Origin of the sequence: Arthrobacter sp. S2(2024) (assembly GCF_036662515.1) — a bacterium.
Taxonomy (GTDB): Bacteria; Actinomycetota; Actinomycetes; order Actinomycetales; family Micrococcaceae; genus Arthrobacter.
The window spans coordinates 344707-459492 of the sequence record NZ_JAYKZI010000003.1; the positions used below are offsets into that span (position 1 = coordinate 344707).

106 protein-coding genes (2 of these 106 cut by a window edge) are annotated in these 114786 nt (G+C 63.8%); 61 read left to right on the plus strand and 45 right to left on the minus strand.

Going from position 1 to position 114786, the window contains the following annotated elements; translation table 11 throughout:
• On the plus strand, positions 1 to 1567 hold the 3' portion of the coding sequence (locus tag VLA65_RS08115; protein WP_332602194.1) for an LCP family protein. Its footprint begins 11 nt before the window's first position; the window shows 1567 of its 1578 coding nt (coding positions 12–1578); its start codon lies off the left edge, out of view; it ends in the stop codon at positions 1565 to 1567.
• A gap of 10 nt (positions 1568 to 1577) precedes the next feature.
• Here the strand turns inward: VLA65_RS08115 and VLA65_RS08120 are convergent, their stop codons facing one another.
• Positions 1578 to 3530: a M13 family metallopeptidase gene (locus tag VLA65_RS08120; protein ID WP_284989010.1), complete on the minus strand. Its 1953-nt coding sequence runs from the start codon at positions 3528 to 3530 to the stop codon at positions 1578 to 1580.
• 251 nt (positions 3531 to 3781) lie between these two features.
• On the opposite strand from VLA65_RS08120, the gene leuA reads away from it, so the two are divergent.
• The 3 genes from leuA (at position 3782) to VLA65_RS08135 (ending at position 7181) form a co-directional block, all read left to right on the plus strand.
• Positions 3782 to 5521: a 2-isopropylmalate synthase gene (gene leuA / locus VLA65_RS08125; protein ID WP_332602195.1), complete on the plus strand. Its 1740-nt coding sequence runs from the start codon at positions 3782 to 3784 to the stop codon at positions 5519 to 5521.
• A gap of 68 nt (positions 5522 to 5589) precedes the next feature.
• On the plus strand, positions 5590 to 6360 hold the full coding sequence (recO, locus tag VLA65_RS08130) for a DNA repair protein RecO (protein WP_306972496.1): 771 nt from the start codon (positions 5590 to 5592) through the stop codon (positions 6358 to 6360).
• Positions 6361 to 6362: 2 nt separating this feature from the next.
• Positions 6363 to 7181, plus strand: coding sequence for an isoprenyl transferase (locus tag VLA65_RS08135; protein WP_284989015.1), 819 nt, complete (start codon positions 6363 to 6365; stop codon positions 7179 to 7181).
• Positions 7182 to 7239: 58 nt separating this feature from the next.
• On the opposite strand, the gene VLA65_RS08140 is transcribed toward VLA65_RS08135, so the two are convergent.
• From VLA65_RS08140 to VLA65_RS08150, 3 genes are read right to left on the minus strand one after another with little or no spacing between them, the layout of a single operon-like run.
• Positions 7240 to 8313: an alpha/beta hydrolase gene (locus VLA65_RS08140; protein WP_307053460.1), complete on the minus strand. Its 1074-nt coding sequence runs from the start codon at positions 8311 to 8313 to the stop codon at positions 7240 to 7242.
• Entirely contained in the window at positions 8310 to 9356 is a 1047-nt protein-coding gene (locus VLA65_RS08145) for an alpha/beta hydrolase (RefSeq protein ID WP_332602196.1), read from the minus strand. The genes VLA65_RS08140 and VLA65_RS08145 overlap by 4 nt, the downstream gene beginning before the upstream one ends.
• A 9-nt stretch (positions 9357 to 9365) precedes the next feature.
• Complete coding sequence (locus VLA65_RS08150; RefSeq protein ID WP_332602197.1) at positions 9366 to 11048, minus strand: FAD-binding dehydrogenase; 1683 nt, start codon at positions 11046 to 11048, stop codon at positions 9366 to 9368.
• A gap of 68 nt (positions 11049 to 11116) precedes the next feature.
• Between VLA65_RS08150 and VLA65_RS08155 the strand changes: the two genes are divergently transcribed.
• Positions 11117 to 12184: a quinone-dependent dihydroorotate dehydrogenase gene (locus VLA65_RS08155; RefSeq protein ID WP_332602198.1), complete on the plus strand. Its 1068-nt coding sequence runs from the start codon at positions 11117 to 11119 to the stop codon at positions 12182 to 12184.
• 143 nt (positions 12185 to 12327) lie between these two features.
• Here the strand turns inward: VLA65_RS08155 and VLA65_RS08160 are convergent, their stop codons facing one another.
• Entirely contained in the window at positions 12328 to 12921 is a 594-nt protein-coding gene (locus VLA65_RS08160) for a DUF3043 domain-containing protein (protein ID WP_059390007.1), read from the minus strand.
• A 121-nt stretch (positions 12922 to 13042) separates the two neighbouring features.
• Between VLA65_RS08160 and VLA65_RS08165 the strand changes: the two genes are divergently transcribed.
• The 5 genes from VLA65_RS08165 to VLA65_RS08185 all read left to right on the plus strand — a co-directional run bounded on the left by VLA65_RS08165 (position 13043) and on the right by VLA65_RS08185 (position 18207).
• Positions 13043 to 14470: a dipeptidase gene (locus VLA65_RS08165; protein WP_332602199.1), complete on the plus strand. Its 1428-nt coding sequence runs from the start codon at positions 13043 to 13045 to the stop codon at positions 14468 to 14470.
• A 168-nt stretch (positions 14471 to 14638) separates the two neighbouring features.
• A complete protein-coding gene (locus VLA65_RS08170) occupies positions 14639 to 15025 on the plus strand; it encodes a HesB/IscA family protein (protein WP_059390004.1) in 387 nt (128 codons plus the stop codon).
• 182 nt (positions 15026 to 15207) lie between these two features.
• Positions 15208 to 16080 (plus strand): aa3-type cytochrome oxidase subunit II, encoded by an 873-nt coding sequence (ctaC, locus tag VLA65_RS08175; protein ID WP_059390003.1) that lies wholly within the window; start codon positions 15208 to 15210, stop codon positions 16078 to 16080.
• A 10-nt stretch (positions 16081 to 16090) separates the two neighbouring features.
• Positions 16091 to 17809 (plus strand): aa3-type cytochrome oxidase subunit I, encoded by a 1719-nt coding sequence (gene ctaD / locus VLA65_RS08180; protein ID WP_059390002.1) that lies wholly within the window; start codon positions 16091 to 16093, stop codon positions 17807 to 17809.
• Positions 17806 to 18207, plus strand: coding sequence for a cytochrome c oxidase subunit 4 (locus tag VLA65_RS08185; RefSeq protein ID WP_284989024.1), 402 nt, complete (start codon positions 17806 to 17808; stop codon positions 18205 to 18207). The genes ctaD and VLA65_RS08185 overlap by 4 nt, the downstream gene beginning before the upstream one ends.
• A 100-nt stretch (positions 18208 to 18307) precedes the next feature.
• On the opposite strand, the gene VLA65_RS08190 is transcribed toward VLA65_RS08185, so the two are convergent.
• Entirely contained in the window at positions 18308 to 18601 is a 294-nt protein-coding gene (locus VLA65_RS08190) for an HPr family phosphocarrier protein (protein ID WP_306959838.1), read from the minus strand.
• Between the two features lie 164 nt (positions 18602 to 18765).
• Between VLA65_RS08190 and VLA65_RS08195 the strand changes: the two genes are divergently transcribed.
• Positions 18766 to 19557, plus strand: coding sequence for a GntR family transcriptional regulator (locus VLA65_RS08195; protein WP_059390001.1), 792 nt, complete (start codon positions 18766 to 18768; stop codon positions 19555 to 19557).
• A gap of 90 nt (positions 19558 to 19647) precedes the next feature.
• Here VLA65_RS08195 and qcrB read toward each other — a convergent pair whose 3' ends face one another.
• From qcrB to ctaE, 4 genes are all read right to left on the minus strand, one after another.
• Positions 19648 to 21321 carry a cytochrome bc1 complex cytochrome b subunit gene (gene qcrB / locus VLA65_RS08200; protein ID WP_059390000.1) on the minus strand — a complete coding sequence of 558 codons (1674 nt, stop codon included), beginning with the start codon at positions 21319 to 21321 and terminating at the stop codon, positions 19648 to 19650.
• Positions 21299 to 22369, minus strand: coding sequence for a cytochrome bc1 complex Rieske iron-sulfur subunit (gene qcrA / locus VLA65_RS08205; RefSeq protein WP_284989026.1), 1071 nt, complete (start codon positions 22367 to 22369; stop codon positions 21299 to 21301). The genes qcrB and qcrA overlap by 23 nt, the downstream gene beginning before the upstream one ends.
• 98 nt (positions 22370 to 22467) lie before the next feature.
• Entirely contained in the window at positions 22468 to 23256 is a 789-nt protein-coding gene (qcrC, locus tag VLA65_RS08210) for a cytochrome bc1 complex diheme cytochrome c subunit (RefSeq protein ID WP_059389999.1), read from the minus strand.
• Positions 23257 to 23344: 88 nt separating this feature from the next.
• Positions 23345 to 24019 (minus strand): aa3-type cytochrome oxidase subunit III, encoded by a 675-nt coding sequence (gene ctaE / locus VLA65_RS08215; RefSeq protein WP_172465702.1) that lies wholly within the window; start codon positions 24017 to 24019, stop codon positions 23345 to 23347.
• A 112-nt stretch (positions 24020 to 24131) separates the two neighbouring features.
• Here ctaE and trpD point away from each other — a divergent pair, with 112 nt between their 5' ends.
• The gene (gene trpD / locus VLA65_RS08220) at positions 24132 to 25190 is read left to right on the plus strand and encodes an anthranilate phosphoribosyltransferase (protein ID WP_306959843.1); all 1059 of its coding nucleotides are present in this window, start codon (positions 24132 to 24134) and stop codon (positions 25188 to 25190) included.
• Positions 25191 to 25213: 23 nt separating this feature from the next.
• On the opposite strand, the gene VLA65_RS08225 is transcribed toward trpD, so the two are convergent.
• Together VLA65_RS08225 and VLA65_RS08230 are read right to left on the minus strand one after the other, a co-directional pair.
• Positions 25214 to 25495, minus strand: coding sequence for an Lrp/AsnC family transcriptional regulator (locus VLA65_RS08225; RefSeq protein WP_078108932.1), 282 nt, complete (start codon positions 25493 to 25495; stop codon positions 25214 to 25216).
• Between the two features lie 61 nt (positions 25496 to 25556).
• The gene (locus VLA65_RS08230; protein ID WP_307053456.1) at positions 25557 to 25955 is read right to left on the minus strand and encodes a DUF3054 domain-containing protein; all 399 of its coding nucleotides are present in this window, start codon (positions 25953 to 25955) and stop codon (positions 25557 to 25559) included.
• 184 nt (positions 25956 to 26139) lie between these two features.
• Here VLA65_RS08230 and VLA65_RS08235 point away from each other — a divergent pair, with 184 nt between their 5' ends.
• Positions 26140 to 26514: a VOC family protein gene (locus VLA65_RS08235; RefSeq protein WP_284989029.1), complete on the plus strand. Its 375-nt coding sequence runs from the start codon at positions 26140 to 26142 to the stop codon at positions 26512 to 26514.
• A gap of 133 nt (positions 26515 to 26647) precedes the next feature.
• Entirely contained in the window at positions 26648 to 27067 is a 420-nt protein-coding gene (locus tag VLA65_RS08240; RefSeq protein WP_332602200.1) for a VOC family protein, read from the plus strand.
• A 64-nt stretch (positions 27068 to 27131) separates the two neighbouring features.
• On the opposite strand, the gene VLA65_RS08245 is transcribed toward VLA65_RS08240, so the two are convergent.
• Positions 27132 to 28658 carry an LCP family protein gene (locus VLA65_RS08245; protein WP_370872076.1) on the minus strand — a complete coding sequence of 509 codons (1527 nt, stop codon included), beginning with the start codon at positions 28656 to 28658 and terminating at the stop codon, positions 27132 to 27134.
• 116 nt (positions 28659 to 28774) lie between these two features.
• On the opposite strand from VLA65_RS08245, the gene VLA65_RS08250 reads away from it, so the two are divergent.
• Positions 28775 to 29407: a LysE family translocator gene (locus VLA65_RS08250; protein ID WP_332602201.1), complete on the plus strand. Its 633-nt coding sequence runs from the start codon at positions 28775 to 28777 to the stop codon at positions 29405 to 29407.
• Between the two features lie 96 nt (positions 29408 to 29503).
• On the opposite strand, the gene VLA65_RS08255 is transcribed toward VLA65_RS08250, so the two are convergent.
• The 4 genes from VLA65_RS08255 to VLA65_RS08270 form a co-directional block, all read right to left on the minus strand.
• Entirely contained in the window at positions 29504 to 30982 is a 1479-nt protein-coding gene (locus VLA65_RS08255; RefSeq protein ID WP_332602202.1) for an MFS transporter, read from the minus strand.
• Entirely contained in the window at positions 30979 to 31545 is a 567-nt protein-coding gene (locus VLA65_RS08260; RefSeq protein WP_332602203.1) for a cysteine hydrolase family protein, read from the minus strand. The genes VLA65_RS08255 and VLA65_RS08260 overlap by 4 nt, the downstream gene beginning before the upstream one ends.
• A gap of 5 nt (positions 31546 to 31550) precedes the next feature.
• On the minus strand, positions 31551 to 32018 hold the full coding sequence (locus VLA65_RS08265) for a MarR family winged helix-turn-helix transcriptional regulator (protein ID WP_306959855.1): 468 nt from the start codon (positions 32016 to 32018) through the stop codon (positions 31551 to 31553).
• A gap of 76 nt (positions 32019 to 32094) precedes the next feature.
• Entirely contained in the window at positions 32095 to 32961 is an 867-nt protein-coding gene (locus VLA65_RS08270; protein ID WP_332602204.1) for a PhzF family phenazine biosynthesis protein, read from the minus strand.
• A 150-nt stretch (positions 32962 to 33111) separates the two neighbouring features.
• On the opposite strand from VLA65_RS08270, the gene VLA65_RS08275 reads away from it, so the two are divergent.
• A complete protein-coding gene (locus VLA65_RS08275) occupies positions 33112 to 33744 on the plus strand; it encodes a dihydrofolate reductase family protein (protein WP_332602205.1) in 633 nt (210 codons plus the stop codon).
• Positions 33745 to 33896: 152 nt separating this feature from the next.
• On the opposite strand, the gene VLA65_RS08280 is transcribed toward VLA65_RS08275, so the two are convergent.
• A complete protein-coding gene (locus tag VLA65_RS08280) occupies positions 33897 to 34157 on the minus strand; it encodes an META domain-containing protein (RefSeq protein WP_059389990.1) in 261 nt (86 codons plus the stop codon).
• Between the two features lie 735 nt (positions 34158 to 34892).
• Here VLA65_RS08280 and VLA65_RS08285 point away from each other — a divergent pair.
• From VLA65_RS08285 to VLA65_RS08300, 4 genes are read left to right on the plus strand one after another with little or no spacing between them, the layout of a single operon-like run.
• Positions 34893 to 36029, plus strand: a complete 1137-nt coding sequence (locus VLA65_RS08285) for a type III polyketide synthase (RefSeq protein WP_332602206.1) — start codon at positions 34893 to 34895, stop codon at positions 36027 to 36029.
• A gap of 13 nt (positions 36030 to 36042) precedes the next feature.
• Positions 36043 to 36771: a class I SAM-dependent methyltransferase gene (locus tag VLA65_RS08290; RefSeq protein WP_332602207.1), complete on the plus strand. Its 729-nt coding sequence runs from the start codon at positions 36043 to 36045 to the stop codon at positions 36769 to 36771.
• Positions 36761 to 37906: an FAD-dependent oxidoreductase gene (locus tag VLA65_RS08295; protein ID WP_332602208.1), complete on the plus strand. Its 1146-nt coding sequence runs from the start codon at positions 36761 to 36763 to the stop codon at positions 37904 to 37906. The genes VLA65_RS08290 and VLA65_RS08295 overlap by 11 nt, the downstream gene beginning before the upstream one ends.
• Before the next feature lie 15 nt (positions 37907 to 37921).
• Complete coding sequence (locus VLA65_RS08300) at positions 37922 to 38599, plus strand: peptide deformylase (protein ID WP_332602209.1); 678 nt, start codon at positions 37922 to 37924, stop codon at positions 38597 to 38599.
• On the opposite strand, the gene VLA65_RS08305 is transcribed toward VLA65_RS08300, so the two are convergent.
• Entirely contained in the window at positions 38589 to 40616 is a 2028-nt protein-coding gene (locus tag VLA65_RS08305) for a S9 family peptidase (RefSeq protein ID WP_332602210.1), read from the minus strand. The genes VLA65_RS08300 and VLA65_RS08305 overlap by 11 nt on opposite strands.
• Before the next feature lie 68 nt (positions 40617 to 40684).
• On the opposite strand from VLA65_RS08305, the gene VLA65_RS08310 reads away from it, so the two are divergent.
• From VLA65_RS08310 to VLA65_RS08325, 4 genes are all read left to right on the plus strand, one after another.
• Entirely contained in the window at positions 40685 to 41527 is an 843-nt protein-coding gene (locus VLA65_RS08310; RefSeq protein ID WP_332602211.1) for a methyltransferase domain-containing protein, read from the plus strand.
• A 121-nt stretch (positions 41528 to 41648) separates the two neighbouring features.
• Positions 41649 to 42110, plus strand: coding sequence for an NfeD family protein (locus VLA65_RS08315; RefSeq protein ID WP_332602212.1), 462 nt, complete (start codon positions 41649 to 41651; stop codon positions 42108 to 42110).
• Positions 42111 to 42228: 118 nt separating this feature from the next.
• Positions 42229 to 43170 carry an SPFH domain-containing protein gene (locus VLA65_RS08320; RefSeq protein WP_059389984.1) on the plus strand — a complete coding sequence of 314 codons (942 nt, stop codon included), beginning with the start codon at positions 42229 to 42231 and terminating at the stop codon, positions 43168 to 43170.
• A gap of 244 nt (positions 43171 to 43414) precedes the next feature.
• Positions 43415 to 43762, plus strand: coding sequence for an RNA polymerase-binding protein RbpA (locus VLA65_RS08325; RefSeq protein WP_059389983.1), 348 nt, complete (start codon positions 43415 to 43417; stop codon positions 43760 to 43762).
• A 116-nt stretch (positions 43763 to 43878) separates the two neighbouring features.
• On the opposite strand, the gene VLA65_RS08330 is transcribed toward VLA65_RS08325, so the two are convergent.
• Positions 43879 to 44331, minus strand: coding sequence for a hypothetical protein (locus tag VLA65_RS08330; RefSeq protein ID WP_306959873.1), 453 nt, complete (start codon positions 44329 to 44331; stop codon positions 43879 to 43881).
• Positions 44332 to 44335: 4 nt separating this feature from the next.
• Positions 44336 to 45640 (minus strand): MFS transporter, encoded by a 1305-nt coding sequence (locus VLA65_RS08335; protein ID WP_059389981.1) that lies wholly within the window; start codon positions 45638 to 45640, stop codon positions 44336 to 44338.
• 551 nt (positions 45641 to 46191) lie between these two features.
• Here VLA65_RS08335 and VLA65_RS08340 point away from each other — a divergent pair.
• The 8 genes from VLA65_RS08340 (at position 46192) to fdxA (ending at position 54113) form a co-directional block, all read left to right on the plus strand.
• Positions 46192 to 46800 carry a helix-turn-helix domain-containing protein gene (locus tag VLA65_RS08340; RefSeq protein ID WP_059389980.1) on the plus strand — a complete coding sequence of 203 codons (609 nt, stop codon included), beginning with the start codon at positions 46192 to 46194 and terminating at the stop codon, positions 46798 to 46800.
• A gap of 228 nt (positions 46801 to 47028) precedes the next feature.
• A complete protein-coding gene (locus tag VLA65_RS08345; protein WP_332602213.1) occupies positions 47029 to 48411 on the plus strand; it encodes an FAD-dependent oxidoreductase in 1383 nt (460 codons plus the stop codon).
• Entirely contained in the window at positions 48408 to 49667 is a 1260-nt protein-coding gene (locus VLA65_RS08350) for a CaiB/BaiF CoA transferase family protein (protein ID WP_332602214.1), read from the plus strand. The genes VLA65_RS08345 and VLA65_RS08350 overlap by 4 nt, the downstream gene beginning before the upstream one ends.
• A gap of 8 nt (positions 49668 to 49675) precedes the next feature.
• Positions 49676 to 50476: an enoyl-CoA hydratase-related protein gene (locus tag VLA65_RS08355; RefSeq protein WP_442880272.1), complete on the plus strand. Its 801-nt coding sequence runs from the start codon at positions 49676 to 49678 to the stop codon at positions 50474 to 50476.
• Between the two features lie 57 nt (positions 50477 to 50533).
• Positions 50534 to 51466 (plus strand): dihydrodipicolinate synthase family protein, encoded by a 933-nt coding sequence (locus VLA65_RS08360; protein ID WP_332602216.1) that lies wholly within the window; start codon positions 50534 to 50536, stop codon positions 51464 to 51466.
• Positions 51466 to 52251, plus strand: a complete 786-nt coding sequence (locus VLA65_RS08365) for an SDR family oxidoreductase (RefSeq protein ID WP_306959885.1) — start codon at positions 51466 to 51468, stop codon at positions 52249 to 52251. Before VLA65_RS08360 ends, VLA65_RS08365 begins: the two co-directional genes overlap by 1 nt.
• 62 nt (positions 52252 to 52313) lie before the next feature.
• Positions 52314 to 53789 carry an aldehyde dehydrogenase family protein gene (locus VLA65_RS08370; RefSeq protein WP_332602217.1) on the plus strand — a complete coding sequence of 492 codons (1476 nt, stop codon included), beginning with the start codon at positions 52314 to 52316 and terminating at the stop codon, positions 53787 to 53789.
• Between the two features lie 6 nt (positions 53790 to 53795).
• Positions 53796 to 54113 carry a ferredoxin gene (gene fdxA / locus VLA65_RS08375; RefSeq protein WP_059389976.1) on the plus strand — a complete coding sequence of 106 codons (318 nt, stop codon included), beginning with the start codon at positions 53796 to 53798 and terminating at the stop codon, positions 54111 to 54113.
• A 2-nt stretch (positions 54114 to 54115) separates the two neighbouring features.
• Here the strand turns inward: fdxA and VLA65_RS08380 are convergent, their stop codons facing one another.
• The 5 genes from VLA65_RS08380 to VLA65_RS08400 all read right to left on the minus strand — a co-directional run bounded on the left by VLA65_RS08380 (position 54116) and on the right by VLA65_RS08400 (position 56750).
• Positions 54116 to 54427, minus strand: coding sequence for a hypothetical protein (locus VLA65_RS08380; RefSeq protein WP_284989055.1), 312 nt, complete (start codon positions 54425 to 54427; stop codon positions 54116 to 54118).
• Between the two features lie 31 nt (positions 54428 to 54458).
• Positions 54459 to 55466, minus strand: coding sequence for an isopenicillin N synthase family dioxygenase (locus VLA65_RS08385; protein WP_332602218.1), 1008 nt, complete (start codon positions 55464 to 55466; stop codon positions 54459 to 54461).
• 75 nt (positions 55467 to 55541) lie between these two features.
• Positions 55542 to 55889: a VOC family protein gene (locus VLA65_RS08390; protein ID WP_332602219.1), complete on the minus strand. Its 348-nt coding sequence runs from the start codon at positions 55887 to 55889 to the stop codon at positions 55542 to 55544.
• 75 nt (positions 55890 to 55964) lie between these two features.
• Positions 55965 to 56255, minus strand: a complete 291-nt coding sequence (locus VLA65_RS08395) for a hypothetical protein (RefSeq protein WP_059389972.1) — start codon at positions 56253 to 56255, stop codon at positions 55965 to 55967.
• A gap of 102 nt (positions 56256 to 56357) precedes the next feature.
• Complete coding sequence (locus VLA65_RS08400) at positions 56358 to 56750, minus strand: nuclear transport factor 2 family protein (protein ID WP_284989059.1); 393 nt, start codon at positions 56748 to 56750, stop codon at positions 56358 to 56360.
• Between the two features lie 175 nt (positions 56751 to 56925).
• Here VLA65_RS08400 and VLA65_RS08405 point away from each other — a divergent pair, with 175 nt between their 5' ends.
• From VLA65_RS08405 to VLA65_RS08415, 3 genes are all read left to right on the plus strand, one after another.
• Positions 56926 to 57777 (plus strand): alpha/beta hydrolase, encoded by an 852-nt coding sequence (locus tag VLA65_RS08405; RefSeq protein WP_284989061.1) that lies wholly within the window; start codon positions 56926 to 56928, stop codon positions 57775 to 57777.
• 46 nt (positions 57778 to 57823) lie between these two features.
• Positions 57824 to 58507 (plus strand): hypothetical protein, encoded by a 684-nt coding sequence (locus VLA65_RS08410; RefSeq protein ID WP_059389971.1) that lies wholly within the window; start codon positions 57824 to 57826, stop codon positions 58505 to 58507.
• Between the two features lie 391 nt (positions 58508 to 58898).
• Positions 58899 to 59351 (plus strand): Hsp20/alpha crystallin family protein, encoded by a 453-nt coding sequence (locus VLA65_RS08415; protein ID WP_332602220.1) that lies wholly within the window; start codon positions 58899 to 58901, stop codon positions 59349 to 59351.
• A 19-nt stretch (positions 59352 to 59370) separates the two neighbouring features.
• Here the strand turns inward: VLA65_RS08415 and VLA65_RS08420 are convergent, their stop codons facing one another.
• Complete coding sequence (locus VLA65_RS08420) at positions 59371 to 60855, minus strand: MFS transporter (RefSeq protein WP_059389969.1); 1485 nt, start codon at positions 60853 to 60855, stop codon at positions 59371 to 59373.
• Positions 60856 to 60984: 129 nt separating this feature from the next.
• Here VLA65_RS08420 and VLA65_RS08425 point away from each other — a divergent pair, with 129 nt between their 5' ends.
• A complete protein-coding gene (locus VLA65_RS08425) occupies positions 60985 to 61212 on the plus strand; it encodes a hypothetical protein (protein WP_253257550.1) in 228 nt (75 codons plus the stop codon).
• A gap of 24 nt (positions 61213 to 61236) precedes the next feature.
• Here VLA65_RS08425 and VLA65_RS08430 read toward each other — a convergent pair whose 3' ends face one another.
• The 4 genes from VLA65_RS08430 to rhaI all read right to left on the minus strand — a co-directional run bounded on the left by VLA65_RS08430 (position 61237) and on the right by rhaI (position 66407).
• Positions 61237 to 61632 carry a hypothetical protein gene (locus tag VLA65_RS08430; protein WP_332602221.1) on the minus strand — a complete coding sequence of 132 codons (396 nt, stop codon included), beginning with the start codon at positions 61630 to 61632 and terminating at the stop codon, positions 61237 to 61239.
• A gap of 88 nt (positions 61633 to 61720) precedes the next feature.
• Positions 61721 to 63190, minus strand: a complete 1470-nt coding sequence (locus VLA65_RS08435; RefSeq protein ID WP_332602222.1) for a rhamnulokinase — start codon at positions 63188 to 63190, stop codon at positions 61721 to 61723.
• A complete protein-coding gene (locus VLA65_RS08440; RefSeq protein ID WP_332602223.1) occupies positions 63187 to 65232 on the minus strand; it encodes a bifunctional aldolase/short-chain dehydrogenase in 2046 nt (681 codons plus the stop codon). The genes VLA65_RS08435 and VLA65_RS08440 overlap by 4 nt, the downstream gene beginning before the upstream one ends.
• A gap of 8 nt (positions 65233 to 65240) precedes the next feature.
• Positions 65241 to 66407, minus strand: coding sequence for an L-rhamnose isomerase (gene rhaI / locus VLA65_RS08445; RefSeq protein WP_307053425.1), 1167 nt, complete (start codon positions 66405 to 66407; stop codon positions 65241 to 65243).
• Positions 66408 to 66617: 210 nt separating this feature from the next.
• On the opposite strand from rhaI, the gene VLA65_RS08450 reads away from it, so the two are divergent.
• A complete protein-coding gene (locus VLA65_RS08450) occupies positions 66618 to 67634 on the plus strand; it encodes a LacI family DNA-binding transcriptional regulator (protein ID WP_306959904.1) in 1017 nt (338 codons plus the stop codon).
• Here VLA65_RS08450 and VLA65_RS08455 read toward each other — a convergent pair.
• Positions 67631 to 68266, minus strand: coding sequence for a TetR/AcrR family transcriptional regulator (locus VLA65_RS08455; RefSeq protein WP_059389965.1), 636 nt, complete (start codon positions 68264 to 68266; stop codon positions 67631 to 67633). The genes VLA65_RS08450 and VLA65_RS08455 overlap by 4 nt on opposite strands.
• A gap of 133 nt (positions 68267 to 68399) precedes the next feature.
• Here VLA65_RS08455 and VLA65_RS08460 point away from each other — a divergent pair, with 133 nt between their 5' ends.
• The 4 genes from VLA65_RS08460 to VLA65_RS08475 are packed head-to-tail and all read left to right on the plus strand — an operon-like array spanning position 68400 to position 73860.
• Complete coding sequence (locus VLA65_RS08460) at positions 68400 to 70331, plus strand: primary-amine oxidase (RefSeq protein ID WP_332602342.1); 1932 nt, start codon at positions 68400 to 68402, stop codon at positions 70329 to 70331.
• Positions 70328 to 71842: an APC family permease gene (locus VLA65_RS08465; RefSeq protein ID WP_332602224.1), complete on the plus strand. Its 1515-nt coding sequence runs from the start codon at positions 70328 to 70330 to the stop codon at positions 71840 to 71842. The genes VLA65_RS08460 and VLA65_RS08465 overlap by 4 nt, the downstream gene beginning before the upstream one ends.
• A 27-nt stretch (positions 71843 to 71869) precedes the next feature.
• The gene (locus VLA65_RS08470) at positions 71870 to 72397 is read left to right on the plus strand and encodes a hypothetical protein (protein WP_284989073.1); all 528 of its coding nucleotides are present in this window, start codon (positions 71870 to 71872) and stop codon (positions 72395 to 72397) included.
• Between the two features lie 53 nt (positions 72398 to 72450).
• Positions 72451 to 73860 carry an aldehyde dehydrogenase family protein gene (locus VLA65_RS08475; RefSeq protein WP_332602225.1) on the plus strand — a complete coding sequence of 470 codons (1410 nt, stop codon included), beginning with the start codon at positions 72451 to 72453 and terminating at the stop codon, positions 73858 to 73860.
• A 53-nt stretch (positions 73861 to 73913) separates the two neighbouring features.
• Here VLA65_RS08475 and VLA65_RS08480 read toward each other — a convergent pair whose 3' ends face one another.
• Positions 73914 to 75095, minus strand: coding sequence for a low temperature requirement protein A (locus VLA65_RS08480; protein ID WP_332602226.1), 1182 nt, complete (start codon positions 75093 to 75095; stop codon positions 73914 to 73916).
• Positions 75096 to 75229: 134 nt separating this feature from the next.
• Here VLA65_RS08480 and VLA65_RS08485 point away from each other — a divergent pair, with 134 nt between their 5' ends.
• On the plus strand, positions 75230 to 75454 hold the full coding sequence (locus VLA65_RS08485; RefSeq protein WP_148667708.1) for a hypothetical protein: 225 nt from the start codon (positions 75230 to 75232) through the stop codon (positions 75452 to 75454).
• A gap of 31 nt (positions 75455 to 75485) precedes the next feature.
• Here VLA65_RS08485 and VLA65_RS08490 read toward each other — a convergent pair whose 3' ends face one another.
• The gene (locus VLA65_RS08490; protein WP_059389959.1) at positions 75486 to 75863 is read right to left on the minus strand and encodes a low affinity iron permease family protein; all 378 of its coding nucleotides are present in this window, start codon (positions 75861 to 75863) and stop codon (positions 75486 to 75488) included.
• 132 nt (positions 75864 to 75995) lie between these two features.
• Between VLA65_RS08490 and VLA65_RS08495 the strand changes: the two genes are divergently transcribed.
• The 6 genes from VLA65_RS08495 (at position 75996) to VLA65_RS08520 (ending at position 82418) form a co-directional block, all read left to right on the plus strand.
• Positions 75996 to 77006, plus strand: a complete 1011-nt coding sequence (locus VLA65_RS08495) for a LacI family DNA-binding transcriptional regulator (RefSeq protein ID WP_332602227.1) — start codon at positions 75996 to 75998, stop codon at positions 77004 to 77006.
• Positions 77007 to 77228: 222 nt separating this feature from the next.
• Entirely contained in the window at positions 77229 to 78581 is a 1353-nt protein-coding gene (locus tag VLA65_RS08500) for an ABC transporter substrate-binding protein (RefSeq protein WP_332602228.1), read from the plus strand.
• Positions 78582 to 78657: 76 nt separating this feature from the next.
• Positions 78658 to 79644: a carbohydrate ABC transporter permease gene (locus VLA65_RS08505; protein ID WP_084784670.1), complete on the plus strand. Its 987-nt coding sequence runs from the start codon at positions 78658 to 78660 to the stop codon at positions 79642 to 79644.
• Positions 79641 to 80540, plus strand: a complete 900-nt coding sequence (locus tag VLA65_RS08510) for a carbohydrate ABC transporter permease (RefSeq protein ID WP_059389956.1) — start codon at positions 79641 to 79643, stop codon at positions 80538 to 80540. The genes VLA65_RS08505 and VLA65_RS08510 overlap by 4 nt, the downstream gene beginning before the upstream one ends.
• Before the next feature lie 50 nt (positions 80541 to 80590).
• On the plus strand, positions 80591 to 82102 hold the full coding sequence (gene arfA / locus VLA65_RS08515) for an arabinosylfuranosidase ArfA (protein WP_332602229.1): 1512 nt from the start codon (positions 80591 to 80593) through the stop codon (positions 82100 to 82102).
• 121 nt (positions 82103 to 82223) lie between these two features.
• A complete protein-coding gene (locus tag VLA65_RS08520) occupies positions 82224 to 82418 on the plus strand; it encodes a hypothetical protein (RefSeq protein WP_148667707.1) in 195 nt (64 codons plus the stop codon).
• A gap of 75 nt (positions 82419 to 82493) precedes the next feature.
• Here the strand turns inward: VLA65_RS08520 and araA are convergent, their stop codons facing one another.
• The 4 genes from araA to VLA65_RS08540 form a co-directional block, all read right to left on the minus strand.
• Positions 82494 to 84014, minus strand: coding sequence for an L-arabinose isomerase (gene araA, locus VLA65_RS08525; protein ID WP_332602230.1), 1521 nt, complete (start codon positions 84012 to 84014; stop codon positions 82494 to 82496).
• Between the two features lie 34 nt (positions 84015 to 84048).
• Entirely contained in the window at positions 84049 to 84741 is a 693-nt protein-coding gene (locus tag VLA65_RS08530) for an L-ribulose-5-phosphate 4-epimerase (RefSeq protein WP_284989080.1), read from the minus strand.
• Positions 84738 to 86462 carry a ribulokinase gene (araB, locus tag VLA65_RS08535; RefSeq protein WP_332602231.1) on the minus strand — a complete coding sequence of 575 codons (1725 nt, stop codon included), beginning with the start codon at positions 86460 to 86462 and terminating at the stop codon, positions 84738 to 84740. The genes VLA65_RS08530 and araB overlap by 4 nt, the downstream gene beginning before the upstream one ends.
• Before the next feature lie 103 nt (positions 86463 to 86565).
• Positions 86566 to 87576 (minus strand): LacI family DNA-binding transcriptional regulator, encoded by a 1011-nt coding sequence (locus VLA65_RS08540; RefSeq protein WP_306959934.1) that lies wholly within the window; start codon positions 87574 to 87576, stop codon positions 86566 to 86568.
• A 141-nt stretch (positions 87577 to 87717) separates the two neighbouring features.
• Here VLA65_RS08540 and VLA65_RS08545 point away from each other — a divergent pair, with 141 nt between their 5' ends.
• From VLA65_RS08545 to VLA65_RS08555, 3 genes are all read left to right on the plus strand, one after another.
• Positions 87718 to 88773, plus strand: a complete 1056-nt coding sequence (locus tag VLA65_RS08545; RefSeq protein ID WP_332602232.1) for a zinc-dependent alcohol dehydrogenase family protein — start codon at positions 87718 to 87720, stop codon at positions 88771 to 88773.
• Positions 88774 to 88886: 113 nt separating this feature from the next.
• Positions 88887 to 90755, plus strand: coding sequence for a glycoside hydrolase family 15 protein (locus tag VLA65_RS08550; RefSeq protein WP_332602233.1), 1869 nt, complete (start codon positions 88887 to 88889; stop codon positions 90753 to 90755).
• A gap of 18 nt (positions 90756 to 90773) precedes the next feature.
• The gene (locus VLA65_RS08555) at positions 90774 to 91772 is read left to right on the plus strand and encodes a zinc-dependent alcohol dehydrogenase family protein (protein WP_332602234.1); all 999 of its coding nucleotides are present in this window, start codon (positions 90774 to 90776) and stop codon (positions 91770 to 91772) included.
• Between the two features lie 123 nt (positions 91773 to 91895).
• Here the strand turns inward: VLA65_RS08555 and VLA65_RS08560 are convergent, their stop codons facing one another.
• Together VLA65_RS08560 and VLA65_RS08565 are read right to left on the minus strand one after the other, a co-directional pair.
• Positions 91896 to 92258, minus strand: a complete 363-nt coding sequence (locus tag VLA65_RS08560; RefSeq protein ID WP_332602235.1) for an SPW repeat protein — start codon at positions 92256 to 92258, stop codon at positions 91896 to 91898.
• 290 nt (positions 92259 to 92548) lie between these two features.
• Positions 92549 to 92836 (minus strand): hypothetical protein, encoded by a 288-nt coding sequence (locus VLA65_RS08565; protein ID WP_284989086.1) that lies wholly within the window; start codon positions 92834 to 92836, stop codon positions 92549 to 92551.
• Between the two features lie 16 nt (positions 92837 to 92852).
• Between VLA65_RS08565 and VLA65_RS08570 the strand changes: the two genes are divergently transcribed.
• The 4 genes from VLA65_RS08570 (at position 92853) to VLA65_RS08585 (ending at position 97486) form a co-directional block, all read left to right on the plus strand.
• The gene (locus tag VLA65_RS08570; protein ID WP_059389948.1) at positions 92853 to 93896 is read left to right on the plus strand and encodes a sugar ABC transporter substrate-binding protein; all 1044 of its coding nucleotides are present in this window, start codon (positions 92853 to 92855) and stop codon (positions 93894 to 93896) included.
• 8 nt (positions 93897 to 93904) lie between these two features.
• Positions 93905 to 96022, plus strand: a complete 2118-nt coding sequence (locus VLA65_RS08575; protein WP_332602236.1) for an ABC transporter permease subunit — start codon at positions 93905 to 93907, stop codon at positions 96020 to 96022.
• 144 nt (positions 96023 to 96166) lie between these two features.
• Complete coding sequence (locus tag VLA65_RS08580; protein WP_306959947.1) at positions 96167 to 96619, plus strand: SRPBCC family protein; 453 nt, start codon at positions 96167 to 96169, stop codon at positions 96617 to 96619.
• The gene (locus tag VLA65_RS08585) at positions 96620 to 97486 is read left to right on the plus strand and encodes an SDR family oxidoreductase (RefSeq protein WP_332602237.1); all 867 of its coding nucleotides are present in this window, start codon (positions 96620 to 96622) and stop codon (positions 97484 to 97486) included.
• A 44-nt stretch (positions 97487 to 97530) separates the two neighbouring features.
• Here the strand turns inward: VLA65_RS08585 and VLA65_RS08590 are convergent, their stop codons facing one another.
• Positions 97531 to 100026 (minus strand): ATP-dependent Clp protease ATP-binding subunit, encoded by a 2496-nt coding sequence (locus VLA65_RS08590; protein ID WP_332602238.1) that lies wholly within the window; start codon positions 100024 to 100026, stop codon positions 97531 to 97533.
• A 171-nt stretch (positions 100027 to 100197) separates the two neighbouring features.
• On the opposite strand from VLA65_RS08590, the gene VLA65_RS08595 reads away from it, so the two are divergent.
• The 4 genes from VLA65_RS08595 to VLA65_RS08610 all read left to right on the plus strand — a co-directional run bounded on the left by VLA65_RS08595 (position 100198) and on the right by VLA65_RS08610 (position 103822).
• A complete protein-coding gene (locus VLA65_RS08595) occupies positions 100198 to 100662 on the plus strand; it encodes a GatB/YqeY domain-containing protein (RefSeq protein WP_059389947.1) in 465 nt (154 codons plus the stop codon).
• Positions 100663 to 100690: 28 nt separating this feature from the next.
• The gene (locus VLA65_RS08600; RefSeq protein ID WP_332602239.1) at positions 100691 to 101554 is read left to right on the plus strand and encodes an HNH endonuclease; all 864 of its coding nucleotides are present in this window, start codon (positions 100691 to 100693) and stop codon (positions 101552 to 101554) included.
• Between the two features lie 195 nt (positions 101555 to 101749).
• The gene (locus VLA65_RS08605; RefSeq protein ID WP_332602240.1) at positions 101750 to 102106 is read left to right on the plus strand and encodes a YegP family protein; all 357 of its coding nucleotides are present in this window, start codon (positions 101750 to 101752) and stop codon (positions 102104 to 102106) included.
• Between the two features lie 123 nt (positions 102107 to 102229).
• Positions 102230 to 103822, plus strand: a complete 1593-nt coding sequence (locus VLA65_RS08610; RefSeq protein ID WP_332602241.1) for an AMP-binding protein — start codon at positions 102230 to 102232, stop codon at positions 103820 to 103822.
• Between the two features lie 28 nt (positions 103823 to 103850).
• Here VLA65_RS08610 and VLA65_RS08615 read toward each other — a convergent pair whose 3' ends face one another.
• The 3 genes from VLA65_RS08615 to VLA65_RS08625 all read right to left on the minus strand — a co-directional run bounded on the left by VLA65_RS08615 (position 103851) and on the right by VLA65_RS08625 (position 111813).
• A complete protein-coding gene (locus tag VLA65_RS08615) occupies positions 103851 to 106019 on the minus strand; it encodes a bifunctional polysaccharide deacetylase/glycosyltransferase family 2 protein (protein WP_332602242.1) in 2169 nt (722 codons plus the stop codon).
• A gap of 611 nt (positions 106020 to 106630) precedes the next feature.
• Positions 106631 to 111460, minus strand: a complete 4830-nt coding sequence (locus tag VLA65_RS08620) for an NAD-glutamate dehydrogenase (RefSeq protein WP_332602243.1) — start codon at positions 111458 to 111460, stop codon at positions 106631 to 106633.
• Positions 111461 to 111636: 176 nt separating this feature from the next.
• Positions 111637 to 111813: a CsbD family protein gene (locus VLA65_RS08625; RefSeq protein ID WP_059389945.1), complete on the minus strand. Its 177-nt coding sequence runs from the start codon at positions 111811 to 111813 to the stop codon at positions 111637 to 111639.
• 146 nt (positions 111814 to 111959) lie between these two features.
• Here VLA65_RS08625 and VLA65_RS08630 point away from each other — a divergent pair, with 146 nt between their 5' ends.
• Complete coding sequence (locus VLA65_RS08630) at positions 111960 to 112931, plus strand: magnesium transporter CorA family protein (RefSeq protein ID WP_284989098.1); 972 nt, start codon at positions 111960 to 111962, stop codon at positions 112929 to 112931.
• Positions 112932 to 112957: 26 nt separating this feature from the next.
• Here the strand turns inward: VLA65_RS08630 and VLA65_RS08635 are convergent, their stop codons facing one another.
• Positions 112958 to 114616, minus strand: a complete 1659-nt coding sequence (locus tag VLA65_RS08635) for a phosphodiester glycosidase family protein (RefSeq protein WP_332602244.1) — start codon at positions 114614 to 114616, stop codon at positions 112958 to 112960.
• Between the two features lie 161 nt (positions 114617 to 114777).
• Here VLA65_RS08635 and VLA65_RS08640 point away from each other — a divergent pair, with 161 nt between their 5' ends.
• Positions 114778 to 114786, plus strand: the 5' end (the start) of a protein-coding gene (locus tag VLA65_RS08640; RefSeq protein ID WP_332602245.1) for a histidine phosphatase family protein. 576 nt of this gene lie beyond the right edge of the window; 9 of the gene's 585 nt are visible here — the first part of the coding sequence; the start codon lies at positions 114778 to 114780; its stop codon lies beyond the right edge, outside the window.

Consider the following 114786-nt stretch of genomic DNA (forward strand, 5'->3'; position numbering starts at 1 on the left):
CGATGCACGCGTACAAGAGCCCGGCACCCTTGGTGCCCGCGGCGCTGCACGCCACGGGGAAGCTCCCGGCACCCCCCGCCACATGAATGCTCCGAAGGGCCTCCCGCTCTGGCTCAAGGTCACTGCCGTGACGGTGTCAGTGCTGTTGGTTGCCGGTATCGCTTTCGCCGCCTACTGGGTCATCCGCTTGCAATCGAACATCAGCAAAGCACCGTTGTCGGCGGGCGCCACGAGAACCGAAGCCGCGGCCAACGACGCAACGGACCGCCTGCAGATCCTCATCCTCGGGTCCGACACGAGGGACGGCAAGAACTCGCAATACGGTTCAACGCAGGATTCCACCGGTTACGGCCAGTCAGACGTCATGATGCTGCTGGACATTTCAGCGGACAACAAGAGAGTGAGCCTCACGAGCTTTCCCCGTGACCTCCTGGTGAATGTCCCGTCATGCACTGATCCCAAGACCAATACCGTGTATCAACCCCACTCGAACGTCATGATCAACTCGGCCATGGCAGAAGCCGGGATCGGTTGCGCCGTGGACACAGTCAACAAGCTCACGGGACTGCAAATCGACCACTTCATGATGGCTGACTTCAACGCCGTCAAGGAGCTGTCCAACGCCGTAGGCGGAGTCAATGTGTGCGTGAGCGACGCCGTCTACGACCCCGATTCCGGACTCCGGCTCCCCAAGGGAACATCGAGCGTCCAAGGGGAACAAGCCCTGGCCTTCCTCCGTACCCGCCACGGTTTTGGCGATGGAAGCGACCTCGGCCGTATCCAGGCGCAGCAGGGTTTCCTCTCCTCGCTGACCCGGAAGATCAAGTCTGATGGCACGCTGGGCAATCCGCAGAGCCTGCTGTCCATTGCCGATGCCGTGACAAAGAACCTGACCGTGGACGAAGGCCTGGCGTCCGTCCAGTCGCTGCTGACCATCGGGAGCCGCCTCAAGGACGTTGACTTGTCCAAGGTCGCGTTCGTGTCGGTTCCCACCCAGCCCGCCGCCGTCGATCCCAACAGGCTCGAATTGGTTCAACCGCAGGCCACCCAGCTGTTCGCAGCCATGCGCGCGAACCTCGACCTGACCACCCCGGGGGCTACGGCCGCTCCCTCGGCCAGTCCCTCGCCTGCGGCCTCGGGGGCACCGTCCGGCAGCGCGGCGCCAGCGCCGAGCGCTCCGCCTGTTCCCGCCTATGACAAGGCCCTTCAGACAGTGACCGTTGCCGACGGAACAGGCATCGCATCCCGCGGCCAGGAGATCGCAGCCGCCCTGGTTGGCGGCGGATTCACGAAAGCCGCACACTTCCTCGCGGCTGCCGTTCCCAGGACCGTTGTGTATTACGGGGCAGGCTATGCCGACGTTGCGCCGGATGTCGCGAATCTCCTGGGGATCCCGGCCTCGCAAGTCGAACCATCCAACGGCATCGTGGGAGTCCAGGTCTATATCGGCAGTGACTTCGATTCGGGAACCAAGTACGGAGTTGCCTCCGTTCCGGCCGACGTCGTCAAGCAGACCGCAGGCGACGTGAAATGCCAGGCGGTCAACCCCGCACTCGTCGCGAGGTAGCTGCTGCTGCCTACCAGATGCTGACGCGGTCCTCAGGCGACAGCCACATTCCATCCCCGGCTTCCACCGCGAACGCCTCATGGAACGAATCCAGGTTCTTGGCGATGGCATTCGTTCGGAACTCGTTGGGGGAGTGCGGGTCCGTAGCGACGCGCCGGATGGCCTCCTCGGGACGGATGACTTGGCGCCAGCCGGCAGCCCAGGACATGAAGAAGCGCTGCTGTCCGGTCAGGCCTTCAAGGACCGGCGGCTCAGCACCGTCAAGGCTCAAGAGGTAGGCCTTGTAGGCAATGGTCAGGCCGCCGAGATCGCCGATGTTTTCGCCGAGCGTGAGCTTCCCGTTGACCTTGTGCTCAGGGGCGGCGTAGGGGGCAAGGGCGTCGAATTGGGCTACGAGCTTTGCCGCCAGTCCTTCGAAGGCCTTTCTGTCCTCCTCGCTCCACCAATTCCGCAGCGCTCCGCTTCCATCGAACTGGGAGCCCTGGTCGTCGAAGCCGTGGCCGATTTCATGACCGATGATGGCGCCGATGCCTCCATAGTTGACCGCGTCGTCAGCTTCCGCCGTGAAGAAGGGTGGCTGCAGGATCGCGGCGGGGAAGACAATCTCATTCAGCATCGGGTGGTAGTACGCGTTGACGGTCTGCGGGGTCATGAGCCACTTGTCGAGATCGACCGGCTTGCCGACCTCATCGAGGTGACGGTCGACGTCGGCGTTGTGTGCCCGCTCGACGTTGCCCAAAAGGTCGCTCGGGTCAATCTCGACGGCGGAATAGTCGATCCACTTGTCCGGAAAACCGATCTTGGGCCGGAAGGCCTCAAGTTTTTTCAGCGCTTCCGCCTTGGTGTCTTCGCCCATCCAGTCGAGGGCCGTGATGCTCTCGCGGTAGGCCTCGATCAGCTTGGCAACCAGCGTCTGCATCCTGGCCTTGTAGCCTTCGGGGAAGTGGCGTTCCACGTAGATCTGGCCTACCGCCTCCCCAAGGGCGGCTTCGACGACGGCGACGCCCCGCTTCCACCGGTCCTTGTTCTGTGGAGTGCCGCTCAGGGTGGTGCCGTAGAAATCGAAGTTTGCGTCCACGAACGCCGACGAAAGATAAGGGGCGGCGGCATTGAGCACGCGCAGGGCCAGCCACTCCTGCCACGTGGCAAGGGACTCGGACTCGACAAGGGCGGACGCACCGGTGAAGAAGTCCGGGGTGCTGACCACCAGCTCGGTGTACTTGTCCGCTTCAATGCGGGCCGAATCGAACCATGCGTCAAGGTGTGGAAACAGTTCGCGGCCCTCTTCCGCGGTCTTGAGGTTGTAGGTCTTCTGCGGATCGCGCAGGGTGACGTTGTCCCAGTGGTGCGAAGCAAGGGCCTTCTCAAGGGCGACGACGCGCGCCGCGGCAGTGTCGGCGTCGGGAATGCCCGCCAGGCCGAAGAGTTTGGCGACGTATTTCGCATAGGCGCTGACGATGCCTTCGAACTTCTCGTCCCGGTAATACGATTCGTCGGGAAGGCCCAGGCCGCCCTGGCCGATGTACAACAGGATCCGGTCCGGGTTCCCGGCGTCGGGAGCGGGATAGATCGAGAAGAGGCCGGAAACATCCGAGCGGAACAGGCGCCCCGTCAGGGCCACCACTTCGGCTGGCGACGCCGTGGCAAAGACCTCCGCGAGCCGGGCGCGGATAGGCTCCATGCCCTTGGCCTCGGTGGCTTCCTCGTCCATGAAGCTGTTGTAGAGCCCGCCTACTTTGCGCTCGATGCCGCTGGCGTCTTCGCCCTTTGCTGCAGCTTCCTCGATGATCGCTTTGACTGCTAGTTCCGCGCCGTCGCGGAGCGCGGTGAAGGTTCCCTCGAGCGGTCGGTCGTCCGGGATGACCGTCGACTTCAGCCACGCCCCGTTGACGTGCTGGTAAAGGTCGTCCTGCGGCCTGACGCTTTCATCGATGTTGGACAGTGTGATCCCCGACTGTGGCACAAGAACTCCTTCGGACGACGAGCGGAACCGGCTCACTACCGTTCACGCGTCTGCATAGTGGACGTTGCTTCTGGTATTGCATTGTCATCATACGCACCCGTGTTACTGTGAAATGGTGCGTGCAGGAATGCTTCTCCTTAGCTGCCGCGGCGGGGCCTCGTAGGCGATCATTCGCTAGGCCAACCCTCGCTGCGGAGTTAGCTATGCCCGGCCAATCTTCCATCAAAGATTAAGAGAAAAGGCCCCAAGTCATGCGCAACGCACAAAAGCCCTCCGGAATGCCCATTCATCGGTACCTGCCTTTCCAGGAACAGATCAATGTCGAGCTGCCGGACCGCACCTGGCCGGACAAGGTCATCACCAAGGCTCCCCGCTGGTGCGCAGTGGACCTCCGTGACGGCAACCAGGCACTGATCGACCCCATGAGCCCGGCCCGCAAGCTGAAAATGTTCCAACTGCTGGTCAAGATGGGCTACAAGGAAATCGAAGTCGGCTTCCCGTCCGCTTCGCAGACAGACTTCGACTTCGTGCGGCAGCTCATCGAAGGCGGCCACATCCCGGATGACGTTTCCATCCAGGTCCTGACCCAGGCGCGCGAGCACCTGATCGAACGCACCTACGAATCCCTCGTCGGCGCCAAGCAGGCCATCGTCCACCTGTACAACTCCACGTCGGTCCTGCAACGGCGCGTCGTGTTCAACCAGGACGAGGACGGGATCCTGGACATCGCCCTCCAGGGTGCCCGCTTGTGCAAGAAATACGAGGAAACCCTCACGGACACACACATCACGTACGAGTACTCGCCGGAGTCCTTCACCGGAACCGAGCTCGAGTACGCAGCACGTGTTTGCAACGCGATCGCCGACGTTTTCGAAGCGTCCGCGGACAAGCAGGTCATCATCAACCTGCCCGCCACCGTGGAAATGGCCACGCCCAATGTCTACGCCGACTCCATCGAATGGATGCACCGGAATCTGCACCCGCGTGAAGGCATCATCATCTCCCTCCACCCGCACAACGATCGCGGCACGGGTGTTGCCGCCGCTGAGTTGGGCTACCTGGCCGGCGCCGACCGCATCGAAGGCTGCTTGTTCGGCAACGGCGAGCGTACCGGCAACGTGGACCTGGTCACCCTAGGCCTGAACATGTTCGTCCAAGGCCTGGATCCGATGATCGATTTCTCGGACATTGACGAAGTCCGCCGGACGGTCGAGTACTGCAACCAGTTGCCCGTTCCCGAGCGTTCCCCGTACGGTGGCGACCTGGTGTTCACGGCATTCTCCGGTTCGCACCAGGACGCCATCAAGAAGGGCTTCGAAGCCCTCGAGAAGGACGCCGCCGCCGCTGGCAAGGCCGTGGATGACTTCACCTGGCAGGTTCCGTACCTGCCGATCGATCCCAAGGACCTGGGCCGTAGCTACGAGGCCGTCATCCGCGTCAACTCGCAGTCCGGCAAGGGCGGGGTGGCGTACCTGCTCAAGAACGAGCACAGCCTCGACCTGCCGCGTCGCGCACAAATCGAATTCTCCGGCGTCATCCAGCACCGCACCGACACTGTGGGCGGCGAGGTCAGCGGTGCCCAGTTGTGGGCCATGTTCCAGGACGAGTACCTGCCGGCCAGCACGGCCGATGGCCAGTGGGGACGCTACTCGCTGGGTTCCATCCGCACCGAGACCGATGAGTCCGGCGAATTGACCCTGCATGCGGCCCTGCGCATTGACGGCACGGTGGTCCAGCGGACCGGCACGGGCAACGGCCCGATCGCGGCCATGCTGGACATCCTGCGTCAAGACGGCGTGGACGTCCGCGTCCTGGACTACTCCGAACATGCCCTTTCCGAAGGTGGCAGCGCCACTGCCGCAGCATACGTTGAATGCGCCGTGGGCGAGCGGGTCCTCTGGGGAGTCGGTATCGATCCCAACACGAGCACCGCGGCACTCAAGGCAGTCATCTCTGCCGTCAACCGGGCCATCAGGGCCGTCCGGGCATAGCCATTTGCCGTGCGGCGTCGTCAACACGGCGCCGCACGGCTTCGCCGGCTCCGAGAAGGTCCGCTGTGGTGCGAAGATTAACTGTGGCCAATCCTTCGTCGTTTGCAGCGCGGTCCTATCGGGACGATGCCGTAGTGCTGCGCACCCACAAGTTGGGCGAAGCGGACCGCATCATCACTTTGCTGACAAAGCACCACGGACAAGTAAGGGCAGTTGCCAAGGGCGTACGGCGGACCAGCAGCCGGTTCGGTGCCCGGCTGGAGCCGTTCATGGTTGCCGACCTGCAACTCGTTTCCGGCCGCACTCTTGACATCGTCACCCAGGCTGTCGCGAAGGGCGCCTATGGGAGCTCGATCGCTGCCGACTACTCCCGGTACACCGTTGCCGCCGCCATGACGGAAACGGCAGAAAAGCTGACCGACGCCGACGCCGATTCGGGAACCGCCCAGTACAACCTGCTTGTCGGGGCACTTGCCGCGTTGAGCCGTTCCGACCACCCGCCGGAGCTCATTCTGGACTCCTACTTGCTCCGCGCTTTGGCGACCGGCGGCTGGGCGCCCAGTTTCACGGATTGCGCCCGCTGCGGGGCGAGGGGTCCGCACACAGCCTTCTCCGCTCCCTTGGGCGGAATGATCTGCAACGATTGCCGGCCGCCAGGCTCGCCGGCACCCGCTCCCGAGACCGTCGTCTTGCTGGGTGCGCTGCTGACGGGGGACTGGGCTACGGCGGATGTGTCCGAATCCTTGCATCGCCGCGAGGCAGCCGGATTGGTGGCGAGTTACCTCCAATGGCACCTTGAACGAGCATTGAAGTCCCTCAAACATGTGGAGCGAAGCTGAAAGTGGCACTGGGAAAAAAGAAGACGGCAACGGCGCGGACCACCCCGGTGAGGGCCCCCTACCACCACCCTTCGGGCGCCAGGCCGCCGGCCATACCTGCAGAACTGATACCGCAGCACGTGGCCATCGTCATGGACGGCAACGGCCGCTGGGCGAACCAACGTGGACTCCCGCGCATTGAGGGTCACAAAGCCGGCGAGCCGGCCCTGCTGGATGTGATGGCGGGCGCGATCGAACTGGGCATCAAGTACGTCAGCGTCTACGCTTTCTCCACCGAAAACTGGCGCCGTTCTCCTGAAGAGGTGCGCTTCCTCATGGGATTTAACAAGGATGTGCTACGTCGGCAGCGCAATCAGCTTGATGAATGGGGCGTGCGGATCCGCTGGGCGGGACGGCGGCCCAGGCTCTGGGGCTCGGTCATCAAGGAGCTGGAAGAAGCCGAGGAGTACACGCGCGGCAACGACACGTGCACCCTGACCATGTGTGTGAACTACGGCGGCCGCGCTGAAATCGCCGACGCCGTAGCCGCGATTGCCCAGGATGTCGCTGATGGCCGCCTCAAGCCCGGCTCCGTCACCGAGAAGACCATCCAGAAATACCTCGATGAGCCGGATCTTCCGGATGTGGACCTGTTCCTGCGAAGCTCCGGCGAGCAGCGCCTCTCGAACTTCCTCTTATGGCAATCCGCCTATGCGGAATTCGTCTTCATGGATACCCTGTGGCCCGACGTCGACCGCAGGACTTTGTGGGACGCCGTCGAGATCTATGCCAAAAGGGACCGCCGCTACGGAGGCGCGGTCGACGCTGCGGCACCCCGCTGAACGCGGCACCGACTTAGCGCGAGCGCACCGTGTTAACACGAGCGCGCCGTAAGACCGTTCAGTCCGGATAGGATGCCAACCAGATGGCCACGTCCCGGTAGGCCTGCTGCCGGACGGTACGCCGTGACAGGAATACATCGTGAAGGGCACCTGGATAGCGGAAAACCGCCGTCCGGCGCCCGAGGCCCAGCGCCCGGCGGGCAGTCTGCTCGACGTCGATCACGGCGTCGACGCGCATGAGCTCCGCGGTCCACTCGGCCTGGATCCGAGTCCGGCCGGAAAGCAGCACGAGCACCGGAGCGTCGATATTGAGTTTGCGTTCGACGGCGGCGTGCCCGGCCAGGACTGCCTTTGTCCACCCTGCACGGATCGGGAAGGAAGCCCGGGGCCTCCATTCCGGATCCAGGGTCCATTCGCCGTGGGCCAGATTGCTGACGCTTTCCCAGTAGGCCGGCATCTCAGGGAAACGGAAGGGCCGTTTGGGATCGGTACGCGCAAACGGTTCCACCAGACGCATCGCCATGCTGCGGATCAGGCTGCTGCCCTGGAGTTCCAGCCACGGCGAATTCAACGTCAGGGTGGCAATACGGCCAGGATTCCGGTCAGCCCACAGCGCCGCGATCAGTCCGCCCAGAGAGTGGGCCAGGAGGTGGACGGTGGGTACCTCCGCGCTACCCGTCAGTTCGGCAACATCCTGCTGGATGGCACGAAGGGCGGCGTCAAGGTCTTCGTCATAGACCGAGAGATCGGTGGTGTAGCCGGGAGTCTGGCCCGGCCGCAGGCTCCGCCCGAACTTGCGCAGGTCAAGGGCATAGAAATGGAAACCCGAGGCGCCGAGGAACTCGGCCAGTTCTGTCTGCATGAAGTAGTCTGCCCAGCCGTGGAGGTACAGCACCACCCTCGGCGGCCCGTGGGTGACGGGCACGTCGCGCCGGCGCCGTCGTCGAGTGAATGCCGTCAAGGCATCCAAGAGTCCGTGCGGCGCCGTCTGCGTGGCGAGCGGGCGGACGTGCCGGACGAGGGTGGCGCAGACCGGACCCTCCTCGTCCGGTGGAAGTTCCAGCTCCAAGGCCTCGAAACCACCGCCCAGGAAGTCATGTTGCCAGACCGGCACCCCCAGTTCAGTGGTCATGGCGTTTCCCCCGCTTGTCCAAGGTCGTAGCCTGCCGGAGGTTCCGTCCGCGGCTCGTTGGTGATGTACCCGTGAATCCAACGCGCTAGCCTGTCGTAGGCATCGGCGCGCACCGGGCCGGCCGACAGGAAGACATCATGGAGGCCGCCGTCCACCCGTTCCAGGGTGACGGTCCGGCCAAGGGTCATGGCTCGGACGGCCATGGTGTTGACGTCCAGCACGGCGTCCGAATGCCGCATGGACTCCTGCCAGACCATGCCGTTGGCGCTCGCTCCGGAAATCAAGACCAGGATCGGGATGTCTATTCTCAGCCCCCGGGCTACCCTCGTGTGGCCGCTGAGGACCGCGCTGAGCCAACCGGCGCGCATGGGGAAAGCCAAAGGCGGGCGGTATTTATCGTCGAGGAGCCACTCGCCTTCGGCCGAGCTGCTGATGCTGCGGTAATAGAAGCCGCGTTCGGGCAAGCGCAGGATGGTCGTGGGCCGGAAGCGTGCCAGCGGCTTCACCATGGTCTGGGCGGCGCGGCGGACCACGGAACTTCCGTGCATTTCAAGCCACGGGCTATTGAGGACGAGGTACTGGACGGAGCCGGGGTGGCTGCTGACCCACAAAGCGGCCACGAGGCCTCCGGTGGAATGCCCCATCAGGGTCAACGAGCCGGGCTCCTGCCCATGCCCATCCGAAGAGCGGATCATATCGATGGCTTTGCTGATTTCGGCGTCGTAATCGTTCAGGTGCTCAACGTAACCGCCAGGCCTGTCCGCTTGCAGGCTGCGGCCATGGTTGTGCATGTCCAACGCGTAGAAATGGAAGCCTTGTCCCGTCCAGAACTCCGCCAAGGCGACGTTGAAAAAGTAGTCGCTCCATCCGTGCAGGAACAGGACCGAACGGTTGGCGGACGGGGGAAAGCCACCCGGGCTGTCCGCGCCCTGGCGCGGGACATGCCGGACCAGCGTTGCGCGCCGGACGACGCCATCAGGTCCGGCCGCCTCGAAGGCGCAACTCTCGAAGTCCGCACCGAGGATATCGGTCTGCCACTCCATGGGAACAGCTTAGACACTCGCCGCGGCATCGCGCCCGGCTGCACGTCCGGAGAACAGGCAGCCGCCAAGGAACGTCCCTTCCAATGCCCGGGAGCCATGGATTCCTCCTCCGCCGAAACCGGCGGCCTCACCCGCCGCATACAGGCCGGGGACAGGAACTCCGGAATCGTCAAGCACGCGCGAACGGAGGTCCGTTTGCAGTCCGCCGAGGCTCTTACGGGTCAGGACGGAGAGCCGGACAGCCAGGAGCGGGCCGTGCTCCGGGTCGGTGAGCCGGTGCGGAGGCGCCACTCGCATGATCTTGTCGGTGGCGAAACGCCGCGCCGCGCGGATCGCGGCGAGCTGCGGGTCCTTGCCCAGTCCGCTTGCCACTTGCACGTCCCGATCGTGGATGAGTGAATCGAGCTGGGCGGGATCTATCAGCGCTGAACCCGTGAGCGCGTTCATTTTCGCGGCGAGCTCGGTGGCCGTCGCGGCGTGCAGGAAGTCCACGCCACGGTCCAGGAAGAGGCGCAATGGTGAATCGCTGCCTGGGTTGAGCCTGGAAACAAGGAGCCTGATGTCCTTGTCAGTCAGGTCCGGGTTCTGTTCGGAGCCTGACAGGGCGAACTCCTTCAGCGCGATGGTGCGGTTGCACACGAACCATGAATGTCCGTGTCCGCCCGCAAGGATGTGCCGGAGGGCGCCCAGTGAATCGAAGCCTGGAAATAGCGGGGCGGGCAACTGCCGGCCCGTCGCGTCAATCCACAGCGCCGACGGACCGGGGAGTATGCGGATACCGTGCGAAGGCCACACTGGGGAGTGGTTGTGGATACCTTCGGGGTAGTGCCACATGCGGTCGCCATTGATGAGCCTGCCGCCTGCGGCTGCGGCGGCGGCCAGAAACGCGCCGTCAACGGAGGCGGGTACACCGCTCAGCATATGTTCCGGCGCACCGCCGTCGGGCCATTGCCTCCGCACTAAAGTGTGGTTCCCGCCGATGCCGCCGGTCGTCACGATGATGGCTCCGGCGGTCGCCTCAAAGCGCCCGACGACGGTCCGGGACGATGCTTCGCCGCGTCCGGCGCCGGACGCCCCAAGGATCTCGCCGCCGACCCCGGTGACGCCGCCCGCCGTCGTCGTCATTTCCGTGGCGCGATGCCGGAAGTGGAGGGATATCCTTCCCCGGGCCACGCCTTCGTTCACTTTTGCCAGGAAAGGCTGTACGACGCCGGGTCCCGTGCCCCAGGTGACGTGGAACCGCGGGACCGTGTTGCCGTGGCCTTGGGGACCGTAGCCGCCGCGCTCAGCCCACTGCACCAACGGAAAGAGCCGCACGCCGAGCGATCTCAGCCAGCGGCGTTTCTCGCCGGCGGCAAAATCCACGTAGGCCTCCGCCCACAACCTGGCCCACGAGTCCTCCGGCCGGTCAAAGGCCGCGGACGCCAGCCAGTCGCCCAAGGCGAGTTCGGCACTGTCCTTGACGCCCAGCCTCCGCTGCTCGGGAGAGTTGACCAGGAACAAGCCACCGAAGGACCAGTGAGCCTGGCCGCCCACGGAAGCGGGCGGTTCCTGGTCCAGGACAGCAACCCGTTTGCCGGCGGCGAAGGCTTGGGCCGCGGTGACCAGTCCGGACAATCCTGCGCCAATAACGATGACATCGGCTTGGATGATTGCCTGGGAGTGAACTCCATCACGTGGATTGCTCGGCATTCGTACATGCTACCGCCCGGTAACTGCCCTGGTTTGGTGCGCGACCCGTAAACCGGAAAACTAGGAGCATGCGCGTTTACCCCACATTCTTCAAGCTGGCCTTCTCCTGGATGGATGCCGAAAAAGCCCACAAGATCGGCTTCCAGGCGATCCGCTTCGCACACCGCTCAGGCGCAGGACGCGTTTTGGCCAAAATGACGGCCCCGCACCCCTCATTGCGCACGGAGGCTTTCGGGCTGACGTTCCCGTCGCCCTTTGGCCTTGCGGCCGGCTTCGACAAAGAAGGCCACGGAATCGAGGCCCTCGCTGAACTGGGGTTCGGCCACGTCGAAGTGGGAACAATCACCGGCCAGGCGCAGCCCGGCAATGAGAAGCCACGGCTTTTCCGTTTGATCGAGGACAAGGCCGTCATCAACCGCATGGGCTTCAACAACGACGGCGCGGCGGCCGTGGCCCCGCGGCTCAAGGCCGCTCGGGCGGCATTGCAGCGGACGCATTCAGGGGTTCGGCCCGTGATCGGAGTCAATATCGGCAAGACCAAGGTTGTCGAGCTCGACGACGCAGTCGAGGACTATCTGGTCAGTGCCCGCAGCCTGGCACCCGCCGCCGACTACCTCGTAGTCAATGTCAGCTCGCCCAACACTCCGGGCCTGCGCCTGCTCCAGAACGTCGAATCGCTTCGCCCGCTCCTTCGCGCCGTCGGCGATGCCGCAGACGAATCCGCCGGCCGCCATGTGCCGCTGCTCGTCAAGATCGCACCGGACCTGAGTGACGAAGACATTGACGACGTCGCCCGCCTCGCCTTGGACCTCAAGCTCGACGGGATCATTGCCACAAACACCACCATCGGCCGGGAAGGCCTGGTAACCGACCCGGGCAAAGTGGATGCGTGCGGTGCCGGCGGACTCTCCGGCGCACCGCTCAAGGCGCGTTCGCTTGAGGTTCTGCGCCGACTGAAGGCCGCGGTGGGGGAGGGCCTTGTGCTCATCGCGGTCGGCGGAGTGCAGTCCGCGGCCGACGTCCAGGAGCGGCTTGACGCCGGAGCAACCCTCGTGCAGGGTTACACGGCATTCCTTTACGAAGGTCCATTCTGGGCCGCCGGCATCAACAGGGCCTTGGCCAAACGGCGCAGTTAAGCGTCGCCGCCAGGCAGGGAACCGATAACCAGACACCTGGACCATTCCTGAACAGCCACGTGCGGTCAAGCAGAAGGACCCTGGAACAGCTGTTCCAGGGTCCTTCTGCTTCGTCGGACGCTTGTCCTCGGGGATCGGGGGCCTTAAGCGGGGTACTGGCCTCGCTGTACCTGCGGCTTCGGCAGGCGCAAGCGACGGAATTGCAGGGAACGCATGCTGCCGTACCAGACGGTGCCCCGCTCGACGTCGCCGAACTTCTGCGTCAAGCCCTTGCGCAACTTGCGGGAAAGGATGAACACATCCGCGAACACCGCGAGGAACATGACCCAGAAGCCGATCAGGATATAGCTCAGGGCGTCGCTTCCTGAAGGAATGATGAAGGAGATGACCACGAAAAGCAGGGCACCGAACATCAGGTACTCACCCAGGCTGAAACGGGCGTCGACATAGTCGCGCGCAAAACGCTTCTGGGGTCCCTTGTCCCGCAGCGGCAGGTACTTTTCGTCCCCGGTGTCCAGGGCCTGGCGCATTTTCTGGCGCTGATCCTGCACGGCAATGCGCTCGGCTTCCTTCGAAGCCTTGCGGTCCGTCGGGACGAGGGGGCGCTTACGGGCCGCTTCCTGTTCCTTGCGCTTGGGCGTGGGAGCGCCCTTGCCAACGCCTTTCACGGCAGCGTCGGCGGCAAGCTGGTCTACTTGGTCTTGAGCGCTCGGCTCATCCTTTTTACGTCCAAACACCACTACAGAATACCCCGCAGGAACCGCGCCAAAGTCGCCGTGACGTGCCGCCGCCCGAATGGGCCCGCCACGCCGCCCGGTCCGGTTCCCCGGCACCACTCGCGGAGGTAGTCTTTTCGCCATGACTTCAATGAATGCGGAGATCCCGCAGACCTTTTCCAGCGGCTCCGGCACAATCAATGTTGATGCGCTCAAGTCCTCGATCGATGCTTCCTTCGACGAGACCATGACCCGTTTGAAAGCCCTGGTCGCTATCCCTGGGATCGCCTGGCCCAGCTTTGACCCGGCGGAGCTGGAGCGGAGTGCCGAGGCTGTTGCTGCGTTGGTCCGCGAGTCGGGCTTCCAGGACGTCCAGATCCTGCGCTGCGACAAGGCCGACGGGAATCCCGGTGGACCTGCCATAGTTGCGCGCCGCGTCGCCGCGCCGAGCAAAGCAACGATCCTGCTTTACGCGCACCACGACGTGCAGCCGCCGGGCGATGTGACCTTGTGGGACAGCGAGCCCTTCGTCGCAGAGGAACGCGATGGCCGCCTTTATGGCCGTGGCGCAGCCGACGACAAAGCGGGAATCATGGCCCACCTGGCGTCTTACGCCGCCGTAACCCAGGTGCTGGGAGACGATTTCGGCCTTGGGGTCACCTTGTTCTTCGAGGGCGAAGAAGAAGCGGGCTCGCCGACGTTCCGCACTTTCCTCGAAACCCACCGCGAGCTCCTCGAGGCGAACGTCATTGTTGTGGCGGATTCAAGCAACTGGAAAGTCGGTGTTCCCGCGCTGACAACGAGTCTCCGCGGCTTGGTGGACGGCACCTTCGAAGTGCGGGTGCTGGATCACGCCGTGCACTCCGGCATGTTCGGTGGTCCGGTACTGGATGCGCCGACCCTTCTGTCCCGACTCATCGCGACCCTGCACGACGACGAGGGCAACGTGGCCATCGAGGGCCTGGTTGCCAAGGATGACGTCGTTGAGGACGTGGACGAGGAACAGTACCGCGCTGACGCCTCAGTGCTCGACGGCGTACGGCTCGCAGGCAACGGGAGCATCGCTTCGAGGCTCTGGACCAAGCCCGCGTTGTCCATCATCGGCATCGACGCACCCGCCGTCGACGTCGCATCCAACACGCTGCTCCCCGCCGCGCGGGCAAAGTTCAGCCTGCGCCTGGCTCCTGGGCAGGATCCCGATGCCGCCATGGACGCAGTCGGCAGGCACCTGGAGGCGAACGCGCCCTTCGGTGCGAAGGTGACGTTTGTGCCGGGGGAGCGGGGCAACGCCTTCTCCACCGATACAACGTCAGCTGCAGCCCGGATCGCTATGTGGGCACTCGGTGAAGCATGGGGCGTGCCCGCCGTTGAAATGGGGATCGGTGGATCCATACCGTTCATCGCGGATCTGACGGAAACCTATCCGGATGTCCAGATCCTGGTGACTGGTGTCGAGGACCCCGACTCACGGGCCCACAGCGCCAACGAATCGCTCCACATCGGCGATTTCCGCAACGCTGTGCTCGCTGAGGCGCTGATGCTCGCCCGGTTGAACACGGAAGGCCTCTGAGCCCGCGCCTGCATCGACCGGGAACAACGTAAGGGTCCGGCCGGTTACGTTAGGAGTTATAGCTATGCGTCGGCTCGACGTAGCATGTAGCTATAGCCCGCACGTATTTGGGTAAGGGCAGGCCGCGCGAAGGCGCAGCCGCCAAGAGCTTCATAAGAAGGTAGGCCAATGAGCACTGCAACCAACGAAAACAGCACCGGAGCGCAGCTCGCGGGCGGCGAGCTTCCTGAGCACGAGGTCAAGTTGACCGATGTCGCCGCAGGTAAAGTCCGGAGCCTTCTCGAACAAGAAGGCCGCACGGACTTGCGGCTCCGCGTCGCTGTTCAGCCGGGCGGCTGCTCGGGCCTGATCTACCAGCTCTACTTCGACGAGCGCCTGCTCGACGGCGATGCCGTCCGCGATTACGACGGCGTCGAAGTGGTTGTCGACAAGATGAGCGTGCCTTACTTGAGCGGTGCCAGCATCGACTTCGAGGACACGATCTCGAAGCAGGGCTTCACCATCGACAACCCCAACGCCGGCGGGTCTTGCGCCTGCGGCGATTCGTTCCACTAACCCGGGCATTCGCAGGCTGTTGGCCCAGTTCAGGAACGGGTTGAACCCGGTCCGACGCACTGGGCCAGCATGTCGGCGAAAACCGCTCGGTAGCGGTAAGCTCTACATCGGGTAGTAAAACTTTAGTGTGCCCGGTGGGCTTCCGGCCGGCCGGGCTGCAGCAACAAGAGGAAGGGCCGTCTGTGAGTTCGCAGAACCGAACCGGCAGCCGACGCATAAAGATCACCTCGATCACTGGCTTGGCACTAGCCGGCGCGTTGGTTTTGACCGGATGTTCACCAGAGGTAGAAAAAGGCTGGTTGCCCACGGAACGTGGAACCACCAGCAACACCGATCGGATCATGGACCTCTGGGTCAACTCATGGATCGCCGCCCTCGCCGTCGGCATTATTACTTGGGGCCTGCTGGTCTGGTGCATCATCGCCTACCGCCGCCGCAAGGGCACCACGGGTTTCCCGAAGCAGCTTAGCTACAACCTCCCTCTGGAGGTCTTTTATTTGACCATTCCGCTGTTCATGGTGCTGGTGTTCTTCTACTTCACCGACCAGGACCAGCGTGCAATCGATGACCGCTCCCAGGCGGCCGACGTCACGATTGACGTGCGCGGCAAGCAGTGGGCTTGGGACTTCAACTACGTGAAGGGCCCGGTCATCACCGAAGACCTTCACGAGGCCGGCGTCCAGGCGCACCTCACGGGCAACAACGTGGACAAGGACAAGCTCCCCACCTTGTACCTGCCGGTCAACAAGTCTGTTGACCTTGAATTGAACTCCCGCGACGTCATTCACTCTTTCTGGGTACCCGCCTTCCTTCAGAAGCGCGACATGATCCCGGGCAAGACCAACTACATCAGGTTGACCCCCACCAAGGAGGGCACCTATGACGGCAAGTGCGCCGAACTTTGCGGTGAATACCACTCAGAGATGCTGTTCCGCGTGAAGGTCGTTTCCGAGGCTGAGTTCCAGGCTCACATGGACCAGCTTCGCCAGAGCGGCAACACCGGTCTTCTCGATTCGAAGTACGACCGCAACCCGAACCTGAACGCAAAGAATTAAGGGAAGCGACGTGGCTACTTACACTCAATCCGCCGGAGTCCTTGACGCTCCGGTAGTACCGAAGTCCAAGGGACGCATCGTCGTCAACTGGATCACCTCCACTGACCACAAGACCATCGGGTACATGTACCTGATCGCGTCCTTTGTGTTCTTCTGCCTGGGTGGCGTCATGGCGCTGCTGATCCGTGCCGAGCTCTTCGAGCCCGGCATGCAGATCCTGCAGACCAAGGAACAGTACAACCAGCTCTTCACGATGCACGGCACCGTGATGCTGCTGATGTTTGCGACGCCGCTGTTCGCAGGCTTCGCAAACGTCATCATGCCGCTTCAGATCGGCGCCCCCGATGTCGCCTTCCCGCGACTGAACGCGCTGGCTTTCTGGTTCTTCCTCTTCGGCTCCACCATCGCGGTGTCCGGCTTCATCACCCCGCAAGGTGCCGCCTCGTTCGGCTGGTTCGCCTACGCGCCTTTGTCGGACACGACGTTCACCCCGGGCGTGGGCGGAGACCTTTGGGTCTTCGGCCTGGCATTGTCCGGTTTCGGAACCATCCTGGGTGCCGTGAACTTCATTACCACCATCATCTGCATGCGCGCTCCCGGCATGACGATGTGGCGCATGCCGATCTTCACCTGGAACACCCTTGTGACGGCAATCCTGGTTCTCATGGCCTTCCCGCCGCTCGCCGCCGCGCTCTTCGCGCTCGGTGCCGACCGCCGCTTCGGCGCCCACATCTTCGACCCGGAGAACGGCGGAGCTGTCTTGTGGCAGCACCTGTTCTGGTTCTTCGGCCACCCGGAGGTTTACATCATTGCGCTGCCGTTCTTCGGCATCGTGTCCGAGATCTTCCCGGTATTCAGCCGCAAACCGATCTTCGGTTACAAGGGCCTGGTCTACGCGACCATCGCCATTGCCGCCCTGTCGGTTACCGTTTGGGCCCACCACATGTACGTCACCGGATCGGTGCTGCTGCCGTTCTTCTCCTTCATGACGATGCTGATCGCGGTACCCACCGGCGTGAAGTTCTTCAACTGGATCGGAACACTGTGGCAAGGCTCGATCACCTTCGAGACCCCCATGCTCTGGAGCATCGGCTTCCTGGTCACCTTCCTCTTCGGTGGCCTGACCGGCATCATCCTGGCCTCCCCGCCGCTTGACTTCCACGTCTCGGACTCCTACTTCGTCGTAGCGCACTTCCACTACGTCGTCTTCGGAACCGTCGTGTTCGCCATGTTCGCAGGCTTCTACTTCTGGTGGCCCAAGTGGACCGGCAAGATGCTCAACGAACGCCTCGGCAAGATCCACTTCTGGCTCCTCTTCCTGGGCTTCCACGGCACGTTCCTGATCCAGCACTGGCTCGGCGTCGAGGGCATGCCCCGCCGCTACGCGGACTACATGCCGCAGGACGGCTTCACCTGGATGAACCAGTTCTCCACCATTTCGTCCTTCGTGCTTGGCGCCTCGCTCCTGCCGTTCTTCTGGAACGTCTACATCACGTGGCGCAGCAACAAGAAGGTAGAAGTGGACGATCCCTGGGGCTTCGGCGCTTCGCTCGAGTGGGCCACATCCTGCCCGCCGCCGCGGCACAACTTCACCTCGTTGCCCCGTATTCGTTCCGAACGTCCTGCTTTGGACCTCCACCACCCGGAACTCGCCCAGCACCACACTGCACAGAGCCCCGAGCCGGCAGCAAAGGTACTCGGCAACGCTGATCAGAAGGACGCCAAGTGAAAATCGAATCATGGATCTTCGGAGCCGGGACCTTCTTCTTCGTCCCCGTCGCGGTGGCCTACGGCTTCCTGACCCACTGGTCCGAGTGGGTCGGAACCCTCGGCATTCTCCTGGTCGGTGGCTTGGCAGGCATGATCGGCGGCTACCTCGGTTTCACAGGCAAGCGAGTGGGCATGCGCCCGGAAGACCGTCCGGACGCTGAGATCCACGAGGGCGCCGGCGAGCAGGGACACTTCAGCCCCTGGAGCTGGTGGCCGTTGGTCCTCGGCCTGGCCTGTGCCGGTGGCTTCCTTGGCCTCGCCGTAGGTTTCTGGATCACGTTTGTCGCCGCTGGCCTGGCCCTCGTGGCCTTGGTCGGTTGGGTCTTCGAATACAGCCGTGGAGACCACGCGCACTAGAAGTACTTGAACAACGACGGCGGGCCCCACCACTTGGTGGGGCCCGCCGTCGTTGTATCTGGATGTTGCATGACGGTGCGTCGTAGGCGCACTGGCCCGCTCACTGCCCTTCTACGGCCTCCAGGACGGCCGAAAGAGCGGCCAAGGCATCGTTGACCTCATTGAGCGTGCGGCCGGCTTGCAGCGCTTCTCGGGAGACGGACAGAACCACTTCGCACCCATGGCCAAAATCCTCGGTCATGACCTCGAGCAAAGACCGGGCATCCACCGCTTGCTGCCCGGGCTTACGGATCGTCACCGGAAGGCCCGTGGCCGTCACAGCCCGCACGAACACGGCGGCAGCCCGTGCATGGAGGCCGATCTCTGCGGCGACGATGGCTTTGTGCTCGGGCAAACCGGCTCCTTTGACTCGGACGGCCAGATGCCGACTGCGATTTTGATCCCTACAAGCGTAGCGCCGCCACACGGCGCCAGCGTTTACAGTGCCGAGCTGGTCTAGACCTGCCGGTGGATTGGCCTACGCTTATTTCATGATAGATTTCGTGGCCGGGGGCCGCTGTGCCCGCTGAGGCATCCCGCATCGCGGGGGAGATCGACCGCAAGAGCGGCACTCCCATCTACGTTCAGTTGCGCGAGATCCTGCGCAGCTATATCTCCGCGTCGTGCAAACCCGGTGCGGCGTTGCCTTCGGAGCGGGACCTTTCCGAAAGATTCGGACTTGCCAGGATGACGGTGCGGCAGGCCATCGACGCCCTGGTCGGCGAAGAAGTCATTGAACGCGTGGTTGGGTTGGGAACCTTCGTCCGCAAACCGAAGCTGGACCTCCAGGTGAAGCTCACGTCCTACAGCGAGGAAATGCAACGGCGCGGCATGGTTCCGGCAGCGAAGGTGCTGAGCTTTGAACAGATCGCAGCCAGCGCCTTCCTGGCGAGGGAACTCCAGCTGGAGGAAGGCACGCCGTTGGTCCGCTTCCGCCGACTCCTCCTCGCGGACAACGAACCCATGAGCGTGGATGAGAACTTCATCCCGGCCCATCGCGTGCCAGGCCTCCTGGACGATGCGCCCCCCACTTCGCTATACAACGTGCTGAGTGAGAAATACGGGTTGGTGATGGAGTGGGGAGAGGACATGATCGAAGCGACGGCAGCTTCCCCATCAACGGCGCGGCTGTTGAACGTAGACGTCGGTACTCCGTTGCTCAAGATTCAGCGCCACGCATTCGTTGCCCGTGCCATGGTGGACTACTCCGTGTCCTACTACCGTGCCGACCGGTACAAGTTGTGGGTCCCGTTGCAGCGGCCGGGCGTCCGGTCCACCCGAAGCCAATCCACGGGGTACCGTACCCACTAGCTCAAAGCCCGGGAACCGGCCGCTTGAGCCCGCAAACGAAAGAAGGCCCCGTCCACATGGACGGGGCCTTCTTTGTGCTATCTGCGGGAGCTAGTGGCTAAGGCTCTTGTGCTCTTCGGCGGACTCGATGGCCTCATGGTGGCCGTGTCCGTGAGCGGCTTCAAGCTCGGCCGGGGTTGCCGGGGCAACACGGTCTTCGAAGAACCACTTGGACAACGCCGCGCGGCGCTTCTCCTTCGGGGTGACCACGCCGTGCTCGTTCGGCTCGGCCGGCAACGGGGAAGGCGACTCGAAGCCCACAAGCTTGTAATGCTTGTAGTCGTCCAGCGGTGCGTGTACCTCGATGAACTCGCCATGCGGCAGGCGCACGATCCGGCCCGTTTCACGGCCGTGCAGGGCAATCTCGCGGTCCTTGCGCTGCAGCGCAAGCGCCACACGCTTCGTGACCATGAACGCAATGATCGGGCCGATGAAGAACAGCGTGCGCAGCCAGTACGTGACGTCGTTCAGGGCAACGTGGAAATGCGTTGCGATGAGGTCCGAGCCGGCAGCGGCCCACATGACGCAGTACCAGGTGAAGCCTGCGACGCCAATGGCAGTGCGGGTAGGAGCGTTACGCGGACGGTCCAGAACGTGGTGCTCGCGGTTGTCCTTGGTGATCCAGCGTTCGATCCACGGGTACATGAACAGCACCGTGAAAATGATGCCGGCAGGAACCAACGCGGGCAGCAGCACATTCAGCGTCAGCACGTGGCCGAAAATGATGTATTCGAAGTGGAAGTCGTTGACCACACCAGGCATGAGTCGCAGGGCACCATCGACGAAGCCGATGTACCAGTCAGGCTGGGTACCTGCAGACACGGGGGAGGGGTCGTACGGCCCGTAGTTCCAGATCGGGTTGATGGTGAACATCGCAGCCATGAGCGCTACCACACCGAACACGATGAAGAAGAAGCCGCCGGCCTTGGCAGCGTAAACCGGACCGAGAGGGTAACCAACGACGTTGCCGTCGTTGCGGCCCGGGCCGGGGTACTGGGTGTGCTTGTGCACAACCACCATGAACAGGTGGATGACGATCATCAGCAGGATCATGGCTGGCACGAGGAGGATGTGCAGCACGTACAGTCGGCCGATGATGGCCGTACCCGGGAACTCGCCTCCGAAGAGGAAGAACGAGATGTACGTTCCAATTACCGGGATGGACTTGATGACACCGTCGATGATTCGCAGGCCGTTACCGGAGAGCAGGTCATCGGGAAGAGAGTATCCGGTGAAGCCTTCAGCCATGGCCAGGATGAGCAGGACGCCGCCCACTACCCAGTTCATTTCACGCGGCTTTCGGAAAGCGCCCGTGAAGAACACGCGCAGCATGTGCACACCAAGCGATGCCACGAACAGCAAAGCCGCCCAGTGGTGGACCTGGCGGAAGAACAAGCCACCGCGAATGTCGAAGGAAATGTTCAGCGACGAGTTGTACGCGACGGACATTTCGACATTCGTCAGAGGGGTGTACGAACCCGAGTAATGGGTCTCTGCCATGGACGGGTCGAAGAAGAAGGTCAGGAAGGTACCCGACATCAGGAGAATGACGAAGGAATACAGCGCCACCTCACCGAACATGAAGGACCAGTGGTCGGGGAAGACCTTCCGGCCGAATTCACGCAGGATTCCGGATCCGCCGACGCGCTCGTCAACGAAGTCCGTGATCCGGCCAACCTTGGTTTTGGGTACGAAGGGGACTTCAGCTGTTGATGAGGCGCTCATGCTCGTCACGCTCCCAGTAACTCGGTCCTACAGGTTCTTTGAAATCGCTCGTGGCTACGAGGTAGCCCTCAGCGTCAACCGCGATGGGCAGCTGGGGGAGCGGACGGCTGGCGGGGCCGAAGATAACCTTGCATTCCTTGGTGAGGTCGAAGGTTGACTGGTGGCACGGGCACAGCAGGTGGTGCGTTTGCTGCTCATAAAGGGCAACGGGGCAACCAACGTGGGTGCAGATCTTGGAGTAGGCAACGATTCCGTTGTAGCTCCAGGTTTCGCGTCCCTTGGAGATCGTCAAGTCATCCGGGTTGAGGCGCATGAGCAAAACGACGGCCTTGGCCTTCGCGTTGAGCTTGCCCTCCTGGAGTTCGTTGAGGCCCTCCGGGATCACGTGGAAGGCGGAACCGATGGTCACGTCCGATGCCTTGATCGGAGTTCCGTCGGGGTCGCGGGTGAGGCGCTTGAGCTTGCCGTCCTGGGGAGCCCACATGGTGTGCGCGAGCGTGTTGTCCGGGCGGGGACCCAGGTCACCGAACACTGCCAAGGCAGGGAGGGGCGCCAGTGCCACGGCACCCAGAAGGGTGTTGCGGATCAGCGGGCGACGCTTGATGCCGGTTTCCTCGACGATGTCCTCGACGATTCGCACGGCTGCCTGCCGGTCATCCTCGGTGCGGATGGCGTGGCGCTCTTCCGAAACCTCGTGGTCCGGCATGAGGGCCTTGGCCCAGTGCACGATGCCGGTGCCGATGCCCAGCATCGCAAATGCGGTGCCAAGGCCGAGCAACAGGTTTTGGGTGCGGATTGTTGCGATCGTGGAGTCTTGCCCAAGATCAATGGCAAAGTACGACACCAGGAAGATCACCGTGCCGATGACGGAGATGCCAAACAGTATGGCCACCTGTCGCTCGGCTCGCTTAGCGGCTCTCGGGTCCGTGTCAGCCAGGCGCAAACGGTGCGGAGGAAGCCCAGGATCCTGGAACTTCTCCACAACATTCTGACCAGCCGTAGCTACGGTGCCCGAGTGGTTCGGACTGCCGTCACTATGGTTGCCCATAATTCGCCTCATCCTTCTCTCGTTGTCCCGGCCGTAACCGGGTTAATGTTCAATTCAAAACTGCTGTGGGGACAGCAGAAGTTCTTTAGTGCGCTGGCCTAGGACGTACGCGACGTCAGCCAGATGGTGAAGGCGATGATGACGCCGAGGCCTGCAACCCAGACGAAGAGACCTTCGGATACCGGACCCAATCCTCCGAGATCGTTTCCACCAGGCGAGCCGTTGGTTTCGATCTTCTTCAGGAAGGTGATGATGTCGCGCTTGCCTTCAGGAGAGATGTTGGCGTCGTTGAAGACGGGCATGTTCTGCGGACCAGTGGCCATGGCTTCATAGATGTGCTGGCCGGAGACGCCAGCCAGTGCCGGAGCGAACTTTCCACGGGTCAAAGCACCGCCGGCGGCTGCGGCGTTGTGGCACATCGCGCAGTTCACGCGGAAGAGTTCGCCACCCTTGGCGGCATCTCCCTTTTCGTCGAGCAGCGATGCGTCGGGAATTGACGGGCCAGCGCCGAGCGAAGCGACGTAGGCCGCAAGCTGCTGGGTCTGCTGGTCGTTGAACTGCCGCGGCTTTTCCTGGGCCTGGGGTCCGTTCATCTGCATGGGCATACGGCCGGTGCCAACCTGGAAGTCAACCGCAGCAGCACCCACGCCGACCAGCGAGGGGCCGTCCTTGGTTCCGCTGGCGCCCATGCCGTGGCAGGTGGCGCAGTTGGCGGCGAAAAGCTTGCCGCCCTCCTGGGCGTCGCTTGCGCTGAAGGTAGTGGTATCTGCCTTCGCCTGGTTGACCGTTGTGGCAACGGCGTAGAGCCCACCAGTGACGAGGAGTCCCATCAGCAGCAGCGCAATGGCTGCCAGTGGATGACGTCGCTTCTGCGAGAGTGCCTTCACGTGGTGGTTCCTTTATTCGATCCTGCGTCGGCTCCAAGAGCCGCTTCTTTAAAATTCATCCTCTTGTGGAACAAGAGTGGGTGCCGGGCTACTTCAGTACGTAGATGACCAGGAAGAGGCCGATCCACACAACATCCACGAAGTGCCAATAGTACGAGGTGACGATTGCCGAGGTCGCTTCGAAGTGCCCGAACTTCTTGGCGGCGTAGGCACGGCCAATAATGAACAGGAAGGCGATGAGGCCGCCGATGACGTGGAGGCCGTGGAAGCCGGTTGTGATGTAGAACGAGGAACCGTAGGCATTGGCCGAGAGCGTCACATGCTCGGACACAAGCATCGCGTATTCGGTGGTCTGCCCGGCAACGAAGAAGGAGCCCATGATGAACGTCAGGATGAACCATTCGTTCATGCCCCAGCGGGTGAACTGCAGCACACCACCTCGACGGCGCGGCTCAAGTCGCTCGGCGGCGAAGACACCCATCTGGCAAGTGAAGGAACTCGACACAAGGACGATGGTGTTTACAAGCGCAAACGGGAAGTTGAGCTTGCCGGTTTCTTCCGCCCACAAGGCGCCCGACGTGGAGCGCAGCGTGAAGTACATGGCGAAGAGACCGGCGAAGAACATCAACTCACTGGAAAGCCACACAACGGTTCCAACGGAAACCAAATTGGGGCGATTCAGCGTCGGGTGCGCCGGGGTACTGGGGGCATGGGTCGCAGATGTCACAAGGACATTATGTCTGTAAAAGTCCGGACTTCCCAATGCGAACCGCCATTTGGGGAGACTTTTTCTACAAACACGCGAATTCGCGCGGAAAAGTTCCCGGCGTCCTTAGCATTGGTCACGGAGCAGGGTGGATCGCTAGCATCAAGTGGTGACTTCACAGGCATCTGCAGAGCAGGCAAGCAACTCGTGGCCCGGACTCATCTCCGCATTGATCAACGGGCATGACCTCTCGGTCGGGAACACGGCATGGGCCATGAACACGATCATGTCCGGAGAAGCCGCCCCTTCCCAGATTGCCGGTTTCCTGGTTGCCCTGCGCGCCAAGGGGGAAACGGTGGAAGAGGTCACCGGACTGGTGGAGGCAATGCTCTCCAACGCCAAGCCCGTGAGCATTCCGGGTGAAAAGCTCGACATCGTAGGCACCGGCGGCGATCGACTCAACACGGTCAACATCTCGACCATGGCTGCCCTCGTGGCGGCCGGCGCGGGAGCGCGTGTCGTAAAGCACGGGAACCGGGCGGCATCGTCGTCGTCGGGCTCTGCCGATGTCCTGGAAGCCTTGGGCGTGAGGCTCGACTTGCCGATCGAACGCGTAGCCCGCAACGCCGAAGAGGCGGGAATCACCTTCTGTTTCGCCCAGGTGTTCCACCCGTCGTTCCGCCATACCGGTGTGGTGCGGGCGGAGCTTGGCATTCCCACGGCCTTCAACTTCCTGGGACCCATGACCAACCCGGCCCATGTCCAGGCTTCGGCCGTGGGTGTTGCCAACGCCACCATGGCTCCCTTGATCGCAGGGGTCCTTGCCCGGCGGGGGAGCCGCGGATTGGTATTCCGCGGGGAAGACGGACTAGATGAACTCACCACTACGGGTCCATCCACGGTATGGGAAATCAGGAACGGGCAAGTGAGCGAGCAGCGGTTCTCGCCCGCGGATCTGGGGATCGCTGCGGCGACCGTCGCCGATCTTCGAGGCGGCGACGCAAAGGCGAATGCCGCCGTCGTACGCGAAGTGCTTGACGGGAAGCCGGGCCCGGTCCGGGACGCGGTGTTGCTCAACGCCGCCGCAGGCCTGGTGGCCTTCGACACTGCAGCCGACGGACCGTTCCTGGACCGCATGAAGTCGGCCTGGCTGCGGGCTGCGGAATCCATCGATTCCGGAGCAGCCATCCGGGTCCTCGACACGTGGGTGGGACTCACCCAAAGGTAGGCAAGGCGCCCGGCTTCAGGCGGTTACTGCTCGAAGCCCAGTGAAAACGCCGCGTCCAGATCATGCTGCGAGTAGGCCCTGAAGGCGATATGGGTGGTGGTGTGCACCACCGCGGGAACCTTGGAGAGCTTGTCGGCGATGACGTCCGCCAACTCCTCATGCTTCGCCACGCGCGCCACGGCAATAAGGTCCCATTCGCCTGTGACGGAGTAGACCTCGCTGATTCCTTGGATGGCGGAGATCTCCTCGGCCGTCTCCGGGATGCGTGAAGCGTCGGTCTTGATCAGGACAAAAGCGGTGATCACTGGGGGCGGCCTTTCCGAAGTGCAGCAGTGGACGTAGCAAGCCTAGTCCATCGGCCGGTGCCTAGGACCGGCGGCTCCGTCGACGGGCACGCACCACGAGGGCGATCACGGCGCGGTAGCCGAGGAGCAGAATCGCCAAGCTGATCAAGGCGACAATGATGAACGCGAGCACCACGGTCTGCCCGGTAGCCGCACGCAAAAGCATGCCCCCGGCCACGGTTCCAATCCATACGCCGACGCCGGCCGGCCAGATCTGCAGGGGTGCCCGCCAGGCCCGCACGGCAAGCCATCCGATCGCGGCACCGGCAAGAAACGGCCATGCCGTGGAAAAGACCCCGGTCACCACATCGGCGCGCTGGTGTGCGTCGCGGCCGATGGCCGCGAAAACAAGAATGAGAATGGCGTCGGCCAGGCCGGCGATGAGAGCGGTGCGGGGCAGGGCGGGTTTTGCAGCAGGCATGGAAACGACACTATCCCGCACTGATGCCCGAACTCGAACCGAAAGTCCTGCGCATGCCACTAGGCCCCGGAACCGGCACCTCTTGAACCCGCACCCTTGAACCAGCACCTCTTGAATCGGGATCGAGTACCGCGGAAGATGTGGCTACGACACGTGAAGCGACGCCAACCTCCGGAGGTGCAACATGAAGTTGATCCAGGTTGCCCAGCGGGCGGTGGACCTCGACCGGGCATCGGCGTTCTACTCCCGGTTGCTGGGCAGTGCGCCGAGCGGAAGATTCGATCCGCCCGGCCTGCTCTTCTTCGATCTCGACGGCGTCAGGCTTCTCCTGGATCGCGGCGCTCCGTCGTCGCTGATCTACCTCGACGTCCCGGATCTCCGGCTCTCTGTTGAAGACCTACGCGCCTCGGGAACGAAGATCGTCCAGGAGCCACAATTGGTCTACAGCCATGTCGATGGAAGCCTCGGGCCAGTTGGAAGCGATGAGTGGATGGCCTTTATCAAGGACAGCGAGGGCAACACAGTCGGGCTGGTCGGCCGGCAGGCAAGCGGCAGCTAGGAAGCGGGGCCCCGGGAGCTGACAGCCGCCGTCGGGCAGGAAAAAGTTTGCCTGTAGATGGTCCCGGCGGGCGCTGTTAGCATGACGAAAAGGTAGCTGATCGTGCTGCCCCCAAACACCGAGGAGCCATGTAATGACCACGAACCTCAACCCCTACATCAGCTTTCGGGACAACGCCAAGGAGGCCATGGCCTTCTACCAGTCGGTCTTTGGAGGCGAGTTGACCCAAAGCACCTTCGCGGAGTTCCACGCGAGCGAAGACCCCGCCGAGAGCGACAAGATCATGCACTCGGCGCTCAAAACAGACAAGGGATTGCTGCTCATGGCCGCAGACACCCCCAATAGCGTGGACTACAGCCCGGGAAACAACATCTCGGTGTCGCTCAGCGGCGACGACGAAGCAGAACTTCGCGGCTATTGGGACGGGCTGGTCGACGGCGGGACGGTCACCGTGCCGATGGAGAAGGCGCCGTGGGGAGACATCTTCGGGATGCTGACCGATAAGTTCGGCATTGCCTGGCTGGTCAACGTGTCGGGGGAGCAGCCTCAGTAAGCCAAGAACAGAAGCGCCCTCCGCCGCGCAATGCGGCACGGAGGGCGCTTTCTGTCTTATCGGGCTATCCGACCGGGTTGGTCGTCTGGCACGTCTGGTCTTGGGCGGTCTGGGCAACCACGTCATTGGGCTTAGGGGCCGGAAGCGTCGGCTTGTTGCCTGCGGCGAAATCTTGCCCGGCGTAGAGCTGGACTCCCTGGACGCTGGCGACCTGCTGCACGCTCGTCGCCGGCAACCCGAACATTGCGGCGACGTCCGCGGCAACGTCGGCAAAGCCTGCACCGTAGTAGACCATGGTCTGCGGCCGGGAGTCGGCTTGGATCCTGGCCAGCTTCGTGAAGCCTCCGGCGGAGAGAAGCGCTCCGATCTCCTGGCTTCTGCCGGTCACGCCCGTTCCATTTGCAACGGTGATCGGTTGAAGCGCCTTGTCGTATCCGGCCTTCGACGTTTCCGTGGATGGAGCAGGGGACGCCGCGGCGCTTGGTGCGGGCTGGCTGAGGTCGGGGCTCTTGGTCAGGGCAGCAAAGAAGTTGCCCGCAGCCGGTTGGTCGAGGTCGAGCCGGTTGGGATCGGACGCGGCAGGGACATTGGGCACGGTGATGAAGTTGACCTTGGCCGGGTCAATGTTTTTCAGCCTGCCCGCAATGGTCAAGAGGGCCGGGACCGAGGCGAGACCGTTGTCGACCGTGAGGTTCTTGGTGACCGTATCGGCGATGCCCAGCATCTTTTGGGGGTTTCCGAGCGTGCCGTCAGCTTTGAGCTTCCGCACGAGGGAACCAAGGAACGATTGCTGGGCCTTGATCCGTCCGAGGTCTCCGCCGTCGGAAAATGCATGGCGGGTGCGCAGGAAGGCAAGTGCCTGGTCACCTTCCACCTGTGAGGTGCCCTTGGGCAAATGCAATCCGGAGTCAGGGTCGTTGACGGCGGTGCTCACACAGACGTCGACGCCGCCGACGGCTTTGGATAGTTCGGTCACGGCGTTGAAGTCGGCCATCATGAAGTGGTCAACTTCCAAACCCGTGAGCTTGTTGACGGTGTCAACAGCGCAGCCGATGCCTGCCTCGGCCATCGCGCTGTTGATCATCGCATTTTGCCGTTCAGGGTATTGCTTGCCGGTTTTGTTGTCAGTACAGGCCGGCACGTCGACCAACAAGTCGCGCGGGAAGCTGATCACGTTGACATGGTTGTTGTCCGCGGAAATATCCAGCAGCATCATGACGTCCGATTGGCCGTAGCCGGAGGATTGGTCCGTGGTGCCGAACTGCCCGTTCTTACCGCTCCTGGTATCGGTACCCAGAACGAGGATTTGGAGACGGTCCTTGCTGTCGTCCACCGGTCCTTCCGTCCTGACGCCACCGGCACCGAGTGCGGACGATGAGATGTTGGACTGAAGGCGCCATACCCAATACCCTCCAAACGCGATGACTGCGATCAGCAAGACGGCCACTGCGGCGCTGGTGATTTTGAACCAGCGGGGCGAACGGCGAAAGCTGAACCGCCGGCTGCGGGCAGCCAGTTTTCCCTGGCCCGGGTAGGCAACAGGGGGTGACTGACCCGGCTCCGGGCTGGGTGCATCGTGGCGAGTGACCAAAAGGGAACTACCTCTCCAGGGGAAATACGGACGGCCCTATTGTAGCCGGGGGCTCTGGGAAGCTTCCGTGAGGCCCGCGGCAGCAGGGCAGATCCCGCGCAATGATTCAATGGAACATGACTCTGAGTTCACTTGCGGCGTTCGTCGGATTGTGCGTGATTTTGGCCCTCACACCGGGGCCCGACTCGTTCCTCGTCCTGAGGTACAGCCTGTCGAACGTCAAGGCCGGCCTCTCGGCGGGCCTTGGGTCCTCGCTCGGCAGCATCTTCTGGGCAGGGCTTGTCGGCATAGGATTGGCGGCCCTTCTGGAGCAGTCGGCCGAGGCATACAGGGTAGTGAAAATCATCGGTGGCCTGTATCTGGTTTACCTAGGGATCAGCGCCTTTATCCACAGCCGGCGAGGACAGCCAGCCCACCAGGAACAGGACTCTGTCGAGGCGGGCCCCAAACTGCGTTCGACTTTCCTGGCGGGACTTGTTTCGTGCATGCTGAACCCCAAAGTGGGCCTGTTTTTCCTCGCTGTGGTGCCCCAGTTCCTTCCTCCGGGGGAAGCGTCTCTTGGACTGACGATGTTGCTAGGAGTCATCGATTTCGTCATTTCGATGCTCTACCTCGGCGTCCTGTCCCTGGTGGCGACCAAAGCGGTTCTCTGGCTGAAGAGGCCATCTGTGACGAAAGCACTCGAACGGACGTCTGCCGCGATCCTCACGGCACTTGGCCTGGGGACTGCGGTTTCGGCAAACAGCTGAGCGGGGATGACGCGCGCCTTTGCGTCATCCCTTCTGATCATCGCGGCGTTTCTCGAGGGGCGCACCCGTTGCCGTCCAGTGCTTCCGCCGTCGGGCTCAATGCTCCGCGGCGACGGCCGGAACGCTGCGGTCACACGCCGTCAGGAGAACCATCGAGGCGCCGATTGCGACCAGGATCCACGCCAAAGTGTGGAAACCGGCGTCGGTGGCGGACGGCCCGAAGGCGATGCCGATGAGGCTGGAGGAGCCGATCGCGCCCAAGTACATTGACGTCCGCAGCAACCCGGAGGCCACCGCGATCTCCGCGGCAGTCGTTTGCAGGTACAGCGCCGCCTGATTCGCGAAACTGCTGAAACCGTTGGTCAGGCCCAGCAGCAAGGTCATTCCAATGAGCAGCCCGACGCCGGAGCTGTGGTTCACGAGCAGCATCACGCCTGCGGACAGCGTCAATGCGACGCCTGCAAGGATCAACGGCCAGCGGACCCACGCCCGGCTGGAGACGACCCGTGCCACGACAATGCTCAGCAGGCTTAACGGAATCAGAATCAGCCCCACCGCCGCGGGGTTGAGCCCCATACTTTGTTCCATCCACTGGCTGGTCCCGTACATCGAGGCATACGTGGCCAGGGCGGCCAGGATCGTACGCAGGTAGGTACGCTGCAGCGGTCCGTTCCTGCCCAGCATCCGGACGTCGATCAGTGGACTGCCCGCACGCCGCTCCCGCAACAGCAGCACCCCCGCGAGCACCACGGCCAGCACCGCAAGCCACCAGGCCGGCGTCGTGAGCGCCGAGAGGAACACCAGCAGCGAGACAATCGCACCGGCGAAGAGGGCGATCCCCGGCAGGTCCAGCATGGTGAGCAGGCTAACCAGGCCCTGTTTGCGCACCGGCGCGTCTTTCGCTACTCCAAGCAAGGTGAAGGTGAAGGCCAGCAGGGCCAACGGAATGTTGAGTGCGAAAAGGGCCCGCCAGCCGAGCGCGCCGGCCAGCACTCCGCCGAGCGGCAAGCCGACGACGGCGGTCACCTGGGCCGCGATCGAAAAGTTGCCCAAGACGCGGCCCGGTACGCCAATGCCGGACTGGTCGGCCCGCCGGCGGACCAGCGCCATCGCCGTCGGGTAGCACGCTGAGGTTCCGATGCCGATGAGTGCCCGCGAAATGAGCAGCACGCCCAGGTTGGGCGCCAGCACTCCGACGACTCCGGCCAGCAGAAGGATAGCGACGCCGGAAAGGAACACCCGCCTGGGCCCGAAGAGAACGGAGAGTTTCCCCATGGTCGGTTGGGCCACTGCGCTGCATAGATACAGGACGGAAATGAGCCCGGCGGTGGCGCCCGGACTCGACCGGAAGTCAGCCCCGATGCCCACCAGCGCGGTGGCCATCATCGAACTGTTGATCGGGTTCAGGGTGGAGCCAAGCAGCAGCGGTGCCGTGAACCTCCAGCCGAGCGGGTTTGACGGCGGGTTCCCGTGGCCTGCAGCCGGAGCGCCGGCCGCGTTCCGTGGGGGAGTCAGCCCTCGGCTGCCCGTGTCAGCTGAGGGGCTCGATGGTTGGGCGGCGTCCCGCGCGGTCACGACCGGGTGGCTTTGAGCACGCCCAGGATTTCCTGCGTCGTGCCGGTCTCGCCCAGCCGGGGAAAAATCGTGCTGACGGAGTTTTCGTGGGCGTTCATGGTCAAATCAGTCATCGCGTCGAGTGCGAGGGTGACGTTAAAGCCGGATTCGTGGGCGCTCCGCGCAGTGGATTCCACGCCAATGCTCGTGGCGACACCCGTCAGGACAACTTGCGTTACTCCGAGGTCTTCCAAGAGCGTGCCAAGACCGGTGTTGGTGAAGGCGCCCCAGGTCTTCTTCGTGACAAGGTGATCGCTCGGTTGCTGGTTCAGTTCGGGCAGGAGTTCGGCGAAATCGGCGGGGAACTCCCTTCCTGCAGTGCTGCCTTGATCTGTCCGGCCCGGAGCGCCGCCGGTGACGTTTACCAGTACCACGGGCAGTCCGTGGCTGCGAAAGGCGTCAGCCAGTGCAGCGGAGTTCCGCACGATTGGCTCAAGGGGATGAGCCTTCGGGGACGCAACGATTCCCCGCTGAAGGTCAACGATGATGAGGGCGGTCTGTGGGTCCAACGTGGTGATGGGCATGGGTATCACGGCTCCAGAAGGCGTTTGAGTAGGTGGATAGCGCCGGGCAAGAGTTCCTGCTCGTCCGGCGTGAGTTTGGACTGGATGGTGCGGTAGAGCCAATCAGCTTTGGCCGCCCGGCTGGCGCTGATGCTCCTCCGGGCTTCGGTTGTGAGGGACAAGATCCGCTGGCGGCCGTCTGCCGGATCAGGGCCGCTCTCAACGAGTCCTGCGCTGGAAAGGGCGGAAATGATGGCGCCCATGGACTGGGGACGCATTCCCTCTGCGCGGGCCAGCGCGGACAGGGTGGCCTGACCGTCACGATCCAAATGGATCAACACGGCCTTTTGCGCATTCGTCAGGTTGTCCACTTGGGTCGGGTTGTCCACTTGGGACTGCTCACGCAGCCGCCTGGTCAACTGGCCAATGAGGACACGAAGCTCCGCGGCAGCTTCGAGCATGCCCGTCGCGTCTGTATCCGGGTGGGGGTTCATAACAACGACGCTAGCAGATAGTAAGGCAAACTGAAAAGGTTGCCTTACTATCCTGGTTTTGTGGGGCCTGGACTGGTTATCTGGGCTCGGCGATCTCCACAGCTTCGCCACTCACGACAATTCCGCCTTGCGGGGGAATATCGACCATGAGGACACTCGGGCGGCCGACGTGGCTGCCTTGGTGCACAATCACTCGGGTTGGGGTCTGCACGAGCGAAAGCAACCGGAGGTATGCGCCGAAAGCCGCGGCGGCTGAACCTGTCGCCGGATCTTCAGTGATGGTTCCCACGGGGAAAAGGTTGCGCGAGTCGAACTCGCCGCCAGCAATCTCGCAGAGCGTCGTGACGGTGCCGGCCCAGCCCTGGGCATCCATCAGCGCGCGCATGGCATCCGGGTTGAACACGTAGGAGTCGAAGGTGCTCCGTTCGGCGAAGACCAGGATGGGGTGCCAGTTTCCGGCGAAAGCGACCTTCGGAGGGTAGCCCGGGTGCAGTTCGCTTTGGCCCAAGCCGAGCAATCCGAGCAGGGAATCCAGGACGCCGTCGGAGAACTCGGCAATTTGGGGTTCCACGCTCGTGAAGCTTGCCGTGACCTCAGTGCCGCGGCCCGCCGTCTCAATCACCACGGGCCCTACCTCGGTGTCGAATACAAAGGTTCCCGCACCGTCGCGTCCTGAGAGCGCGACAGCCAAAGCGATAGTCGCGTGGCCGCAAAACGGTACCTCGGCGATGGGGGAGAAGTACCGCACACGGTTTCGGCGGGCGTCCCCGTCAACGGCCATCTCGGTGACAAAGACCGTTTCCGCGTACCCGATGTCAGCCGCGATTGCCTGCATCCGTGAGTCGTCCAGGCCGCTTGCATCCAGGACCACTCCTGCCGGATTTCCTCCTTCGGGGGTATCGGTAAAGGCGGCATAGCGCAGCACATCCGGGGTCGGTTCCATCCGGATATCGTCGCACGGAAGCCGCCGCCATGACCGAATTCAGCGTTCGACGGCGCTACCGGGCAAAGGGCGTAAAGGCTTGGGAGAATGAGGGCACGTAGCGTGGATCCAGAAGGGGTCCGCGGCCGTTGTTCGACGGGGTGAAACGACATGAGGTTGACGACAACGACCAACGTCTCGGTGGACGGCGTGATGCAGGGATTGGGCGGAGCCGACGAAGATCGCAGAGGCGGCTTTGAGTGCGGGGGATGGGCCATACCTCTTCTCGACGCCGAAACAGGTGACTATCTCAGCGAGGTCTACGGCGGTGCGACCGCGTTTCTCTTCGGGCGGCGGACGTACGAGATCTTCGCCCCTTATTGGGGAGCGATGATCGAGCCCAGCGCGAACCCGATCGCGGCCGCGTTGAACAGTCGGCCCAAGTACGTGGCATCAACGAGCCTCACCGACCCGCAATGGTCGGGCACCACGGTGCTGGCGGGCGACCTCGCCGCGGCGATCGCTGAACTGAAGGCAGATCACGACGGCGACCGGCTGGTCCCGGGCAGCGGCGTCCTGGTCCGATGGCTGCTCGCCAACGACCTCGTCGACCAACTCGATTTGCTCACCTATCCCGTGATCGTCGGCCAGGGCACGCGGTTGTTCCCCGAATCCGGTCCGGACCGGGCGCTGGAGCTGCTCAGCTCACGTACGACGCCCCGGGGCATCACCATCCAGAGTTATCGACCCGCCGGGTGTCCGGAGTACGCAACATCCACGCTGGATCCGGAGGATGTGTTCTGAGGCAGCCGGTGTGTGGCAAGCGTTGCGGCGTGAATATGGACTCGAAACGATCGCGGTTTGGATCCTGGTGGGGGAGGAGCCCCATGCTGGACCAGCGGAGCCCCGCCGGGAATTCCGCCTGGTGGGCAGCGTAACGCCACAACGAGCGCCTGCTATTTGCTTTTAAAGCTGAGCGTGTCCGCTCCAGCCGTCCAGGTCAGAGTGTCCTTCACGAACGACATTTCTATGGGGCGACTGAGGAATTGCGTGACCCATTGCTCCTGAGCAGAAGACTCGCCGGCGCAGCCCATTGCTCCAGCCGCGAGTTTGCCGAGTGTGAGAGTGTTCGCTGTGATGGTCGCCGGTCCACTGATCGGATTGCACGGGGTTTTCGCCGCGAACTGAAGCACCCCGTTGACGGAATACAGTTCCACTCTCAGCCCGCCTGCCGCCACCCAAGGCAGGGTGACGCCGTCGGATGTCCCCGAAATGCTGACGTATTGCGAACATGGGGCGGACGGCAGGAACGACGTGCACGGAACCACTGGAGGCGTGGAAACGGTCGGGGAAGGCGCTGGGACGTCCGGCCTTGTTTCGCCTACCGGGCCCGATGCACAAGAAGTCATTAGCAGGACGAAAAATAGCAGGCGAAAAGTGTTTTGCCACAATCGTGAATGCTTCATCGAATCCCCCTGAAGATGGAAGCTGATCGGAGCGTATACGTGGTCGGCGGCTTTGTCACTGGGCTTCGTTCGCCGGTTTGGTTGCCACTGCGCCCCGGGGAGAAGCGGGGGTCTGGCAGGACCGATTTCGGCACCTGTGCGGCCGTCGGAAGAAGCGGATGTATTCGTAGAAACGGGCGAACGGTCTTTCGCTACTTTACATAATGTAGATTATCGGCGTTAAAACCACGAGAGTGGGAGTAGCTGTGAGAACCCGTTCCTTTGTCGATTGCCAACCGGTCCAGCCGCTCGGTGAGCTCAGCGAAACGGACAAATGGGCTCCTACTAGAACTAGTAGCCCATCGCCTCAATTTGTGGCGCAGAAGCTTTGAAAACCCGGAAACCGGTCGAGGAGCAGCTCCCCGGAAAACAGCCGATGCCCCTCAAAACGTCCACATTTCCACGCCCTGCCATTGTCAACGGCATCTTCGTCGCCAACAATGAAGCATGCCGGTCTACGTGAGGTCTCTGGAAACTGCCGTACCGCCCACAGTGCTTGTGCAACCACAGGCGCGCGACGTTTTTGCATCTCAACCCGGCCTGACACGGCTTGGATCCCGGCTGGTGCGAACCTGTTTTGATTCAGCAGCAATCGATACCCGATTCACCGCCGTCGCCGAATTGTCCCTTGATAACCACTCCGAGAATCCCTCGTTCTTCGACCCCGCCACAGGCCGTGTACTTAGCCCCAGCACCAAAGTCCGCAACGAAATCTTTGCCGTCGAAGCCACCAAATTGTTCATCGAGGCCGCCAAGGCCGCCGTCGGGAAATGTCCCGATATCGATTTACTTGACATAACCCATGTCATCACTGTTTCCTGCACGGGATTTTTCAATCCCGGCCCCGACTACAAAGTAGTCCGGGCCCTCGGACTCAGCCCGGCGGTACAGCGCTATCACCTCGGCTTCATGGGTTGCTACGCCGCGTTCCCCGCCCTCCGCGCAGCCCGGCAGTTCTGCCAGGCCGACCCCTCTGCCGTCGTCCTCGTCATCTGCGTGGAGCTTTGCTCGCTCCACGTCCGGACCTCAAACGATCCGGACACCATCATGGGCTCGGCGATCTTTGCGGACGGCGCGGCAGCCGCCGTCGTGACTTCCCGCGAACCCGAAGGGCCGGACCCGGTGATCAGGCTCGATCACTTCGAGACTGTCCTGACGCCAGTCGGCGAAGAAGCCATGGCCTGGAACATCGGAGACGAAGGATTCGAAATGGTTCTCGGCACGTACGTGCCCCACATCATCGAGGAACACATCACAGGAGCGCTCGAACCGTTGCTTGCCCGGGACCCCTCCCTGGCAGGACTCCCCTACCGGGACATTACACATTGGGCCATCCATCCCGGCGGCCGCAGCATCCTCGACAAAGTCGAATCGAAGCTTGAACTCACCGAAGAACAGATGATTCCCGCCCGCGACGTCCTTCGCGACTACGGCAACATGAGCAGCGCCACTGTGCTCTTCGTCTTGAAACAGATCCTGGGACAAACTCCGGCAGAGCGGGAGGAACGCATCTGTTCCATGGCATTCGGCCCCGGCCTCACGGTGGAGACGGGACTGTTCACCAGGGTTTCCCCGACTCTGTGATGCCGGGTCTCTGATGCTCGCCCACCCCCGCGCTGGCGGCTTTCTCGGCGAACGGGATGTGACCGCGGTGGAAGACATGGACCGTCCCGATTGCGAGCTTGACCGGCTCAACCGGAGTTACGCGCGGTTTCCGATCGTCAACGCCGTAGTTTCCGGCTGGCGGGCCACCTACAGCTCACGGATCAAGCCTTTGCTCACGACGGCGGTGCCCACCACGGTCCTTGACATCGGCTGCGGCGGTGGAGACGTCGCCCGTAACCTCGCTCGTCGTGCCGCGGCGGACGGCTATCAGCTGGAAATCACCGGAATCGACCCGGACGAGCGCGCCTTCCAGTTCGCCAACTCCGCTCCGCCGGTGGAGGGCGTGAGCTACCGGAAGGCCCTCAGCTCGGAGCTCGTGTCAGAAGGTCGCACATTCGACGTCGTTATTTCCAACCATGTCCTGCACCACCTGACCACCCCGGAACTCGCCTCGTTCCTTCACGATTCCGAGCAGCTTTGCCGCCGGATTGCCCTCCACAACGACCTCAAACGCAGCCGCATGGCCTACGCACTTTTCTGGGCAGGATCCTGGCCCCTCGGCATCGGTTCCTACATCCACGGCGACGGCCTCACGTCCATCAGGCGCAGCTACACGGCAACGGAACTCCAGGCCGCCACTCCCCCGGCCTGGACGGTTGAACCGAGCGGCTTGTGGCACAACCTGCTGGTCTACCGGCCCGGCGAGGTCCATGATGTTTGACGTCGTGGTGGTTGGAGCCGGACCTGTCGGGCTATATATGGCAGCCCTGCTGCTGCAAAACGGGCACCGCGTCGCGGTTCTCGAAAGGCGCGCGACGTCGGGCCGCCAGACGCGCGCCATAGGAATCCATCCTCCCGCCCTGGCGGCCTTGGACGCAGTAGGTGCCGCACATCCCTTGGTCTCTTCCGGGGTCCGCATCACCCACGGTGCGGCTTACAGCGGTGGCAGGAAAGTTGCCGACATGGACTTCGCCCGCCCCTCCGCCGAGTACCCCTTCATCCTTTCCGTTCCGCAATACCTCACCACCCACGCCCTCGAGTCCAGGGTGATCGACCTCGATCCGGGAGCCCTCCACCGCGGGGTGCAGGTTGAGGAAGTCGTCGACGACGGCGGACACCTGCGTCTGCGGGGACAGCAATCGGGGGCTCCGGTGGAATTTCTAGGCCGCTTCGTCGTGGCCGCCGACGGTGTCCATTCCGCCGTCCGTGAGGGACTGGGTTTGGAGCCGCGTCTCCGCACCTATCCCGACTACTACGTCATGGGCGATTTCCGGGATGAATCGACGTACGGCGACAACGCCGTCCTCTTCCTTGAGCCCGGAGGAATCGTGGAGTCCTTCCCCCTGCCCGACGGCATCCGCCGGTGGGTGGTCCGGCTTGGCGCGCCGTGCCAGGAACCCACTCCCCATGCGCTCGCCGCACTTATCAAGAAGCGGACCGGCAGCGCGGTGGATTCCGCAAGCAATACGATGATCAGCGCGTTCGGCGTCACCTCCCGGATGGTCTCCCGCATGATCCACGGACGGGTCGCCCTGATTGGAGACGCCGCCCATGAGATCAGCCCGATCGGCGGCCAAGGGATGAACCTGGGCTGGTTGGACGCCGTTGCTTTGGCGCCGATCATCAGCGAAGCATTGCGAACATCCGCGGGAGGCCCTGCCACCAAGGAACTCGCTGGATTCGAGCGGGACCGGCACCGTGCAGCGAAGAAAGCCATCTGGCAGGCCAGCCTCAACATGGCGCTGGGCCGCCCCTTGCCCCCGAAGGTCCTCAACGCAAGGAACGCGGTGATCGGCCGAGCCATCACCTTGCCGATGTTCTCGGAGCTTGTTGCCCGTAGATTCACGATGCATTGACACTAAGCTCAATCCATGGACTTTGAGACCCGCCCTCTGGCTGCCGGCCCGGACACCACGTTTACTGCCTCGGAAATCCGCAGCGCAGTCCAGGACTTGCTCGGCCTCGAAGGCCTCCCGCCCATCGTGCAGGTCGGCCATCCCGTGCTGCGCCAGCGCGCCGCGCCCTATGACGGCCAGCTCGACGACACCGAACTGGCGCAACTGGTCGAGCGGATGCGGGATGTCATGCACGCCGCTCCCGGTGTGGGCCTCGCCGCACCGCAGCTCGGCATCCCCTTGCAGCTGGCCGTGCTCGAAGACCATTTCGATGTTGACCCTGTGGCCTCGGAGATCCGCCAAAGGACACCGCTGGGCTTCTTCGCGATACTGAACCCCGGCTACGAACCCGAGGGGACTGCAACGGCGTCGTTCTACGAAGGCTGTTTGTCGATGCGCGGATTCCAGGCCGTGGTCACACGGCACCGCGATGTCCGCCTGCATTATCAGCGTCCCGACGGCAGTGCAGCCTCGGCTGGATTCTCCGGATGGCAGGCACGGATAGTCCAGCACGAGACCGACCACCTGCAAGGCGGACTCTATGTGGACCGCGCCGAGTTGCGGTCCCTGGCGAACGATGCAGAATACTCTGCACATTGGGCGTACCCCGGTGTCGACGAGGCACGCCGCGGGCTTGGTTTCCTCAATCCGTAGCTGAACCGGCCTCGCGGGGCCGGTTTGCTGCTGAAGGCAGGTGCCTTGCCCACCACGCGAGGATCTGCTCGAAACGCTGTCGCCTGTGGTGTGGCGTGCCCGAGCGCGATAGTTCGTGATCTTCACCCGGGAAGAGGAGCAACGCCGTCTCCACGCCTTGCGCCTTGAGGGCGGCAAAGTAGCGCTGGCCCTGTTCAACCGGGCATCGGAGATCGTTTTCGCTGTGGACTACCAGCGTGGGTGTCCGGACTGCGGTCACCACGGCCATGGGGCTTTGGGCCGCCATCTGTTCCAGCGAGCCGCCCGTGTATTGGCCACCGAAGAACCATCCAATATCCGATGATCCGGCAAAGCTGACGGGGTCAAGGAATCCGCGCTCCACGATGGCTGCCTTGAAGCGGTGTTCGTGGCCGATGACCCAGGCCGTCAGGTATCCGCCGTAGGACCCGCCCATGATGCCGATCGATTCCTTGTCCATCGCGGGGAAGGCTTCCACGGCACCATCCAGGAAGGTGAGTACATCCGCCATGTCCACGGTGCCCATCTTTTCCTTGATGGCCCCGCCGTGCGCCTGGCCGTACCCGGCGGAACCACGCGGGTTGCACATCAGCACGGCGTATCCCGCCTCGGCGTAAACCTGGGCTTCGTCGAAGAAGGCTCCCGTGTACTGCGCGAAAGGGCCGCCGTGGATGGTGAGCAGCACGGGGTGCGGGCCTGGCCCCTCCGGCAGGACCGCCCAGCCATGGACCGGGTAGCCGTCAGGGCCGGTGGCTGTGAACTCGTGCGGTTCAAGAATGGTTGCTTCGCCTCGGAGCGCCCTGGCGAAATCGGTGAGCACCCGGAATTCACCGTTCTCCAGAACGCCGAGCTCACCGTTGCTGAACGCGTCACCGAAAGAGACAGACACGATGTCTCGCACCGCGGAAGCGCCGATCACCACCCGGGGCCCCTCGACGAGTACCTCGGCCCCGCCGTCGGCCGTCCAGCGGATCAGTTGCACGTTCCCACGAGTCGTGTTGGGCGCCAGCACCCCATCCGCTCCGACGGTTTCGAGGGGGCCGCCAACGTCCTGGTTTTCGACATCGCTCAGCATCGTCGCCTTGCCACCCCGGACCGGCATGACATATAGCGCTGTGTTCCTCGCGACGAAATCCAGGCCGTCATCGCCGAGGTCCTGTGCCGTAAAGAACAGCCATTCGCCGTCCACGGACTCGCAGACTTCCAGGACAGACTGCGGTGCAGCGTCCGGACGCAGCGCGGTGATGTCCCCTCCCGCGGCGGGGACACGATAGATACCCGAGGCGAGATCGGCGTCGTGGCCTTCGTGAAGCGAGGCGACGTAGTAAACGCTCTCGCCGTTGCGGCTGAACGACGGCGAGGTGTGGTCGACGTCGCCGGAGGTCAACTGCATGGCCCGCGGCACCAGGCTCGCGGCCTCTGGCCCGAGGGCTTTAGCGGCCCTCCCGGCGGGGGCCACCGGCGGTTCCGCTCCGGGCTCGGGAACGTCGACGACGAACAGTTGCGCGGGCTTGTCGGCGGTGTAACCCAGTCCATTGAGCCTGTATTGGTTGTCGGTGATCAATCGGGGGTCTTCGCTGCCCGGCCCGACGCCGTCAACCGTTCCGTAACGGCCTTCCTCGGGAACCCGCGAAGAGAAAACAATCCTGTGAGAATCGGGTGCCCAGGAAAAGTCCGAGACACCCAGTTTCTGCTCAGTGATCGCTTGCGGTTCCCCGCCGTCGGCCTCCACCACGTGCAGTTGCGGCTTGCCGTCCGGCGTCGCCCTGAGGAATGCCAATACCGTACCGTCGGGCGAGAATGCCGGTGCGGTGTCCCGGAACCCACGGGTTATCCGACGGGGCGGGATCGCAGGGTCAAAAGGAACGCTCCAAAGCTGCCCGACGTACGCATCAGCATCGAAATCGGGCCGCGTTACGGACACAACGGCGCGGGTCCCATCGGGATGGGCGGCGGGAGCAGAGACGGAATTCAGCAGCGGGAGTTGTTCGGCTTTCACGCTGGTGAGCCTAGCGGCCGCCACGGCGTGACGATATCTGCCACTCCGGCCGCCGTAGGATTGTCCCTATGCTTTCCGACGCCGTCCCTTCCCTGCGCTGCCCGGTCTGCAGGGGTCCTTTTGGACTAAGCGGGGCGGCGCCGCTTTCCCTGGTTTGCGTCGCCGGCCACAGTTTCGACGCCGCCAAACAGGGCTATTTCAACCTGCTCACGGGAAAGGGCACCGTCTTCGAGGCGGACACGGCAGAGATGGTCGCGGCCCGCGACGATTTCCTGGGCGCGGGCCACTACGCTCCGCTCGCCGAAGCCATCGCGGAGGAGGCGGCTCCGGTCCTGTCGGTGCCGGGCTCCCTGGTCCTCGATTCGGGGACAGGCACCGGCCACTACCTGCGGACAGTGCTGGAACGCACTCCTGCGGCAGCCATTGGCATCGATATCTCGAAGTTCGCCCTCCGCCGGGCCGCACGGCTGAATCCCGGCGCCGTCAATCTGGTGTGGGATATCTGGCGACCACTGCCCATCGCCGACCACTCCGTGGATGCCATCATCGTGGTCTTCGCGCCGCGGAACCCCCCGGAATTCGCCCGCGTCCTGCGTCCAGGCGGCCGGGTGATCGTGGTGACTCCGCGCAACGGACACCTTGGGGAGATTGCGGAACGCACCGGAATGCTCAACATTGAGCCGGGAAAAGAAGAACGACTTACCGAGTCCATGCAGGAGTTCTTCACTCTCGCGGACACCATTCACCTCGACGTGGACCTCAAGCTCGGTGGGCGGGACATCGCCGATGTCGCCTTCATGGGACCGGCGGGTCATCACCTGGAACGCGCCGCCCTTCTGGCGTCAACGGCCTCGGAAACGTCCGTTCAAGCCACCGCGAAGTTCACCCTCGGCGTTTTCACAGCGCCGTAGCAAGGCGCCTAACGGGAACCTTCGCGCCGGGCTAGGATGGAAAAATAGCGACTGTGATCTTGCCGACGCTGCAGTCCGGATCAGGCCGGCTGCCGCCGCAAGTCCGGAAACAGGGGGAACGATGTTTGAATGGCTTGGCAGCAACTGGTGGGCCCTCTGGCTCACGGTGTTTCTCGCTTTCGCCGTGGTGGAGATGCTGACGCTCAGCTTCTTCTTCATCATGCTCGGGGCCGGCGCGCTGGCTGCACTCGTCGCTGACCTTGCCGGAGCCGATCTGTGGTTGCAGATTGTGGTCCTCTGCATCGTGTCCCTGCTGATGATCGCGTTCGTCCGTCCTATCGCACTCAAGCATCTGCACATAGGGCCCGCCGAGCAACGCACCAACGTGGACCGCTTGATCGGCCAATCGGCGCTGGTCATGGAGCCCGTCAGCGCGACGGCGGGACTCGTCAAAATCGGTGGCGATGTGTGGAGCGCCCGCAGCGCGGCGGAAATCATCGACGCCGGCCAGACCGTGCAGGTCACCAGGATTGACGGCGCGACGGCGGTAGTCGCCCCGACAGCGGAAAACAGCCCGCACTAGCAGCGTCCCGCCATGGCTTACGCCACGACGTTCGACGACGAGCGTTCGGCGACTGGCGACCGGCATTTTGCCGCACACATACCGCATCAAAAACGTAACTGGGGAATGAAGGAGATGTATGGACAGCTTGGGAGGAACTGCAGCCGCGATCGTGCTGCTAGTTCTCGTCATATTCGTCATTATCGTTTTGGTCCGCTCGATCAGGATCATCCCGCAAGCGCGCGCCGGCGTCGTGGAACGCCTCGGTAAATACCAGCGCACGCTCAACCCCGGGCTCACCATCCTGATCCCGTTTGTCGACCGCTTGCTGCCGCTGTTGGACCTTCGAGAACAAGTGGTTTCCTTCCCGCCGCAGCCGGTGATTACCGAAGACAACCTGGTTGTATCGATCGACACCGTGGTCTATTTCCAGGTCACGGATCCGCGGGCAGCGACCTACGAGATCGCCAACTACATCCAGGCTGTTGAACAGCTGACCACCACGACGCTCCGTAACGTCGTGGGCGGCTTGAATCTTGAAGAAGCACTCACTTCGCGCGACCAGATCAACGGCCAGTTGCGCGGGGTCCTGGACGAAGCCACGGGACGCTGGGGAATCCGCGTTTCCCGCGTGGAGCTCAAGGCAATCGACCCGCCGCACTCCATTCAGGACTCAATGGAGAAGCAGATGCGGGCCGAGCGCGACCGGCGTGCTGCGATTCTGACGGCCGAAGGCACCAAGCAATCGGCGATCCTCACGGCCGAAGGCCAGCGGCAAGCGGCAATCCTCGCTGCAGAGGGTGACGCGAAGGCGGCCATCCTCCGCGCCGATGGCGAAGCGCAGGCCATTCAGAAGGTCTTCGACGCCATCCACAAAGGCAACCCGGATCAAAAGCTGCTTGCCTACCAGTACCTCCAGACCTTGCCGAAGATTGCGGAGGGCTCATCCAACAAGCTGTGGATCATCCCGAGCGAGGTCGGTGAGGCCCTCAAGGGCATCGGCGGAGCGCTCGGTGGCGCCAACGGCGGATCCGGCGTCGCTGACCTGTTCAGCGATTCCAAACAAGAACCGTCCGCGTAACTACCGACAGTTTGAACGGGGACCGGCCACAATCTCTCTGGCCGGTCCCTTTCGCTTTGTCCTGTCAGCTTCGATCCGCGTATAATGGTGTATTTGTCCGGCCGGTTCAATCCGAACGGAACATTAACGCTTGGTCAGGCGTTTCATCTAGTGATGCAACGTGTGCAGACAGTAGTCCGGGCGACGCCTCGCGGCGTCCGGCTAGCGCGGAGCATGGTTCCGCGAACAGACAGAGGGAGTAATCATGAGCGATCGCAGCCTGCGGGGCATGCGTCTTGGCGCCCAGAGCATGGAAACCGAATCCGGCGTGGAGCCGGCGCCGCGTCAGAGGGTTGAATACCGCTGCGCGGACGGAGAGCAGGTCTTCGTTACCTTCTCCTCCGAAGCCGAGATCCCTCCTGTCTGGGTTTCCAAGACCGGCAAGGAAGCGCTCCTGGTTGATGGTGAACGCCCCGTTGACACCAACGAGAAGGCCGTCCGCACCCACTGGGACATGCTGCTGGAACGTCGCAGCCTTCCCGAGCTCGAGCAGATCCTCGAAGACCGCCTGAACATCCTGCGCGAACGTCGCGGGGAACGCCGCTCGGCATAACGCCGCAATTCCCAAAGGGCGCCGTTCCTCAGCGAACAGTTGCCGAGGGAACAGTTTCACGATAAAAGTCCGGGTCCGCACTCTTCAGAGTGCGGACCCGGACTTTTCCGTTGCATTTAGTGCATCTTCGTGGCTTCCGGTGGTTGGGTGGCCCATTCGGTCTCGGTGGCCCGCATCCAGGGATATGGCAGGAGTTCGGCTAGACCGACAGTTCCAACCTCTCCCCCGGCATCAACCAGGACCGTTGCCCCGGCTCCGTAGTTCCGCAGCAGCTCCCGGCAGACGCCACAAGGATTCGTGACCTGCGGTTCTCCGTGTTCGTCCATGCTGACTGCGACGGAGGACTCGATGGAGGCTTCCTGGGCAATGCGGGCATTGGCGAGGGCGCTGGATTCGGCACACACGTTGATTCGTTTGGAACCGATGTGAAGGCCCAGATAGATCGCCCCTGACGCGCCCCGCATCGCGGCAGCGACACGATGGTTCTCGCTGTGATGAGCCGTGAGGAGCAGTTGGCGGGCCGCGGCGTAGAGCTCTACGTCGGACTGACTGAGGTCAAACGAGATCACGTTCCTAGCTTCCAATGAAGATGCCGCTCTTCCTGCGTGCCAGCAGGTAGAAGACAATGCTCAGCACGGACAGCACCGCGACGTAAACCGGGAAGATCCACGATGCATTCATGGACTGGAGCCAGACCAGGAGATAGGAAGCCGTACCACCGAAGACGGCCACACCAATCCCGTAACCAAGGGAAGTTCCGGCGCCTCGGCATGATTTGGGCATCAGGGAACTGGTGACGACGTTGTACAGGGTCATGTTCAGGACAAGGACAACCGAGCCGCCCAGGAGGACCGCGGCGAACCCGCCGATGCCCGGACGGACGTACATCAGCATCAGGAAGACCGACGGAATCGACAGTGCGCGGGTGATCAGGAACCACTTCGAAATCGACTTGCCGTCTGCGAACTTGCCGACTACCAGGCTGCCGACAACCAGCACGGCTCCAAGAATGGTGGTGAGGGCGAAGACAGCGGTGGCGTCTTCTTTGAAGCCGCTGCGGGCCGCAGTGGGCAGGCCGGTGTTCCAGGCGTAGTTGTAGGCTTGCGCTGCTCCAACCACGAAGGTTATGGCCAGCACGCTCAGCCAATGCTTGCGCACGCCGCCCCAAACAGCTTTGGAGGAGTTCTCCGCGAGCTCCTCGGGCCGCATGGTTTCCGGAAGAGTGCGCCGAAGGTAGACCACGATGAAGCCGAAGATCGCTCCCACGATGAAGGGAACACGCCAGCCCCAGTCGGCCATGACAGCCCCGCTCAGCATCAGGCTGCACAGGTAGCTGACCAGCGAAGCGAGGAGAATGCCCGAGTTGACGAAGAAGGAGATGATGCCCGCGACGAACCCTTCGCGTCCCACGGGAACCAGTTCGACGGCGTGCGCGGTGGAAAGCGGAGCTTCAACACCGGTGGAGATGCCCTGCACGATGCGGCAGACCAAGAGGATGACGCCGGCGGCGCCGCCGATCTGCTGGTACGTCGGACACAGGGCGATGATCAGCGTGGTGATTGCCATCATCATGATGGACCAGAGCATCACTTTTCGACGGCCGATTCTGTCGGCGAAAGTACCGAGCAGGACGCCGCCCAAGGGACGGAAGGCGAAGCCGACGGCGAAGACGGCCAGGGCGTTAAGCGTTGCGGCGGTGGGGTCCTGCGAGGGGAAGAACTTTGGCCCGATGAAGGCCGACAGGAGTCCGAAGACCATCCAGTCGTACCACTCAAGGGTGTTCCCGAGTCCGAGGCCCAGCAGCCCACGGCGGATTTCCGGAGAGAGCCGGGATTTCCGGGCGCTTTCCGGGCCATTCTTGACGACAGTGTCAGTCATGATTCTTTCCTTCCTCCGCACCTTCGCGGTGCGTGAGGGTACGGATCACCGTTGACATCCAGGGGGAATCGACGGTGATCGAAACTATCATTTTGGCTTGGTCCGGCAAGGCCGAACCAGCTCACCTCATGGGAAGCGAGTTAGCCCAGATAGCTACGCGTGCCTCTTCGTAGCGCTTTGAAGCAAACGGGGACACCCAGTCCCGTAAGAGGGAGCGTGGACGGCTTGCCTGGGTGCCGCAGGATCAGAAAGGGAAACACGAGGGTGGACGTGGGGCCGGGCTGGGCCTTCCGCCAGAAGGCTGAAGCGCCAACGTCTCTGATCGTGTTGCAAACTTCCCCAAGTGATGCGACTCACTTAACTATATTGAAGATATTCACCAGGTCAATGCTTTTTGGTAAATAGCCTTCGTTGCCCCGCGTGCATTGAAGAGTCTGCCGCGGCAGCGGCGTCAGTGAACTCGGAGAACGAGAAAATTTCGCCGAACCATTGATTCGCTAAAATTTTTCACTATAGTTATGTGAGTCAGCTCACCGAGAGAAAGCTGGATCATGACCAACGAGATCATCACGGCATCCTCACCTGCCGGCACGAGCGCGCTTCTGGCAACTGTCGGCAACAAGGTCCGCACGATGCGCAAGGACAAGGGGATGACCCTTTCCAAACTCTCGGAGATCACCGGTCTCAGCCCGGCGATCGTCAGCCAGATCGAACGCGGGCTGGCCAACCCATCATTCACCACCTTGGCGCAGCTGGCTCACGGCCTGGACATTCCTGTGGGGAAGTTCTTCCTCGGCCAGGAAGAAACCAGGTCGCCGGTTGTCCGCAAGTCCGAGCGGCGAAACCTCAAAGGCGTCACCAAGAAGTCCGTGGGAGAGGCAGTCTATGAACTCCTGACCCCGGACCTCAATGGCGCCTTGGAGGCCCAATGGATCGTGAGTCCGCCAGGCCACGACACCAGCGCCACCCCTTTCCGCCACAGCGGCGAGGAGTTCGGCATCATCTTGTCGGGAAAGAAAGACATCTTCCTCGACGGCGAGTGCTACACGCTTGAGGCGGGCGATTCGATCACCTTCTCCTCGGATACGCCTCACTGGTACAAAAACAGCTACGAAGAGGTATGCGTAGCTATCTGGGTCAACGCCCCTCACGTATGGTGACCAGCCGGCGCTAGCCGCCGCTCGCTCCCATACACGTACGGACCCTTGGACGTCCGTTCGCAAACATCTCAATCTTCCGTGTCCAGGTCCCCCATGACCTCTACTCGGCATGCCCTCCGCCAGGCTTGGTCCGCTGCGCACATCGCCGCGGGCTCCTCCTGAGCACCCCGTCTATACCCCGGCAACCGTTCCAACGGAATGCCCGCCGGGAAGTAAGGATCCTCCACCATGAACTCCTTTGCCACCACATCGTCACTGGAACTCAGTACGACGACGGCGGACCTCACCGCACCCGTCATCTCCCGCTCCAACGTCCTCGTGGTCGGCGGTGGGCCCGCCGGCGTGGCCGCCGCAGTTACCGCAGCACGGTCCGGCGCATCCGTCACGCTCCTGGAGCGCTACTCCTCGCTCGGTGGACTTGCCTCCGGAGGCATGGTCCTGGTGCTCGACGACATGATCAACGGCCAGGAAATCACGGTGACCGGCATCGTTTCGGAGTACGTGGAACGGCTGCAGAAGCTCGGCCTTGCTATCGTTCCGCCTGCCGATGACCGCAAGACCTCCGAGGAACTCTGGAACAAGTGGGGCCGCTACGGCACCTTCGACTTCCACTCCCACACCAACCCCAAGCCGATTTGCTACGCCGCAGCCTTCGATCCGGACGGCTGGAAGCGCGTCTCCAACGACCTTGTCCGCGAAGCCGGAGTCAACCTCCGCCTGCACTCGTGGTTCTCCCGCCCGATCGTGGACAACGGCGTGATCAAGGGCGTCATCTGCGAGACCAAGTCCGGCCCGCAGGCGTTCATGGCGGACATCGTCATCGACACGACCGGTGACATCGACGTCGCCTCCCGTGCCGGCGCCAGCCACATCAAGGACAGCTATCTCACCACCCTCGTCTTCCGCCTGGGCAACGTGGACACGGCCGCCGCAGAAGCTTTCGAGCAGGCCAACCCGAAGGAGGCCCGTGCCATCAACCGCACCATCAAGCGCCTCCTTGGCGGCGCTTGGGAACTGTGGTGGCTCAAGACGCCCATCGACGGCGTCGTCTGGTGCAACGCTCCCCACATGACCGGGTACGACGGCGTGGATCCGGCGGACATGACCGCCGCAGAGTTTGCCGCGCGCGACCGTATCACCGAGGCCGTGGAGTACGTCCGTGCCCACCTGCCCGGCTTCGAGAACTGCTACATGCTGGACGTCGCCTCCCAAATGGGCGTACGGCAGACCCGCCTGCTCGAGGGCGAATACGTCATGACCAAGGACGATGTCACCTCCCGCCGCCACTTCGCGGACACTGTGGCCCGCGGCCGCGATTACTACTACCCGTACCGCTCGCTGCTTCCCAAGGAAGTGGACCAACTCCTCGTCGCCGGCCGCCACTACTCCGCCACCCCGGAAGCGCAGAAGATGTCCCGCGAGATCCCGCCCTGCATGGCCATGGGCCAGGCAGTCGGCGTCGCCGCGGCTCTCGCGGTCGAAAACGGCACCCTCGTCCGCGACGTTTCCGCGCTGGACATCCAGCAGGGCATGCGCCGGCACGGTGCGGACCCGGGCGACATCCCGTCGTCGAACGCTACAGTCGACAGCGAAGCGGTGGTGGGGGCATGAGCACCGACACGCTTCTCGATGAGTTTGAGGAAACCACGACGGCGGCGCCCGCCGGCGCCGCCAAGTCCAACGGCATCCCGCTTCCGCTCGACGGCATCAAGATCGTGGACTTCACCCAGGTGTTCATGGGACCGTCCTGCACCCAGCTCCTGGGCGACTACGGCGCGGACATCATCAAGGTGGAACGTCCGGGCGCCGGCGACATTTCGCGCAATTCGTTCCCGGACAAGGACGGCCAGGACAACCCCATCTTCCTGTCCATCAACCGGAACAAGCGCAGCGTTTCCGTGGATACCCGCACCGACGAGGGCAAAGCCGTCCTCCGCCGGGTCATGGCTGACGCCGACGTCGTCGTCAGCAATTTCCGTTCCGGCGTGATGGAGCGGATGGGCTTCGGCTACGAGGAACTCAAGGCGGGGAACCCCGGAATCATCTGGGCCTCCGGCACGGGCTTCGGCCCGGTGGGACCCTACTCGCACAAGGGCGGCCAGGATGCGATCGCACAGGCGTACTCCGGCGTGATGTGGCGGCGCGAGTCGGACGACCAGAAGCCGGCCATCTACCCCACCACGTTGTGCGACTACATCACGGGCATGCACCTCATGCAGGGCATCCTGCTGGCACTGCGCACCCGGGAGGCGTCCGGCGTCGGGCAAAAAGTCGAGGTGACAATGTACGACTCCATGCTCCACCTGCAGATGCAAGAGGCGTGCATGCAGCTAAACCGCGGCTACGAAGTCAATTGGGGCGCCATGCCGCTGAGCGGTGTCTTCGAAACCACCGACGGCGCCGTCTGCATGGTGGGCGGCTTCACGCCTGATCCGCTCGCTCGGATTTCCGAAGCGCTGGGCCTGGACGAGGACCTCACCCAGCGGCCGGAGTTCGCCAACCTGGAGCAGCAGTTCAAGCACAAGCCGGCCTTGCAGGCGATCTTCCGGGAGCGGATGGCCACAAACACTACCGAGTACTGGACCAACCAACTGGAAAGCCAAGGCCTGCTCAACGCGCCTGTCCACACCCTGGAACAAGCACTGGCCGATGCCCAGACGGAGGCCAACGGCATGATCGTGGAAGCCGAGCACCCGGGCGTCGGCACCGTGAAGATGCTCAACGCACCCATTCGCTTGTCTGCTACCCCGCCTTCCGTCCGGCGCGTGGCGCCGCGGCTCGGTGAGCACAATGTGGAGGTCCTCCTGGAGAACGGCTTCGACGCTGAAACCATCGAGCGCCTGCAGAAGTTGGGAGTGCTCCGGTGACCGTGTCGATGGAAGAGAAGACGATCGTCGACCAGGTCACGCTGACCATCGAGAATTACGTGGCCACGGTGGTCATCGACCGCCAGCACGTGCTCAACGCCGTCGACGGGACTGCACAAGCCCGGCTCAACGAGATCTGGAGCCAGATCGAAGCCGATCCTGACGTGCGCGCCGTCGTCATCACCGGGGCCGGCACGCGGGCGTTTTGCGTCGGGGCGGACATGTCCGCCTCTGCCGTGGACAAGACCGGCCTGCAGTATTGGGCGGAGCTTGACCCCAACGGTTTCGGCGGACTGAGCCTGCGCACGAGCCTGGACATTCCGGTGATTGCCCGGGTGAACGGCTATGCGCTGGGCGGCGGCATGGAGATGGTGCTCGGCGCCGACATTGTGGTCGCCGCGGACTCGGCCCGCTTCGGCCTCACCGAACCGCGGGTCGGGCGCTTGGCGCTCGACGGCGGTATCCACCAATTGGTGCGCCGCGTCCCCTACACGCAAGCGATGGGCATGCTCCTCACGGGCCGCAAGGCCGAGGCTGCAGAGATGCAGTCGATGGGCCTCGTCAACGAGGTGGTCCCCGCCGAAGAGCTCGACGCCGCGGTGCAGCGCTGGGTGGACCAGATTCTCGCCTGTGCACCCAGCTCCGTCCGGGCCGTCAAACAAATGGTCAGCAGGACGAGCCACTTGAGCGCGGCGGAAGCCCGCGGCCTCAGGCTGCCGGCACTCATGGCCGCACTCGACAGTGAAGACTCCGCCGAAGGCGTGCTCGCCTTCCAGGAAAAACGCCCGCCTGTGTGGCCGGGCCGCTGAATGCAGCATGAACAGATGCAAGACCCCGAACTTCAGCACGAACGGAAGGACAAACCAATGCGGGAAGCACTAGCACCCGGAGTGTGGGGCGTCGTCGCCACTCCATTCCAGGGCAGCACCCTCGATCTGGACACCGACAGCCTGGCCCGGTTGGTGGAGCACTATGAATCCATCGGTGCGACAGGGCTGACTGTCCTGGGTGTCTTCGGCGAGGCGGCCGCCCTGACCGCAGCGGAGCGCAGCCTGGCGCTGGAAGTGGTGGTCGAAGAAACCCGATTGCCTCTCGTGGTGGGTGTGACCTCGCTCTTCACGGGCACGGCAGTCGAAGAAATCCGCGCCGCCCAGGCCGTGGCTGGCGACCGGCTCGCAGCCGTCATGGTGCAGGCCAATTCGGCCCGGCCGGAAGTTGTGATCGCGCACCTGAACGCCATCCACCAGTCCACCGGGGCCAAGGTCGTCCTGCAGGACTACCCGGTGGCCAGCGGCGTCAGCATCGGCACCGAAGCACTCATTTACGTGGTCCAGGCGTGCAAGTTTGTTGTCGCGGTCAAGGCCGAGGCCCCGCCGACCAGTGTGGCCATCGCCCAACTGTCGGCCGCCGTCGACGTCTCGGTGTTCGGCGGGCTGGGAGGTCAAGGGCTGCTGGACGAGCTGGTGGCCGGCGCCGCCGGCGCCATGACGGGGTTCTCCTACCCGGAAGCCCTCGTTGCCTGCGTCCGCGCGTGGCAATCGGGCGGTTACGACGCTGCCCGGGACGCGCTGCTCCCGTACTTGCCGCTCATCAACTTCGAGCAGCAGGCCCGGATCGCTTTGGCGGTCCGGAAGGAGTGCTTCCGTGAGCGGGGCTTCATCAAGGACTCCGGCGTCCGGCCGCCGGCGACTCCTTTCCCGGAGGTCCTCAGGAACGGAATGCTGACGCATCTGGCTGAAGCGGCCCACGCTTTGGATCTCTCCCTTACCCCCGCCGAGCAGACAGCAGGAAGGCTCTAATGGATTTCGGAATCAGCGGCAAGACCGCCTTCGTCGCCGCCTCGACGGGAGGGCTGGGACTGTCCGTCGCCCGCGGGCTCGCGGCCGAAGGCGTCCGGGTTGCCATCACCGGCCGCCGCGGCGAGCTGGCCGAGAAGATCGCAGCAGAGCTGCAGGCCGACGGCCACAGCGCCGTGGCTGTCGAGGCCGACCTGAGCACAGCGGACGGAGTGACCGCCGCCGTCGAACGCGCAGTGGAACTACTCGGTCCCATCGACATCCTTGTCCTCAACGGCCCCGGTCCCAAGCCGGGGGCGGCCGCGAGCCTTGGCGCCGACGACATCACCGCCGCGTTCGAGCTGCTCGTGAAGCCGCACCACGCGCTTGTCTCGAAGATCCTGCCGGGGATGCGGGAGCGGCGCTGGGGACGGATCCTTGCCATCGGATCCAGCGGCGTTGTGGCACCCCTGCCCAACCTTGCCGTCTCCAACACGGGCCGCGCAGCATTGGCGGGCTACCTCAAAACCCTTGCGGCGGAAGTGGCTCTCGACGCCGTCACGGTCAACATGATCCTGCCGGGACGCATCGCCACCGATCGCGTCGCCGAACTGGACCGGGCGGCGGCCAAGCGCCGCGGCACCACGCCCGAGGAAATCCAACTCGAATCCCGCAAGACCATTCCGGCCAGACGCTACGGCGAACCGGAGGAGTTCGGCGCCGCCGCTTCTTTCCTCTGCAGCGCCCCCGCTTCCTACATCACCGGCGTCGCGCTTCGCTGCGACGGGGGCCTGATCCGGAGCCTCTAGGTCCGGCCGTCCTCCCGAACAGCCCCAACACCCAATCCCAACCGCTAAGCCAAAGGATGACCATGACTTCCACCGCCACCGAATCGGCAACGTCCGCCCGCCAGGATGTTGCCGCCGCGCAGCACCTGATCAACGGCGAATGGACCGGAGAACCCGAAATCCAGCGAATCAACCCGGCCCGCCCTGATGAACTCGCCGCACTCTCCCCGCGAGGCACCGCCGACGACGTCGACGAGGCCATCACCGCCGCTGCCGCCGCCCAGCCAGCTTGGGCAGCCCTGCCCGCCCCTGCCCGCGGCGCCATCCTCATGACCGCCGGCAACCTGCTCCTCGAGCGCCAAAGCGCGATCGCCGAGGACCTCGTCCGCGAAGAAGGGAAGACCCTCGCCGAAGCCAAGGGAGAGGTCAAGCGTGCCTCGGACGTGCTGCGCTTCTTCGGCTCCCTCGGCTGGGGCGCCACGGGCGAAGTACTTCCCAGTGGGCTCCCGGATACCACCATTACCACCCGGCGCGAGCCGCTCGGCGTCGTCGGGCTCATCACCCCGTGGAACTTCCCCATCGCCATCCCGGCATGGAAGGCCGCCCCCGCACTCATCAGCGGTAACGCCGTGGTCATCAAGCCGGCCGAACTCACCCCGCTCTCCGCGACGCACCTTGCCCGCGCCCTCCACGACGCCGGTGTACCCGCAGGAGTCTTCAACGTGGTCCACGGAAAGGGCCGCGTGGTGGGAGACGCTTTGGCACGCGATCCCCGCATCGCCGGGCTGTCCTTCACCGGATCCACCAAAGTGGGGCTTGGGCTCCAGGAAATCCTGAACGCCCGCCGCGCCCGCGTCCAGCTTGAAATGGGCGGCAAGAACGGCGTCCTAGTGCTCGACGACGCCGATCCGCAGAAGGCCGCCGCGGTAGTCGCAGCCGGTGCGTTCGGACTCACGGGCCAGGCGTGCACCGCGACGTCCCGCGTGTACGTCACCCCGGGTGTCCGCGACGCGTTCCTCGAAGCCCTTGTTGCCGAGGCCGCGGGCTACACCGCCGGTGACGGGCTCGACGGCGCCAAGATGGGCGCTGTGGTGAGCAGCCAGCAGTTCGAACAGGACCAGGCAGCGGTGCGCACCGCCGTCGAACGCGGCGCCACCCTCCTTCACGGAGAGTACGACGGCGACCCCTCCGGAGCGCTGCTCTTCCCTGCCGCGGTGCTCACCGATATTGCGTTTGACGACGCTGCCGTGACCGAGGAAATCTTCGGTCCGGTAGTCGCGGTCCTGCAGGTCCCCGATTACGAGGCCGGACTCGCCGCCATCAATGATTCCCGCTATGGCCTCACCGCAGGCATTTGCACCGACTCCCTGGCCTTGGCCACGGATTTCGCCGCACGCGCGCAGGCGGGCGTGATCAAGGTCAACCGTCCCACGGCCGGCCTGGACTTGAACGTGCCGTTCGGTGGCGTGAAGGACTCCTCCACCAACACCTTCCGCGAGCAGGGCAAGTCCGCACTGGACTTCTTCACGTGGGGCAAGACCGTTTACACCGGTGTGTAGCGCGTCATGACCTACGTGATCGCGCAGCCCTGCGTGGACGTCAAGGACAAAGCCTGCATCGACGAATGCCCTGTGGATTGCATCTACGAAGGCGAACGCTCGCTCTACATCCACCCCTCCGAATGTGTGGACTGCGGCGCCTGCGATCCCGTCTGCCCGGTGGAGGCGATCTACTATTCGGACGATGTCCCGGATGAGTGGGCAGATTATGTCCGGGCCAACGTCGAGTTCTTCGAGGAACTCGGATCCCCGCAAGGAGCCTCGGCGCTGGGAAACCTGGGCCGGGACCACCCGGTGGTTTCAGCGGCACACGTCCCGGGCTGACGTTAGGCGGCCAGCCTGGCCTGGATCGCCCGTCGAAGCGACTCCAGGCTGGGCAGGCCCCTTAAGCCATCGGCCGTACGGTAGACGCGACACGCCATAGCCGGTTCCGCGGTGGACGGGTAGAGGTCAGTTCCGTCCACCATGAACGTCGGGGATCCGTGGAATCCGGCCATTTCCGCCTCTTCGTCGCTCACAATCTCCCTGACCGAAATCAAGGCCGGGTTGTTCCCTTCCAGCTCCACGGCCCGGGAGAAAAGTTCGCGGGCCGCCGAGCTGTGGGGACAGTCCTGGATGGTGAGCAATTCGAAATCCATGACCCCATTATCCGGCTTTGACCTGTCCGGCTCACAGCAGGTCGGCGTGATGCTCTGCGACGACGTTCGGATGGGCCCGAAGCCGGTACCGGAGGGCGTTGTCCCCGTAGGTTTCCAGAATCGGACTGTTTGTCGGGTCAACGGACAAGCCACGGGCTTTTGCCTGGAACTCAGGGCTCACGGCAAGCTGTGGCATGGTCGCGTCCAGTGCGGGGTTGTAGAAGAAGGGAAGCGAAATCCGGTCCGTGCCTCGAAGGGGTGAGATGACCCGGTGCAGGGTGGCCTTGAGGTAGCCATTGGTGGCCAGTTCCAGCATTTCGCCGATATTGACCACGAAAGTCCCCGGCACTTGTGGGGCGTCGATCCATTTCCCCTGGTACTCGACCTGGAGACCGCCTTTCCCGGGCTCAACCAGGAGAAGCGTGAGCACTCCCCCGTCACGGTGGGATCCTACGCCCTGCTTGGGTTCCGGGTTCGACTCCCCCGGATATCTCACAATCTTGAGGACAGGGAAAGCGCGCTCGGCGAATGCCGCATCAAAAGTGTCCTCAGGTGCTCCGAGCGAAACTGCCAGTGCCCGTAGCAACGCAAGCGAGATGGTACTCAGCCGTTCGGTCCATTCCGAGACAATGTCCCGCATCTCGGGCAACGCCTCCGGCCACAGGTTGGGCCCCTCCAGACGCCAATATTCGGCAACGCCAGGGCCCGGCTCAACAGCATCGCGCTCGACGCCGATGTCGATCTGCTCGCGCCAGTCGATCCCGCCGTCGGTGAGCTCGCCACCAACGCGGGTGTAACCGCGGAACTGGGGGCTGTGGACATTCTCGATCGCGAGCTTTTCCTCTTCCGGCAGCTCGAAAAAGCGGCGCGACACGTCGAGAATCGCGTCCGTCAACTCCTGCGGGATGCCGTGGCCGGCTAGGTAGAGGAAGCCAACCTCATGCATGGCATCTCGCAGTTCGTCACGGAATCGTGCGGCTTCTTCCGGGCCTGCATCCAGACGGGAGAAATCGATCACGGGCAATGTATCGAGAGTCAATGCACTTCGTCCTTTTCATCGAGTGTCGCCGTCGTGTTCATCGAGTGTCGCCGTCGTGCGGATGATCCCTACGCTTCAGTTCGGCTGTTTGGGACGCCACACGCCGAAACGGTTGCCGTGCGGGTCCAGGAGGTGCGCGAACTCGATCGCGCCGTTGTCAACGAACGGAATGGCTACGCTTGCACCGAGAGACTCGGCTCTGGCGATCGCGGCTTTGACGTCGTCAACCTGGACGTAGAAGATCGCCCACGACGTTCCCTCGAGCGAGGTCGTGTCCCACAGCCCGCCCTTGTCGCCATTCACCATCTGGTAGCTGGCAGGAGAGGACTCACCGAAACCCCAGTCGAAGAGCGAGCCGTAGAAGGCCCGCGTGCCCTCCGGATCGGGGGAACCGACTTCGAAGTAGTTCACTATGGAGGCCAAAACTGTTTCCTTTCCACTTCCCTCGCTGAAAGTCGGAAGCCGCCCGCGAGACCTGGGGGCGGCCTTTTCGAATGGTTAGGGCATGACCTTGTAGAGATCGACGACGGTCTCTTCCGGGGGTGACTCGAATCCACCCGCGATGCCCGCCTGCATGCGGGGCATGAGAATGCTGTCGCGGAATTTCTCCCAACTTTCTTTCGACTCGTGGACGGCCATGATCGTCCAACCGCCCGCCGACGGGCCTGCTGCGTGGAAAGTCTGGCCCTCGGGCAAGAGCCCCTCTCCTGGGTGAACAGCGGCTATTGACGCCTCGTATTGGTCCTTGGTGCCTCCCGGGAAGAAGTGCACCACTCCGTACGGCTCCATATCTGCTCCTTGCTGGTGTGGATGGGTGTGGACATGCCAAGCAATAGACCCCGCCGCCCGGGATGTCAATGAGTTTTCAAAAGCGGGATCCACATCCGGGATTCAGGTCCAGAATTCGTCTGCCTTGGCCGTGTCCTCGAAGAATTCCCGGCCCTCTACGACCTTTCCGTCGCGGAGTACAAAGGAAATGGCAGTTGCAATATCCAGGGTTTTTCCATCGTTTTCTGCGCGGCTTTGCTGGAGCCCGATGGTGTGGCTTTCTCCACCGACGATGTCCTGGACCGCGGCTTGGAAGGTACCCTGGGAACGTGCTCCCAGCTCGCCGAAATAGGCCAGAATGGCGTCGCGTCCTTGCTTAGTGCCGGACAGCACGCCATTCCCAGCTGCGTACCAGACTGCGTCCTCAGCGAACAACTCGCTGAGTGCCGCCAGATCACCCGTGTTAAAGGCCTCATATCCCCGCCGGACCAATTCGGCGTTTTCTGTAGCTCCCATGTTCGGATACCTCTCCGTCATCCTCGTAGGTCAATGGGACGGCTTAAGGCTATTCCTGGGCAGGGTGCCTGTCGATGGGAAAGGGCTTGAGTTGGGCGACCACGCGAACGCCCGCCGCCGGCGATTCGGTGGCAAGCTTGACCACAAGGGGCCGCACCTGGATGGAGGGTAAGCCGTGATTGATACCGCTGAAGCCGTTCTTCACGACGGCACGACGATTCCCATCGCCATCCACGGAAACGGACGCGCCCTGATGGTTCCGGCCCGTTTCGCCCCTTATCCGCCGGAGGAAGCCGAAACGATGCGCCGGTGGGGCGCAGATCCGGATCTGGGACCCAATCTTGTGAACGGACTCGCGCGATCCCACCGCGTCATCGTCGCCGATTATGAAAGCCACCGGATGGCCCACCCCGCGCCAGACACCCTTACTCCACGGAATGTCACGGCTGATCTCCTTGCCATCGCCGATGCCGCTGATGCCGGCAGCTTCGCCTATTACGGCTACTCCTGGCTGGCACTTTGCGGCTTGCAACTCGCAATCCGCACTGACCGGCTCTGGGCGCTGGTGATGGGCGGCTTCCCACCCCTCGATGGACCCTACGAGAGCATGTTGGCGGTCACGCGAGCAGCACATTCCATGTCCACACAATCTGCCGACGTCGTTCCTTCACCGACCGCCGACGTTGAGCCTGGAGACTGGGATTCGGTGCCCGTTCAAACGAACAAAGCACAAACCCGACAATTCGTCACTCTCTACGAGGCCCTTCAAGACTTCGACGATTCCGCCGCCGAAGTCCAGCCGGGTTTGCCCCGCCTTGCCTTCGCAGGATCGGACGATCTGATCGATTACGGCCCGGCATGGGGCAACGTTCATGTAAAGATCGGCGAGCCCCTGACGACACACAAGCAAGAACTCATTGACTCCGGGTGGGATGTCCACGTGCTTCCTGGCCTTGATCACATCGGAGCGATGCGTAGCTCCGTCGTCTTGCCGCTCCTGACGGACTGGCTCCGGAAGGTCGGCTAGGCTGCGCCCTCTTGAGACAGGTCCGGGCCGGTGGGACGATGAAGCGGTGAATCCCTTCCTCGAATTCGTCAGCCACAACTGGTGGCTGATCTTTCCGCTGAGCGGATTGGCTGGCGGGTGGGCGCGGTCCTGGTCCAGGGCCAGCGAAAGGCGGCACCGCCGTCGGGTGGAGCTCTATCAGCTCAAGAACCGCGCGGCGGAAGCGGAGCACGCCAGCCAGGCCGAGGTGGTGCGGCTGCAAGAAGCACACGACGCCGTGAACAGGCGATGGCTCGAATACGAACTCGACATCGCTAAGCTCATCGATTTTCCGGTCATGTCCGATGTCCGCGAACCGCTCACCGTGGAATTTCTTCGGGCCAAGCGGGATGCTGACGGTCTGCGTCCGGCAACTCCGGGAGAAATCACGACGGCGGCCCGGCTGGCTGAGTATCGCGCGGCCGTCCGGAGCTTCGAGCTGGCGTTCGATGTGGCGGAACGGGAAGCCAAGCGCATCAAGGACAGCAACTTCACCGAGCCCGAGCGCCAGCGGCTGGCGACCGCCAGGAAGCTGCTGAGGATCGCTTCTGACAGTGCAGCGACGCCGGCGGAGCGACAGACCGCCTACAAGCGCGCCCGGCGCGAATTGGATGGGCTGATTGTCCTGCCCGAAGCGACCATCGCCGCCCTGGAAGAGAAGATCGCTGGAATACTCGACGCCCCAAAGGCTCCGGACTTCCATCAAAGCTGAGAGGAACCGATCTCAGTGTTTCAAGCGATGGATGATCACATACTTGTGGTGCTTCCGGTGTCGAGTCTTGGAACGACGTGGAGTCAGACCTAGAGGGGGTAACCCAAGGGCTTTCCGCCTGGCTGAGAGCCGAATATTTGCGTAAATCAGGAAGAAGATGAAGCCCAGCGATGGGATGAGCAGCACGAATATCCACGGTAAATTGCCCACGGCGCGCCTCCTATGCTCAGTCTCCGACCCGGCACAGCCGTCGTCAAGATTGCGCTATTAAGTGGTGGACGCCGCGTCGGCTGAGACAAAGGGCTATCCACGGGACCATGCTAGGCGTAGCTTTTTTCTCATCCCGGCACGTCTAACTTGGCCCGCAGCCGGTACCTACCAGGAGGTCATCATGGACAACCTATTCGGACGCGGCGGACTTGGAGTACCGGAGCCGCTCCGACGCTTCCTTCAAGGCGAATCCGACCCTTCGCTCCGCATCGAGCAGTACCAAGAGGGGGACACGCTCGTTGTCAGGGTGGATCTGCCTGGAATCGACCCCGAGACCGACGTCGATATCAGCATTGCGGACGACACCCTGCGTATCGAGGCGCGGCGCGAAGAGGATGCCGAACGCGTGGACAAGAAGGGCTACCGCACCGAGCTCCGTTACGGCGAACGGTCCCGAAGCATCCCTTTACCCCGCGGAGTGAGCCAAGACGGCATCGTCGCGACGTATGAGGATGGCGTCCTGGAAATCCGCATCCAGCTCCCCGAACTGTCAGAGCCGCAGACCACGAAGATCCGCGTTGTCCGTACGGGTGGCCGCGAAGCGAATCAGTCTCCGGAGGAGCCGGGGAACTAGCCCGGCCGAGGACGCGGGCCTAAGGGCCTCCGTCCCGCCCGTTGAGTCGCCGCACTTTCTGAAGCAGGCGGGCCGGTCCTTTGCCTTGGGGCGCAGGCGCCTCCGGGGCCGTATCGGGCATTGCGAAGACAGCGATGACTGTGAGCGCGGCGCTCACGAGCACGGCAAGAAACACTGCAGCAGACGCCAAGACAACCGCCTGCGAATTCTTCCCGCCACCGGGGCTGCCGGCGTAGATCGCATTAGCCACGGCGCCGAAAACGGCGACGCCAAGAGAACTGCCGATGGATCGCGCAAAAAGGTTGGTGCCCGTCACCACTCCGCGCTCGTGCCATTCGACGCTGGACTGGGCGGCGATCAGGCTCGGGGTTGCCAGAAGCCCGAGCCCAAGTCCCGCGACAAAGCAGCTGCCCGCGACGAGCACCAGGTTCGGTGTGTAGGCCGTCACGGCGAGGGCCGCCGAACCGATGAGGGTGACGGTGATCCCGATCAACGCTGTTGCCCGGAAGCCGATCCGTAGATAGAAACGGCCCGACTGAGAAGCACTGATGGGCCAGCCGATGGTCAAGGCTGCCAATGACAGGCCCGCAGCCAATGGCGACACCGAAAGCGCACCTTGAAGGAAGGTCGGAACGTAAGAAGTGAGGCCAAGCACGATTGCTCCGGCCCCGAAGGAGATCAGGGCGGTCGTGGCGAGAAGGCGCCTCGAAACCACCCACGGCGGAAGGACGGGCTCAGCTGCTCGTCGCTCGACCAGGACGAAGGCAACGAGTAACACTGCACCAAGGGCGAACACCGCGATGCTGATCGGAGAATCCCAGGCCCATGCCTGTCCACCCTCCAAAGCCCCGAGGATGGTCAAGGTCAACGTGACCGTGAGAAGGACGGCTCCCAGATAGTCGACGTGGTGCTTTACCCGTTCGATGTTCTCCTGGAATTTTTGAACCAGCATCCACGCCGCCACGAGGCACAGCGGAATGTTGACCAGGAAGATTCCGCGCCACACTCCAAGCGAAGCGAACACGCCGCCCAGTGTTGGGCCGACAACCGACGAGGTGGCCCACACGCTGGCCAGGTAGCCTTGCACCTTTGCACGCTCGGCGAGGGTGTAGATATCGCCGGCGATGGTAATGGCCACCGGGAGGACCGCGCCGGCACCCAAGCCCTGAACCACGCGGAAGGCAATGAGCGCAGGCATGCTCCACGCCAAGCCGCAGAGGATCGATCCGATCAGGAAGAGTCCAATCCCGGTGAGAATGATCGGCTTGCGACCTGCCATGTCGGAAAGTTTCGCGTACACCGGAACGGAAACGGCCTGTGCGAGCAGGTAGGCGGAGAAAAGCCACGGGAACGAGGCAAACCCGCCGATTTCATGCACAATCGAAGGCACCGCAGTCGCCACAATGGTGGCATCGATCGCGACAAGGCCGCTCGAGAGCATCAGGGCTATGAGTATCGGGCCCCGCTTGGATCGGAAGCCTACGCCGTCGCTTTCAGTTGCCATCTCCGGGCCTGTCTTTCCCCTATGCCGCGGCGTATCCTAATTACGTTCCCGGCACCGGCACCGGCCTCGGCCGGCATTCTTGTCTGCACCCACCATATTTCCCTGCACCCACTTAGTTAGGCGCCATCCATGGAGATGAACATCAGGGACCACTGGGACATGCTCAGCCCCGAAACGCGGCATTGGCTAATCGACAACCCTGGATGCGTGGTCTTGCCGCGGACCCTCACGGAGATACTCCATAAGGAAACCGGCATCACCCCGGATGCCGACCAGCACAGCCAGGTCAGCCTCTCCCCCGAGGATCTGAGGTTCCTCCGGGCCAAGTCTGAAGAAAACACGGTCCGGCCGACGTAATCGATGCCAGGGCACTCGACTGCGTCAGTCGTCGTCGTCATCCGCTGGCACCGGTGGTTTGGCCGCCTCGCGTAGCGGTCCCACTGCGCCGTCCGCGCCGTAGTCCCCCTCCGCGTACTGGCCGATTTCCGACTCTGCTGTGCGCCCCGGAACTGTTCCTGCGTCACCGAGGTCGGCTTTTGCGTAGCGCCCGGATTCCTTGGCTTTCCCACCCAAGGGTTCGGGCAAGCCGCCTTGGCTGCCCGCCGCTCCGTAGTCTCCTTCGCTGTATTGGCCTTCTTCGTCTTCGGAGTGCCGCCCGGGTTCCGTTCCCGTCTTGCCGTACCCCCCCTCGACGTAACGGCCCCTGAGTTCCGGTTCCTCGCGAGCTCCGCTTGTCTCATCTTCAGTGGGTTCTTCGACGCCGCTGCTGTCGGACATGATCTTGCCTTTCCCGCAACCAACCTTGCGTCTCTTCGGCGCCCCTTAAGTTTATCGAGGGGTTTTGCGGCACAACAGGGCGCTGGACCTAGGGACTCTGAAGTGCCAATTTTGGTTCGTAGCTTTCGAGCCCGACGCTTGCCCTCACGAGTGCCCGCAGTTCCGCCAATCTTCCGTTGATGGCTCCTGCCGCCCGGGCCTGGATCAGGACGTTTCCGAGGGCCGTGGCTTCCACGGGGCCGGCGACAACCGTCTTGCCGGTGGCATCGGCGGTGAGCTGGCACAACAGCCTGTTTTGCGAGCCGCCGCCCACGATGTGGACCACTGACGTCCGCTTTCCGGACAGTTCTTCGGCGCGCGCCAGGGTCCTGGCGTAGGCGGCGGCGAGGCTGTCCAGGATGCAGCGCACGACGGCGGCCGGCCGGTCCGGGAGGACGGCACCGCCGGCGCGGACCGCGGATCTGATCCGTTCGGGCATGTTGTCCGGGGCGATGAACGCGGGATCGTCGGCGTTGATCTGGGGGCCGCCGGCGGGAAGTGCCGCCGCGGACTCCAGGAGCGCCGTGAGTTCCTGCCGGTGCCCTTCGGCCGCCCACGTGCGTTGGCATTCGCTGAGCAGCCACAGGCCGCCCACGTTGCGCAGGTACCTGATGGTGCCGTCGACGCCGCGTTCGTTGGTGAAGTTGGCCAAGCGGCTTGACTCGTCCAGGACCGGGCTGTCCAGCTCAACGCCCACGAGGGACCAGGTGCCGGAGGAAATGTAGGCGAAGTCTTCCTGCCGGGCCGGAACGGCCGCCACGGCCGAGGCGGTGTCGTGCGATCCCACGGCAACCACCGCAGTCTCCGCGGGCAACCCTGTCCGGGCCGCGATCTCCGGCAGCAGCGTGCCTACGGTTTCGCCCGGCTGGATAATGGCCGGGAACAGGTTTTTGGGCAGGCCGAGTGCCCTGAAGAATTCGGTGGCCCACTCCCCCGTGACGGCGTCGAAAAGCCCGGTGGTGGAAGCATTCGTGGCCTCGGTACGGCGTTGCCCCGTCAGTTTGAACGCAATAAGGTCCGGAATCAACAGAGCCTGGACGCCGCGCAGTTCACGCTCCGTGGCGAGCTGGTAGATGGTATTGAACTGCAGGAACTGCAGACCCGTGGTGGCATAGAGCCGCGCCGGGTCCAGGACCTTGTGGACGTCCGCGACGGCGGTGCGGCCGCGCTCGTCGCGGTAGCTGAACGGCTGGGTCCGCAGGACACCGGAGGCATCCACGAGTCCGTAGTCGACGGCCCACGTGTCGATCCCGATACTGGCAATCCGATCCCCGCTTGCGGCGGCCGTTTCGGCGGCCGCCGCAAGTCCCGTGAGCACCTCACCGAACAGGGCGTCGAAGTCCCAGTGGAGTCCGCCGTCGAGCTCCACGACGCCGTTGGGGAAACGGTGCACCGTTTCCAGCGAGACCGTTTTTCCGGACGCGGGCCCGCCGGTGACCCGGCCGAGCATGACGCGCCCCGAGGACGCTCCGATATCGACGGCGGCGAAAACGCCGGCGCCGGCCTCCTTCCCGCTCATCGGAGGAAGGCTGCTGCGACGCCCGCGTCGACCGGGATGTGCAGGCCGGTGGTGTGCGAGAGTTCGTTGCTGGTGAGCACGGCGGCGGCGTTGGCCACGTGCTCGGGAAGGACTTCGCGTTTGAGCAGGGTGCGTTGGGCGTAGTACTTGCCCAGTTCCTGCTCGTCGACGCCGTAGACGGCGGCGCGTTTGGCGCCCCAGCCGCCGGCGAAGATGCCCGAGCCGCGGACCACGCCGTCGGGGTTGATGCCGTTGACGCGGATGCCGTGTTCGCCCAGTTCCGCGGCGAGGAGCCTGACCTGGTGGGCCTGGTCGGCCTTGGTGGCGGAGTAGGCGATGTTGTTCGGGCCCGCGAACACTGAGTTCTTGGAGGAAATGTAGACGATGTCCCCGCCGAGGCCCTGGTCGATCATGACCTTCGCCGCGGCCTTGGAGACCAGGAACGAGCCCTTGGCCATGACGTTGTGCTGCAGGTCCCAGTCCTTCTCCGTGGTTTCCAGCAAGGGTTTGGAGATCGACAGGCCTGCGTTGTTGACCACCAGGTCCAGCCCGCCGAAGGCCAGGACGGCTTCCTGGATGGCGCCAGCGATCTGGGCTTCGTCGGTGACGTCTGCCTGCACGCCGATGGCGACGTCGTCACCGCCGAGTTCGGCCGCGACGGCCTGGGCGTTGTCCAGGTTGAGGTCCGCGATGACCACGCAGGCGCCTTCCGCGGCGAGGCGGGTGGCGATCGCCTTGCCGATGCCCGACGCCGCGCCTGTCACCAATGCGATGCGCGTGGCGTGGGACTTGGGCTTGGGCATCCGGGCGAGTTTGGCTTCCTCGAGGGCCCAGTATTCGATCCGGAACTTCTCGGCTTCCTCGATCGGGGCGTAGGAGGAGATGGCCTCGGCTCCGCGCATCACGTTGATCGCGTTGAGGTAGAACTCTCCGGCGACCCGTGCGGTCTGCTTGTCCTTGCCGTAGGAGAACATTCCGACGCCGGGGACCAGGACGATGGCCGGGTCCGCGCCGCGCAGGGCGGGGCTGTCTTCCTGGGCGTGGCGGTCGTAGTAGGCCTGGTAATCCTCGCGGTACGCGGCGTGGAGTTCTGTCAGGCGTGCGGTGCTCTCCTGGATGCCGGCGTCGGCGGGCAGGTCCAGGACGAGGGGCTTGACCTTGGTGCGCAGGAAGTGGTCCGGGCAGGAGGTGCCCAGCGCCCCGAGGCGGGGATGCTCGGTGCCTTCGAGGAATTCCAGGACCCGCGGGTCGTCGCTGAAGTGGCCTACCTGCGGTTTGTCGGCCGAGGCGAGGCCGCGGATCACGGGAGCCAGGGCGGCCGCTTTGGCGCGTCGCTCGGCTTCCGGGAGCGCACCGTAGCCGGGGAGTTTGGCGCCGAAGGGCTCGGCTTTGCCGTTCTGGGCGATGTAGCGTTCGGCCTGCTCGATGATCCAGAGGGAGTTGGCTTCGGCTTCCTCGCTGGTGGCGCCCCAGGCGGTGATGCCGTGTCCGCCCAGGATGGTGCCGATGGCCTGCGGGTTGGCTTCCTTGATCGCGGCGATGTCCAGTCCCAGTTGGAAACCGGGGCGGCGCCAGGGCACCCACACGACCTTCTCGCCGAAGACCTTGGAAGTCAGCGCTTCGCCGTCCACCGCCGTCGCGATCGCGATGCCGGAGTCCGGGTGCAGGTGGTCCACGTGCGCGGCGTCCACGAGCCCGTGCATCGCGGTGTCGATCGACGGCGCGGCGCCGCCCTTGCCGTGCAGGCAGTAATCGAAGGCGGCCACCATGTCGTCTTCGCGCTCGACGCCGGGGTAAACGGCCTTCAGTGCCTGCAGCCGGTCCAGCCGCAAAACCGCCAGGTTGTCCGCCTTCAGGGTTCCCAGGTCACCGCCGGAACCCTTGACCCACAACAGCTCGACGTCCTCCCCGGTCACCGGGTCCTGTGCCGTGCCCTTGGCCGAGGTGTTCCCTCCGGCGAAGTTGGTGTTCCTTTTGTCCGCGCCCAGGCGGTTGGAACGGGCGATCAGTTCTTCAACAGTCTTGTTGGTTGTGTTCTGCATATTCATGCCTAAGCGCCCCATCCGGCTTGCTGGCCGCCCACGCGGTCCTCGTTGATCTTCTTCTGGTAGCCACTGGCCTTGAACGCGGTCATCGGGTCCGCGGGCAGGCCGCGCGATTCACGCCACTCAGCCAGGACCGGCCGGACATCCGTGTAGAAAGCGTCGTTGAAAATGCCGTTCGCGGCAAGGACGTCGCCTTCACGCTGCGCTTCGGTGAGCGCGTCCGTGTCGATGAGCAGTGCCCGGGCCGTCATTTCCTGGACGTTGAGCACGGAGCGGATCTGGCCCGGGATCTTCTCCTCCAAGTTGTGGCACTGGTCCAGCATCAAGGCCACGCCCGAATCCTTTCCGAAGCCCCCGCCGCGGATGACTTCGTGCATGATGCGGAACAACTGGAAAGGATCCGCGGCACCGACAATCAGGTCATCGTCCGCATAGAAGCGCGAGTTGAAGTCGAAGGAGCCCAGCTTGCCCAGGCGCAACAACTGCATCACGATGAACTCGATGTTGGTTCCCGGGGCATGGTGGCCGGTATCCAGGCACACGAAGGCCTTCTCCCCCAGAGCCAGCGTCTGGGCATAGGAGGTACCCCAGTCCGGAACGTCCGTGTGGTAGAAAGCCGGCTCGAAGAACTTGTACTCCAGCACCAGGCGCTGGTTTCCGCCCAGTCCCGCGTAGATCTCCTGGAGGGATTCCGCGAGGCGGTCCTGCCGGCCGCGCATGTCATCCTGGCCAGGGTAGTTGGTGCCGTCCGCCAGCCAGACCTTCAGGTCCCGGGAACCCGTGGCGTGCATGATCTCGATGCACTCCAGGTGATGATCGATCGCCCGGCGGCGCACCGCGGCGTCGGAGGACGTCAGGGAGCCGTACTTGTATTCGTCGTCCTGGAACGTGTTGGAGTTGATGGTCCCCAGCCCGACGCCAAGGTCCGCCGCGTACCCGCGGAGGGCGGAGTAATCGTCCACCTTGTCCCACGGGATGTGCAGTGCCACAGTCGGTGCAAGACCCGTCAGCTCGTGGACTTTCGCGGCGTCAGCCAGCTTCTCCTGGATGGTCCGCGGGGTGCCGGGCGTACCGAACACCTTGAATCGCGTGCCCGAATTGCCGTAGGCCCAGGACGGGACCTCGATGGCCAATTCGCCGAGGCGGCCGAGGGCCGCTTCCGTCGTGTTCATGGTTTTTCCTTCTGTTGCCTGTGCGTCGTCTTCGAACAGCAGTGCGTTTCTTTTGAATCAATTCCGTCTTGAATCGTTTCATTCAAGAGCCTACTCACACGGTAGGGCCTGCTTCCATGGCGTGTCAACAGTCAATCCCGGAGATCGCCGATCGAACCACGTAATATTGATCAAGCGGTTTGATTCGATTCATCAATTGGGAGGTAGAGAGTGCCAAGCGGCCCGGGAGCAAAGCTGACTGACGTCGCCGCCCTTGCCAGAGTTTCGGTCGGCACAGTTTCGAATGTCCTCAACCGTCCGGACCAAGTCTCGTTCGACAAGAGGACCCGCGTTCTTGCCGCCATCGAAGAGCTGGGATTCGTGCGCAACGAATCAGCCCGCTCACTGCGGTCCGGCTCCACCAGGAGCCTCGGCATGTTGGTGCTGGACGTGCGAAACCCCTTCTTCACCGATGTCGCTTTGGGCGCTGAAAACGTCGCCGAAGACCACAAGCACTCCCTGATACTGGCCAACAGCGCCGAAGACGCCGGCCGCGAGGAGGCCTATCTGGACCTCTTCGAGCAGCAGCGGGTCCAAGGCGTCCTCATCACGCCGTTCGGACAAGTTCTTCAACGGCTGGAAAGAATGCGCGACCGGGGTATCCCTTCTGTACTCGTCGACAGGCTCGCAAGCACGGATCAGTTCTGCTCGGTTTCGGTGGACGACGTCGCCGGCGGCGCCACTGCCCTGGAGCATCTCGTCAGCGTCGGCTCGGTACGCCCTGCATTCGTCGGCGGCCCCTTCACCCTGCAGCAGGTCGAGGACCGATACCGGGGTGCCGCCGACGCGGCCGCACGTGCCGGGGTCCCGCTTCAACTATTCGAAACGCCCGACCTGAAATTCGAACGCGGCCGCCGGATTGGAGATCTCATCGGGAATCTCCAACCTGACAAGCGCCCGGACGCCGTGTTTGCCGCCAACGATCAATTAGCCCTAGGGCTTTTGCAATCCTTCGCCGCGAACGGGCTCCACGTGCCCGAGGACATCGCCATCGTCGGGTTCGACGACATCGATTTCGCCTCCCAGTCGAGCATCCCACTCAGCTCCATCAGTCAACCGAGGCAGCTGATCGGCGAGCGTGCCGCCCAACTCCTGTTCGACGAAATCGACGCCGAACCCGGCCACGTACATAGCCAAGTGGTGTTCACGCCGGAGCTCGTGGCGCGGCAGAGCACCCTGCGCCGCTAAGCGGAACCCTTCGATCCGGCCGTCGGCACCAGATCGCCCTTTTCGGATGAAATGAGCGATATGTAAGTCTCCAGTTGGGACCGAAGCTGATCCGCCGAGTGATGTTCCGGCGTCAGCGTGGCCGTGATCTGGGCACCGAGCGCAAACGTCATGATCCCGCCGACGATGTCGTCGTCGTTGAGACCTTCTTTCAGTTCGCCGAGTTCCCTGGCTTCACGGAGCTTGTCGAACAGGGCGTCACGCCATTGCTCCATCGAGGAATCATGCAAGGCGGCCTTCGCCGGGTCCGTCAGCGCGCGCTGCCAGAAGGCGATCGCGATTCGCGCTTCGTTTAGCCGCTCGGCGTCGAGCGGCAATATTTCATGGCAGTAGCTGCGCAACGCCGACAGTCCCCGCAGGCCGGCGGTGGAGTCGCTCATGCGGCTATTCGTCTGGTTGAAGACGTGGCCGAAAGCAAACGTCAAGAGATCGTCTTTCGTCGGGAAGTACGGCTTGAGCGCACCGTTGGCAAAGCCCGCTTCCGTTGCTATCTCGCGCATCGTGGCACCCTCGATCCCCCGGCTGGCGATGATCCGCCACGTGGCTTCGACCAGCTCCACCCGGCGCTTGTCGTGGTCTACGATCTTCGGCACTATTTCCCCAAATCTTTTTTCTACAACCGTTGTGACTCAGATTACACGATGCTATTCTCTACACACATAGAAAATAAACCGCCACTCACAAAGGCCTTCCATGAGCACAACCTCCTCTCCAGAAATCGCCGACATGGCTGAGATTGCCGGACTGTCTCCGTATGCCTTGACCAGTGCCGAAGACATCACGGCCGTCAGGGGCATTTTGGCCGACGCCGGGCTCTTCGACGGATCCATCCGGATCGCCTACCTTGGCCTCCTTGATCCCCCTCGCGATTCAGGAGCGGGCGAAACGGAGACTCCGGACCGCAGGTTCAGGGCGTTCCTGCACAACGTCTTGAGCGGTGCGGCACAGGACGTCGTGGTCTCCGTGACACACCAGGAAGTCGTCTCGAAGGTAGATCTTGACACCTCGGTGACGGGCGAGCTTCCGGTCATCGAAGAAGAATTCGAGGTGGTCGAAGAGATCCTCGCCCAGGACGAGCGGTGGCTCAAGGCCTTGGCTGACCGGAACCTCGACGTCAGCAAAGTCAGGGTCGCTCCCCTTTCGGCCGGCGTCTTCGAGTACCCCGAGGAGAAAGGCCGCCGGATTCTGCGCGGCTTGGCATTCGTCCAGGAGTTCCCCGAGGACAGCGCCTGGGCCCACCCCGTGGATGGGCTGGTTGCCTACGTTGATGTCGTCAGCAAGACGGTGGACCAGGTCCTGGATTTCGGCGCCGTCCCGGTGCCGGCAGAACATGGCAACTTTACGGACCCGGAGCTGACCGGACCGATGCGCACCACGCAGAAGCCGATCCACATCACCCAGCCGGAAGGTCCGAGCTTCACCGTCCACAATGGAAACCATGTCGAGTGGGAGAAGTGGAGCCTGGACATCGGCTTCGATGTCCGGGAAGGCGTCGTTCTGCACAATGTAGCGTTCGACGACGTCGATCGCCGTCGCAGCATCCTCAAGCGGGCTTCCATCGCCGAAATGGTGGTGCCATACGGCGACCCCTCACCCGTGCGCTCCTGGCAGAACTACTTCGATACCGGCGAATACCTCGTGGGCCAATACGCCAACTCGCTCGAGCTCGGCTGCGATTGCCTCGGCGAAATCACCTACCTCAGCCCGGTAGTCAGTGACGCGTTCGGCCGGCCACGGGAAATCCGAAACGGAATATGCATGCACGAAGAGGATTGGAGCATCCTCGCCAAGCACAGCGACCTCTGGAGCGGCGTGAACTACACCCGCCGGAACCGCAGGCTCGTCATCAGCTTCTTCACGACTATCGGCAACTACGACTACGGCTTCTACTGGTACCTCTACCTTGACGGCACCATCGAGTTCGAAGCCAAGGCCACCGGCGTCGTCTTCACGAGCGCCCACCCCGGAAAGGGCTACCCGTACGCCTCGGAGCTCGCACCGGGCCTTGCGGCGCCCTTCCACCAGCACCTCTTCAGCGCCCGGCTGGACTTCGCCATCGACGGCTTGAGCAACAGGGTCGAGGAAGAGGACGCCGTCCGGGTACCGATGGGAGAAGGCAACGAACGGGGCAACGCCTTCGCCCGCCGTCGGACGGTGCTTAAGAGCGAGTCGGAGGCCGTGCGCGAGTCTGACATGGCGGCGGGACGGGCCTGGATCATCTCCAATCCCGACTCACTCAACCGCCTGGGCGACCCCGTGGGATACAAGCTCCACGGACAAGGCCATCCCATGCTCCTCGCCGATCCCCAATCGTCCATCGCCCAACGCGCAGCCTTCGCCACGAAGGACCTATGGGTGACCCGCTATGACGAGAACGAGCGCTACCCCAGCGGCGACTTCGTCAACCAGCACTCCGGAGGAGCCGGACTGCCGGCCTACATCGCCCGCGATAGGGACATCGACGGACAAGACATCGTCGTATGGCACACCTTCGGGCTGACCCACTTCCCCCGCCCCGAGGACTGGCCGATCATGCCCGTCGACACGGTGGGATTCAAACTCCGCCCCGAAGGTTTCTTCGACCGGAGCCCCGTCCTCGACGTTCCGCCGTCGAAACCCGCCTCAGGCGGCCACTGCCACATGGAGGCCCAGAAATGAGTTTAACAACCGGGAAAGAGACCACTGAGGTGGGCCAACCTCATCATCATCGACGTCGTCTCGGCGTCCCTGCGGTGACCTTCATGATCATCGCCGCCTCGGCTCCGCTCACTGTCCTCGCCGGCGGCGTGACGACGACGTTTGCCGTCACCGGAGTCACTGGCGTGCCGCTGTCCTTCCTGCTGCTCGGCGGAACCCTCGCCGTGTTCGCCGTCGGCTACGCGGCCATGAGCCGGTACGTCGTCAACGCCGGCGCCTTCTATTCCTACGTGGCGCAGGGCATCTCCCGGCCGGTCGGCGTCGGGGTTTCCATGGTGGCCCTGATGGCCTACAACTTGATGCAAGTCGGCATCTACGGCCTCTTCGGCTTCACCGTCTCAAGCCTGATCAACGAACGCTTCGGCATCACCGTCCCGTGGTGGATTCCGGTGCTTGTCTGCATCGCCGTCGTCGCATTCCTCGGCGTGAACCGCGTGGACCTGTCAGCGAAGGTCCTCGGGGTGCTCGTCGGCCTGGAGTTTCTCGTGGTGATTGTCTACGACGTCGTCTGCTTTGCCGTGGCCCCCGAGGGAGTCAGCGGAGCCCCGCTCAGCACGCAGAGCCTTTTTGTGCCGGGCGTCGGGGCGGTCCTCTCCTTCGGCATCGCGGCGTTCATGGGATTCGAATCGGCCGCGATCTACGGCGAGGAAAGCAAGGACCCCAAGCACACCGTAGCCCGGGCTACATATACCGCGGTGGCCATCATCGCCTTGTTCTACGCCGTTTCCTCCTGGGCCATGGCGGTCGGAACCGGACCGTCCGCAGTGGTGGACGCTTCCGCGAAACAAGGACCGGACCTGATGTTCGGTTTCCTCAGCGACCACGCCGGCGTACTTCTCGCCGATCTGGCCCGCCTGCTCTTCGTCACCAGCCTCTTCGCAGCTCTCGTCAGCTTCCACAATGCCGCAGCCCGCTATTTCTTCTCCCTGGGCCGGGAACAAGTCCTGCCGCGCAAGCTGGGCGCAGTACGGCGGCACAGCGGCGCCCCCTACGCCGGGTCGATCGCCCAGACGGTGATCGCCGTCGTGGTCACGGTGGCTTTCGCCATCGCGGGGACCGGATCATCGCTGGGCGACCTCTACCCTGTCCTGACCATGTTCACGTGGCTGACGAACGACGGCGCCATGGGACTTGTCCTCTTGATGACCGTTGTCTCGCTGGCGGTCATTGGGTTCTTCCGCAAGAACAGGCATGACGCTGGAATCTGGACCCGCCTGATCGCCCCTGCCCTGGGGTTCGTGCTCCTTGCGGCGATCTTCGTGCTGATCGTGGTCAACTTCAACGTACTGCTCGGCCAAAACGAGACCAATGCGCTGACGCTCGTCCTGCCTGCCACGATCATCGTGCCCGGGCTGGTGGGGATCGCCTGGGCGTTCCGCCTCCGCCGGAGCAACCCGGCCGTGTATCGGCGGATCGGTCACGGCGAGGAGGGGCCGGCGGCCGTCCATCTCGGCGACGAAGACGCCGTGTAGCGCCGGGACTGATGATCGGTGAACACCATGCACACCACCCTTTCGATCGTCATGCTCGCTTGCTGTGCCCTCGGAATCTGGAGCCCGATGCGTGAAGGATTGGTCAGGAACCTTAGCCAGTGGGGGCCGATGGCACTCATGCTCATTGCGATGGCGGACACAACCGTCGGGCCAGGCATTGTGCCGGGCGTCGTGTGGGGCCTTCTCCTGCTCCTCACGTCCCCTCTTCCGCTGGTGCTCTTGCCCAAGGATCGCCGGGGCGGCATGGAAATACACCGCTCCTTGTCCATGGTGGCCATGTTCGCCATTTTCGTCACAACCCTTCCCACTGTCCCGTCAAGTTCTGTACACCAAGCACATGCGCATTCAGGACTTGGTGGAGCGAATCCGGCCCTGGCAGTTGCCCTCGCGGCAGCGGTCATCGCCTACTCAATCGCCCTGGCCGCCCGAACCCTTCGACCAAATGGCCGCGGACACCGTCGTCACGCGTCTGCATCGCTTGAGGCGATCTCTTCGGCGGGCGCCTTGGGCGCCATGATCCTGATGGCCGTCTGACCGCAAGTGCCTTGTCCATAGAAACCATTACCAACTCAGAGTGGAGTAAACCCTTGGAAAGCTACGACGCCCTCCTCGCTTCAATCACCCCGACCACCGGCGAAAGCCGGACCATTATCGACCCCGCCACGGGCACCGTTGTCGGCGAGGCCCCGGTTCACACGGTCGACGACCTCGAACGCGCGGTCGCCGCCGCCCAGGTAGCCCAACCAGCGTGGGCCGCTCTGGGCCACGACGTCCGCTCCGCCGCGCTCCTCAGGGCGGCAGACGCCGTCGAACGCTCCGCCGAGGAACTTGCCCGCCTGCTCTCCCGCGAGCAAGGCAAACCGCTCAACGGCCCCAACGCCCGCTTCGAAGTCGGCGCCTGCGCGGCCTGGCTCCGCGCCACCGCCGCCACCCCGCTCGAGGTGGAAACCGTCGTCGACGACGGCGAAACCCGCGCCGAACTCCACTACCGGCCCATCGGCGTCGTCGGCGCGATCGGCCCCTGGAACTGGCCCATGATGATCACCATCTGGCAGATCGCCCCCGCCCTCCGGATGGGCAACGCCGTCGTCGTCAAACCCTCCGAATACACACCCCTGTCCGTGATGGCCCTGGCCGCCGTGATCAACGAAGAACTCCCCGAAGGCCTCCTCACGGTGGTCTCCGGCGGCCGGGACGTCGGCGCCCGGCTCGCCGAACACCCGGCGATCGGCAAGGTCATGTTCACCGGATCCACCGCCACCGGCAAAGCCATCATCCGCTCCAGCGCGGACACGGTAAAGCGCCTCACCCTCGAACTCGGCGGCAACGACGCCGGCATCGTCCTGCCCGATGCAGACCCCAAAGCCATCGCCGAAGGACTCTTCTGGGGTGCCTTCATCAACACCGGCCAGACCTGCGCCGCACTCAAGCGCCTCTACGTCCACGACTCCCTCTATGAAGCAGTGTGCACCGAGCTTGCTGCCATTGCCGCCGCGATGCCCATGGGGGTTGGCTTAGACGAGGCGAACGTGCTGGGACCGCTGCAGAACCGGCAGCAGTACGACATCGTCGCGGAGCTCGTGGATGCCGCCCGCGATTCCGGCGCCCGCATCCTGCTCGGCGGCAACCCCGACGACGGCCAGCCCGGCAACTTCTACCCCACCACCCTCGTAGCCGACATCGACAACAGCAACCCCCTCGTCGCCGAGGAACAGTTCGGCCCGGCCCTGCCCATCATCCGCTACGGCACCGTGGACGAGGCCGTCGCCATGGCGAACGCGCTCGACGTCGGACTCGGCGCCTCCGTCTGGTCCTCCGACCTGGACGCTGCCCGTGACGTTGCCGCCCGCCTTGAGGCCGGAACCGTATGGATCAACAAACATGGCAACGTCGACCCGCGGGTCCCCTTCGGCGGCGCCAAGCAATCCGGCTATGGCCTGGAATTCGGCGTCGAAGGCCTCAAAGCCCTCGGGGTCCCCCAGGTGATCAACGGCTGACCCAACTGACTAGCAGTTGTTGTCGTTTTGAAGCCCCAGAACGACAACAACTGTCAGCTAGTTGGGGCGTGCCGCCGTCGCCTCTGAATCTCGACGTAGACGGTGACAAGGAGCAGGACAACCACTGCGAGGGCCAACGCGACGGCGGCGGGAACCACAGCGCTCACCGGTATGAGCAACACGGCGATCACCACGGTCGGCACCGCCCACGGCAGCACCGCGCGCGGAGGCTGACCGTAGCGAAGCGACACGATCGCATTGCAACCATAGAAGAGGGCCAGACCTCCCCCGAGAGAAATCCCGGAACCGAAGGGCAAGTGCTCATAGGGGGCTGGAATGGCCGTCGCAATGGCCCCGGCGATTGCAGTTACCCCCAAAACCAGAAGAAACGGCATGAACAACGTGGTCTGAAGGATCCCGGCGAAATCGGACCGGGCCTGCAGCCGCTCGAGCCCTGCCGTGACTGTCCCCGTGCCGTATTGGAAGAATGCCCAGCCGAGCAGGGCAACCACGAGGAATCCGAGCGCACCGAGTAGGCCTGCGCCCGGGCCCCAATCGTCAGACACCTCGGTGACGATCGTGAAGATGGACTCGCCGAGCACAATGATGACGAACAAGCCAAGCCGCTCGGAAGCGTGCTCGATGTTGATGCCAGCGATGCCGCGGTCAGGCCAAAGGCGGGCGCTAAGAGCCATCATGCCAATCTCGACAACGATCGCGGTGGCCCACAGAACGACGGCAATGTGGAGAGGCAAGGAGGCGGAGAGGAGCCAGAGGACGGCCGTGCCGCCGTTGTAGATCCAAATCCGCCACGGAAATTCGGCCGAATTTTCACGGTGCTGGTACAGCCACAAGATCAGCAGAACCACGCGAATGGCGGCATTGGCCAGCGAAAAGGCCCAAGCACGTTCGCCAAAGGCACCGGGCGCGGCGGCGGCCATGATGCTCGCCGCCGCCATCGCCGCGAGCATCGCGACGCCCAGAGCCCGGGATGACAAACCTGGCAGGAGGTTGACTACGGAGACAATGTTCACCCAAGCCCACCACGCCGGAAAGAAAAGCAGGACGAAGGTGCCGAACTCAGCCCATCCGGGGTCGCCGTGGATCCCGCGCGCAAGCTGCCCGACGAAAGCCACAAAGACGAGGTCGAAGAACAATTCCATCCAGTGGACGCGGCGAGGGTCACGGGCCACCTCGTGTTTCAACGCGCCAGGAACCGACGACTTATCCATCATTGACCCATGCTATTGGCTGCCGGACTTGCCGTTGCTCCAGTTCGGCCCGCGAGATAGTAGCATTCGTAATGCAGGAATACGCTGTGCGCGAGCGTCATACCGACAGGGATAGGTTGCGGGGGCAAGCAAAGTCAATGGATTCGGAACCGGTACAGCCAGAGGTAACCCCTCGATTCAGCAACACCCGGAAGCAGAATACCGAGCTTGCCGTCCAGCAACTCCGGGACGGCGGGTTCACGAACATCCAGGTGGATGAATTCCTCGAGACGCTGCACCGCATGGAGGCCGACGAGTCGATACTTGCGCCGCTGACGAATGCCCTGCTCGCGATGAACGTCTCGGTCCAGTGGCTCATGTAGGAACCGCCAGCACTCCACGACCCCGATCCGGTTAATCGGACTCGGCCTCCTGCTCGATGCGTCGGCGCTGCTCCTCGAGCTCCTTCTCGCCTTCGTCTTCAGCTTGATAAAGCTTGGAGTTGGTGATCCGGAGTTCACGCATCACGGCGTCGAGCTTCACGTGGAGGGCGGCACTGTCTCTATTCTGGGTGTTTTGGATGATGAAGACCATCAAGAAAGTCACGATGGTCGTGCCGGTATTGATGACCAACTGCCAGGTATCCGAAAATCCCAGGAGTGGTCCCGTAAACGCCCAAACAATGAGGATGATTACTGCCGCGCTGAACACCCAGGCGTGGCCGAGAACTTTGGCCACCTTGGTGGTGAACCGGGTGAAAAAATCCGGACGGGAACCGCTGTCTTCGCTCATCCAGCCATCATCCACCCACTACCGGGTTGGCACCTACCCATCCTGCAGCTCGGTGCCGTTTCGGCCCAAACGCTTTCCAACGTTGTAATCTTCAGCTAAGGACGGTCGCTGACGTGCGCGGAAGAAGGAAAAGTGGCAATTACCATGCGGGATGTGGCCCAGGCGGCCGATGTGTCTATCAAAACCGTATCGAACGTCATCAATGACCATCCAAACATCAAAGCCGAGACCCGCGAGCGGGTTTTGCTGGCCATCGAGAAACTCGGCTATCAGCCGAATCTCTCGGCCCGGGGCTTGCGGTCCGGACGCACGGATGTCATCAGCCTCATCATCCCGGATCTGAAGAATGCCTACTTTGCCGAGCTCGCCGATGCCGTCATGACGGCCGCCTCAAAACGCGGGAAAGTGGTGATCATCGAGCAAAGCGGAGGCTCCCGGACGCGCGAGCTGGAGATCCTGCATGGCCCCCGGATGCGAATGGTCGATGGCGTCCTGTACAGCGTGCTCGGCCTGAGCCAGGAAGACGCAGGCCTCATCGAGATTCCGACTCCCATGGTCCTCCTGGGTGAGCGGATCTTTCACGGCCCCACGGACCACGTGACCATGCAAAACATCGAGGCTTCGCAGGCAGCTACCGACCACCTCCTCCAACGCGGACGAACGAAACTACTCGCTTTTGGTGCCCACCGAAATGAAGTCATCGGTTCAGCCGGGCTTCGCTTGGAAGGTTACCGCCGCGCCTTGCAGAAGGCGGGGCTGGATTACCGGGACGAACTGGCAATCGATGTCCAGTCGTGGCACCGTTCCGACGGCGCCCAGGCAATGCGGCACGTCCTGGAGTCCGGGCTGGAGTTCGACGGCGTCGTGGCCTTCAACGACTCGATCGCCCTAGGGGCGATGCGTGTCATGCAGGATGCTGGACTGAGAATCCCTGAGGATGTGGCGATCATCGGCTTTGACGACATCGACGAAACCCGGTATTCACTCCCGACGTTGTCAACCATAGATCCGGGCCGTCGGGAGATCGCCGAGACCGCCGTCGCGATGCTCCTGGAACGAATCGACGGCGCGGCCGAAGCAACGCCTGCCCGCGAGTTTGAAGCCGAGTTCAAGGTCATCAGCCGGGAATCCACGGCGATCTAGCCCGCCGAAGACGCCGTCCGATTTCTTCTTGACATGTAAGTCCAGTCACATCATCATGGATTTACAACGATTACTTACATCGATGTAAAAGCTCGGAAATGTCTCTGTCCCCCATCCGCCGAGTCCGTCCAAGTCCCACCACCATCCATTGGCTGGAAGACGGCCTGCCCTCGCTGCTCCACCTCCGACGACGACGTCCATGCACGACCGAAGGGAAACTACGTGAACAAGAAAGCAATTGCCGCAGCAGTGTCAGCCGCTGCCCTTGCCGCCACACTGGCAGGGTGCAGTGGTGGCGCGGATGCCGCCAGTGCGGGCTCCAATACCACCAATTGCACAAACAAGATTGTGCATTCCGATGCTCCGAAGGTCTCCGTGTGGGCGTGGTACCCCAACATGGCCAAGGTCGTCGACAACTTCAACAACTCCCACTCCGATGTTCAGGTCTGCTGGACCGTGGCCGGCCAGGGTGGCCCGGAGTACGCGAAGTTCCAAACTGCCATCCAGGCCGGCAAGGGAGCCCCTGACGTGATCATGCTCGAGGCTGACCAGCTGACGGGTTTTGAATTGCAGAACGCGCTTGTGGACCTGAGCAAGTATGGCGCCGCAGACGTCAAGAAGAACTTCAGCGCGGGTTCCTGGAAGGACGTCTCGCAGGGCGATTCGGTCTACGCCATTCCGGTCGACGGCGGGCCGATGGCCATGATCTACCGTAAGGACATCCTGGACAAGTACGGCATCAAGCCGCCGACGACGTGGGCCGAGTACGAAACGGCCGCGCAGAAGGTCAAGGACGCCGGCGGGCCTGCTTTCGGAGACCTTGGCAGCAATGTCCCCGCCGCCCTGACCGCCCTCATGGCCCAAAAGGGCGCCGTTCCCTTCACCTATGACCTGGCGGACCAGAAGAACATCTCCATCCACCTCGACAGCCAGCCGGCCAAGGACGTCCTGAACTACTGGGCGGGACTCGTGAAGAAGGGCCTGGTCGCCACCCAGGACCAGTTCACCACCGACTACATTTCAGGAATGATCGGCGGCAAGTACGCCACGTACATCTCCGCCGCATGGGCTCCCGGCTACCTCACCGGGTCCGGAGTGGGTAAGGGCAACGAGAAGGGAACATTCGCTGCGGCCCCCCTCCCCCAATGGGATGCAAGCAACCCGGTCTCCGTGAACTGGGGAGGATCCACCTTTGCCGTGACCTCACAGGCCGGTGACCAGAAGCTCGCCGCCGAAGTCGCCAAGGGCCTCTACGCCGACGACGCCTCGCTGACGGACGGCTGGAAGACCCAAACGATCTTCCCGCTCAACCAGAATGTGTTGAAGTCGGACGCGTTCACCAACAACGCCGTCGACTTCTTTGGCGGACAGACCGCGAACAAGGACATCTACATACCGGCCGAAAATGCCTACAAGGGATTCAGTTACAGCCCGTTCAGCGTCTACTACTACGCGCAACTGCAGGCAGAGACGGTCAAGATCAATGCCGGCAAAGTCAGCGGGGACGAAGCAGCCAATGAGCTGCAGGGCATCATGGTGAACTACGCGAAGAGCCAAGGGTTCACAGTCAACTGACAGCTCCTCCCGTTCCGCCGGCCCCGGGTGGGCGGAACGGGGCGGAATCGATCAAGAGAAAGTTGCAGGACAGCTCATGGCAGTTCACGGGTCAACGGTGACGTCGTTGCCACACACTTCCACCCCGGACAAAGTGAATTCCGCGCCCCCGCCCGAACGCAGGACCCGCTCCCGCAGCGACAAGATGAATGCGCGGCGGGCCAGGACCGGATGGCTCTTCATCGCACCGTTCGGAATAGTTTTCGTGGCGTTCCTTCTTGCTCCGCTTGCCTACGCCCTCTACCTCAGCCTGTTCACCAAGGGCCTGGCGACAGGGACGCGGTTCAGCGGTTTGGAGAACTATCTCCGCGCCTTCTCGGATCCACAGTTCCTCAAGGGTGTGTGGTTCGTGGTCCGCTTCTCCCTGGTCCTCATCCCGGTCCAGATGGCCGTCTCCCTGGCAGCCGCCCTCGTGCTCGACCACCTCACCACCCGGCTCGCAAGGTTCTCCCGGCTCATGATCTTCCTGCCGTACGCAGTGCCGGCCGTCATTGGTGCCCTGATGTGGGGCTTTCTTTACAGTCCGACATTCGGCCCCCTCGAGCAGTTTTTCTCCCTGTTCCACGCCTCCGCGCCCTTCCTGCTCAGCCAGGACAACGTCTTCTACGGCCTTCTCAATGTTGTGACGTGGCAATGGGCCGGCTATTACATGATCATCATCTACGCGGCATTACAGGGAATCGATCCGACCCTCTACGAGGCCGCCAAGATTGATGGGGCCTCCGAAAGGCAGGTTGCGTTCCGCATCAAGATCCCCCTGGTTTCTTCGGCACTTGTGCTCATTCTCATCTTCGCGCTGATCGGGACGCTGCAGTTCTTCTCCGAGCCGCAGATCCTCGGGCCGGTAGCCAACGGCAGCATCACCCCGGATTTCACCCCGAACATCTACGCGTTCAATTTGGCCTTTGGATACGCCCAGTTCAACTACGCCTCGGCGATATCCTTCTCCCTCGGCATCGTCGTCTTCATCGCGGTGTACATCTTCATGTTCGCCACCCGCAAGAAAGGGAGCAACCTCTCATGAGTGCGCTGACAACACATCTCCCGGCCGCAACCCGGCTGTCGCGGCCCCGGCGGCGCAACGTGGTGGCTCATGCCTTTCTGGGCGTCCTGGTCCTATATTTCCTGGCTCCCATTTGGTGGCTTTTCGTCGCCAGCACGAAAGACGCCCAAGGACTTTTCGCGGGCTCGTCCGGCGCTATGTGGTTCGACAAGAATTTCAACCTGATCGCGAACATTCAGGAGCTTTTCGCCTACAACGGCGGGGAGTACGTACAGTGGCTGGGCAATTCCCTTCTCTACGCTGTCAGCGGCGGTCTGGGAGCGACCGCAATCTCGGTCCTGGCCGGTTATGGGTTTGCCAAGTACAAGTTCCGGGGCCGGAACCTTACGTTCGCACTGTTGCTCGGTGCCGTGATGGTCCCCATGACGGCGCTGGTCATCCCGACATTCATCCTGATGTCCAACCTCAAGCTGACCGATACCGTGTGGGCGGTCATCCTGCCGTCGCTGCTTAGCCCCTTCGGCGTCTACCTGATGCGGGTTTACACCGCAGAAGCGGTTCCAGACGAGCTGCTCGACGCGGCGAGGGTGGACGGAGCCGGTGAACTCCGCACCTTCTTCCAAGTCTCGTTGCCCTTGCTTCGGCCGGCGCTGGTGACCGTCCTGCTGCTTTCCGTCGTTGGGACCTGGAACAACTACTTCCTGCCCTTGGCCATGTTGTCCACGGAGAGGCTCTATCCGCTCACCGTGGGCATAGGGCTCTGGGAGCAGCTGGCTTCGTCCAACAACGGGGGCGGCCACTCGCTCTGGAGCCTGATCGTCGTCGGTTCGTTCATTTCCATCATTCCCCTCGTGGTGGCATTCCTCACCCTGCAGAAGTACTGGCAGGGCGGCCTGTCACTCGGCAGCCTCAAATAGCCCCTTGAAGCACCTCTTCATTTCCCGCTCCTTCTTACCGAAAGCAGACCATGGTTTCCGCACGCCTTACGATCGACCCACAATTCGCAGTGGGCGCAGTCAATCCCCGCCTCTTCGGTTCGTTTGTTGAACACCTTGGACGCTGTGTCTACGACGGCATCTACGAACCCGGTCACCCCAGCGCCGACGCCGACGGTTTCCGCACTGACGTGATCGAGCTCGTCAAAGAACTCGGTGTTTCCACCATCCGCTATCCGGGCGGCAACTTCGTCTCCGGGTTCCGCTGGGAGGACAGCGTTGGGCCCAAGGAACAGCGCCCCCACCGACTCGACCTCGCGTGGCACTCCACCGAAACCAACGAGATCGGCATGCACGAGTTCAGCACCTGGCTTGAGAAGGTGGGCAGCGAACTCATGCTGGCCGTCAACCTCGGCACCCGCGGCACGCTGGAAGCTTTGGACTTGTTGGAGTACTCCAACATCCGCTCCGGGACGGAGCTGTCGGACCGCCGGGCCGCTCATGGCCGGGCGGAGCCCTTTGGCGTCAAAATGTGGTGCCTCGGCAATGAGATGGATGGCCCGTGGCAGTTGGGCCATCGCTCTGCCGACGACTACGGCAAAATCGCATCGCAGACCGCGAAGGCAATGCGCCAGCTTGATCCTTCAGTTGAACTTGTGGTCTGCGGCTCATCGAGCGCCCATATGCCCACCTTCGGAGAATGGGAGCGCGTGGTACTCACCCACGCCTACGAGGACGTTGATTACATCTCCTGCCACGCCTACTACGAAGAAAAGAACGGTGACCTGGACTCGTTCCTTGCTTCCGCCACCGACATGGACCACTTCATTGAATCCGTTGTAGCGACGGCGGACCACGTCAAAGCTGTCAACGGGAGCGCCAAAACCATCAACATTTCCTTCGACGAATGGAATGTGTGGTACCTCGAACGGTTCCATAACGTGGACAAAATCGAAGGGCTGGACAACTGGCCCAAGGCGCCGCGACTGCTTGAGGACACGTACTCAGTAGCCGACGCCGTCGTCTTCGGCAACCTCCTGATCTCACTGCTTAAGCACGCCGACCGTGTCACGTCCGCCTCCCTGGCGCAGCTCGTCAACGTGATCGCTCCCATCATGACCGAACCCGGCGGTCCCGCGTGGAAACAGACCACGTTCTTCCCGTTCGCGTTGACCTCCAAACTGGCCAAGGGTGTCGCCCTGGACGTGAGGCTGGATGCGGACAAGTACAGCACTGACGCTTACGGTGCCGTCCCGCTCATCGACGCGGTCGCTACCTACGACGCGGACGCCGCTGCGACGTCGGTCTTCCTGGTCAACCGATCACGGACTGAAGAGGCAACGGTCACCATCGACCTCACGGCTCTTGACAGCGCGATCGTCCTGGATGCGCAGACGCTCTCGGACGCGGATGTATACGCCAAGAACACGCTCAACGATCCGAACCGCGTCGGGCTGCACCCGAATAAGAGTGCCGTAGTACGTGACGGCGTCGTCGAAATCACCCTGCCACCCGTCTCCTGGACGGCCCTGAACCTCGGCTGACTTTGTGAATTCGTGAGAAGGCAAGCGACATCCCGGTCCGAAGACCGGGATGTCGCTTCCACTTGCGGCACTATGGGCCGAACCCCTTTTGCCCGCCGCCGCCCGGTGGGACGATTTTGACATGAGCGAAAACGAAGACCAAAAGCTCGCGTCCCCGGCTCCCGGCCATTACCTTCCGAGGGAAAAGGGCGCTTTCGTGGAGGAATACGAACACCCGACCACCCACCAGATGCGCATCGTCGGCCAGCGGAGGACCGAAGCGGAAGCCAAGCTCGAACGCCAACAGCGCGAGGCGCGTGAGAAGTTCCACGAATAAAGAGATACGGAAAAACCCGGGTTAACGGCAACGCGCCGTTAGCCCGGGCTTCTTCTTGTTAAAAGCCCTCGCCGTTCACAGCCCGCCGGCGAGTTTGTAGTAGGCGGCGTTCCACGCGAGTTCCTTCTTGAACTGTTTGATGGTGGTGCCGTCGTCGATGGTGAGCAGTTCGGTCCGGGCGATTTCGGCGAAGTCCTCGAACACGTCCATGCCCACCTGGGTGGAGAGCACGGTGTGGTGCGCGGCGCCTGCGGTGAGCCACGCGGCGGCGGAGGTGGCGAAGTCGGGCTTCGGCTCCCACAGTGCACGCGCGACCGGGAGGTTGGGGAGCGGTTCCTCGAGGTCGACGACGTCGACGGCGTTCGCGACGAGGCGGAACCGGTCGCGCATGTCCGAGAGCGCGACCACGACGCCGGGCCCCGCATCGGTGTCGAAGACCATGCGGACGGGATCTTCCTTGCCGCCGATGCCCAGCGGGTGGATCTCCACGCGCGGCTTGGCTGCGGTCAGGGAGGGGCAGACCTCGAGCATGTGCGCGCCGAGGATCTTCTCCTCCCCCGGCGTCAGGTGGTAGGTGTAGTCCTCCATGAGCGAGGCGCCACCGGGCAGTCCGCCGCCCATGACCTTCGCAGCCCGGACCAGGATCGCGGTCTTCCAGTCGCCCTCGGCACCGAAGCCGTAGCCGTCGGCCATGAGCCGCTGCACGGCCATGCCGGGAAGCTGGCGCAACGCGCCCAGGTCCTCGAACGACGTCGTGAATGCGGCGGAGCCGTTCGCCTCCAGGAAGGACCGCAGACCCAGTTCGATCCGGGCGCTGTAGCGCAGCGACTCGTGCCGGGCACCGCCGGCGCACAGTTCCGGTGCGACCTCGTAGAGGCGCTCGTACTCCGCGACGAGGGCGTCGACGTCGTACTCCGGCGCGCCGTGCACGGCGTCGGCGAGTTCGTTGACGGACCACGTGTTGACCGAGACGCCGAAGCGCAGCTCGGCTTCGGTCTTGTCCCCTTCTGTGACGGCAACGTTGCGCATGTTGTCCCCGAAGCGGGTCAGCTTGAGGGTGCGCACCGCGGCCCAGCCGGCGGAGGCGCGTTGCCACGCGCCGACCTGGCGCGTGACCTCGGGGTTGGAGACGTGCCCGACGACGGTCTTCCGCGGCACGCCGAGGCGGGACTGGATGTACCCGAATTCGCGGTCGCCGTGGGCTGCCTGGTTCAGGTTCATGAAGTCGAAGTCGATGTCCGCCCACGGCAGGGCCACGTTCGCCTGGGTGTGCAGGTGCAGGAGCGGCTTGCGGAGCAGGTCCAGTCCCTGGATCCACATCTTGGCCGGGCTGAACGTGTGCATCCACGCGGTAACGCCGATCACGGCGTCGTCCGAGTTCGCTTCCAGAGCGGTGCGGCGGATCGCGTCCGCGTCCGTCAGCACGGGCTTCCAGACGAGCTTGACCGGAACATCGGAGGACGCGTTCAGTGATGCGGCGATCTCCTGGGACTGCGCGGCGACCTGCTTGAGGACGTCCTCGCCGTAAAGGTGCTGGCTGCCGGTGAGGAACCACACTTCGTAGTGTTCGAGGGACGTGTTGTGGGCGATGGGCATGCGTTTCTCCTTGGAGGTTCGTGGGTGGCGCGCGTCAGCGGCCGTAGACGTTCTGGTAGCGGCTGTAGAGGGACTCGATCTGGCCGGCGTCGATGGGCAGCGGTTCACCGAGCTGCCGGGAAATGTGGACCGTGCGGGCCACTTCCTCGCACATCACGGCAGCCTTGACGGCGGAGCGGGCGTCCTTGCCGATAGTGAACGGTCCGTGGTTCTGCATCAGGACAGCCGGTGAATGGGACGCCCGGAGCGTGTCCACGATCCCGCGGCCGATCGAGTCGTCCCCGATCAGGGCGAACGGGCCTACCGGGATGGTGCCGCCGAATTCGTCGCCCATCATGGTCAACACGCACGGGATCGGCTCCCCGCGCGCGGCCCAGGCCGTGGCGTAGGTGGAGTGCGTGTGGACGACCCCGCCGACGTCGGGCATGTTCCGGTAGACGTAGGCGTGCGCTGCGGTGTCCGACGACGGCGAAAGGTCCGGATTGCCCCACGCCCCGTCGCCATCGCCGGCCACGGGAACCCCGTGGAGGTCCGTGACCACCATGAGTTCGGGCGTCAGCGCATCGTAGGAGACCCCAGACGGCTTGATGACCATCAAGTCATGCCCCGGGACGCGGGCGGAGACATTGCCCGCGGTCCAGACCACCAGCTCGTACCGGGTCAGTTCGGCGTGCAGCGCGCAGACCTCGCGGCGGATCGTGGCAATGGTGTCCAGCAGGGCGCTCATGCGGAGACCCCCGCGGTGAGGAGCGTTTTGCTCGCGTTCCGCTGGATCTTCTTGAGCCGGTGCATGACCTCGTTCGCTCCGCGGCCGAAGTAGTCATGCAGGGTCCGGTATTCGCGGAACAATTTCTCGTAGGCGGCGACGTTTTCCGGGATCGGGGTGTAGACGGCGCCGGGCTCGGATCCCATGGCAGCCGCGGCTTCCCGGATGTCCGGGTACTCCCCCGCAGCGACGGCGGCGTGGATCGCCGAACCCAGCGCGGGACCCTGGGTGGAGCCGATCGTGGAGAGGGGCAGCCCGGTGATATCGGCGTAGATCTGCATCAATAGCGTGTTTTTCAGCAGCCCTCCGGCCACGATGAATTCCTTCACCGGCACCCCCGCGTCCCGGAAGGCATCCACAATGGTGCGGGTGCCGAAGGCCGTGGCCTCCAGCAGCGCCCGGTAGATGTCTTCCGGGCGGGTTGCCAGGGTCTGGCCCACGATCACTCCGGAGAGTTCGTGGTCCACCAGGACGGACCGGTTTCCCGAGTGCCAGTCCAGGGCAATGAGTCCGTGTTCACCGATCTCCTGGGTGGAGGCGAGTTCGGTGAGGTATTCGTGGATGCCCAGGCCCGCGGCTTCGGCAGCTGCATGATATTCGGGCGGCACGCCGTACTTGGTGAACCAGCCGAAGATGTCGCCCACCCCGGACTGGCCGGCCTCGTAACCCCAGAGTCCGTCCACGATCCCGCCGTCGACCACTCCGCACATGCCCGGCACCTCACGAAGCTCGGAGCCGTTCATGACGTGGCACGTGGAGGTGCCCATGATCGCGACGAGCTGTCCCGGTTCCACGGCCCGGGCGGCGGGCGCGGTGACGTGGGCGTCAACATTCCCGACCGCGACGGCGATCCCGGCCGGGAGGCCGGTCCAGCCGGCGGCTTCGGCAGTCAGGTAACCCGCGGCGTCGCCCAGGCGGCCGATGGTGTGGGCCAGTTTGGTGTCGACGAAGTCCTTGAAGCCCGGGTTCAGGGCGGCCAGGAATTCCCCGGACGGGTAGGCGCCGTCCTGGTAGATGCCCTTGTACCCTGCGGTGCAGGCATTCCGCACGTAGTTCCCGCACAGTTGCCAGACGATCCAGTCGGCGGCTTCCACCCAGTGGTCCATCGCCGCATACGCGCCCGGGTCCTCCTCCAGGAGCTGGAGTCCCTTGGCGAACTCCCATTCCGAGGAAATGAGCCCGCCGTAGCGCGGCAGCCAGGCCTCGCCCCGCTCGGCGGCGAGTGCATTGATGCGGTCCGCCTGCTCCTGGGCCGCATGGTGGCGCCACAACTTCACATACGCATGCGGCCTGCGGGCGAAGCCGGGCAACTCGTTCAGTGGAGTGCCGTCAGCCTTCACCGGCACCATCGTGCACGCCGTGAAGTCCGTGGCAATCCCGACGACGGCGGCCGGATCGATCCCGGCGTCGCGCACCGCTGCGGGGACCGCGTGGCGCAACACGTCGCGGTAGTCTTGCGGCACCTGCAGCGCCCATTCGCCGGGAAGGCGGACAGCCGGGCCAGCAGGCTCGCCGGCCAGATCGGCCGGCAAGGCCTCCGTGATGACCGCGTGCGGGTACTCAAACACTCCGCTTCCCAGTTCCTTGCCATCCCTGACCCGCACCACCACGGCCCTGCCGGAAAGCGTGCCGTAGTCCACGCCGATGACGTAATGTTCGTTGCCGTCCGCTGTGACGTCCATGAAGTCCTCCAATAAGCCAGCCCGCAGCCTTGCGGATTGGTTCCATTGTGAGCGCTAACAAAATTCACGTCAAGCCGCCCTTCCCACATGAACATGAATACGATCAGGCGGGAGACGACGTACTTTGGCGCACCACCAACTCTGGCTCCACCACCGTGGCGCCGACGCTTTCCCCGCCCTCGATACCGCTCAGCATGAGGTCCATGCAGCGCCGCCCGAGTTCTTCGAAGTCCTGGCGTACCGTGGTCAAAGGCGGCGTGAAATAGCCTGATTCGGGCTGGTCGTCGAAACCCACCACCGAAACATCCTCGGGCACCCGGACACCTGCCTCGTTGAACGCACGCAGCAGGCCCAGGGCCATCTGGTCATTTCCCACAAAAAGCGCCGTGGCGGTCCTTTCACCGGCAAGCTTCCTGCCAATGTCATAACCGCTGCCGGCGCTCCAGTCCCCCACCACCAGCAAATCGTCCTGAAGGCCAGCCGCCTGCAAGGCCTCGCTCCACCCTTCGGCCCGGGCGACGCCGTCGATCCAGTCCTGCGGGCCGGCCACGTGCCCGATCCGTCGGTGCCCCTGCTCCACCAGATGCCTCACGGCCAATTCCGCGCCGCGCTTCTGGTCCACCATGGCTCCGCCGACCGACGCGTCGCCCAGCGACCCCACGGCCACTACGGGAACCCCGGCCTTCACTTCCGCCAACGCCAGCAGGGTGTCCGAATGGGGAACGATCACAACGATTCCGTCCACGGACTGGTCCAGGAAATGCCGGACCGCATCAAGGATCGCCTCCCGGTTGACCGTCCTCAAGGCTGCGATGCTGACGAAATAGCCGGCATCCCTCGCAGCCTGCTCGACGCCCAGCAGGGTGTTCGCCGGGCCGTACTGCGCCAGCTCGCTCGCCAGGACGCCGATGGTCTGGGAACGGCGGGTCACGAGGCTCCGCGCAGCAGTATTGCGCCGGTATCCCAGCTCGGCGATGGCGGCCTCGACACGCTCCCGGGTGCCCTTGCTGACGTTGGGGTGGTCGTTGATCACCCGTGAAACGGTCTGGTGCGAGACTCCCGCCAATTCCGCTACGTCTTCAAGCCGTGGTAAGCGCCCGCTGCTTTTTGTCATGGAGCTATTCTGCGTGACCTGGAGGCCAAGCGACGAACAGGACCGCAGCGAGTCCACGCTGAGCTACCGGCCAGTACAAGACCACGGGCATGCCGGGGATAGACTCGATTCAAGCCCAACAACCACCATTTGAGGAGCCCCATGCGCGCCACCATCATCCACGGTCCCGGCGACATCCGCGTTGAAGACCGTAACTACCCGACGGTCCAGCTGCCCACCGACGTCGTCGTCAAAGTGACTGCCTCCTGCGTCTGCGGATCGGACCTTTGGCCCTACCGCGGCGTAAAGCCCACCCACCAGCCTTCGGCCATCGGACATGAATTCATCGGCACGGTGGAAAGCATTGGCGACGACGTCACCACCCTGGCGCCCGGCGATTTCGTGATAGCTCCGTTCGTGGTCAGCTGCGGGGCCTGCCCGCAATGCTTGAACGGCGTCACAGTTGCCTGCGATCATTTGGCAGGTTGGGGCGGCAAGGATGACAGCGGTCACGCGATCGACGGCGGCCAAGGCCAGGCCGTGCGCGTGCCGCTCGCCGAGTCCACGCTCGTCAAGGTTCCCGGCATCACGGAACCCGACGGCGCCCTCCGCGCGAGCTTGCTGACGCTCTCGGATGTGATGGCCACCGGCCACCACGCCGCCCTCGCGGCGAAGGTCGGCCCCGGCAGGACCGTCGTCGTCGTCGGCGACGGCGCAGTCGGGCTCTGCGGCGTGCTCGCAGCAAAGCGGCTCGGAGCAGAACGAATCATCGCGATGTCGCGGCATGCCTACCGCCAGGCTATTGCCCTCGAATTCGGCGCAACAGACATCGTCGCTGAACGTGGCGAGGACGGCGTAGCCAAGGTCCGCGAATTGCTGGGAGGCGTTTTGGCCGACTCCGTGTTGGAGTGCGTCGGGACCAAGGAGTCCATGGAACAGGCACTGCACAGTGTCCGCCCGGGCGGCGCCCTCGGCTTTGTCGGTGTCCCGACAGGCGGAGCTGAGGCCCCCTTGCGCTACTTGTTCGACACGAACATTTCGATTGCCGGCGGCATGGCCCCTGCCCGCACCTACATCCCGGAACTGCTCGCCGACGTGCTTGACGGAAAGATCAATCCGGGCAGGGTCTTCGACACCGTGATGCCGCTCGAGGAAGCGCCCGAGGCCTACCGCGCCATGGACGAACGGCGCTCCATCAAGGTCCTGCTCACTCCCTGAGGCCATGGGCGGAACCTGCAGCTTCTTGCGGGATAGTGGACTGTGGCGTGCACGCGGGAACGGCGAGAGAATCCATATAGGAAGCCTCGCCTGAACCCAAAGGAGCGAACAAAATGATCACTGGTGCCCCGGCGCGCCCGGTGGTTAACCAGGACGGGTATTTGCCCATCGAGGATCACGGACTCATTGGAGACGGGTCCACCTGCGCTTTGGTGGGACGGGACGGCGCCATTACCTGGCTTTGCTTGCCGGAATTCGACAGTCCACCGTTCCTTGCCGGGATCCTCGACGCGGAATCAGGCGGCCGTTTTGAAATAGCTCCTGTTCGCACCCTGGCATCCTCCCAGCGCTACACCGAGGATTCCTGCGTGCTGGTCACGTCCCTTGTGTCCGATCGTGGCGTGCTGCAGGTGACGGACGGGCTGACGTTGCGTGCGGGTGCCGACTTGTCGGAGCCGGTGCCGGCCGGCCGTTCCGAACTCCTGCGGCACGCGCGAGCCGTGGGCGGCGACGTCCCGCTGCGCATCAGCCTGATACCGAAGACCGGTGTCACTTTTGACACCCTGGCTACCGGCTGGAGGTTTGATTGGCGGCAGGACGGAGTCCACGAGGTCTACCTATGGTCTTCCGTTGAACTCATCCCCGACGGCCGTGGCCTGTCCGCCGAGTTGACGCTTCGCGCGGGAGAGACCCTGACCATGGTCCTGCACTGGTCCGGGCGGTTCCGGCTCCGTCAGCATCCGGAGAGCAAGAAGCTCATTGACCAGACCGTGTATGCGTGGCGCCGGTGGGCATCAAACCTGGATTGCGAAGGCTCCCAGGCGGAGTTGATGAAGCGTTCGGCCCTGACGCTGAAGATGCTGGACCACGCCGAGACGGGGGCCATCTTGGCCGCCGCTACCTCTTCGTTGCCGGAGTGGCCGGGAACGTCCCGGAATTGGGATTACCGGTACACATGGGTGCGCGACGCCTCGTTCTCCAACTATGTGTTCAGGCGCATTGGCGATCCCAGTGATGCGGACGTCTTCCTTGCCTGGGTCCTGACCAACGTCGAGCGGGACGGTGCCCCGCACGTCATGTACGCCTTGGACGGTTCCCAGCCGCCCGATGAGGTCGAGGACCCGCACTTGCGCGGATACCGCGGCTCGGCCCCGGTCCGGTGGGGAAACGGCGCCCGCCACCAACTCCAGCACGATGTGTACGGTGAAATCGTCGATATCGCCTACCAGTGGTCGGGCAGCGGCAAGCGAGTGGATGAGCGGCTCTGGGCCGCATTGGTACCCATTGTGGAAATGGCCATCAGGAGCTGGAGGGTTCCGGACTCGGGGCCTTGGGAAATCCGGGACAAGAGCAGGCCCTTCACCTACTCGGCGGCGTTATGTTACGTCGCGATCGACCGCGCCATCCAGATCGCGCGCAGGGACGGGCTTCCCTATCCCAAACGCCGGTGGGAGGCCACTGCCCGTCAAATCCGGCAGGCTGCCCTGACACAATCATGGGATCCTCGGCGGCGCACCTTTACCGAGAACCTAGGTGGCAACGGCGGTCTCGACGCGTCGCTCTTGACCCTTCCCGTCCGCAACGTCATTGATTTCGACGATCCCCGGATGGTTTCCACGACGAAAGCGATCGCGGCGGAGCTCGACGCCGGCAACGGACTTTTGTTCCGCTACCTGCCATCGGTTTCTCCCGACGGTCTGCCCGGAAACGAAGGGGCGTTCCTCCTCTGCAGCTTCTGGCTGGTGGACAACCTGGCAGGACAAGGGCGCGTGGATGAAGCCCATGAACTCTATGAGTCCCTCTGCAGCCGTGCGAATTCACTGGGCCTGCTACCCGAGCAGATCCACCCGGACACCGGAGAGTTCCTCGGCAACTTCCCGCAGGCGTTCAGCCATGTGGGCGTGCTGGCCAGCGGCCTGCGCCTGCTGAAAGCGGAGCGGCGGGCCGCAAAGGCTGGCACTACCACGCGGAATCAGGGCTAGCGGCGAGGGGCGAAGCCGATGCGTGCGTGGTGGGTCCGGGAACCAGCTCCGATTGAATCCGGGCCGCTTGTCTGGGGCGAACGCCCCGATCCTCAACCAGGAGTGCATGAGCTCCTGGTCGGAGTCCGGACCTGTGGTGTCTGCCGCACGGATCTGCATCTGGCAGAGGGCGACCTCACCCCTCGGATGCCGAATGTAGTCCCCGGCCACGAAGCGGTAGGAATAGTCAGCGAGGCGGGCGAAGGGTGCGTGAGGTTCCGGCGCGGTGACAGGGTCGGAGTGGCCTGGCTGGGTGGAACCTGCGGGAGCTGCGGGTTTTGCCGCCGCGGTGCCGAGAACCTTTGCCTCTCCCCTGTCTTCACGGGTTGGGACAGGGACGGTGGCTATGCCGAACAACTCACGGTGTCCGAGGATTTTGCCTATGCCATCCCGCCCCGGTTTTCGGACGAACAGGCAGCCCCTCTGTTGTGCTCCGGCATCATCGGGTACCGGGCGCTCAAACGGGCCGCTGTTCCGGAGGGTGGCCGACTGGGCATCTATGGTTTCGGAGGGTCCGCCCATCTCACGGCGCAGATGGCACGCCACCAAGGGGCGCAGGTGTACGTGATGACGCGTTCGGAGTCTGCCCGTGAACTGGCGCGGAAGCTGGGTGCGGTGTTTGTGGGCGACGCGTACGAATCCCCGCCAGACCCACTCGACTCGGCGATACTGTTTGCCCCTGCCGGGGACCTCGTCCCTGTCGCCCTCAAGGCATTGGGCCGGGGCGGGACCCTCGCCATTGCCGGCATCCACCTCAGCGACATACCGCCCTTGAACTATTCCGCCGATCTCTTCTATGAGCGGCAGCTCCGCAGCGTCACTGCCAACACCCGGGCAGACGGCGAAGAGTTCTGGTCCTTGGCCGCGGAAATCCCGCTGGCTCCCACCACGACGGCGTATCCGTTGGCTCAGGCCGACCGGGCGCTGCGGGATTTGGCCGCTAGCCGTGTTACCGGAGCTGCCGTGCTGACAGTCTGAACTGCGGATGTCCCCGCATCACAGGCAAGCAGACGGGAGCATAAACGGCGATCGGCGGGTCCGATGACGGCCCGCCGGTCGGTATTCCGCTGTTCAGCGTTTCAGGACATCGCGTTCAACACTTCAGTGCGAAGGGCTGACCATGTGATGCCGATGTTCCTCGGTGCTGGGCTTGATCGCCATCGCGGTGACGACGAGCGCCACCAGGCCAGCGATCCACGATGTCCAAGCGACTCCGGCTTGCATGGAGTACGAGCCTAGCCACGGCGAAAGGACCAGCAAGGCACCGAAGGCCGCCTGCACCCACTCCATGACCGGCGTTCCGGGCATGGCCAGATTGATCACACCGCTAACGATCAGCAAAGCGCCGAATACGACCATCAAGGCAGCCGACGAGCCGGCGGCCGTGGTCCAGATGACCGATAAAGCAGCATAGAGACCGGCGACAACCGTGACCCAATCCTGCCATCGCGTCCATTTCTTCATTGAACCCACCTCTGTGATGTGGACTGCATTCCGGGGCACCGAGCAAGTACTCCGGTATTGGTGTAACAAAATCCACGCGCAGCTACTTCCCGACAGACGCGTGCGGTATTGGACCGCCGTCGTTGAATCCTGCCGCGCGCGAAGCCTTGCTAAGAGGGGACTTCCGGTCTAGAACGTAGTCATAGAGCAACATCGACGGACATGCCCGGCGTCGCCCGGCACGTCCGTCCGGAGAGGACCCCGTGATATCGAGTCGCTGGTCGTAAAGTCGCAGTCAGCCCGGTGCTGACTCAGCGACGTCCGTTGGTGCGAACCGCCGTGGCCTCCGGCGTGGACTTGCGTCCGCCGCCAACGCCCAGGTTCCGGCCCGACCCCGCCAGGTCGCCTGCAGTCGCAACCAACAGAAGGAAAGAAATGCTAAACATGAAGGTCCCGGCACGAGGCGCCGGAACCGCCTTCATTGCAACCATCGCTATCACGGCACTCGCCGCGTGTTCGAGCACGGGCACATCTTCGTCGTCGTCGAGCACCGCAAGTTCCGGAGGAGCTGTACCGCAGATATCTGCGGATGCGTTCACGGCCGATTTCTCGGCAATGAAACAGCTCACGTCGCTCGCTTCACAAGGCAAGGGCATGGTGGGCGTACTGCTGCCGGACACCACAACCTCGGCGCGATACGTGACTTTCGACGCCCCGTACCTGAAGAAGGCATTCGAAGCCGCGGGACTCGATTCCTCCAAGTTCAAAATCGACAACGCGCAGGGCAGCGCAAGCACGATGCAGACCCAAGCCGAGGCTGATATCACGGCCGGCGCATCGGTGCTGCTTGTGGACGCCCTGGACTCCGGTTCGGGCGCGGCCATCGAGGCAGCCGCCAGTGCGCGCGGCGTCAAAGTGATCGACTATGACCGGCTCGTCAAAGGCGGGACAAAAGATCGCACCTATGTCAGCTTCGACAACGTCAAGGTTGGTCAGCTCATCGGCCAAGGCGAAATCACGTGCATCGCTGACTGGAAAGTCACCAAGCCAAACATCCTGGTCATGGATGGCGACCCGACCGACAACAACGCGAAGCTGTTCGCCGAAGGTTACAACGGCGTACTCAAGCCGCACTTCGACAATGGCGAGTACGTCAACGTAGGAGAGCCGGCGGGCACGTGGACACCGTCAGTGGCTCAGACGACGTTCGCCCAGCAATACACTGCCCACCCGAACATCAACGCGGTTGTCACGCCGAACGACGACAATGCCAACGCGGTGATCGCCTACCTGCAGAGCAAGCAGATTCCCGCCAAGACCTTCCCGACGACGGGACAGGATGCGTCCTTGTCCGGCCTCCAGAACATCCTGAAGGGCTACCAGTGCGGAACGGTGTACAAGCCGATCTACTTTGAGGCCCAGGCTGCGGCCGCGGCAGCGCTCTACCTTCGGGCGGGCGTCACCGTTCCGTCAACCCTCGTCAACGGCAAGACCACGGACGACACCGCGAAGTCCGATGTCGCATCGGTCCTGCTGACCCCGCTGTGGGTGACCACGAAGAACATGGCGGACACTGTCGTCAAAGACGGCGCCGTAACGAGTTCTTCGCTGTGCATCTCGCAAGTGAAGGACGCGTGCACCGCGGCAGGTATCCAGTAGTCCGAACGATGAGCGAGTTGGCAGCCCCGGACCCCGCCGACGTCGGGCCCTTGCTTCGGCTGGAGGGCATCGACAAGAACTTCGGGCCGGTGCAGGCACTGGTCGACATCACCCTTGAGGTGCCGATCGGCAAGGTGACTGCGCTTGCCGGCGACAACGGCGCGGGCAAATCGGTCTTGATCAAATGCGTTGCCGGCATTCACACCCCCGACGACGGGCAGCTGTTTTGGGAAAACCAGCCCGTACGGTTGAACTCGCCGCACGAAGCCGCGGCGCTCGGCATCGAGACCGTGTACCAGGACCTGGCACTCTGCGACAACCTCGACATCGTGCAGAACCTGTTCCTCGGCCGCGAACGCCTGCGACATTTCCTCCTCGACGAGGAGAGCATGGAGATCGCGGCCCGGGAGACACTGACGAGCCTGGCCGTGACAACAGTGCGGTCGATCCGGCAACCCGTCGCGTCGCTGTCCGGAGGGCAACGCCAGTCGGTGGCGATCGCGAAATCGGTGCTGTGGAACTCGAAGCTCGTCATCATGGACGAGCCCACCGCTGCCCTCGGCGTCGCCCAGACGGAAGTGGTCCTTCACCTGATCCGCCAGCTCGCCGACCGTGGAGTGGCCGTCATCGTCGTCTCACACAATATGAACGACGTGTTCGAAGTCGCGGACCGCATCGCCGTGCTCAGGCTCGGGCAGCTGGTGGCTATCCGGCCTGTCACGGAAATGGACCGGCAGATCGTGGTCGACCTGATGACCACGGGGTTCTCCGATCGGGCAACGCCGGAACTCGCGCCTCCACCGCAGTCGAACCGCCAGCTCACCGCCGCCAAGGGTCCGCTCCCTTCCGCAGCGGCGGTGCTCCAGGACGAGCCGACCACGGCGGCAGCCAAGCGGAAGGCCGCCTTGGCGTTGAATCCGGACATCACCGCGACGTCGCTCCCCGAATATTTCCGCGCTGCGTTCGCGCGGGTCCGGGGCGGCGAGAGCGGAGTGCTTCCGGTTCTCGCGGGCCTGTTGCTCATCTCGGTACTATTCCAATCGTTGAACCCGAACTTCCTGACTCCCGGGAACATGGTGAACCTGCTCATCCAGGGTTCCGTTTTCATGCTGCTCGCAATGGGCCAGGTCTTCGTGCTCCTGCTCGGCGAAATCGACTTGTCCATCGGGTACGTCGGTGGGGTGGGCGGCGTCATCATGGCCGAACTCGTGCAGGAGTCCACCGGTTGGCCGTGGTGGGCGGCGATCGCCGTCGGCCTGCTTGGCTGCGCCGGGATCGGACTGCTCCACGGGACGATCATCACCCGGCTCGGCCTGCCGTCGTTCGTCGTGACTCTTGGCGGCCAGCTCGGCTGGCTTGGCGTGATGCTCATCATCCTTGGCAGCGGCGGCGTCGTGCCCATCAACGACACCATCATCAACAACATCGCGAGCGGCAACCTCAGCCCGGTCACCAGCTGGATCCTCATGCTCGTCGTCGTCGGCGCGTTCAGCACGTGGACGTGGCTGCGGGACGCACGCCGGCGCAACACCGGGCTCGTCGCGCCGCCCGCCAGTGTAAGCGCCCTGAAGATCGCGGCGGTGCTCGCCGCCGGTGTGGCGATCGTCTGGCTCTGCAATACGGACCGCGGAATCCTGGTCGAAATCAGTGGCGTTCCGTGGGTCCTTCTCGTGGTGCTCGGAGTCCTCGCCGCCTGGACCCTGCTGCTTGGGCGAACCCGGTTCGGTCGCTACGTCTACGCCATTGGCGGCAACGCCGAGGCCGCTCGGCGGGGCGGCGTGAACCTTGCCCGTATTCGCACCCTCGCCTTCATCCTCGCTTCCTTCACTGCAGGGATCGGCGGAATCGTCTACGCGTCGCGCCTCCGCTCCGTCTCGACCTCGTACGACGGTGGCACGCTGGTGCTTTACGCCGTGGCCGCCGCGGTGATAGGCGGGACCAGTTTGTTCGGCGGCCGCGGCAAGGTGCTGCACGGAGTCCTGGGCGGCCTCGTGATCGCCACCATCGATAACGGCATGGGCCTGCAGGGCTACAGCGCACCGGCCAAGTACGTGGTCACGGCGCTGGTTCTCGTCGCGGCCGTGACGATCGACGCCGTCGCGCGCCGCGGACGCTCCCGGACCTGAGGAGGCGCCGGGCCCAGCGGTCGTGGCAGGTCTGGACTTGGATTATCAGCAGGCTTAACGTTCAAGAGTGGCTGGCTACCCGGAGGGGTGGTCCGAGCGGCAATCCCTGCGGCCAGCCCACGCAAGTCCGAGCGAGGAGGAAAGATGCGAAAGGTTGAAGAAACGATTGATGTGGCCGTCCCCGTCCGTACGGCTTATAACCAGTGGACGCAGTTTGAGTCGTTTCCCCGATTCATGTCCGGGGTGGAATCCGTAACCCAGTTGAGCGACACGACCAACCATTGGGTCACCAAGGTAGGAGGCGTGGAACTGGCCTTCGATACGGAGATAGTCGACCAGGAACCCGACGACCGGATTGCGTGGCGCAGTATTGACGGCAAATCGCACGCCGGCATCATCAGGTTTTCGCCGCTCGACGACAACCACACGCACGTCAAGGTCCATTTCGAATGGTCGCCCGAGACTTTTATGGAGAAGGCCGGAGCCGCACTCCAGATAGACGAGATGCAGGTGAAGGCCGACCTGAAGAAATTCAAGGAGTTCATCGAGTCGCGTGGAAACGAAACCGGAGGGTGGCGCGGCGAGGTGGAGGAATAAATGACCGACCGTGGACCAGTGCTTGTGGTCGGCGGCACCGGGATGCTTGGCAGCCAGGTGGTGTCGAGGCTGCTGGCGGGCGGAAAACAGGTCCGCGCGTTGGTGCGGCCCGGTTCGGATGCGGGCCGCCTTGAGCAGCTAGGGGCCACGATCGCCCGTGGCGACATGATGGACCCGGAGTCGCTTGCGCACGCCATGGACGGCGTCGACGCTGTGATCACCTCGGCGGCCGGATACACCCATCACCGGGAAGGCGACACCCCTGTCACGGACACGGTGGGCAACATCAACCTCGTCGACGCGGCCAGCCGCGCCGGTATTCGCCGATTTGTCCTCACTAGCATCCTCACGTGCGATCAGACCCCGGAGGTTCCACACTTCTGGCACAAGAAACTGACCGAGGATCGCCTGGAAGAACTCGGCGTCCCGTTTGTCGCCCTGCGCCCGGGCGCTTTCCTTGAGCAGATCGCTCGATTCGGCGACCCGTTCAACGAGGGGCGGCTCATGTGGTTCGGGTCGTCGAGTGTTCCCCTGACGTACGTTCTTGCCAGTGACCTCGCCGGGTACCTCGCGGCGGCAGTCGACGCGAGCGGCGTCGAGCGGCAGCGCATCGACATCGGCTGGGACCGGCCGGTCACCATGCAGGACATCGCGGATATCTCTTCCCGAATGCTCGGCCGGCAGATCGAGCTCGTCCTTAACCCGATCAACCAGATGGGGCCGGACTTTCAGGCGATGATGGAGTGGTTCGGGACCGGCCGCTACGTCGCCGATACCTCACTGCAGCGCGAGGTCTTCGGCCCGCCGCCAACCGCGGAGAACGCCGTCGCGCGCCTGCTCACCAGCCTCGGGCACAAACTTCTCTGAGGCAGGCACGACGGCGGCCGCATGGCGCGGTCTGTTGACCCGCGTCAGCCCACGGCCGGCAGCGCGTCGGGGATGCGCGGTTTGGCGTTGCCTGCGAAGGTGAACTTGGCGTCGTCGCCTTCGCCGTCGACGTCGACCACCACGATGTCGCCCGGGTGCAGTTCGCCGAAGAGGATCTTCTCGGAAAGCTGGTCCTCGATCTCGCGCTGGATGGTCCGGCGCAGCGGCCGGGCACCCATGGCGGGGTTGTAGCCGCGGGTGGCCAACAGGACCTTGGCCGCGTCCGTAAGCTCGATGCCCATGTCCTTATCCGCCAGATGCTGTTCCAAGCGACGGATCATCAGGTCCACGATCTCGATGATCTCGTCCTGCGTGAGCTGCGGGAAGACGATGACGTCGTCAACGCGGTTGAGGAACTCGGGACGGAATTGCTGTTTGAGCTCCTCCGTGACCCGTGCCCGCATCCGGTTGTACCCGGTGGTGGTGTCCGTGCCGGACTGGAAGCCCGTCGCGACGCTCTTGGAGATGTCCCGCGTGCCCAGGTTGGTGGTCATGATGATCACCGTGTTCTTGAAGTCCACCACGCGGCCATGGCTATCCGTCAGGCGGCCGTCTTCCATGATCTGCAGCAACGAGTTGAAGAGATCGGCGTGGGCCTTCTCCACTTCGTCGAACAGCACCACGGAGAACGGACGACGCCGGACCTTCTCGGTCAGCTGCCCGCCCTCGTCGTAGCCGACGTAGCCCGGAGGGGCACCGAAGAGACGCGAGACCGTGTGCTTCTCGGAGTACTCGGACATGTCCAGCGTGATGAGTGCATCCTCATCGGCAAAGAGGAATTCCGCCAATGCTTTGGCGAGCTCGGTCTTGCCGACACCCGTGGGCCCGGCGAAGATGAACGAGCCACCCGGGCGCTTGGGATCCTTCAGGCCGGCACGCGTGCGGCGGATTGCACGCGACACGGAATTAATCGCTTCATTCTGCCCGATGACGCGCTTGTGCAGCTCCTCCTCCATCTTGAGCAGGCGGCTGGATTCTTCCTCGGTGAGTTTGAAGACCGGGATGCCGGTGGAGTTCGCGAGAACTTCGGCAATCAGCTCCTCGTCGACCTCGGCGTTGCCGTCCGTGCCGCCGGCCTTCCACTTGAGCTCCCTTTCCCGGCGCTCGGCGACAAGTTTCTGCTCTTTCATGCGCAGCGACGCGGCGCCTTCGAAGTCCTGGGCGTCGATGGCGGATTCTTTCTCCATCTTCACTTCGGCGATGCGTGCATCCATCGCCTTGAGCTCCGGCGGACGGGTCATGCGGCGGATGCGAAGCCGTGCACCGGCTTCGTCGATCAGGTCGATCGCCTTGTCCGGCAGGAAGCGGTCCGAAACGTACCGCTCCGAGAGGCTCGCCGCGGCCGCCAGTGCGCCGTCGGTGATGGTCACCCGGTGGTGCGCCTCGTAACGGTCACGCAGGCCCTTGAGGATCTCAACAGTGTCGGCCACCGACGGTTCCTGGACCTGGATCGGCTGGAAGCGGCGCTCCAAAGCGGCGTCCTTCTCGATGTGCTTGCGGTACTCATCCAGGGTGGTGGCCCCGATGGTCTGGAGTTCACCACGCGCCAGCAACGGCTTGAGGATGGACGCGGCATCGATGGCACCCTCGGCGGCACCGGCACCCACGAGCGTGTGGATCTCGTCGATGAAGAGGATGATGTCCCCACGGGTCCGGATTTCCTTCAGGACCTTCTTCAGGCGCTCTTCGAAATCCCCCCGGTAACGGGAACCGGCCACCACGGAGCCTAAATCGAGCGTGTAGAGCTGCTTGTCCTTCAGGCTCTCGGGCACGTTGCCCCGGACGATCGCCTGGGCAAGGCCCTCGACGACGGCCGTCTTGCCGACGCCCGGCTCGCCGATCAGCACGGGGTTGTTCTTGGTCCGGCGGGAGAGGACCTGCATGACGCGTTCCATCTCCAGCTCGCGGCCGATCACAGGATCAAGCTTGTTCTCCCGCGCTGCCTGGGTAAGGTTGCGGCCGAACTGGTCCAACACCACCGAACCGGCGGGAGCAACCTCGGCCTGGCTCGGTCCGGCGACCATGCCGCTGGGGTCCTTGCCCTCATAGCCGGAGAGCAAATGGATGACCTGCTGGCGGACCCGGCCGAGGTCGGCACCAAGCTTGACCAGGACCTGCGCGGCAACACCTTCACCCTCGCGGATGAGGCCGAGCAGGATGTGCTCGGTACCGATGTAGTTGTGGCCGAGCTGCAAGGCTTCCCGGAGGGCGAGCTCAAGCACCTTCTTGGCGCGCGGCGTAAAGGGGATGTGCCCGGAGGGGGCCTGGCGGCCCTGGCCGATGATCTCCTGCACCTGCTCGCGGACGCCATCGAGCGAAATGCTCATCGACTCAAGCGCCTTGGCGGCGACCCCCTCACCCTCCTGGATCAGTCCCAACAGGATGTGTTCAGTACCAATGTAGTTATGGTTGAGCATGCGTGCCTCTTCTTGGGCAAGCACAACAACGCGACGGGCACGGTCCGTAAATCTCTCAAACATTTCGCCACACTCCTGGCAGCCGCCTACCTTGATGCTACGTCGCTGAGGGCCTTCGTGGGGGATCGCCGGAGGCAGAATTTTAGATAGCGGTCCAGCCGCCTGCATGGCTCTTCCGCACGGACCGTCAAGACCGTGAAGAATGAAAACAACCACCAAGTAGAGGGAATTACCATGAGCACCCTGAAGCAACGCCTGCACGCCGACGTCGTTGTCCACATGAAGGACCGCAACAAAACTGCGCTCACGACGGTCCGTAACGTCCTGGGCGAAATCGAGACGCGCGAGAAGTCCGGAAAGACACCCATCGAGCTGGACGACACCCAGGTGACGGCACTGCTGCAGAAGGAAGCCGCCAAGCGCAGGGACACTGCCCGCATTTACACGGAGGCCGGCGAGGCCGAGCGCGCCGCGGCGGAAATTGCCGAAGCAGAAGTGATAGAGGCGTACCTGCCCGAAATGCTGACGCTTGCCGAAGTCGAGGGCATCGTCGACGAGGCAATCGCCGCGTTGAAGGCCAGCGGCCAGGAACCCACGATTAAGCAGATGGGCGCCGTGATGAAGCCCGTCACAGCAAAGGTCGCCGGCCGCTTCGACGGCAAGGCCGTCAGCGAAATCGTCCGGACCCGGCTCGCATAGATTCACCGGCACGCAGGGAGGAGCAGCCATGGCAGCCATCATCCTGGGATGGAATCCACGGCTTTGGAACGACTGGAACTACGAGGCTGTGATCGAGCAGGTCGCCGAAACCGGTCAATTCCTGGAGCGGTGGAACGTCGGACAACACCGGAAGATCCAGCCGGGCAACCAAGCATGGCTTCTCCTGCAAGGCGGAGGACCCCACGGACGCGGGCTGATCGGACACAGCGTCGTGATGTCCGAAAGCTACGAAGTGCCACAAAGCACCGAGCCGAAGGGTATTGCGCGGTACGTGAGCGTGGCCTTCGATGCCTTGCTCCCCCTCGGCGGCCAGATCCCGTCGAGTATCCTCTCCAGGGAGGTGCCGGACGTGGCCTGGAATCGCTTCCGCGGTTCGGGGCGGTCTATTCCGTCATCGTCAGAACCTGCTCTTCAGCGCGTGTGGCGGGAGCACGGCCCAGCGGCGTCCGAGCCGTTCCAGACTGTTCCGGGGACCTACCCGGAAGGAGCCGTCAGCCGCATTCAAACGAACCGCTACGAGCGGGACCCTGAAGCCCGCCGCATCTGCCTGGCTTTCCACGGAACGTCCTGTGCCGCATGCACCTTCTCCTTCGAAGTAAGCTACGGCGACATCGGCAAAGACTACATCCACGTCCATCACGTGGTTCCGGTTTCACAGCTTGGCAGCGACTACCGGCTGGACCCGATCGCGGACCTCGTCCCGTTGTGCGCCAACTGCCACGCGATGGCGCACCGGGGCGCGGGCACCCCTCGTACCGTGGCGGAATTGCGGCGGGCCATCGCCGCCGCCGGCCACTTGCCCGGCCAAATTGTAGACGACAGGGCATTGGCGGCCCAGGACGCCGCGCACCGGATCCTCGAGCAACGGTGACCATTGGGCCGTCCATTGCACTAGCCAGCCAGGGTTCTTCACCGTATTTTGGTTAACTACACCGTGTGGCGAGCACCACGCACTGTGAGTCAGATGATCCATTTGCCGGCTGAAAGACCGGGGCGCAACGTCGCGCCCCGGTCCCGGCGAGACCTACCGGGCGTCACGCGCCGCCCGCTGTTCAGGAGGATATGCATGACCGGGATGTTTGAACTCTTCATCGACGAGGACACGAGCTTCAGATTCAGGCTCAAGGCGCCGGACGGAACGGTGGTAGCCGTCTCCAAGTCCTTTCCCGACAAGCGCGCCGCAGTGAGCGGCATCAGTGACGTCCGCGAATACGCAGGAATGGGCCTGATCACCGATCTCTGCCCCGAAGTCCCACTACGCGGACCAGCGCCCACGCCTCCGGTCCCCGTTGCTCGGCAAGCCGGTCCCACCGCGATGCCACCGCTTCCCGCACCGCCGCGGCACCACAGTCCCCTCCCCCAAAGGGATCGCACCCGACCCTGGCATACTCTTGCCCTGGTCGACCATCCCGCACCGGTTTAGACGAGGCGTGAAGCCGGAAGCTGCAGGCCATCCCGCCGCGGCGCCCCTTGTCCCGGCCCCGCGCCGCCGGGTGTAATGGACGCACGACGGCGACTCCCGCCGTCGTGCGCTGAAGGAGCCGCAATGTTCACCAGCCCGTACGCTGATGTCGAGATCCCCGAAGTCACGATCTATGAGTATCTGTTCGGTGGGCTGAGCGGCGAGGACCTTGACCGGATCGCACTCGTGGACGGTACCTCCGGCGCGGAAATGAGCTACCGGCAACTCGTCACCCGAATCGACGCGACCGCAGGCTGGCTCGCGGGCCACGGGGCCGGCCCCGGGACCACCGTGGGCCTCTTCTGCCCCAACGTGCCCGCGTTCGCGGTCGTCTTCCACGGGGTCCTCCGCGCGGGCGCCGTCGTCACCACGGTCAACGCGCTGTATACCGCCGATGAAGTCGGCAGCCAGCTCAGCGACGCCGGCGCCTCCTGGCTCTTCACGGTCTCGCCCTTCCTGGAGCGCGCGGCGGCCGCCGCCCAGGCCGCCGGCATTCCGGCGGAGCGCCTCGTGGTGCTCGACGGCGGCGACCTCGCCTCGGCCGCGGGTCATCCCTCGCTCGCGGACATCATCGACGCCGGCCTTCCCGCGCCCACGCTGAGCGTCGATCCGCATGCCGCCGCCGTCGTGCCCTACTCCTCGGGCACGAGCGGCACACCGAAGGGCGTCCTGTTGAGCCAGTACAACCTCGTGGCGAACGTCGCGCAGTCCAGTGCCTTCTTCCGCGTGACTCCCGACGACGTGCTGCTCGCCGTCCTGCCGTTCTTCCACATCTACGGCCTGACAGTGCTGCTCAATCTGGCCCTCGGCGAGCGGGCCCGGCTCGTCACGATGCCGAAGTTCGACCTCGCCGAGTTCCTCCGCATCACCCAGGACCACCGCTGCACGTACCTCTTCATCGCTCCGCCCATCGCCGTCGCACTGGCGAAGCATCCGCTGGTGGACCAATACGATCTCTCGTCCGTGCGCGTCGTGCTTTCAGGAGCAGCTCCCCTCGATGGCGAACTGGGACACGCTGTTGCGAAGCGCCTCGGATGCACGATGCTCCAGGGCTATGGCATGACCGAGCTGAGCCCAGTCTCCCACGCCATCCCGCGCGACGGCGCCGAGAACGTCCCGCTCGACTCGGTGGGTTACGCCGTGCCGAACACCGAGTGCAAGCTCCTCGACCCCGCCACGGACGATGAAATCGACATCCCGGCCGAAGGACCGAGCGCCCCCGGGCAGCTCCTTGTCCGCGGCCCGCAGGTCATGCTCGGCTACCTGAACCGGCCCGACGCAACAGCGGCGACTATCGATCCGGATGGCTTCCTCCGCACCGGCGACATAGCGACCGTTACGGCTGACGGCGTCGTGACGATCGTCGATCGACTCAAGGAGCTGATCAAGTACAAGGGCTACCAGATTGCGCCCGCCGAGCTCGAAGCGCTCCTGCTCACCCACCCGCGGATTGCGGACGCCGCGGTCATCGGCACCCACGCGGACGACGGCGAAGAGGTGCCGAAGGCGTTCGTCGTCCGGCAGGCGGGGGCCGAGCTCGGGGACGGGGAGGTCATGGAGTTCGTCGCCGGGCGGGTGGCTCCGTTCAAGCGCGTGCGATCGGTGGAGTTCGTCGAGGTGATTCCCAAGTCGGCGTCAGGAAAGATCCTTCGGCGGGAGCTGCGCGCTAGGGGTTAGGGACAGTCCGCGCCGGCACTCTCCGTGGCTACGCTTGGCCCTGCGAAGCCGGCGGCACGCGCAGGCTTCCATACCTCTCCATTCGGTGCCACCGCAGGTGCACGCCGGCCAAGGCCGTGACTACCGACTGGATGACGACGAGATACATGAGCTGCCGATAGACGAACTGCTGAAGCGGAAGGGTCCACAGTGGACGAAGCGACTCATTGTCGAGCCGGAACGCATAGGCCGCCATGAGGAATTGCACCAGGAGGAAGACAAGCCAGAGCGCGGCGATCCGGACCGGATCAAGGAAGACCAGGCCGTAGATGGCGAAGACGTCCACTACTGGAGCGAACAGCGGCAGCAGCACCTGGAGGACGAGCAGATAGCCGAGCCCGCGCCGGCCGAGTTTTCCAGCCTGCCCGCCCTGCACCACCGCGCCCCGGTGCTTCCACATGGCCTGAAGCGTGCCATAGCACCAGCGGTATCGCTGTTTCCAAAGCGCGCCAAGGCTCGCGGGAGCTTCGGTCCAGGCCCTCGCATCGTCCTGGTACACGACCCGCCAGCCATCGCGGCACAGTGCCATGGTCAGGTCCGTGTCTTCAGCGAGCGTGTCGTCGCTGACTCCGCCAACCCGGAACAGGGCATCGCGGCGGAAGGCACCGATAGCCCCTGGAACGGTCGGCATGCACTCGGCGATGTCGAACAACCTGCGGTCCAGGTTGAAGCCGACGACGTATTCGATGTGCTGCCAGGCTCCGAGGATCCCTCCACGGTTGGCAACCTTGGTGTTCCCTGAAATTGCGCCCACTCGAGGGTCGGCGAAGGGCTGAATGAGGGCGTGAACCGTTTCCGGTTCGAAGACGGTATCACCGTCGACCATCACCACGAGATCGTGGCCGGCGGCTGCAAGCCCGGCATTCAACGCGGAGGGTTTGCCGCCGTTCTCTTTCCGGATCAACATAACACCCGGCAAGCCGAGCTTTTCGACGATGTCCGCGGTGTCATCGGTCGACCCGTCGTCAACCACAATGATCTCCACCGGATGGCTTGATGCGGCGATAGACCGGACTGCGGCTTCGATGCCGGCGGCCTCGTTGTACGCGGGGACGATGACGCTGACCGGCTCCGTGACCTCGGGCCGGACCGGCACGTCCACCCGGCGTCGGCTGCGGCCGGTCGCAAGGGACCGGCGCGCCGCTCTCCGGTGGCGCGCTGCGCACACCACCACGAGCACGGCCCGGACCACTGTCACGGCTCCGGCCGCAACGAGCGCCCAGGAGATGGCGGCGATGAAGAAATCGCTGAGCCGTATTCCCCACACCAACGCGTTTCCGCTGATCTGCTCTCCCACCGAGGCATCGCGCATGCTTGCGATCCCGACGGCGTCGCCCGCCGTCGTGACCCGGAAGCCTTGATCCGCGACCTTGGTGAGGACGGAGTCGAGCGCCGTGACCGTCTGCTCCCTGTCTCCGCCGCCGTCGTGCATGAGGAGCACCTGGCCCTGCGGGCCTGAAGGGGTGAGGTTCTTCTCGATGGCGGCGACTCCGGGCCGCTGCCAGTCCTCACTGTCCTGGGTGGTGAGCATAGTGAGATAACCCCGGTCCGCAGCGGTGCGCATCGCCGCCCACGTGTCGTCCCGGACGGCATCGTTCTCGGAGCTGTACGGCGGACGCAGGAGCGTCGAGGCACGGCCCGTGATGCCGGCAATCACTTGCTGGTCACCCTGGACCTCAAGCTGCTGGCGCCAAGCCGGGGCGCTCGCAAGGTCCGCATGTGTCAACGTGTGCACCCCTATCTCGTTGCCGTCCGCAAGGATGCGGCGCACGAGGTCGGGATTGTCGATGGCAGCTGAACCGACCACGAAAAACGTGGCATGGACATGGTGCTTGCGGAGGACGTCAAGGATCCGGGGAGTCCAGACCGGGTCCGGACCGTCGTCGAACGTCAGCGCGAGCGTGCGGTCCGGCGGACCGACGGTTCGAACGGAGCCGCCGCGGGAATCAACCACCGGCCCACCGTGCGAGACCGCGTCCGGGACGGTACTCGCGGAGCCACCCCCGGGCACCGAGTCATCGGCGATCCCGGCGAGGTGATGCATGTACCCCTGCACGACGAGTGCGACACCCAGTGCCAACAGGACGGCCAGAAGGATGAACCAGTGCGCCCTGACACTGACCGGAGCAGTGCGCTTGCTCAGGCGGCGCGCACTCACGGGTGCGTCGGCGTGGACGGCCGCGTGGCCTGGCCCGGAACTGACCCGCTCTTGCCCGGACCCGTCGGCGACGTGCTCGGCGCAGAGGACGCAACCGGCGCAAACGAGGCAGCGTGCTGCGCGGCCGCACCGTTGATCGGTTGTGCCACAGGAGCGGGCGAAGGAGAAGTCACCGGAACACCGAAAGCGGCCGGCGTCGAAGGCACAGGCAATCGGCCCTCGCCGGTCGGGAGCCCATCCGCGTTGGAAGGCGGAGTCGATGGGGATGACTGAAGACCACGGGCTGCCGGAGCGGCCGGTGGCGCCAAGGGCTTCACTGCGGCCGGCAAAGGTAGGAACGGCGCCGCAACGTTGGGCCCTCCCATGAACGCAACCAGCAGGAGGATGACATAGCCTCCTGCGAGCACAAGGGCTCCGAGCCCAATAAGCTTGAGCCTCCGCAGGCGTCGGCCTGAGGCGTCGACGAAGACAGGCCCACGCGGCGACGCGGATCCAGGCTGATCGGACGTTCTGTTAAAAGCTGCCATCGGGCACCAACCTTAGAGGATTCGCATCCCGTAGCCCAAAAAGCGTCTTGTGGGACGATCCCCAGGGTTCAAGCTTCAAAACGGCTAGCGCTTCGCCAGCGTTCGCAGGAGTTTCAGGGCCACGGAGATCGACGCGAGGTCTACTTGCCCGGGCTTGGTGACCTCCATGAAAGTGTCCTTGATCCTCCCGAGCTGCTCCTGGCGCCCGCTCTCCCACTCCACGATGCGGTCCACGGCAGAGGCTCCGGAGGCCCCGCTCGCCCGGGTCGTCCGCATGACGGAAATCGTGATGTCGACGACGGCGGAATAGGCGTCGTCGCGCAGGGCGGCACGAGCCAGGGCTTCCCACCGGCTTTGCCGCGGCAGGTCAGTGATGCGCAGCAACAGCGTTCCCACACCGATCCAATGAATGACCGTGTGGTACATGTCGGCGATAGTGGTGAGGGGTTCATCCACCTGCTCCGCCACCAGCGAGATGTCCAGGAGGGAAAAGCTCTCCAGCAAATCGGAGGCGCGCCGCCCCAGGTCACCCGGCATCCCGACGTCGTTCCAATGCGCCAACCGTTGCTCGGCGCGGTCAAGGTCCGAGCCGCGCAGAAATTCCGTGGTCCGGGTCCGCAGCAGATCCACGGTCGGCCCGATCCTCCTTAGGGCTTCCGCGACGGGTTGGTCCCGATGGTCATGCGTCACGTACCAGCGGGTTGCACGGTCAAGGAGCCTGCGCAGTGGAAGGGCCACCGCGGCGGCGTGTTCGCTGGGAAACCCGGGAGGCAGGCTGGCGATCCTGTCCACGAAGCGCTGCAGCTCATAAGCCTCGCGGACAACCACGAAAGCCCTGGCCACGGCCGCCGCGGTGGCCGTGGTCTCCTCGATGGCGCGGAAGGCGAACGTGATCCCTCCAAGGTTGATCATGTCGTTGGCCACCACCGTGCAGATGATCTGCCGACGTAACGGGTGGGAGTCCAGTTCGGCGTCAAAGCGCTCGGAGAACTGGCGGGGAAAATAGCCACGGAGGACCCGCTTGAACCAGGGATCGTCGGCGAGGTCGCTGGCGGTGAGCTCCCTCGCCAGCTCGATCTTCGCGTAGGCGGCGAGCACCGACAGCTCGGGAGAGGTCAGCCCAGTGCCTGCCCGCAGCCTGTCTTGGAGTTGTTCCGTGCTCGGCAGGGCCTCCAGGCCGCGGTCCAGGTCCGCTGCGTTCTCCAGCCAGTCCATGATCCGCTCAAAGCCGGGACCCAACTCCAGCGCCAGGTGCCGGTCATTGAAAAGGAGGACGTTCTGGTCCATGTTGTTTGCCAGGACCAGGCGGCTTACTTCGTCGGTCAGGGAATGCAGGAAGCCCGCTCGTTCCTCGGGCCCCATTTTCCCTGCCGCAATCATCCGGTCAACGAAGATCTTGATGTTGACCTCGTGGTCCGAACAGTCCACGCCGGCCGAGTTGTCGATCGCATCGGTGTTGAGAAGGACACCGGCGAGTGCCGCCTCTATTCGGCCGCGCTGCGTGACGCCCAGGTTCCCGCCCTCGGCCACGATCCGGGCCCTGAGTTCGTTGCCATTGACCCTGATGGCGTCGTTGGCTTTGTCCCCCACCTGCGTTTGGCCTTCGGTGGAGGCTTTGACGTATGTTCCGATGCCACCGTTGTAGAGCAGGTCCACGGGCGCCCTAAGAATGGCCTGCATCAGGGCGTGGGGTGGCAGCGAGGCCGTCCCTGGATCCAGGCCGAGGGCGGTCCGGACCTGTTCCGTGATCTCGATGGCTTTGGCCCGGCGGGAGTGGACACCCCCGCCTTTGCTGATCAGTGAAGGATCGTAGTCGGCCCAGGACGAACGGGGAAGACCGAAGAGGCGCTTGCGTTCTTCGAAGGACGTTGCCTCGTCGGGGCTCGGGTCAAGGAAGATGTCCCGGTGGTCGAATGCCGCCACCAGTCGGATGTGCGGGGAGAGGAGCATTGCGTTTCCGAAGACGTCGCCGCTCATGTCTCCGATGCCGGCCACGGTGAAGTCTTCGCCTTGTGAATCCATGCCGAGCTCGCTGAAATGGTGTTTCGCGGATTCCCACGCGCCGCGGGCCGTGATGCCCATCTGCTTGTGGTCATATCCCACGGATCCCCCGGAAGCGAAGGCGTCGCCGAGCCAGAAGCCGTAGTGCCGGGCCACGGAATTGGCTGTGTCGGAAAACGAGGCGGTGCCCTTGTCGGCCGCGACCACCAGGTAGTAGTCATCGCCGTCGTGGCGCACCACGCTGCCCGGGGGCACCACCGTTTCCCCGTCCGCCGTGGTGAGCAGGTTGTCGGTGAGGTCCAGCATGCCTTTGATGAAGATCTTGTAGCATTCCAGGCCTTCGGCGAGCCAGGCCTCGCGGTCCATGGCAGGGTCCGGCAATCGCTTTGGATAGAAGCCTCCTTTTGCTCCTGTGGGCACAATGACGGAGTTCTTCACATTTTGTGCCTTGACCAGTCCCAGGACCTCGGTCCGAAAATCCTCGCTTCGGTCAGACCAGCGCAAACCACCGCGCGCCAAGGTTCCGAAGCGCAGATGGACGCCTTCCACCCGCGGTGAATACACCCAGATCTCGTACTTCGGCCGCGGAAACGGGGCGCCTGCAATCGCGGCAGGATCCAGTTTGAAGCTCAGGTGGGCCTTGCCCTGGAAGTAGTTGGTCCGCGTTGTGGCTTCGACGAGGTTCATGAACGTGCGCAGCAGCCGGTCTGCGTCGAGGACAGGGATGTCGTCGATCGCGGCGAGCAACTCCTTTTTCGCGCCCGCGGTGTTCCGCATACGGTCAGGCCCGTTCAGCGTTGGATCGAACTTCGCTTGGAACAGGGCCAGGAGCGCACGTGTTGCCCGGACGTTGCCGATCAGCGTGTCCGCGATGAATCCATACGAGTTGGTGGTCCCCAGTTGCTGGAGGTATTTCGCGTAGCTTCGCAGGATCGCGGCCTGCCGCCATGCAAGCCGTTCCCGGATGACGAGTGCGTCCATCCGGTCGGATTCGATGTCCCCCCGCATGGCGGCCGTGAAAGCGTCCGCGAGCAGTCCGCTGGTTTCCTCGGGGTCAACGCCGCCGGGATACTTCACGCCAAGGTCGTAGAGAAACACGTCCTGACTGCTACCACGCCGAAGTTCGAAGGGCCGCTGGTCCAGCACTTCGAGCCCGAGGTTATGCAGGAAGGGCAGGATCTGCGTCAGGCTCCTGGGCCTTGTCAGGTAAAGGCGGATCCGGGCGTCCTCTGCGAGGGTGCTCGGCGCACCCGTCCTGATGTATACCGTGAGCAGGGGATCCCCGAACGGCCTGCCGCCCGCGCTGTCGAGGTCGAACGCCTCGAAATTGATGATGTCCCCGACCGCGGCCTCCGCCTCGTAGACGGCACGATAAGCGGGAGGAAACGCGTCAGACCAGAGCCCGGCGAGCCGTGCGGCCTCCGCCGCCGGGAAACGGTCGCGGATCGCGTCGTCGAGTCCGTCCGACCATGAGCGGGTAGCGGCGATCAGGCGCCGCTCCAGTTGGGAAGGGTCGACGACGGTGGTGCTGGACGCCGGAGCGTCGGGCGCGGCACCTACATGGATCCGGAAGAACACCCGGGCCATGGGTGACTCGGTCAGACGGACCTCGAAGTCTACAGAGTCCGCCCCGAACGCCCGCTTGAGTTCATCTTCCATCAATAGCCGGACCGCCGTGCTGTAGCGGCGGCGCGGGAAGAAGACGAGCGCGGACACGAACCGTCCAAAGCTGTCTGGACGAAGGAACACGCGGATCCGCTGCAGCACCTCGGCACGAAGAATTTCGCCCGCCAGGCGCGCGAGGTCATCCGCTTCGATGTGGAACAGTTCGTCCCTCGGAAAGGTCTCCAGGACGGCCATCAATTCCCTGGCCTGTTGCGATCGGGGCGTAAACCCCAGCCTTTCGCTGACTGCCTGGACCTTCTCCCTGAGAACCGGAATTCGGCGGACCGACTGGTGAGCGGCACCGGCCGTGAACAAGCCCAAGAAGCGTCGTTCGCCGGTGGTGCGGCCGGCCCGATCGAACATTTTCACGCGAACTTCGTCCAGGTACGAGTGCCTCAGGACGGTGGATCGCACCTCCGAGGTGGAAAGGGCGAGTGCCTGGGAGCCGTGGATACCCGGCACGCCTGGCCCGACGCCTCCGGCGGCGTCCCCCTCTGGCCGCCTCAGCAGACCCAGCGCGGCGCCTTGCCGTTCGACGAGCAGGTCCTGGCCACCCGCCGTCGTGAGTTTGCCTTCGGTGTAACCGAGAAAAAGGAAGTTTCCGTCGTCGAGCCAGAGGAGCAATTCCCTGAGCTGTTTCGGTGGCGGCGCCACATCGCGCGGGAACCCGTCCACCGAGGCGACGGCTTCGGCGAGCTTGCCACGGATGGCGGATCCGTCGCGGGTGGCAACCCGGACATCATCCAGCACTCTCTGCAGGTTATCCGTCAGTCGTCTCACGGCAGCCGCATCGGGCAGCCTGCCGATCTCCGCGGCAATCCAGACCTCGGTTTCCCCGGCCTCCGGAGGGGTTTCGCCCTCCATGGACGTTCCAAGGCGGACTTCCAGTAGCTCGTGGGACACCGGGTCGCGAAGCACCCTAAAGCTGGGATGAACCAGCAGATTGATGGACGTGTCGTCGCGGGTGAGCTCCGCCGTGACGGAGTGGACCAGATACGGGATGTCGTCCGTCACGACTGCGACGATGCTGGCATCCAATTCGGTCAAGATCCCGACGGCGGCTTGCCCGGGCGCGCGCGACGACGCCAGTTTCAGATGGTGCCCGGCCCGCGCACGGAGCGTCTCGGGACTATAGCTCCTCAGATCCTCCGGGGGCACCTGGGCAAAGTATTCGGCCAGGAAAGCTTCACTGGGCCCAAGCGAAGATGCTGCCTTCGTCTGCTCCGCCGGCACCGATTCGCGTGTCATGTCACCGCGCCTCCACTGCGCGTGCCACTCGCAAACTGGGGTTGACGATCCAGCCCTCCGCGCCTCCCTTCATCATGGCTGGCCGCACAGACCGAGTCCAGATGCTGGAACAAAGTACCAGGACATGACGCGGGCGCGGGCCGTATGGCCCGCGCCCTGCTGTCGGCGTCGGTGGACTAGTGCTTCCTGAAGGCGCCTTTGATCTTTTCACCTGCCAGCTTCAGATCGGCCCTGACCTGACGGGACTTGCCCTCAGCCTTCAGCCGGTCATTGCCGGTGGCTTCGCCGGCCGCTTCCGTGGCCTTGCCGTGGAATTTACCGGCAGCGTGATGGATCCTCTCACCCCAACCCATGATGGCTCTCCTTTGTCGGCGGCCCGCGGCGGGACACCGCGAGGCCGCACTTAAATTGTAGGGACGGAACTGCGGCAAAGGCACGTCCCGGCCGGGAAGCCTTGACACTCAGGGAGCACGGATACGGGTCCCGTACCATGGGGCGGATGGTGTTCATACGGCTATACCGCGAAGGCAAACTCGAACGCGACGATGTCCGGGCCCACGAGATCGAAGCCCTGGCCCGCCAGGACGATGTGGTCCTGTGGATCGACTACACGGACCCGACGGCGGATGACCTGCTCGGCGTCGAAACCGTGTATGGGCTTCACCGCCTCGCCGTCGAGGACGCCGTCCACGACTTCCAGCGGCCCAAACTGGACCGGTACCCGAACCACCTGTTCCTCTCGGCTTACCAAGCGGCTCTAAAGCCTGGCACCGGCGAGCTGACCGTCGTCGAGGTCTCGGCATTCGTGACCCATAACGCCCTGGTGACTGTACACGGGCCGGAGTTCGACACCGACGAGCTGACGGCGCACTGGGACTCGGAAACCGACCTCGCCCAACACGGGGTGCCCTTCCTCTTCTGGGGCCTGTTGGACATGATCGTCGACGGGCATTTCGACGCCGTCCAGGAACTCGATGGCTACATCGACGCCCTCGAAGAGTCGCTTTTCGACGACCACTCCCCCGACCATGACCTGCAGCGGAAGACGTTCGAACTCCGCAAGAACCTCGTCCGGCTCCGCCGCGTCGTCCTGCCCATGCGTGAAGTCCTCAACACCCTGCTCCGGCGCGAAGACCTGGTCGGCTGCAGCCCTGCGATGCAGCCCTTCCTGCAGGACGTCTACGACCATGTGCTGCGTGCCTCGGAATGGACGGAATCGCTCCGCGACCTGGTCACCACCATCCTGGAAACCCACATCAGCATCCAGGGGAACCAGATGAACCTCGTCATGAAGAAGGTCACCAGCTGGGCTGCGATCATCGCCGTCCCGACTGCCGTGACGGGCTTCTTCGGGCAGAACGTGCCCTTCTTCGGCTTCCAGAGCGACTATGGGCTCTGGCTATCCTGCGCGCTCATGGCCGGCGGCTCAATCTTCCTGTACCTGGCGTTCAAGAAACGGGACTGGATCTAGCTGGTTCCCCTGGGACGTCCTCTGCCCTACTGGTCGTCCTTACGGGCGGGAAGTACCAGGAGCGCATCCCCAACCGCGCGTTCCGAACCGCCCGACGGGCTGTTCTGGACTCTTCCTTCGGCAACGGCCGTTGTTGAGCCGCCGCCGTCGAGGTTCATGGCCTGGACCATGCCGAGCGACACCGCGACGTCGGCCTCTTCCTTCAAGCTCAATCCCAGGGAGGCAGTCGAGCGTCCGTCCGCCGTGACGAGCATGGTCCTGCCCTGAGCGTCGGTACCGGCGAAGGTCCGGGGGTTCCGCTTGTGGACCCAACCGTAGTAGAAGCTGTTTCCGTCGTTCGGGTGCACCATGCCGTCATGCCGGGCGGTGACGTCCACGCTGCCGTCCTTGACGAGCAGCGGGCCGCCGTTCACGACGCTCGTGGCCTTGTCGGTGTGCAAGGGCTTCCCATCCTGGCCGAGCAATCCGGCGTCGATCTTCAGCTTCGCGCCTAAGGGAGCGAGCGCGCGGAGCCTGGCGACGTCTGTTCCGGTGGCCTGGATGGTGTGTCCGCCCGCAGGCACGGCCGCGCCACGGGTTTCGGCGACGGAAGTCACTGTGTCTTTGCTGTCCACGGTCACTTCAAGACCCGGACCGGCAGGCGTGGCCGGCCCGAACTCCGGGGTGAACGTGACGAGCTCGCTGGAGTTCGTGCAGGTGACGTCCTGGAGCGGGCCTGAGGTGGGCAAGTCGTTGGCGCCGCCACAGTTTCGGATCAGCCCGGGTACCCGGTCGATGCCGTCCAGAGCGGCTTCTCCGGCAGGGGAGGCGATCTTCCCTGACCAAGTCAATCGCTGGATACTGCTGGCATTCTTCTTTCCGTCAATGACGAGGGCCGGGCGGTCCGCCACGGCTTCGCTGAGAATCCTGCCGCCGTACACACCGACGCTGGCGGGGTCACCTTCGGCGCCGGCCTTCGGGTCGAAGACGAAGAAGCCTGCGTTGACGGCGGCTAGGGCGTGGGCGTCCGATGCCAACTGGCTGGTCGTCTCCCGCTTCTCCAGGTCCGGGCCGAATGATGCGGCTAGCTGGCCGTCGTACTTCCGGGGGTCGATGGTGATGACATCAAGATTCCACGGTCCGCGCGTCTTTGTGCTGGTCCCGGAGTCCCCGTCCCAACCGGTATAGATCACTGAGGACGCGAAACCGGCGGCCTTGATCTTCGCGACGACGGAGGCACCGTCGGCCTGTGCGGCAAAGTGGCCGGCACGGACCCGGAAGCCCAGATCGCCTCCGGCGTCGGCAAGCTGCGGCGACTGGACATGTTCAACGCGGGCATCGACGCCGGCGGCCTTGAGCTTGTCGGCTGTGCGCTGCGCCGTGGCCTGGCTCGAGAGCGCCGACGTCGGAGCATCCGGATCCGGCGAATCAGAGGGAATCGCCACTTCGGCTGTCCAGAAGAGCGAAGAGTCAGCCCCTCCCCTGCTGATTTTGGTGAGCGTGACGCCCGGAGCGAGGGTTGTCACGGTCCGTTTCTCAGGGAGGTCTGCGGCGCCAAGGTTGAGGTGGGAAGCCTGGTCCGTGCTGTTGCTATTTGACCGCACATCGTCCGCATGGGTGGGGCCCACCGGGGTGAGGAGCGCTGAAGAGACGGCCAGAATGAGTCCACCAGTGAGGGCACTGCGACGCTTGAGGGAGGCTTTCATGCGTCCACCGTATAGAGACCGGCCGGCCGTTCGGACAGGTTTTCCGGGTTTCGAGGCACCTGTTGACCGAAGCTTCATGCCGCGTTCACCTGCAGGACGAAGACCGTCCGAAGCATGGGCGTTGGCTGTCCGCGGATTGGGTTCAGGGCAGAATGGACGGCATGCCCCTC

Bases quoted from the DNA above. Each gene is read 5' to 3' on its own strand.
- VLA65_RS08430 (WP_332602221.1), bottom strand. From the start codon at position 61,632: ATGTCCGACAGCAGCGGCGTCGAAGAACCCACTGAAGATGAGACAAGC.
- VLA65_RS08490 (WP_059389959.1), bottom strand. From the start codon at position 75,863: ATGAGCGAAGACAGCGGTTCCCGTCCGGATTTTTTCACCCGGTTCACC.
- VLA65_RS08250 (WP_332602201.1), top strand. From the start codon at position 28,775: ATGACTCTGAGTTCACTTGCGGCGTTCGTCGGATTGTGCGTGATTTTG.
- qcrA (WP_284989026.1), bottom strand. From the start codon at position 22,369: ATGGGCAACCATAGTGACGGCAGTCCGAACCACTCGGGCACCGTAGCT.
- VLA65_RS08465 (WP_332602224.1), top strand. From the start codon at position 70,328: ATGAGTTTAACAACCGGGAAAGAGACCACTGAGGTGGGCCAACCTCAT.
- arfA (WP_332602229.1), top strand. From the start codon at position 80,591: ATGGTTTCCGCACGCCTTACGATCGACCCACAATTCGCAGTGGGCGCA.
- VLA65_RS08520 (WP_148667707.1), top strand. From the start codon at position 82,224: ATGAGCGAAAACGAAGACCAAAAGCTCGCGTCCCCGGCTCCCGGCCAT.
- VLA65_RS08395 (WP_059389972.1), bottom strand. From the start codon at position 56,255: ATGGAGCCGTACGGAGTGGTGCACTTCTTCCCGGGAGGCACCAAGGAC.
- VLA65_RS08360 (WP_332602216.1), top strand. From the start codon at position 50,534: ATGCGGGAAGCACTAGCACCCGGAGTGTGGGGCGTCGTCGCCACTCCA.
- VLA65_RS08240 (WP_332602200.1), top strand. From the start codon at position 26,648: ATGACCACGAACCTCAACCCCTACATCAGCTTTCGGGACAACGCCAAG.
- VLA65_RS08290 (WP_332602207.1), top strand. From the start codon at position 36,043: ATGCTCGCCCACCCCCGCGCTGGCGGCTTTCTCGGCGAACGGGATGTG.
- VLA65_RS08605 (WP_332602240.1), top strand. From the start codon at position 101,750: ATGACCGGGATGTTTGAACTCTTCATCGACGAGGACACGAGCTTCAGA.
- VLA65_RS08550 (WP_332602233.1), top strand. From the start codon at position 88,887: ATGATCACTGGTGCCCCGGCGCGCCCGGTGGTTAACCAGGACGGGTAT.
- VLA65_RS08585 (WP_332602237.1), top strand. From the start codon at position 96,620: ATGACCGACCGTGGACCAGTGCTTGTGGTCGGCGGCACCGGGATGCTT.
- VLA65_RS08265 (WP_306959855.1), bottom strand. From the start codon at position 32,018: ATGAACCCCCACCCGGATACAGACGCGACGGGCATGCTCGAAGCTGCC.
- VLA65_RS08630 (WP_284989098.1), top strand. From the start codon at position 111,960: ATGGTGTTCATACGGCTATACCGCGAAGGCAAACTCGAACGCGACGAT.
- VLA65_RS08260 (WP_332602203.1), bottom strand. From the start codon at position 31,545: ATGCCCATCACCACGTTGGACCCACAGACCGCCCTCATCATCGTTGAC.
- VLA65_RS08485 (WP_148667708.1), top strand. From the start codon at position 75,230: ATGGATTCGGAACCGGTACAGCCAGAGGTAACCCCTCGATTCAGCAAC.
- VLA65_RS08460 (WP_332602342.1), top strand. From the start codon at position 68,400: ATGGCTGAGATTGCCGGACTGTCTCCGTATGCCTTGACCAGTGCCGAA.
- VLA65_RS08505 (WP_084784670.1), top strand. From the start codon at position 78,658: ATGGCAGTTCACGGGTCAACGGTGACGTCGTTGCCACACACTTCCACC.
- qcrB (WP_059390000.1), bottom strand. From the start codon at position 21,321: ATGAGCGCCTCATCAACAGCTGAAGTCCCCTTCGTACCCAAAACCAAG.
- VLA65_RS08545 (WP_332602232.1), top strand. From the start codon at position 87,718: ATGCGCGCCACCATCATCCACGGTCCCGGCGACATCCGCGTTGAAGAC.
- VLA65_RS08370 (WP_332602217.1), top strand. From the start codon at position 52,314: ATGACTTCCACCGCCACCGAATCGGCAACGTCCGCCCGCCAGGATGTT.
- VLA65_RS08380 (WP_284989055.1), bottom strand. From the start codon at position 54,427: ATGGATTTCGAATTGCTCACCATCCAGGACTGTCCCCACAGCTCGGCG.
- VLA65_RS08315 (WP_332602212.1), top strand. From the start codon at position 41,649: ATGTTTGAATGGCTTGGCAGCAACTGGTGGGCCCTCTGGCTCACGGTG.
- VLA65_RS08610 (WP_332602241.1), top strand. From the start codon at position 102,230: ATGTTCACCAGCCCGTACGCTGATGTCGAGATCCCCGAAGTCACGATC.
- VLA65_RS08400 (WP_284989059.1), bottom strand. From the start codon at position 56,750: ATGGGAGCTACAGAAAACGCCGAATTGGTCCGGCGGGGATATGAGGCC.
- rhaI (WP_307053425.1), bottom strand. From the start codon at position 66,407: ATGAACACGACGGAAGCGGCCCTCGGCCGCCTCGGCGAATTGGCCATC.
- VLA65_RS08510 (WP_059389956.1), top strand. From the start codon at position 79,641: ATGAGTGCGCTGACAACACATCTCCCGGCCGCAACCCGGCTGTCGCGG.
- VLA65_RS08340 (WP_059389980.1), top strand. From the start codon at position 46,192: ATGACCAACGAGATCATCACGGCATCCTCACCTGCCGGCACGAGCGCG.
- VLA65_RS08425 (WP_253257550.1), top strand. From the start codon at position 60,985: ATGGAGATGAACATCAGGGACCACTGGGACATGCTCAGCCCCGAAACG.
- VLA65_RS08285 (WP_332602206.1), top strand. From the start codon at position 34,893: ATGCCGGTCTACGTGAGGTCTCTGGAAACTGCCGTACCGCCCACAGTG.
- VLA65_RS08145 (WP_332602196.1), bottom strand. From the start codon at position 9,356: ATGGAGTGGCAGACCGATATCCTCGGTGCGGACTTCGAGAGTTGCGCC.
- leuA (WP_332602195.1), top strand. From the start codon at position 3,782: ATGCGCAACGCACAAAAGCCCTCCGGAATGCCCATTCATCGGTACCTG.
- VLA65_RS08530 (WP_284989080.1), bottom strand. From the start codon at position 84,741: ATGAGCGCCCTGCTGGACACCATTGCCACGATCCGCCGCGAGGTCTGC.
- VLA65_RS08575 (WP_332602236.1), top strand. From the start codon at position 93,905: ATGAGCGAGTTGGCAGCCCCGGACCCCGCCGACGTCGGGCCCTTGCTT.
- VLA65_RS08310 (WP_332602211.1), top strand. From the start codon at position 40,685: ATGCTTTCCGACGCCGTCCCTTCCCTGCGCTGCCCGGTCTGCAGGGGT.
- VLA65_RS08295 (WP_332602208.1), top strand. From the start codon at position 36,761: ATGATGTTTGACGTCGTGGTGGTTGGAGCCGGACCTGTCGGGCTATAT.
- VLA65_RS08560 (WP_332602235.1), bottom strand. From the start codon at position 92,258: ATGAAGAAATGGACGCGATGGCAGGATTGGGTCACGGTTGTCGCCGGT.
- VLA65_RS08470 (WP_284989073.1), top strand. From the start codon at position 71,870: ATGCACACCACCCTTTCGATCGTCATGCTCGCTTGCTGTGCCCTCGGA.
- VLA65_RS08235 (WP_284989029.1), top strand. From the start codon at position 26,140: ATGAAGTTGATCCAGGTTGCCCAGCGGGCGGTGGACCTCGACCGGGCA.
- VLA65_RS08165 (WP_332602199.1), top strand. From the start codon at position 13,043: ATGACTTCAATGAATGCGGAGATCCCGCAGACCTTTTCCAGCGGCTCC.
- fdxA (WP_059389976.1), top strand. From the start codon at position 53,796: ATGACCTACGTGATCGCGCAGCCCTGCGTGGACGTCAAGGACAAAGCC.
- VLA65_RS08325 (WP_059389983.1), top strand. From the start codon at position 43,415: ATGAGCGATCGCAGCCTGCGGGGCATGCGTCTTGGCGCCCAGAGCATG.
- VLA65_RS08140 (WP_307053460.1), bottom strand. From the start codon at position 8,313: ATGACCACTGAACTGGGGGTGCCGGTCTGGCAACATGACTTCCTGGGC.
- VLA65_RS08365 (WP_306959885.1), top strand. From the start codon at position 51,466: ATGGATTTCGGAATCAGCGGCAAGACCGCCTTCGTCGCCGCCTCGACG.
- VLA65_RS08170 (WP_059390004.1), top strand. From the start codon at position 14,639: ATGAGCACTGCAACCAACGAAAACAGCACCGGAGCGCAGCTCGCGGGC.
- araB (WP_332602231.1), bottom strand. From the start codon at position 86,462: ATGGACGTCACAGCGGACGGCAACGAACATTACGTCATCGGCGTGGAC.
- VLA65_RS08150 (WP_332602197.1), bottom strand. From the start codon at position 11,048: ATGCCGAGCAATCCACGTGATGGAGTTCACTCCCAGGCAATCATCCAA.
- VLA65_RS08625 (WP_059389945.1), bottom strand. From the start codon at position 111,813: ATGGGTTGGGGTGAGAGGATCCATCACGCTGCCGGTAAATTCCACGGC.
- VLA65_RS08580 (WP_306959947.1), top strand. From the start codon at position 96,167: ATGCGAAAGGTTGAAGAAACGATTGATGTGGCCGTCCCCGTCCGTACG.
- VLA65_RS08600 (WP_332602239.1), top strand. From the start codon at position 100,691: ATGGCAGCCATCATCCTGGGATGGAATCCACGGCTTTGGAACGACTGG.
- VLA65_RS08300 (WP_332602209.1), top strand. From the start codon at position 37,922: ATGGACTTTGAGACCCGCCCTCTGGCTGCCGGCCCGGACACCACGTTT.
- VLA65_RS08270 (WP_332602204.1), bottom strand. From the start codon at position 32,961: ATGGAACCGACCCCGGATGTGCTGCGCTATGCCGCCTTTACCGATACC.
- VLA65_RS08440 (WP_332602223.1), bottom strand. From the start codon at position 65,232: ATGCAGAACACAACCAACAAGACTGTTGAAGAACTGATCGCCCGTTCC.
- VLA65_RS08345 (WP_332602213.1), top strand. From the start codon at position 47,029: ATGAACTCCTTTGCCACCACATCGTCACTGGAACTCAGTACGACGACG.
- VLA65_RS08590 (WP_332602238.1), bottom strand. From the start codon at position 100,026: ATGTTTGAGAGATTTACGGACCGTGCCCGTCGCGTTGTTGTGCTTGCC.
- VLA65_RS08595 (WP_059389947.1), top strand. From the start codon at position 100,198: ATGAGCACCCTGAAGCAACGCCTGCACGCCGACGTCGTTGTCCACATG.
- VLA65_RS08480 (WP_332602226.1), bottom strand. From the start codon at position 75,095: ATGATGGATAAGTCGTCGGTTCCTGGCGCGTTGAAACACGAGGTGGCC.
- VLA65_RS08155 (WP_332602198.1), top strand. From the start codon at position 11,117: ATGCGCGTTTACCCCACATTCTTCAAGCTGGCCTTCTCCTGGATGGAT.
- VLA65_RS08230 (WP_307053456.1), bottom strand. From the start codon at position 25,955: ATGCCTGCTGCAAAACCCGCCCTGCCCCGCACCGCTCTCATCGCCGGC.
- VLA65_RS08415 (WP_332602220.1), top strand. From the start codon at position 58,899: ATGGACAACCTATTCGGACGCGGCGGACTTGGAGTACCGGAGCCGCTC.
- VLA65_RS08620 (WP_332602243.1), bottom strand. From the start codon at position 111,460: ATGACACGCGAATCGGTGCCGGCGGAGCAGACGAAGGCAGCATCTTCG.
- araA (WP_332602230.1), bottom strand. From the start codon at position 84,014: ATGCCCATCGCCCACAACACGTCCCTCGAACACTACGAAGTGTGGTTC.
- VLA65_RS08350 (WP_332602214.1), top strand. From the start codon at position 48,408: ATGAGCACCGACACGCTTCTCGATGAGTTTGAGGAAACCACGACGGCG.
- VLA65_RS08555 (WP_332602234.1), top strand. From the start codon at position 90,774: ATGCGTGCGTGGTGGGTCCGGGAACCAGCTCCGATTGAATCCGGGCCG.
- VLA65_RS08420 (WP_059389969.1), bottom strand. From the start codon at position 60,855: ATGGCAACTGAAAGCGACGGCGTAGGCTTCCGATCCAAGCGGGGCCCG.
- VLA65_RS08635 (WP_332602244.1), bottom strand. From the start codon at position 114,616: ATGAAAGCCTCCCTCAAGCGTCGCAGTGCCCTCACTGGTGGACTCATT.
- VLA65_RS08275 (WP_332602205.1), top strand. From the start codon at position 33,112: ATGAGGTTGACGACAACGACCAACGTCTCGGTGGACGGCGTGATGCAG.
- VLA65_RS08335 (WP_059389981.1), bottom strand. From the start codon at position 45,640: ATGACTGACACTGTCGTCAAGAATGGCCCGGAAAGCGCCCGGAAATCC.
- VLA65_RS08320 (WP_059389984.1), top strand. From the start codon at position 42,229: ATGGACAGCTTGGGAGGAACTGCAGCCGCGATCGTGCTGCTAGTTCTC.
- VLA65_RS08355 (WP_442880272.1), top strand. From the start codon at position 49,676: ATGGAAGAGAAGACGATCGTCGACCAGGTCACGCTGACCATCGAGAAT.
- VLA65_RS08435 (WP_332602222.1), bottom strand. From the start codon at position 63,190: ATGAGCGGGAAGGAGGCCGGCGCCGGCGTTTTCGCCGCCGTCGATATC.
- VLA65_RS08570 (WP_059389948.1), top strand. From the start codon at position 92,853: ATGAAACAGCTCACGTCGCTCGCTTCACAAGGCAAGGGCATGGTGGGC.
- VLA65_RS08540 (WP_306959934.1), bottom strand. From the start codon at position 87,576: ATGACAAAAAGCAGCGGGCGCTTACCACGGCTTGAAGACGTAGCGGAA.